Here is an 88,261-nt window from a genome sequence, read left to right as displayed (position 1 = left end):
TAACCCGTAACCCGTAACCCTTTCCCCCACGCGGTCTGGCTATTTAGGTGGAAAATCACCATCTAAATAGCTAGTAATCAGCTTAGTAAAGGGAATAGTTAGAAAAAGTCCATCTAATTCGTCCATATATAGTGAAAAAGAGGAGTAATAGCCCAAATAGGTTGCTTTTATCAAACTAAAGGCCCGAGAATCGCTAAATCGAGATGAATAGGTTGCCTTTTTCCGCTTAATGTTTCCTCATGAAGGTAAGCAGCGCAGGGGATAGTGTGTTTTGGGGGCGGATGCCTTACGTGAGCCGGGTGATTGTTAGATTAGGTGGAAAATCACCATCTAAATAGCCAGTAACCAGCTTAGTAAAGGGAATAGTTAGAAAAAGTCCATCTAATTCGTCCATATATAGTGAAAAAGAGGAGTAATAGCCCAAATAGGTTGCTTTTATCAAACTAAAGGCCCGAGAATCGCTACATCGAGATGAATAGGTTGCCTTTTTCCACATAATGTTTCCTCATGAAGGTAACCAGCGCGGGAGATAGTGTGTTTTGAGGGCGGATGCCTTACGTGAGCCGGGTGATTGTTAGATTAGGTGGAAAATCACCATCTAAATAGCCAGTAATCAGCTTAGTAAAGGGAATAGTTAGAAAAAGTCCATCTAATTCGTCCATATATAGGGAAAAAGAGGAGTAATAGGCCAAATAGGTTGCTTTTATCAAACTAAAGGCCCGAGAATCGCTAAATCGAGATGAATAGGTTGCCTTTTTCCGCATAATGTTTCCTCATGAAGGTAACCAGCGCGGGAGATAGTGTGTTTTGAGGGCGGATGCCTTACGTGAGCCGGGTGATTGTTATTTTGGCATAGCGCCAGCGTAATGCAATACCTCAAAGTTAGAATTACGCGCGCCAGCTGCTGCCCCTCAGTCAACCATCAATCAACGACCAACCGTCATCCGCCAACTATCCACTAACAATCAACGACTAACCATAATCCACCAACAATCAACCAACCAGCCGATCACTGCCAAGACACTAACTACTAAACCGTCATCCGCCAACTATCCACTAACAACCAACGACTAACTATAATCCAACAACGATCAGCCAACCAGCCGATCACCGCCAAGACGCTAACTACCAAACCATCATCCGCCAATCATCCACAACAACCAAGACTAACCATAATCCCCAACCAGCCGGCCAGCCAATTACCAGCCACGACTAACGACCAACCATCCATACCGACCAACGTCTAACCATACTCTTCCAACGATGAACTAACCAACCGGTGAGCCAATCACCCAACAAGCCACAAATAACTACTCACCGATGACCATCCACAACGACCAGCCAGCTAACGATCAACGATGATCATAAACCAGTTAACCATCGGCTAGTTAAAGTAATCCAGAACACTGTGTGCCAGCTCATAACGGACTACTCTTTCCTGATTGCCCCTGCTGGAGGGAATTAGCCAGCCTTTACCGCAAAGACTGCGCAGCGTCCGGACTGCGGTTTTGTAATCAATATCGAAATGCTGCTCAACGTCCCGGGGGCGGACACTTCCGGTCAGGCGGATAGCCAGGCGGATGGTCTCCTGCTCCATAAGCTGCAGACGTGAGGCGGGAGCATCGGCAGCCTGGTATCTGCCCAGGATCATCTGGAGCAAGGTCATACATAACTCGGGACGTTGTTCGACATCATCATAGGCAAAGGAGATGACGCGGTACCCCATCGCCTGCAAAAAGGTTTCGCGGTTGAGCTCATTACAGTATTTATTGCGGTCCATGTCACGCACATGGGAACCATAGCCCTTGATCTCGATGAGCAGCCTGATGTAGCCGGGAAGCCAGGCGAAGTCGGCAAAATAAGATCTGCCGCGCCAGTCTGTAACCTCATATTCAGGATGCAGCTTGGAGAAATCCCCCCTCAGCGGCCACCACACATTGCGCAGAAATAATATTTCCGCATGCTGATGTCCCCGTTCCAGCCGTCCCCGCCGTTCCCCGGAAGGCCGTTTGGCCAGATGTTCCCCGACAAATTGCCGGTGTGCGTCTTCAAATAGCAATAAGCTCACTCTCCCCGTAAAAATAGAAAACGTCCCGGCTTCCCCTAAGGGATTAAGCCGGGACGTTCTTCGTCTCGTTGCAGTCAGTATAAGCTAATTTGCAGCTTTTGGAAAGGATAAAGCTGATAAAAGCAGGTATTATTTGATGCCGAGCCTCATCCGGTAGCTAATCATGACCGGCAGAGTCCGGCCTTCGAAATAATCTTCCGCCGCAGCGGTGAATTCGGCGATACCTTCGTTGAGCAGGGTGGACCCCAGCTTAAGCACGCTCTGCAGCCCGCCCTGGCTCAGCATCAGACCAACGTAGCGCGCAGCGTCGCAGGTCTCGGTATTATGGAATACAACCTCCCGGGCGAAAGTAAAGTGGCCGCTGCTCTGAATCCGTGCCAGATGCCCTTCCTTATCCCATTTATGAGCACGTTCGTCCTCAGGCTGAAGCTCAGCCAGCAAGCTGTCGGCAGAGGTGATGAGCCGGTTGTATCTGTTCTCAATATCAGCCTGCAGCACCAGCGGCCAGTCACAGTCGTAAGCGGCAAAAACGCCGCCGGGGCGCAGACAGCGGGCGATCTCCTGCAGAGTGCCGGCCGGCTCCATCCAGTGAAAGGACTGGGAGCAGGTAATAATGTCGACACTGCCGGAATCAAACGGCAGCTGAGTGGAGTAGCCTTGCTGAAAAGACACAGACTGGATGCTGCTGTCTTGTCCCAGCTTCTCTGTTGCTTTACTGAGCATGTCGGGATTGGGCTCAATTCCGACTACAGAATCTGCGGCATCCTTCCAGAGGAAAGTGGATAAACCGGTTCCGCAGCCGATGTCAGCGACGGTTGAAGGCTTTCCGCCCAGATAATTGCTCAATAAGCTTACTATAATCGGCGGAGCCTCCGGGCGGAAACGGTCATATTCATTTTGAAAGCCTAAGAAGCGGTCAATATTCTGCTTGCTGTTGCCGGCAGGAATCATCAAATCCTCTCCCATCTGTAATACTAGATTGATTGCAGGCTGGTTAAGCAAAAGGGTCCCGGAAACTTATGGATAAAGATGGTTCAGACAGGATAAAAGCCCGGACTGACTGTTTGGGGCTGACCGTTAATATAGATACAGGTCAGCGCAGCAGCTCCGGATCAACCGCCGGTACAAGACCTTCAGCAGCTGCGCGGTTCAGGAGCGCCGAGATCGCGGCGTAACCCTCCTCGCCGAGCTCCATGGAGAACCCGTTCACATACAGGTCAATATGTGACTTGGCTACCTCAGGGGACAGCTCCTGGGCATGGCTGAGTACAAAGTCGCGGCAGCCGCTGTCAGCAGGGTGGTCCCAGGCGAACTGAAGCGAGCTTCTGATCCAGCCGGTAATGGCTTCGTCATCAAGATCACGGCGGGCAATGATTGCTCCCAGCGGGATCGGCAGGCCGGTATCCCCCTCCCACCAGCTGCCGAGATCAGTCAGCATGTTCAGGCCGTAGGAGCTGTAGGTGAAGCGCGCTTCATGAATGACCAGTCCGGCATCAATCTGCCCGTCCCGCACGGCGGGCATGATCTCGTCAAACGGCATGACGACAATCTCGCCGGGACCGCCCGGCACCTGCTGTGCGGCCCACAGACGGAACAGGAGATAAGCCGTGGAGCGCTCGCTTGGCACGGCGATCCGGCGGCCCGACAGATCCGCCGGACGGCGGATCTTACCCTGGCCGCCGGCGGTCAGCACAAGCGGCCCGCAGCCGCGGCCAAGCGCGCCGCCGCAGGGCAGCAGCTTGTAGCGGTCTAGCACCCAGGGGAGGGCGGCGTAGGAGATTTTGAGCACTTCGGGTCCGGCGCCGTCAGCAGCCAGCCCGTTAGTAATATCGATATCCGCAAAGGTCACGTTCAGCTTGGGTGCACCCGGCACCAGCCCGTGTGCCAGAGCGTAGAACACAAAGGTGTCGTTCGGGCATGGGGAAAAAGCAATGTTCAACTGATCTGTTGTTGCTGGCATTACAGCACCTCCAATAGTATAGCGGCGGCTGCCGCTAGCGCGTCCAGCGCTGCAGGGATTTGCCACGCGGCCCGGTCACGCGGGCCGACCGGGTTCGAGATCGCGCGCAGCTCAAGCGCTGCGATCCCGAACCGCTGGGCGGCCACGGCGACTCCGTGGCCTTCCATCGCTTCCGCGACGGCACCGGGATGCCGCGCGGCGAGGGCGGCGGCCGTCCCGGCGGTGCCGGTCGCCGTCGATACGGTCAGCACAGGACCTGTGCTGACCGGAAGGCCGGCCGCTGCAAGCGCGGCCGCAAGGGCCAAGGCCGTGCCGTGCGCCGCCGGCACGGTGTTGCTGCCGAAGCCGAGCTCGGCAGCGCTGCGGAAGCCCTCCGGCGTCTCGGCCCCGAGGTCGGCGGCAATCATCCCGCTGGCGACGGCCAGCGAGCCTACGGGTGCCAGCCCCGGAAACCCGCCGCCGATCCCGGCGCTGAGGACGCAGCCGTAGGTCCCGGCTGCCAGGGCAGCGGCCGTCCCGGCCGCCGCCGCGGCGGTGCCGGCGCCCGCCGCAATCACCTCGAACCTGGCGCTGCCGCCCAGGCCGCGCAGGACCGCTTCGCGCTCAGCCCCGACTGCCGTTACGATCAGCACGCGCGGAGCCGGGGCTTGTCCCGCCGCTGCCCGGCCTGCGGCAGTTAGGGACTGGGGTTGAGTATTATTTTCCACAAGAGAGGTCTCCTTCCATAGAAGAGAATAGGATGTATTTGCTTTCTATATGTAGTGTGTAATAATCCGGTTTAATCAGACACAGTAAGGGCGGGTTTCCCCGGTACTGTAACCCAAAGGATACGCCGTTTTGAAAGGGAGGTCAAACGGGCAGGTTTTATTTTGCCGCAGGCTGTTGACAATATAGAATATAGGGAGTATATTTATCTCAACTTAAAGATAATTAACTTAAAGACATATCAGAGGGACGGTTCATTCGCCGGAGTGACCGGACAGTATAGAGAGCGGAGGTGTGTAAGATGAGTGACTATAATGAACTTATAAGCCGAACAACCGGCAGTCCCGATCTGGATCAGGCGGCATCATTGAAGCTGTTCGTTGTGTTATCCAAAGCATATAAGAGCCTGATGGATCATGCGGTTAAGGATATGAAGAGCCACGGCCTGGCCTCGGCTGAATTCATGGTGCTGGAGGTACTCTACCACCGGACGCGGATTCCGCTGCAGCAGATCGGCGAGAAGATCCTCGTAACCAGCGGCAGTATTACCTATAATATCGACAAGCTGGAGAAGCGGGGATTGCTGAAGCGTGTACCTTGTGATGAAGACCGCCGTGTGACCTATGCTGAGATTACGGAGGCGGGCCGCGAGCTGTTCGATAACATTTTTCCTAAGCATGTGGCTTCGATCCACGGGCTGATGGGCGGGCTTAATGAGGATGAGAAGGGGCAGACGATCGATTTGCTTAAGAAGCTGGGTAAGGGCGTGTAGCATCTTTTAACAGATTATACGGTGCAGCACGCCGGCTGCCGCCTTATCCCTGACAGGCCAACCCGGACCAAGAGCTTGCTGGGCTTTGCCTGATCCACCGGGCGTTTAGTTAGAAGTTAGAGATAAAAATAGTCTAAGAAGGCTAAAAATTTTTGAACCATATCTTAATGTTAAGATAATTAAAAAGAAGAGAATGGAGCGTGTTTAATATGGTTAGTGTAGGATTATTGTTACTCAGATTGGTAATTGGTGTTGCTTTTATCGGGCATGGTGCGCAAAAGCTGTTCGGCTGGTTCGGAGGATACGGTCCCAAAGGAACGGGCGGCTGGATGGAATCCATTGGTATTAAACCGGGGGTTGCGATGGCAGTCACGGCTGGAATTATGGAGCTTGCTGGCGGGGTGCTGTTCGCAGCAGGACTGCTGACACCGGTGGCGGCGGTCCTGATTGCGGCTACAATGCTCGGGGCAATTATCAAGGTTCATGCTCCAAACGGCTTCTGGTCGACGGCTAACGGAATTGAGTTCCCGCTGACTGTTCTGGTTGTCGCAGTAGCTGTTGCCTTGACCGGACCCGGGTCGATTTCGCTGGATGCCCTCTTGTTCAACTAATCTATAAGGAGATGGAATAATGACACTTCAAACTGCAGGGATTCACCATATTACCGCTTTTGTCAGAGATGCGCAGCAAAATGCTGATTTCTATGCCGGCATTCTTGGGCTCAGACTTGTAAAAAAGACGATTAACTTTGATGTCCCGGAGGTCTACCATCTCTATTTCGGGGATGAGCAGGGTTCTCCGGGTACTATCATCACCTTCTTCCCTTGGGCAACCGGACGCAAAGGCAGAATCGGCGGCGGCCAGGTTGGAGTAACTACCTATGCTGTACCGGCCGGTTCACTGGGCTTCTGGGAGCAGCGGCTGGCTGACTACCGGATTCCGGTGACCAAGGTAACGCGGATTGCGGAATCGTACCTGTCGTTCGCGGATTATGACGGCCTGCGGATCGAGCTGGTGGAACGGGAGGCTGGTGCGCTCAGCGCCTGGTCATTCGGCGGAGTTCCTGCCGAGCATGCGATTAAGGGCTTTGGCGGAGCTGTTCTCTACAGCACAAACCCTGAACGGACAGCAGATACGCTGACCCGCACGCTTGGCCTTGAGCAGATTGCCGAGGGCGACGGGTATATCCGTTACCGTTCCTCAGCAGACATCGGCAATATTATTGATCTGAAAGGGACCCCGGTGCCGCAAGGCGGCGGCGGTACAGGTACCGTGCATCATATCGCCTGGCGTGCCAAGGATGATGCCGAGCAGCTTCAGTGGGGACATGTTGTGCAGAACCACGGCTATCAGCCGACTCCGGTGCAGGACCGCCAGTATTTTAACGCCATTTACTTCCGTGAGGAGGGCGGCATCCTGTTCGAGATTGCTACCGATCCTCCGGGCTTTGCCCGGGACGAGGATGCTGACAAGCTGGGTGAGAAGCTGATGCTGCCGGCGTGGTTTGAACCAAACCGTGCGGTAATTGAAGCGAAGCTGAGTCCATTCGAGATTCGTGAAGTGGAGGTGAACCGGGTATGATTCATGTTTTTAAAAAGGGTACAGATGCCAGCCGGCCGACTCTGGTATTATTCCATGGTACGGGAGGCAATGAGCACGATCTGCTTCCGCTGGCGGAGATGCTGTCTCCCGGCTCTTCGGTTCTGGGAATCCGGGGTAACGTACTGGAGAATGGCATGCCGCGTTACTTCCGCCGGCTCGCCGAAGGTGTGTTCGATGAGGAGGATCTCATCTTCCGCACTCATGAGGTGAAGCAGTTCCTGGACAGTGCAGCGGAGCAGTACGGCTTCGACAGCAGCAATCTCGTTGCCGTCGGCTACTCCAACGGAGCCAATATCGCAGGCAGCCTGCTGTTCCACTACGGGCCGGTTTTCCGCTCTGCGGTGCTGCTGCATCCGATGGTTCCGCTGCGGGGGCTTGACCTGCCATCTCTTGCAGATACTGCGGTCTTCATCGGTGCCGGCACGAATGACCCGCTGATCCGGGCTGAGGAGACAGAGGAGCTGGGGCAGCTGCTGCAGACCGCCGGAGCTGAGGTTGTTACCCATTGGGGCAATCAGGGGCACCGCCTGAGCACATCAGAGGTCGAAGCAGCCAGAAGCTGGCTTGGGCAGCAGGGCAAGTAAGCTTGGGCGCGCAGTCGGCTTGCAGAGAATATGGTGTTACAGTCAGGGATACCATTAGTATCAGCAGCAGGACCAGGGCTATCGGTTGTTCATATAGTAGTGACTAACACCAGTAACATGATTGCCTATAACACAACTGCCCGCGGGGCCGCCGACATGAGGGATTTGAAGCTCATGGGAGCTCCTGCGGGCGGTTTTTGTGTACTAATAAACATGGGCAGCCGCGCTGGATCATCCACTAACCGGGCTCAACCAGCCCCCTACCGGTGCGACCAAGGGGAATAATCCCACTAATGTAGCCCATGCGGCCCAACCTCGGCCCAGCCCCAGAAGCCCGATGCTTAACCGTACCCTGCGTTACTCAGCTGCTGTGGCGCAATCGCCGGGTAGCATTTTGCTCCAGACTCTGCTATGATTCTAATCGTAAATATTACTATTTAGGTAAAATCATATCCGGCTATAAGCATAAGGAGCACGACCTAACGTGAACAGCAGCAAAAAAAACAACAGCCAAGCCCGGCTGCCCCGGGCTAAGGGGCTTGATATGGCGAGTGTGTATACGCCAAAGGAATGCGCGCGGAAGGCAAAGCACATTGTGCTGAGCCGGCAGAACCGTACGATTGTGGATGAGTTCATTACGATCCTCGGCATGAAGGAGCGGTTCGCAGCGGCAGATGTGCCTCTGCCCAATAAGCTGGTGATGTTCGGCCCGCCCGGCACGGGCAAGACGCTGACTGCTTTTCACCTGGCCCGCCGGCTGGACCTGCCGCTTGTCCTGGTCCGTCTGGATACGGTAATTCACAGCCATTTGGGGGAGACGGCCAGCAATGTGCGGAAGGTTTTTGATTATGCTGCCGGGGTGCCGTGTGTACTGTTTCTTGATGAATTTGATGTGCTGGGACGGATGCGTGACTCCGGAGATGAGGTGAAGGAGATGGCGCGTGTCGTCAATACCCTGCTGCAATGCCTTGATGAGTTCGCAGGTGAGAGTGTATTTATTGCCGCAACCAATCTGGAGGAGGAGCTGGACCCGGCGGTCTGGCGGCGTTTTGACACAAGAATGACGTATTCGCCGCCGGATGAGGCGGGCAGGCTGGAATACACCAGACTACTGGTCGGCGGTGACCGGGAATCAGCCGGCCTGGTTGAGGAGACAGCGGAGCTGCTGGCCGGGTGCAGCTTTGCCGATATCGAGCAGATTGTGCTGAAGGCCAGACGTAAGGCCATTATAGCGGATATTGCGCTGGATTCCGGTCTGATTCGTGAAGCATTCGGTGAATACAATCTGGTCAGAGTGAAGTGAGTGTACAGGAGACTCCGGCAGGGTGCAGGCGAAGGCCCCTCGGGGTCTTTCTTTCTGAATATAAGAATGTATAAGCTCTACGTTATCAATAATCCTTATGTTTCCGCTTGATATTGATGCGCAGCAGGGCAAGGGCTGGTGCAGTTCCGCGAAAATAGCATTGAATACTCCGGCCCTCATCAGTTAGTATGAAGATTACTAAAAACAGGCCGTAAAGGCTGCTGCAGAAAGGTTGGCGTCACAGTAACATGATTAGAGAAAAAATGGATAGCCGCATGCTTGCGGCAGAAGGTCCCTCCCGCAGCCAGCGGCTGCAGCTGGCTGTTATTCTGGGCGCAATTGCTACAATCGGCCCGTTTGTCGATCGATATGTACCTGCCGGCGCTGCCGGAGCTTGCCCGGCATTTTGGCACCAGCGCTGCGCTGGTGCAGCTTAGTCTGACCTTCTTTCTGCTGGGACTGGCCTCAGGCCAGCTGGCAGCAGGACCGCTTAGCGATATGCACGGACGCCGGGGTCCGCTGCTGATCGGGATGCTGATTTATACGATAGCCTCCCTGCTATGTGCCTTCAGCCCGTCCATCGGGGTGCTGATTGTGCTTCGCTTTATCCAGGGGCTGGCGGGCTCTGTGGGCGTGGTTATCTCCCGCGCTGCGGTCCGCGATCTGTACAGCGGCCCAGAATTAACCAAGTTTTTTTCGCTCCTGATGATTGTAAACGGGCTGGGGCCGATCCTCGCCCCGATTATCGGCGGACAGCTGCTGAGAGTAACGAACTGGCAGGGCGTGTTCATTGTGCTGTTTGTAGCGGGCCTGCTTTTTTGCGCAATGATTGTACTGCGCCTGCCGGAGACGCTGCCTAAGGAACGCCGCGTAAAAAGCGGCCTGAAGGGCACGCTCCTGACCTTCCGCAGCTTGCTCCGCAACAAGCGGTTTATGGGCTATGCGCTGTCACAGAGCTTTGTAATGGCGGCGATGTTTGCCTATATTTCCGGCTCCTCCTTTGTGCTGCAAAATATGTTCGGGGTTTCTCCGCAGCTGTACAGCCTGATTTTTGCCGTGAACGGTCTCGGCATTATTGTTACCGGCCAGATTGCCGGCAGATTATCCGGAAGATACGGTGAGCGTAAGCTGCTTGCCGTCGGACTGCTGCTCTGTGCGCTGGGCGGAGTGCTGCTGCTGGCCGCTGTTCTCGCCGGAGCGGGCCTGTGGCCGATTCTGTTTTGTCTGCTGGCCGTTGTCGCAAGCGTCGGGATGATCAGTACGACAACCTTCTCGCTGGCTATGCAGGATCAGGCGGAGACGGCTGGCAGTGCATCAGCGCTGCTTGGACTGCTGCCGCTGCTGCTGGGCGGCTGTGTCGCACCGCTGGTCGGCCTTGGCGGCGAGGGAACGGCGGTTCCGATGGCTGTTGTGATTTCGGCAGCCGGTCTGCTGTCCGTTTTGTCCTACCTGCTGCTCTGCAGAGGCAGGGAAGGGGGACGCAGATGAGCCGTAAGGACTTTACCGTACTGCTGCTGCTGGCCTTTGCCTGGGGCGCATCATTCCTGTTTATGCGGATTGCCTCGCCTGAGCTGGGACCGGTGTTTACAACCGAGCTCCGCGTAGCGCTGGCAGCTGCGGCGCTGCTGCTGTATGCCAAGATAACCCGCAAGCAGCTGGCGCTGCTCCGGCACTGGAAGCCGTTCCTGCTGCTCGGCGCCTTGAATGCCGCATTGCCGTTCACGCTGATCTGTATGGCCGAGCTGGAGCTGAATGCTTCGCTGGCAGCCATTCTTAATGCCACTACCCCCATGTTTGCGGCGCTTGCCGCCTGGGGCATCAAGCATGAGAGACCCGGGCTGTCCAAATCCATCGGGCTGATTATAGGCCTGGCCGGCGTAGCGGTTCTGGTCGGCTGGAGTCCTGTTCCGCTTACCGGAACAACGCTGCTGTCCGTGCTCTATTCACTCGGTGCTGCGCTGGCTTACGGCTTCGGCGGCTTGTACGCTGCGCGCGCGGGCCGCGGGCTGGCTCCGCTGACGCTGGCAGCCGGCCAGCAGCTTGGAGCCGCCGTTGTACTGCTTCCGCTGGCAGTCATTTTTGCCCCGAAGCAGCTGCCTTCAGCCGCAGCCGTATACTCTGTCCTCGGGCTTTCCCTAATCTGCACAGCTGTGGCCTATCTCCTGTATTTTTACCTGATCCAGAGTGTAGGTGCGGTAAAGACCGTCAGCGTCACTTTTCTGGTGCCGGTATTCGGGCTGATGTGGGGCGCGCTTTTTCTGAATGAGCCTATCTATGTGAATACACTGGCAGGACTTGTGATTATTCTGCTGGGCGTGCTGCTGATTAACCGTAGACCCCGTCCGGCGGCAGCTCCGGGAGTAGAAAAACAGGTGTAGCAGGCTGCTCTGCCATCCCTCACTTTCAGCAAACTTTCAGCCCATTTTAACGTTACATTTTGCTAATGGGTATATATTGAATGGTGAAAGGGGGAACAGGATTGAATATTTCATCCGCAACGTCCACAGCTTCAACTTCCTACACCTCATCCAGCGCTACTGATACCAGCGCACTTGAGAAGCAAAAAGCGAAGCTGGAGGCCGAACTTGAAAAGGTCGAAGCCAGCAAGGACGATGAGAAGACGAAGGAAACCAAAACAAAGCAGCTCGAGCAGCAGATTAAGCAGATTGAAACGCAGATCGCCCAAAAGTCCAATAGCAGCGGTTCTTCTTCGGCGGCTCAAAGCGCACAGTCTGAAAAACCTGCAGACAACAATCTGTTGAAGGCTGCCAGCGCAGCACAGATTGCAACTGCGACAACCGACAGCGAAGGCAGATTCGATATCCGGGTCTGATCCTGCATCTGCACCACAGCAGCTATTCCAGAAAGAGGACATCCTTTGCCGTGAGGGAAGTCCTCTTTTTTGTGCGGCCGTACGCGAGCCTAACGTTCCTGTAATTGGTATAATGAAGGCAAGAAGAGGCTGTGGAAGGGTCCAATTCATTACATACGCGGCCGAAGTAACGCAGGAGGCACTTATGCATTCAATAAAACAGACACTGGAACGTTTCCGTATTGTACGGCTGCTTTTATATATTTACCGCATCAGGGCGGTAAGGGCGTTTTTTCCGCTGGCGATCATCGGGCTGGTCTATTGGGAGGGTCAGCATGAGCTGAAGCAGGTGCATCTTGGGCTTACCATCCGCGAGCTCCGGCATATGTCGGCTGGTGCAGTTGCAGCAATGATATCTGCCGCGCTGCTGTCGGTGGCTGTCATGAGCGCTTACGATTACTTGATCCGCCGTCATTTCCGCTTTCAGGTGGGGGCGTGGAGCATCTTCCGCTATGCGTGGATTGCCAATACCTTTAATAATCTGATCGGCTTCGCCGGAATCGCCGGCATCGGGCTGCGCACACTGCTCTATAAAAAAAGCGGAGTACCGGCTGCCTCCCTTACCCCGGCGCTCGTCTTTCTCTCTCCGCTGATGATAACCGGCCTGTCCCTGCTGTCCTGGGGAACTCTCAGCGGTCTGCTGCCTGCCGGAGGGCTGCTCCGCGAGCATGAGTGGCTGGTTTTTGCGGTATGGGGGATGGCGCTTTACCTGCCTTTTTTTGTGATGGTTCAGCGTTCCTCGCTGTTTGCGAAGTGGATTAACCGGGGAGGGGGCAGAACCCCGTGGATGACAGTATCGGTCTCGGTGGGGGCATCGCTGCTTGAATGGCTGACAGCCGGCATCACCTTCTGGGTGATCGGCAGCCAGATGCTTGGTGGTGCAGCATTCAGCGTGCTGTTCAGTATTTATGTTGTTGCTGCGGTAGCGGGGATTCTAAGCATGGCTCCGGGCGGTATCGGGGCGTTCGATCTGATTGCGCTGCTTGGACTTACCCAGCTCGGGCACAGCAGTGACCAGGCGATGGCGGTGCTTGTGATCTACAGGCTGTTCTATTACATCGTGCCCTGGCTGATCGGTCTTGTGCTGGCTGCACTCGAGCTTGGGCTGCAGAGCAGGCGGAGTGCCGGACGGGAAGGGGAGTTTGTTGAACCGGTCCTTAATATCTGGCAAAAAATCTGGGGCTGGCCCGGCCAATACACATTTCTGAGTGATCTTGGCGTCTGGGCGCTCGGCAAGCTGGTGCTGGCCAGCGGGCTTCTGCTGCTGCTGTCTGCGGCGACTCCCGAGCTGCTGTACCGGCTGAAGGTGACCGAAGAGCTGCTGTCGCTGCCCATTATGCGTATCTCCCATCATTTGTCCGTGCTGATCGGGTTTATGCTGATTCTGCTGTCAAGAGGCATCTCCCTGCGGGTCAGAAGAGCTTATATCTGGACAAGCGTACTGCTGTGCGGCGGGGCTGTGTTCGCATTTACCAAGGGTCTCGATTATGAGGAGGCTGTATTTCTGCTGGTGGTGGCCTTGATCCTGTGGATCTCCAGATCAAGATTCTACAGAATCGGCGTACCGGTCAACAATCAGAGCACGCTGCTGTGGCTGTTACTGACTTCCCTGATTGCGCTGGGCTATTCCTTGCTGGGAAGCTATGTCCACCGCGGGTTCATGAAGGTTCTGCCGGCCGGTATGCAGCCCGAATGGCTGCAGCAGCATGGCAACGCGGCCATTGCGGCTGCCGGGGGCCTTGTTCTATCCTGGCTGGCAGTAACCATGCTGTTCTTGCTGCGGCCGCAGCGGAGAGCGGAGGAGATACTGGGTGACAGGGACATGGAGCGTCTTACGCAATTCCTGGCAGGCACTACAGGCAATGCTTTGACCCATATGCTGTTTCTGGGTGACAAGCGCTTTTACTGGGCTGCTGGCGGTAAAGTCCTGCTTCCCTTTGCCCGTTCAAGGGACAAGCTTGTGGTGCTTGGTGATCCGCTTGGTCCAAGGAAACTGCTGAACGGGGCAATCAGCGAGTTCCGGAGGGCGGCGGACCTCTACGGGTTATCTGTTGTATTCTACCAGGCGACACCTGAGCTTCTGCCGGTCTATCATGAGCAGGGATACCGTTTTTTCAAGCTGGGTGAAGAGGCGGTGGTTCAGCTGGCGGACTTTACACTAAGCGGATCCAAAAACACAGGCCTGCGCAGTGTCTGCAACCGTTTTGGACGCGAAGGCTACAGCTTCGCTGTTATTGAAGCGCCGCTCAGCGGGGAACTGCTGCGTGAGCTAAGCTCTGTATCTGAGGAGTGGCTGGACGGGCGGAACGAGAAGGGATTCTCGCTCGGCTGGTTCAAGCGTTCCTATCTCCAGCTTGCTCCGGTGGCTGTGCTGCGCACGGCAGAGGGCAGGATTGCCGCCTTTGCCAGTGTTGCCCCGGGTTATGACGGGGGCCGCACCATTTCCATCGATCTGATGCGCCACCGCAAGGAGACTCCGAACGGTACGATGGACTATTTATTCGTCCAGCTGCTGGAGTGGGCTAAGGCACAGGGCTATACCCGGTTCAACCTCGGCAATGCCCCGCTGTCCAGCGTCGGCACGAATTCCGGGGCGCTGCGGGAGGAGAAGCTTGCCCGGCTTGTTTTTATACGGGGCGGACACTGGTACGGCTTCGCGGGACTGCGCAGGTATAAGGAGAAGTTCGGCCCGCAGTGGGAGCCGAGGTATCTGGCCTATCCGGCGCCCCTGATCCTGCCGGTGTTGACGCTGGATCTGGTCAGGCTGGTCTCCCGGCATCCGCAGGAGCCGGAGCGGATTGATGAGGAACTCCAAAGGAAATAAGGGAAAAAGGCGAAGCTGCGGGGAGTATATCCGGGCTTAGCCTTTTTTTTGTTTAGCAGCGAAATCCAGTTTTGTCCTCAGCTGTGGATAAGGTGTGTATAACTCTGAGGATAAGTAGCCGGCAGATGTTATGGGGTCCCGGTCAGCAGCTGGTGTGAGCGGAATTACCGGTAAAGCCGCAGAGTATACTGCCAGCGGCTATGCATCACCCAATATAAATGTTAAAATTAGGCTGTGAAAAAAGTTACGATATACAAGGACTCAGAGATCAAAATATCTATTCTATTTGTGCGCATTACACAAGGAACTTTAGCGCCTGGCCGGATGCCGCAGGGCCCGGTGTCACATCTAACTTCAATGCATTTTTCGCATCGGAATGATATAGGGAAGAGGGGCTGAATCAATGGATATGGCAGTTATGGATATTATCGAGAAACGCAAGTCGGTGCGTACCTATGAGACAACCCCGATCGGGGAAGACGTACATACATCCATTATGGAATATTTGCAGCAGGAAGAAAATATACGCGGTCCCTTTGGCGGGACCGCCGGCATTGAATGGATTTGGGCCAAGGCGGGGGGCGAGGACGGGAAGGCTGTCAAGCTGGGTGCCTATGGCGTCATCCAGAATCCGCAGGCCTATCTGGCAGGAGTAGTAAAGAATGAGCAGAAGGCGCTGCTGGAGTTCGGTTATATTTTTCATAAGCTGATCCTGTATGCTACCGGGCTTGGTCTGGGGACCTGCTGGATCGGCGGGACGTTCAGCCGTAAGTCGTTCGCACGCGAGCTGTCACTCCGGCCGGGGGAGATTATTCCCTGCATTACGCCGCTCGGCTACCCGCGTGAGAAGCAGCGGCTGCTGGATGCGACTATGCGTTATGTGGTCAAAGCCGACCAGAAAAAGCCGTGGCGGGATTTATTCTACGATTCCGGCTTCGGCAACCAGCTGGTGCCGGAAGCCGCCGGCAGGCTGGCTGCGGCGCTGGAGATGGTCCGGCTGGGCCCTTCGGCCTCCAATAAGCAGCCGTGGCGGATTGTGCTGTCCGAGAACCGGCTGCAGGTACATTTCTACCTGCAGCATACGCCCAATTACAGCGGAAACAAGCTGGGATTTGAAATGCAGCGGATCGATATCGGCATTGCCGCCTGCAATTTCGAGCTGGCCTGCCGGGAGCTGGGCATTCCGGGAACATGGACGGTGTATGACCCGCAGCTGGGTGCCATCGACCAGCATACTGAATATATGCTAAGCTACAAGCTCAGCTGATCCGGGAGATCCACCACAGCACAGCTACTGTAAGAACAACACAAGCCAGCGCCAGAGTATCTGCGGAACGCCAGTTCAGCGGATAGGAAGGTGTTCTGGCTTTTTTTGGGTCATAGCCCCGTGAATCAACAGCGGTAGCCAGCTCATCCCCCATACCGATGACCAGGATCAGAAGCGGTACAACCAGCATGCTGATCTGGCGCGGAGTCCAGCGTGTAAGACCGCGCTGCGGCTTGCCGCGTGATTTCAGTGCCAGCTGCAGCTGGCTGAGCTTGCCGAGAATCCACGGCACGAACTGCAGTGTGACTGACACGGCAAGGGACCAGCCGCGGGTGCGGATGCCCAGGCGCTTCAGCGGAGCAAGCGACCACTCCAGCGCCTCTCGCAGCGGTGCGCCGGTGGTTGTCTCCGTGAACAGAAAGCCGAGGGCGATCAGCAGCAGAAAGCGCAGCACGTTCAGCCCGCCGCGGACTATTCCCTCTGAGCTGAAGCCTAACGGTCCGAGTGTGAGGTCCGGTGAGCTCCAGTCCAAGGCGGACAGCAGCCATAGAAATAGGAACATTAGCAGAAAAGGACGGAAGAACCGTACGGTCCGGCTCCAGGGAACAGCCGCCGAGCCGGCCAATACAGCTGTCAGGGCGGATGCCAGCAGCAGCGGCAGCGGGCTGCTCATGCCCAGGACAACGAGTGAACCGAGCAGCATCCCCAGCCATTTAACACGGGGGTCCAGCTTCTGCCAGTACACTCCCCGGCGGGGTACGGCCGGGCTAGGAGTAGGAGTCCCCTCATGGGCGATATCCGGAATTGTCTGCAATTGGCCGGTCTCCGCTTGGGAAGCGCCGCAAGAAGCCTTGAGCGGAGACACGGGAAGGGCGTCTCCCGAAGGAGCGGCTAAAGGCAGCAGCTCCAGCTCTGCCAGCAGCGCATCAAGGCTGTCCGGCTGCCCGGACAGCAGCCCCTGCAGGCGTAGCCTGTTACCGATGCGCGAATAGGCTGGGGGTTCCAGCCCGGCAGCGCGGAGCAGCATGTGATCTGCTGCAAGCGGAGCCGGGGGGCCGTCATAATAGACGGACCCGCTGCGCATCACGACGGCTTTGTCGGCCAGCGGCAGCAGGCTGTCCAGATCATGGGTGCCGATAATCAGGGTGATGCCTTCGGCCCTCAATTGCTGTACCAGCCGCAGCAGCGACTGCGCAGCCTGCGGATCAAGTCCGGCAGTCGGCTCGTCGAGAATCAGCAGCTGCGGCCGGACAGCCAGGGCGGCAGCGATGCAGAGGCGCCGTTTCTCCCCGCCGCTGAGCAGAAAGGGTGACCGCCCGGCGAAGGTCTCGTAGGGCAGGCCGACTGTAGATAAGGCGCTGCGGACCCGTTCGGCCTGCTGGGCCTTCGGCACGCCATGCTGCTCCAGGCCGTATTCTATTTCTTTATGCACACTGCCGGCGAACAGCTGGGTTTCCGGCTGCTGGAATACTATAGCGGCTCTGGCGGCTGAGCCTGAATCTCCGGTATAAACAATCCTGCCCGCAGCAGGCTCGGCCAGTCCGGCCAGCAGCCGCAGCAGCGTCGACTTGCCGCTGCCCGTAACACCGCACAGGACGGTCAGCGTGCCGCCGGGAATCTCCAGGTCGACATTCTGAAGAGCTGCAGCGGCATCGTACAGGAACGATACATTCTCTGCCCTAACGCTCATAGCACTGCCTCCAAGTCCTGCTCGGACAGCGGGAGCCCGCTGAGGGGCCAGCCGCGTGACTGCAGCAGCTGTCCGATCCGGATCACCGGCGGAGGCTCCCAGCCCAGCTGCCCCGGGAGCCCTGAGCTGTAGAACAGGGTGCGGGGGTCTCCGTCAAAACGAACGGAGCCCTGCTCCATTACGGCAACCCTCGGGCTTTCTGCAAGCTCCTCCGGCCGCTGGGTAACCCACAGAATCGTTGTTCCCTGCCGCCACAGCTCCCGGGCCAGCGCCAAAATATGGATTCGGCCGGCAGGGTCCAGCATGGACGTCGCTTCATCAAAGATAATCATCTCCGCCTGCAGGGCAAGGCAGCAGGCGACGGCAAGCCGCTGCCGTTCTCCGCCGGAGAGTGTAGCGATATCTTCGTCTGCCTTATGGGCCAGCCCTGTCTGCTGCAGTACCCGGCGGATCTGTACATCCATCTCTTCCCTGCTCAGCCCCCGGTTTTCGAGGCCGAAGGCGACATCCTCGTAAGGTGTGGAGCCGATCGTTTGAGCTTCGGGGTTCTGGAATACCAGCTGAACATGCTGCTTGACTGCGGTGCGGTTCTCCCGAGAACGGAGATCGAGTCCGGCCACATGCAGGGTGCCTGCCGACGGGCTGTTCAGGCCGTTCAGCAGCCGCACAAGCGAGGATTTGCCGCAGCCGTTCGCCCCGGTGAGGGCAACCCATTCGCCGCGCCTGATATGTATAGAAATACTCTGTAATACCGGCAGCCTGCGCAGGCCGTCCCGGTATGAAAAGGTGATATTATGCGCTTTAATCATTGTTCAACCTGCTTCCCGGACATCCATTAGCCCGTAATTGCTCTTGATTATAACAAAAATATAAAGATTGATGTATTCGGACACGGATGTTATAGTTTTTCTTAAAAAATGGGGGTGCTACTGAAAGTGAATAAATGGACAACCCGCGGCCTGATCTTCAGCGCGTTATTCGCCGGAGTCATGATTGCGCTCAGCTTCATCAAGATCTATCTGCCTTTCTCGGCCGTGCCGATTACCCTGCAGACACTCGCGGTAATGCTGGCCGGAGCCGTGCTCGGAGCGCGCTACGGGACACTGGCTGTGCTTATCGTAATCGGCCTGGCTGCTGCCGGGTTCCCTGTCATGGGCGGCAGCGGCGGCATAGCAGTGCTGGTGGGGCCGACGGCAGGCTATATTTTCTCCTGGCCGGTTGCAGCCTTTCTTATTGGTCTATGCTCCCAGCGAATGCAGCAGAATAAATATACGTTTCCTAAGCTGATAATCGCTAACACCCTGTTCGGCGCACTGCTGGTCTATCCCGGAGGTGTCTGGTGGCTGGCCCATTCCACAGGAATGGATTCCCTGTCCAAAGCATTGACCGCAGGCATGTGGCCGTTTATCCCCGGAGATCTCGTCAAAGCAGTTCTCTGTGCGGGTGTTGTGACTGCCGTACGGCAGGTTTACCCCGTTGAACGTATTCTGAACAGTGATAACGGTGACTGGGCTGAAAGCGGTCATCCGCCGGTCAGCCGCTGAGCCGGCCAGAGCCAGAGCCAGAGCATTTTGTTCTTTTCCCGCCCAAAAAAAAGGCAGCCGTCCCCCGGACGGCTGCCTTTTCAGTATACATTCTTTCAATGGCTGTTCTGCGCATTCCCTTCTTCCTGTTCCGTATCCTCCTGATCCGGCAGCGCCCAGACAGATACGCTGCCGCCGTTTACCGGGAATACAGCCCAGCCGTCTTCACCAATGGTTACAGTCTCCCCGCGGTTGCGGGTGAAGTCCTCCCACACCTCTCCGGCCCGTTCTTCGCCGAGAAACATCCGCTTTTCCCCGTTATCGCCGTTAGAGATTACCACTGCACATCCTGATCCCGGCAGCTCCTCAACGCCCCTGCGTACCCAGCCGATCGTGTTGGGATGATCGAAATAATCATCCTGATCCCCGTAAGCCTTATGGTAACGGGTATACAAAAGGGGATCGATAGCCCCCTTCTTTCCTTGGGCAGGAACAGGGCCTCCTATTCCGTAATAATCCCCGTAGAATACGGCCGGATAACCGTCACGGCGGAGCAGGATGAGAGCATACGCGCTTTGCTTGAACCAGTCGCCGACCCAGGATTCCAGTGCCTCGTGGGGCTGTGAATCATGGTTATCTACAAATGTTACGGCATTGGCCGGATGAGTCTGCACCAGCGTATCCTCAAAAATCTTCGTCAAATCAAAGTCACGGCCCGCAAGCGCGGCGGAATACAGCTTATAATGCAGGGACACATCAAACAGGTCGATCTGATAGTCAACTGTATTGAGGAACTCGCGGCAGGCATCGAGATTCGAATTCCAGAACTCGCCGACAATATAAAAGTCCTCGCCGCGCTTTCTGGTCATTTCCTGGGCGAATTCCTTAATAAATTCATGGTTGATATGCTTGATGGCATCCAGCCGGTAGCCGCTGCACTGCAGGGTATCGACCAGCCATTTACCCCAGTCCAGCATCTCCTGCTTTACATCCTCATGGCTGTAGTCAATGTTTGCGAACATCAGATAATCATAGTTGCCGAATTCATCGTCTACATTCTGATTCCAGGCTTTATTGTCCCCGTTGATCCGGAATACGCCGGTCCGGCCTTCCCTGGCATCAAAGTCTGTGCCGTTAAAGTGGGTGTGATCCCATTTGAAGGCTGAATATTTCTCGCCGCGTCCCGGAAAAGTGAATTTCGTCCAGCCTTCGATTTCAAAAGGCTCGGAGATATCCTTGTTGCGGTCATTCGGATCAACCTCAATGACCTCAAATACTTCCGTTTCATCTGCACCGGCCTTGTGGTTCATGACAAGATCGACGTAAACCGCGATACCGTTCTTAAGGCACTCCGCAATGGCCTCCACCAGCTCCTGCTTCGTGCCGTATTTGGTGCGGACGGTCCCCTTCTGGTCAAATTCGCCCAGATCATAGAGATCGTATACCCCATATCCGGTATCCTCGCCGGAGACGGCCTTGGTTACAGGCGGTACCCAGACGGAATCAATATAGGCCGCCTTGATCTCAGGCGCCATTTCAGCGAGCCGCTTCCAGTGCTGCCCGTCTGCTTCAACATGCCATTCAAAAAACTGCATCATCGTATGGTTTCTTTTCATCTCTAATAACCTCCTAAATATGTAGGGCGGGGTATTCAGTTAAACAGGTCCAGCTGAAGCGGGGCTTGTCCACCTTCAATGCCCAGCATGGCCTGAAGCTCTTTAGCGTTCGGGGTAGCGTCACCGGCGGAATTGTTGTTGAAGACCACATACAGCTCACGGCAGCTTTTTTCGAGCTCCAGCAGGCGTTCGCGCCATTCCTGCAGCTCCTCTGTGCTGTAGCGGTACAGATAACGCAGCTTGCGCCAATCCGGATGGCTGCTCTGGTTCCAGCCCTGTACGTTACGGCCGTGCAGCCGGACATACGTGATATCCGGACTTGTAGCCACAGGTACGACCGGGATAGAGCCCGGGCCTGCCTGAGGCTCGTCAGCTATAGTATGAATCCAGCCTTCACGCTCCAGAAAGCTAAGCGTTCTATCGCGCATTTCCGGGCTGTACCAGGATTCATTGCGGAACTCAACCGCTGACGGAACATCCAGCATCCGTTCTTTGGCCTCGCGCAAAAAATCCACATTATCCTTGGTGCAGTCAAACCAGGGCGGGAACTGGAACAGTGCCATAGCCAGCTTGCCGGCCTCCCGCACAGGTGCGATAGAATGCTGGAAAGCATCATACATCTCACCGGTGGTATTATAATAATTTTTTTTGCCGCGCAGATGTCCGGTCATTCCCTGGTAAGCCTTAACGATAAATTGAAAGTTATCAGGAGTCTGTGAGGCCCATTTCACATAATTCCGGACCGGCTGTACCGCGTAAAAGGAGCTGTCAATTTCCACGATGGGAAAATGGGCGCAATAGGCCGGCAGCCGTTCGGCCGGTTTGATTTTGCCGTACAGCTCATCATGGTCACCGAAGCCGGTTAGCCCGATCTTAATCATCGCATTACCTCCTTGTGGCGGTTATATAGAGAGGGTTAAGGGAATTAACTATTTCTTATTAAACGTAAACCCTCCCGCTGCAAACAAGCAGAGTTAATTAACGGCTGTAATGAAGACAGCATGCAAGCCTAAAGCGGTTGCAGCCTGCCGGTGCCTGGTATATCGCTATGGGAGCTGTTATCGCCAAAAGTATGCATGGATATACTTTGCCGCCTGGACATTGTTCAGCCTGCAGGTGTGGTGTAGATGACGCGAAGAGCCCCGTTCCAGCTGGAACGGGGCTCTTCGGCATGAAGCACAGCGATAATCTTAAGGGGTAAAGTGGGTAATGGCTGTCCCGCTGGACATGTGAACAGCGTTGCGCCCGTTGCGCTTGGAGGTATACAGGGCATGATCGGCCTCGGAGAGCAGCTCCTCCAGGGATACATTCAGCCGGAAGGCTTCTACTACACCGAAGCTGGCTGTTACGTTAACCGGCCCGGATACGGTATACATCGGGCTGCGTTCCACATCGCTGCGGATCTCCTCGGACATTGCTGCAGCCTGCTCCAGCGGAGTATGAGGAAGGCACATTACGAATTCTTCGCCCCCGTAGCGCCCGAATACATCCCCCTCGCGGACATGCTTTGCGCATACGCCGACAACATGCTGGAGCGCCATATCCCCGTACTGGTGGCCGTAGCGGTCATTGATGCTTTTGAAGAAGTCGATATCAAGCAAAATGATGGAGAGCGGAGTCAGGCTGTTCAGTGCCTCATCCAGCAGCTCCCGGCTCAGTTCCATAAAGTGAGTACGGTTGTAGATTCCGGTCAGGCTGTCGACTGTGGCGAGCAGCTGCAGCTTTTCCTGAAGCAGGGTTCTTTCGGTCACGTCAATCAGCATAATCATCCGCCCGGCCACACTGCCGTCTTTTTTGAGTACCGGAGAAGAGCGGACCTGATAATACCAGGTGCTCCCGCTTATGTTCCAGGCCAGCTCCCGTTCCCCGCTCAAGAGCGGATCGGCGTTCATGACGTAATCGACGGCCTCTTTGCCTGCCGGCAGAAAGAGCTGGGCTAATGGACGTCCGATGGCAGAGGAATCAAGGCCCTCCAGCATCCCGGCGGCAGCGCGGTTATAGTCAATCAGCATATCGGAGCGGTCAGTGACCAGCACCCCGTCGCGCATGCTCTCAAACAGATTCTCACGGGCAATGGGAGCCGCAGTCAGCATACCTCTGGACAGGATAGCCCAGAAATACAGGGTTGAGGTCACGCTCATAATAACGGGTACAGGGTCCATGCCGTAAGGGGTTTTGTCTATCAGATAGAGGAAGGCCCCAAGGGCAGGAAGAAACTGCCCGATAAAGATGGTGATTATCTGCCGCCTGTAGACCCGCTTCATCCGGTTCCATTGCCAGAGGATCAGCAGCATTCCGGCAAGCATACAGCCGAAGGTCATACTGCCCTGAACGATATACCAGGGGCCCATTACAATGTCAATCAGCGGCGTGGGTGCATTTTCGCGGAATATCATTGATTTGTAGAACAAATGATGATACTCATTGGTCCATACCAGCAGCGCGGAAATAGCGGGGACGGAATAGAGCAGGGCCAGCAGCGGTTTTTTAACCAGACGCTCCAGTCCGACAAAATGCATAATCATGATCAGGCTGCAGGGGGCAATAAAGGGCATTCCCAGATACTCCACCTTGATCCAGAAGCCGATCTCCTGCATGGTGTTACCCGATAGCTCCAGTGCGAAGCCGAACGTGTACACCGCTGAAAAAAACGAGCTGCAGATAAAAGCCCTGATTCCGGCAAAATCCGTCTTCTTATAGTAAGCAAATAGCGCAAGGAGCGCATTCAGCACCCCTGAAATAGATACAACAACAATATAACTTGATATTAAAGTCCCCATGCGTTGCGCCTCCACACAGAGCAGGTGTCAACTGCACGAATTGCCAAGGCAAGCCGCGGGCCGTTTAAATAAGAATTAAGCATCGGCATATAATCTCCTGTTTTGAAAGGATATAAATAAATAGTATCACAGTTTTTGCCGGATAACATTCGGTACTCCGGTGACAAAAACCTTCCTATATATATCGGCACCAGCCATAGTCTTTGATAATACTGGCTTGGTGCCTAGACAAAGTGACGGAATTTTGCAGGTGCTATTTTACTTTCTGTCTAGTGAGTGTCCGCAGAGCAGAGTGTAAGATGTTAGTTAATCGAACATATAAGTAAAAATAACTTCGCAAACACCAAAAATATGTTATGTTAATTAACATTAATAATTCGATTCAGGGATGAAGGGGGAGCTGGAAATGTCACTTGTAGCGGCGAAGATTCCTGAAATACAGCTGGAAGACGTTGAAATGCGTTATCAGACAGAAACGGCGGATGTACTGGCGCTGCACCAGGTAAGCCTTGATATTGCCAAGGGTGAATTTGTTTCTTTGCTCGGTCCTTCGGGCTGCGGAAAAACAACACTGCTCAGGCTGATGGCAGATCTGCTGACGCCGACGGCCGGGAATGTTATAGTAGCGGGAAAAAGCGCAAAGGAAGCTAGGCTGGCGCAGAAATACGGAATTGTGTTTCAGAGCCCGGTGCTCTACGACTGGCGTAAGGTGAAGCACAATATCACTCTGCCGCTTGAACTGATGGGAGTCAAAAAAACGGTCCGTGAGGAAAAAGCGCATGAGCTGCTTGAACTTGTCGGCCTGCAGGGCTTCGCCGACAAATATCCGTGGCAGCTGAGCGGAGGCATGCAGCAGCGTGTGGCGATTGCCCGTGCCCTCTCTATGGAGCCGGAGATTCTGCTGATGGATGAGCCGTTCTCTGCACTGGATGAATTTACCCGCGAGCGCCTGAATGAGGAGCTGCTCTCTGTGTGGAGCAAAGTGCAGAGCACCATCGTCTTTGTAACCCACAGTATTCCGGAATCGATTTTTTTATCGGATAGAGTATTCGTGCTTTCACCGCATCCGGGCCGGCTGTCCGCTGTCGTTGATATCCCGCTGCCGCGCCCCCGGACGGCGGAGATGAGAAACAGCCCGCAGTTTTTTGAGCTAATCGCCCGTATCCGCGACAGCTTTGAAGGGGTGTAGACATGAAAGGGAACAGCTTGTTGCGCAGCCGCTACCTGCCGCTGCTGGTATGGATCTGCGGCTTGCTGGCAGTCTGGGAGGGAGTCTCATGGATGCTGCTTCATGTGGTGCAGACGCCGCTGGCCCAGTCGAAGCTTCCTTATGTGCATGAAGTGGCTGCAACCTTATGGAAATACAGCGGTACCCTGCTGAAGGAGGGCGGGGCAACCTTCGGCAATGCGGGCATCGGCTTCCTGATCGGTGCTGCTGCAGGCGTGCTGCTCGCTGTGCTGATGAGTATGTCCAGAATAATTGAACGGCTGGCCTTTCCGTATGCCGTTGCTTCCCAGATGATCCCGATTCTGGGCCTGGCCCCGATTATCTACGGGATTGTCCGGGATGAGCAGGTGTCGCGGGTTATTATCTCCGGGTATATCACCTTCTTTCCGGTTGCGTTAAATATGCTGCGCGGGCTGCGCAGCGTCGATCTGTCGGCGGTGGAGCTGATGCATTCCTACGCTGCCCGGCCGTGGGCCGTGTACTGGAAGCTGAAGCTTCCGGCTGCTCTGCCCGGACTGTTCAGCGGCCTCAAAATCGCTGCCCCGCTCGCGGTGACCGGAGCGATTCTGGTTGAGCTGATGGGTGCGCAGCACGGGATCGGTGTCATTATGCTGCGCAATCTGTATTACGGGCCATCCCACACCTATATGTTCTGGTCAACCGTGCTGGTCGGGGCGCTGCTTGGTATTGCCAGCTACTGGATCATGACGCTTGCGGAACGTCTGGCAGCGCCGTGGCAGCCTGAATTCCGGCCGAAGGGAGGAGACCGCTGATGAGCAGCAGTTCAGTGCAGGAGCCCTCGTATATGGCTGCTGCAGGAGGGGATGGCCCATCGACATCTCTTATAACAACGAAAGAAAGTATATATTCAGATCCCAAGAAGCAAAAAGGAAGGCGGCATTTGACCAAGTGGCTTAATCCGGGTGTGCTTTTGCCGCTGGCAGCAGGCGTGATCTTCCTGCTCCTCTGGGAGCTGGAGATGTTTCACAAGCTGTTTGATCTGAAGAAATACCAGCTCCCGCTTCCTTCAGCGATCTGGGAGGCGATGCGCGAGAATTACAGTCTCCTGTTATCCTATACCGGCTATACCCTGAGTGAAGCTGTGCTGGGAATGCTGACCGGCTCGGCCTGCGGCTTTCTGATTGCCCTTGCGGCAACTGCCTGGCCGCGCTGGGGCGGAGGCAGCCTGACTCTGGTGGCGGCGCTTAATGCAGTCCCGATAGTAGCGCTGGCGCCGATCATGAACCTGTGGTTCGGTGACGGTATCGGTTCGCGGGCGGCTATCGTTACCGCAACCACAATGGCGGCGATGGCGATTAATGCCTATAAGGGGATGTCTGCAGTAGACCCGCTGGCGCTGGATCTGATGCATTCCTACGCAGCCGGCAAGCCGGCAGTATTCCGGTATCTGCGGATTCAGAACAGTCTCCCGTATGTATTCACGGCACTCAAGATCAATGCTACAGCCAGTATGATCGGCGCTATTGTCGGAGAGTTTTTCTTTTCCTCGCGGGGGCTGGGTTATCTGCTCTCCAATTCCATCAAGGTGGCCAAGATGCCGCTGGGCTGGTCCTGTATTGTACTGGCGGCAGTTGCCGGTGTTATCTTCTATCTGGTTGTGGAACGGCTGGAAAAGGTGTTTATCAAATGGCATTCCTCCCAGCGTTCGTAGCTTCCTTCAATCCGTTACATCCGGAATCCGCGTGAGGGAGACAGAGAATCCGCACGCGGGCCGTATGCATATAAGCACCAAGAGGGTAACCATGCTGTGCTGTGCGGTACTACAAACTCAAATGGGTAGGGGGAGTTGCGTGTGAAGAACGGGAAAAAGGGTAAGTTTCGCGCCGGGCTGCTGCCGGTGGCAATGATTATGATCCTCTCTCTGCTGGCGGGCTGCGGAGGCAACAACAATGCGAATACGCCTGCAGCGGGGGCAGAAGCCTCAGCATCACCGGAAACGGCGGCGACGGCTGAGCCGGCAGCCGAGCCGGTAACGGTCAAGCTTCAGCTGAAATGGGTGCCGCAGGCGCAGTTTGCCGGGTATTTTCTGGCCCAGGATAAGGGGTATTATGCCGAAGAGGGGCTGAAGGTTGAGATTCTGCCGGGCGGACCGGACATTGTGCCTGAGCAGCAGGTGGCCGGAGGATCGGCGGACATCGGGGTGGACTGGGTTGCGAGTCTGCTGACCAGCCAGGAGCAGGAAATGCCGCTGGTGCAGATCGCACAGATCTTCCAGAAGAGCGGCCTTGTGCTGGTGTCCAAGAAGGATGCGGGGATTAACAGTCCGGCAGACCTGAAGGGTAAAAAGGTCGGAAACTGGATGGGCGGAAATGAGTTTGAGCTGCTGGCGCTGTTCGATAAATATCAGCTGGATTCCAACAAGGATCTGAACTTCACGAAGCAGGGCTTCACGATGGACCAGTTCCTCGGCGGTGAGCTTGATGCGGCTTCGGCCATGACCTATAACGAATACCAGGTAGTGCTGGAATCGGGAGTTAAGGCTGAGGAGCTGAATGTCATCGACATGAACGATGAGGGGGTGGCAATGCTTGAAGACAACCTCTTTGCCAATAAGGAATGGCTGGAGGATAACAAGGAGACGGCAGCCAAGTTCGTCCGTGCTTCCCTCAAGGGCTGGAAGGATGCAATTGCTGATCCGGAGGCAGCTGTGGACAGTGTTATGAAGCTGGCTGAGGAAGGCAGTACAACCCGTGAGCATCAGCTGACGATGATGACGGAGGTTGCCAAGCTGATTCAGCCCGAAGGCTTTGATATTGCCAAGCTGGGCTACACCGATGCTGCAGCTTTCCAGCAGACGGCGGATATTGCCCTCAAGTTCGGAGTGATCAAGGAGGCTGCCGATGTAAATACAGCCTTCACGAATGAGATCGTTGAAATGGCAGCGCAGTAAGGCATCCAATCATATACAGCTTACAGATGACCGCCGTTACGGCGGTCATCTATTATCATCAGCGCTTAAATCAAAAGAGAGGTGAGCAGCGATGTCTCTGGAAGTAGGGCAGGCGGAAAAGGTCAGGAATTATGTGAACGGGGTTTGGGTGGAATCAGCCTCCGGCAAGCAGGAGGAGGTATTCAATCCTGCTACCGGTGAGATCATCGCGTATGTTCCGATTTCAAGTAAGGAAGAGGTGGATGCTGCAGTGCAGGCGGCAGCAGTGGCCTATAAAGCATGGAAGAGGATAGCCGTTCCCCGGCGGGCCCGCTATTTCTTCCAATATCAGCAGCTGCTGGTGCAGCACCGGGATGAGCTGGCGGACCTGATCACGCTGGAGAACGGGAAAAGCAGGGAGGAGGCGCTTGGTGAGGTACAGCGCGGGATTGAATGCGTGGAATTTGCTTCAGGCATTCCTACGCTTATGATGGGCAGCCAGCTGCCGGATATCGCAGCCGGAATCGAATCCGGTATGTACCGTTATCCCTTAGGGGTAATTGGCGGTATTGCCCCGTTCAACTTCCCGATGATGGTGCCCTGCTGGATGTTCCCGCTGGCAATTGCCTGCGGCAACAGCTTTGTTCTGAAGCCGTCGGAACGGACACCGCTGCTGGTCAACCGGCTGGCGGAGCTGTTCGCCGAAGCCGGGTTCCCGCCGGGTGTGCTAAATGTAGTTCACGGGGCGCATGAAGTGGTGAACGGCCTGCTTGCGCATGAGGACGTAAAGGCAGTTTCTTTTGTCGGCTCACAGCCGGTGGCGGAATATGTGTATAAGCAGGGAACGGCTCACGGTAAACGTGTGCAGGCGCTTGCCGGTGCCAAGAATCATTCCATTGTGCTTCCGGATGCCGACCTGGACAATGCCGTAAAGAATATTACCGCGGCTGCTTTTGGCTCAGCGGGTGAACGCTGTATGGCTTGCTCTGTTGTAGTTGTGCATGAAGCTGTCGCAGATGAGCTGGTCAGCCGCCTGCTTCAGGCTGCTGACAGCCTGAAAATCGGGGACGGCAGGGAAGAAGGCGTGTTCCTTGGTCCGGTCATCCGGGAGGCGAATAAGGAGCGGACGATCCGTTATATCGAAACCGGAATCAGCGAGCAGGCTGAGCTGGTGCGCGACGGGAGGAAGGATAGCGCGGCGGCAGGCCCAGGCTATTTCCTGGGTCCGACTATCTTTGACCGTGTGCAGCCGGGGATGACAATCTGGAGGGAGGAGATTTTTGCTCCGCTGCTGTCTGTTGTACGCGTTAAGGATCTCACGGAAGCGATAGAGATTACGAACCGCTCGCCATTCGCCAACGGTGCCTGTCTCTATACGGACAGCGCCAGGGCGGTCCGTGAGTTCCGGGAAGAGATTGATGCGGGGATGCTGGGTGTGAACCTCGGAGTACCGGCACCGATGGCCTTTTTCCCTTTTTCCGGCTACAAGAAGTCTTTCTACGGTGACCTGCATGCCAACGGCCGTGACGGCGTGGAGTTCTATACCCGCAAAAAAATGATTACTGCCCGCTATTAGCTTTCAATAAAAAAGGGATTTGGAGAGGAGTGCCTGTCATGCAGAGCCTGGGTAAAGAGAGTGAAGCGATCATCAAGAAGGATCAGCGTTATTTATGGCATAACATTACACCTTACAGTGAACAGAGTCCCCCGATGATTGCGGCTTCGGCCAGCGGTTCGTGGGTTACCGATATAGACGGGAATAAATATCTGGACGGCATGTCCGGGCTGTGGTGTGTAAATGTCGGTTACGGCCGGAAGGAATTGGCTGAGGCCGCCTACAATCAGCTGCTTAGCCTGCCGTACTTTCCGCTTACCCAGAGCCATATGCCGGCTATAGCACTTGCCGAGAAGCTGAATGAATGGCTGGAAGGCGAGTATGTGATCTTCTTCTCCAACAGCGGATCAGAGGCGAATGAAGCAGCTTTCAAAATCGTCCGCCAATACCATCAGCAGACCGGGCAGCATTACCGGAGCAAATTCATTGCCCGTTACCGGGGCTATCACGGCAGCTCGCTCGGTGCGCTGTCAGCGACAGGGCAGGCGCAGCGCAAATACAAATATGAGCCGCTGGCAGCAGGCTTCCTGCATGTAGCTCCGCCGGACAGCTACCGCCGCCCGGAAGGCATGACTGTGGAGGCGTTCAATCTGCAGTGTGCTCAAGCGGTTGAGGAGACGATTATCTGGGAAGGGGCAGAGACGGTTGCGGCTGTTATTATGGAGCCGGTGATTACCGGCGGCGGTGTTATTGTGCCTGAGCAGGTGTATCTAGACCGGGTGCAGGAAATCTGCCGGAATTACGGCGTGCTGCTGATTATGGATGAAGTCATCTGCGGCTTCGGGCGTTCCGGGCGTAAATTCGGCCATCAGAATTTCGGAATTAAGCCGGATATCGTCACGATGGCCAAAGGGCTGACCAGCGCCTACCTGCCGTTGTCGGCAACCGCGGTGCGTAAGGATATCTATGAGGCCTTTAAGGATAACAGCGACGGCTACGGCCATTTCCGCCATGTGAATACCTTTGGCGGTAACCCGGCCGCCTGTGCGCTGGCCCTCCGCAATCTGGAGGTTCTGGAGCAGGAGCAGCTGGTGGAGCGGGCCGCTATTCTCGGACAGAGGCTGCACAGCGGATTGTCGGGGCTGCTCGGGCACAAGCTGGTCGGTGATATCCGCAGCTTCGGGCTGATTGCCGGCATTGAGCTGGTGGCTGACAAGGGGAGCAAACAGCCTGCTGATCTGGATATAGTCAAAGGCATTATTGCCGAATGCAAAGCCAAGGGCCTTATTATAGGTAAGAACGGGGATACCGTAGCCGGCTTCAACAATGTGCTTACCCTTGCGCCCCCGCTCTCCTCCACGGATGAGGATATACAATTCATCATTGATACCGTTACAGCTGTGCTGAACGGGGGCTGGGGAGCGTAAGCTTCTCCGGATACAGCAGCTGGTAGGCGCGCAGGGCAACCTGTATGGAGATGCGGTTCTCGGGGAGCATAAAGTCCTCGCCCAGCAGCTCGGTGATTTTGTCCAGCCGGTAGTATAACGATTGTCTGACAATGAACAGATTACGGGCGGCAATCTGCTTGGACCCGTCGTGGTCGAGGAATACGCGCAGTGTCAGCAGGAGCTCGCTGCCCTTGGTCTGGTCATGGTCGATCAGCGGCCCGAGATAGCTGCGGATGAAGTTCTCCAGTGTCTTGCCGTCATTCAGGTTAAGCAGCAGCTGGAATACGCCTAATTCTTCATAGAACAGCACCGGCTTCTGATAACAGGAATAAAGAGACAGAGATTGTACAGCCTCCTGATAACCGGCGTATGCCTGCTTCAGGCCTTTGTGGGACTTGCTGACTCCGGTGACGAGCTGCAGGTCCTTCAGCTTCTCATCAGCCCGGATATGCTGCAGTGCATCCAGTGCCTGCTGCAGCCGCAGCTTGCCGGGGAGCTTGGACTGGATGTCGAGCGCTATTACAGTAAGACGGTTATTCTTGAGCGTGATCAGCGGCCGCAGGGAGTATTTCTCGAAAAGGGATCTGATGATAAGCGAGAGGTGGAAGGTGATGGATTCCCATTCATTCTCCGAGCTGTTCCATTTCACGTCGCGCGGATTCTCAATTTCAATCAGACAGACCCGGTAGCTCAGCTCGTTCACGGTATTGAAGTCGGGACCGACCAGGCTTTTGAGCCGGTTGTCATCTTCTATGCGTCCGCTGATCAGCTCATCGACCCAGAGGTTCTCGGAGAACAGCTTGCGCTCCTCCATATAACGGGTGCGCAGCAGCTCCTGGGCGATCGAGAGGGAGGCGGAATCAAGCAGAAGGCAGTCGAATTCCTGGGGCTTGTGATTGCACACCATCATGATATATGCCCAGGTCTGATCAAGCGCGCCTACCGGCTTCAAGGCAATTATCCGGTTTCCGAACTCACGGGTATACGGTGCAGCATCGGGCTGTACGCCCTCAAGCTCATCTCCCAGGGATTCAAAGAACCCCAGCAGCGGGAGCTGCTCATCCGGCGGAAGTGCAGGAAAGAACAGCGGTTTGCCCTGCAGCTGCATATAGACGATCTGGGTGCGGGTGCTTTTACATAACAGCTGCAGCACCTTCAGGGTGCCTTGGGAGGTCAGGGTAAGCCGGTGGAATTCACGGGAGATGCTTTCGAGCTCCTGAAGCATCCTGTGGTGACGGTTAATGATGAGGGAATGCAGATCAAGTGTGATGTCTACGAAGCGTACAGTACGGGTGAATACAATGAGCGGAAAATCATGCCGGGCTGCAAGGTCGATCATCTCCTGCGGAATGGTGCTGAAGTAAACGCCCAGCTCAATACACAGGCAGGCTGCGTTTTTGTCAATCAGATTCTGCATGAAGGCCAAGGAGGCGCCGATATCCGCGCTGGCTCCCATCCCTGTAGTCAGAATCATCTCCTCGCCATGGATCAGACTCTCGAAGCTGGCGCTCTCCAGCACATGAACCCAGCGTACCGCCCGGTTCAGCCCGTTTCTTCCGCCGATAACCTCGGCTTCTGCGAACAGCGGTCTTCTCAGCGCATCGCGGACACTAAAAACAAGTTCCCAATCCATAGGCTCTCCCCCTCGCTTATATATTCTGCTATTGGCTCCGGCGTAAAAAATACACTTTTGAAATTAGACAATGTGTCTAATGTAACAAAAAAACGAAATGGATATAGTGTGAATATAATATGTTAGGAAATATGACTCAAGTACAGAGTTATGAATGGTTTTATCAGGTTTAAAGTATATTTTACTACAATAAGGCCGGAGTGTAAGCAAATTATTAAGGAGATTATCGTAATAATGTGAGTATATATAACATTAATACATGTTAACCCATTATTTAAAGGGAGGGATAACTGATGGAGCACACTTCTCCGTTAACTGCATTTACACCTGATATGTTCATGCGCAATTTTGCCGAGGCGGAGCCCGGCCTCAGCCGCAAGGGTGCGGTTGAGGAATCCAACCGCTGTCTCTATTGTTATGACGCGCCTTGCATTAAAGCCTGCCCTACCGGCATTAATATTCCTTCCTTTATTAAGCGGATTGCTACTGACAATCTGAAGGGCTCGGCCATGACGATCATGGAGTCCAACCCGGTCGGAGCCAGCTGCGCAAGGGTCTGCCCGACTGAAGAGCTTTGTGAGGGGGCTTGTGTGCTGAACGATGCTTCTGCGCCGATTCAGATCGGGCTGCTGCAGCGTTATGCCACGGACTGGGCTGTTAACAGCGGTGTCCAGCTGTTCAAAGCCGGTATCCCGAACGGCAAAAGGGTTGCGGTTATCGGCGGCGGACCAGCCGGCTTATCTGCTGCCAGAGAGCTGGCGCGGGAAGGCTTTGCCGTAGTGGTGTATGAGGCCAAGCAGCTTGCCGGCGGGCTGAACACACACGGCATCGTCTCCTTCCGGCTTCCGCAGTCCATTTCGCTGTGGGAGGTAGAGCAGGTGGAGAAGCTGGGTGTGGAGATCCGTACCGGGATTAAAATCGGTGTTGACGTTACGGTGGAGGAGCTTAGAGGAGAATATGACGCGATTGTGCTTGCTGCCGGAATGGGTTATGTGCCGCCGCTCGGAATTGAGGGCGAGAAGCTGTCCGGCGTCTATGATGCCATCGAGCTGGTGGAAACGACCAAGACGGGAATCCCTACGCTGGAGCTGATGGGCCAGCGCGTTGCGGTCATTGGTGCAGGCAATACCGCTATTGATGCAGCCACCTGCTCGGTACGGCTTGGTGCGGCTAATGTCAAGATGGTCTACCGCCGTACCCGCAGCGAGATGACTGCGTACGACTTTGAATATGAATTCGCCAAGCAGGAAGGCGTGGAATTTAACTGGCTTACATTGCCTAAGCGGATTGTCGGCGATGAGCTGGGCAATGTGACAGGACTTGAATGCGTGCAGATGAAGCTGACCGGGGAGACAGGCAAGGACGGACGCCTGAAGCCGGTGCCGGTTGAAGGGTCAGAATTCGTAATGCCTGTTGATGCGGTAGTTATCGCTATCGGGCAAAAGCGCCGGACTGGGCTGATTGAGTCCCTGGGGCTGGAGCATGACTCCGGGATCGTCAGAATTGATCCGAAGACGGGCCGGACCTCAGATCCGATGATCTATGCTGCCGGTGATATTGTCTTTGGCTCAGGCAACGGTGAGGCGATGGTTGTGTCGGCAGCCCAGCAGGGTAAGGATGCGGCCTATGCGATAGTGAAGCAATTATCTGGTCTGCAGGACGGTGTAATCGGTTCTGCGGTATAACCGTTCTCAAGGAACATGAGTAGCAGGCCCGGCGGCTATCCCCGGACTACATATGACAGGGAGGGAACAACTATGGCAGATCTGCGAATTGATCTAGCAGGAATTAAATCACCCAATCCGTTCTGGCTGGCCTCTGCGCCGCCTACCAATACGGGATATCAGGTCCAGCGTGCTTTCGAGGCCGGTTGGGGAGGTGCGGTGTGGAAAACGCTGGGCGATCCGATTATCAACACCTCTTCGCGGTTTGCGGCGGTGCACTTCAACGGACAGCGCGTAGCAGGCTTCAATAATATTGAGCTGATTACGGACCGTCCGCTGGAAGTGAACCTCAAGGAAATATGCGAAACGAAAAAAAGATTCCCTGATCATGCGGTGATTGCCTCCCTGATGGTAGAGCCGAAACGGGAGAAGTGGCATGAGATTGTCAAAAGGGTGGAGGCTGTCGGGGTTGACGGGCTGGAGCTGAACTTCGGCTGTCCGCACGGCATGGCCGAGCGCGGTATGGGTGCTGCCTCCGGGCAGCAGCCTGATCTGGTGCAGGCACAGACAACCTGGGTGAAGGAGGTAGCGACTACGCCGGTAATTGTGAAGCTAACGCCTAACATTACCGACATTACCGTCGTTGCCCGTCATGCAGTCAAAGGCGGCGCAGATGCGGTCAGCATGATTAATACAATCAACAGCCTGGCCGGAGTGGATATTCACAGCTGGAATACCATTCCGCATGTCGGCGGGCAGGGTGCGCACGGCGGTTATTGCGGTCCGGCAGTCAAGCCAATTGCCCTGAGTATGGTAGCTGAATGTGCCCGAGACCGCGGCGTCGGCATACCGATCTCAGGAATCGGCGGCATTTCTACCTGGCAGGATGTGGTTGAGTTCATGCTCATGGGGGCAACCGGCATCCAGGTCTGCACGGCGGTGATGCATCACGGCTTCCGGATTGTTGAAGAGATGATTGACGGCTTGAATAACTATCTGGATGACAAGGGGCTTGCTTCGGTAACGGAGCTGATCGGCAAATCTGTGCCGAAATACTCCAACTGGGGCGACTTGGATCTTAATTACAAGGTCGTTGCGCGGATCAATGAAGACAACTGCATTAACTGCAATAAATGCCATATTGCCTGCGAGGATGCCTCGCACCAGTGTATTGATATGCTGACCAATGCTGACGGAAAGGCGGTTCTTCAGGTGCGTGAGGAGGATTGTGTGGGCTGTAACCTATGCTCCATTGTCTGTCCGGCTGACGGTGCGATAGATATGATAGCGCTGGACAGCGGGGTGGCGCCGATGACCTGGAACCAGCGGCAGCAGGTAATCAGCACCCTGAACGGCTCACATTCAGAAGCGGAGGTGGTCTAGATGGCCAAAATAATCAAGAATGGCACGATCGTCACGGCTGCAGACACGTATACTGCGGACGTCCTGATTGAGAATGGGATAGTAACCGGGATCGGCCTGAATCTGGAGTTGCCGGGCGCTGAAATAGTGGATGCCACCGGCTGCTTTGTGTTCCCGGGAGGGATCGATCCGCATACCCATCTGGATATGCCTTTTGGCGGAACCGTCACCGCTGATGACTTCGAGAGCGGAACGGTTGCCGCTGCATACGGCGGTACGACAACGGTCATTGATTTCTGCCTGACCGCCAAAGGCCAGCCGCTGCAGAGGGCCGTAGATACGTGGCATAACAAATCTCAGGACAAAGCGGTGATTGATTACAGCTTCCATCTCATGGTGTCGGAGCTGAATGACCGGGTGCTTGACGAGCTGCCGCAGATTATCGAACGGGAGGGCATTACCTCGCTGAAGGTGTTTATGGCCTATAAGAATACCTTTCAGGCTGATGACGGCGTGTTGTATAAGACACTGCAGGCTGCCAAGCGTGAAGGTGCGCTTGTGATGGTTCATGCCGAGAACGGCGATGTCATTGAATATCTGGTGGAGCAGGCGCTGGCCGCAGGGAATACAGACCCGATCTATCATGCGCTGACCCGGCCGCCTGAGCTGGAAGGTGAAGCAACCGGGCGTGCTGCTTATTTGACAGAGCTGACGGATTCACAGCTGTACGTTGTGCATGTGACCTGCGCCGAGGCGGCGTGGAAGATTGCCGAGGCCCGGAAGAAGGGGCTGCGGGTGTACGGCGAGACCTGCCCGCAGTATCTGGTGCTGGATCAGACGGCGCTTGAGAAGCCGGACTTTGAGGGCGCCAAATACGTCTGGTCTCCGCCGCTGCGTGAGCAGTGGAATCAGGAGGTGCTGTGGGATGCGCTGTGGAACGGTTCGCTGCAGACGATCGGCTCAGACCAGTGCTCGTTTGATTTTAAAGGGCAGAAGGAGCTTGGACGCGGTGACTTTTCCAAAATTCCAAACGGCGGACCGACCATTGAAGACCGCTTCAGTCTGCTGTACTCCGAGGGAGTGCAGAAAGGCCGTATCTCATTGAACAAGTTCGTCGATATCATCTCTACCTCCAGCGCCAAGCTGTTTGGCTTGTTCCCGCAGAAGGGGACAATCGCGATCGGCAGTGATGCCGACATTGTCATTTTTGATCCGGCGGTGGAGAGAACCCTCTCAGCTGCAACCCACCACATGAAGGTTGATTACAATGCATTTGAAGGCTTTGAGGTCAAAGGCGAGCCGGTTTCTGTGCTGAGCCGCGGAGAATTTGTCATCCGTGACAAGCAGTTCGTCGGGGAGGCAGGGGCGGGCAAATACCTGCACCGCAAACGGTTTGAGGCGGAAGCAGCATTTCCTGCCAAAGCGGAGATCAGCGGAGGAGTGGTCTGATATGTCAGCTTTTGCGGAATTCGACAAGGAACGGCAGGCCGTTGATGCGCTGCTGCAGCAGGGTTATGGAATTGTAAATATCACAGAGGATCTGGACGGTGCCGAGGTAACGTTTATGCGCAGCGGCTTGGATGATGATCCGGTGAAGCTGCTGCTGCTGACTGCAGATGCGCGCAAGCATGTGGCTACAGCCGTTTTTGCCGGGCACAAGCCTGGAGCTCCGGTTGAAGCTCCTATTTGAAACGAAGAATAAGAAGCTGGCAGATGGGGCTGTCCCAAAAGTATACTAGCGGAAACAGGCCTCTATCCTCAAAAGCGTAATACTCAAAAAAGCAGCGATTCTCCCGTTATTGGAGTATCGCTGCTCTGCGTTTTTATAAATATTGCAGTCCATTTCCCGCTTAAACAGCGGAGTGTCACCGAGCCTGAGTTTGAGGGAGATGCCAACCAAAAAAGGCTTTTTCCGCATCCCGGTATACAGAACGGAGAAAAGCCTGATTAACCATGAAACGATCTGGTTATATATAATAAATATGATAAGTCGGATAATGATACATAAATTCATTTGCTGTATTAGGCCAAGAGGTTAGTTTTTAAGCTGGAACCCTTTGAGTACACGGAGACTTGTGGAGTGGGGACGATAGCTACGGGTTCTGAAGCGAGTACGGTAATGTCTGGAGAATAGAGATAAAAGCCGTTTCCGGCTTCAGACGTTCTGATCCGGGTGAACTCATTGGCTAAGCTGATTGTTGAAGATCCGGCAAGTGTATGCTCTTTTACACGGAGTTTAAAGGCAACCAGAGTCTGATCAACAGCCGGGATGCAGGCCTGCTTCGAGTGGGTTTCCACCTGGATATCAATTCCGCGCATGGTGGTGTTCATTCCGAAATAAATGCCGCCGTCGACCGGATTCATGAAATTATACTGAAAAATGTTTCCGACCTCGTTACCGGGTGTAAAGGCAGAATCGCTGTAAGCTGACTGTACAAGATACTCGGCATTATCAAAAACCTCACTGTCATACTGCACTATAAAATTCATATAGCTGTAGCCGCGGTCATTCGGGGCGAAATTGCGCAGGTTCACTAGCACAGTCACTTCGTCTCCCGGCGCATAGGCAGTCTGGTCGGTTGTGACCTCAACAGACATAGCGGGCGGCGTATTGTCTATGGTAACCTCACGTACCATGGAGAACATAAGAGTAAGAAAATTCGAGCCTTTAAAAGCTTTTTTGAAGCCCTGCCATCTGTTCAATGTAACAACCTCCATATACTCGTGTAGTACTATCCGATGTGTAAACATTGCTGTGTAAATCAATGGTACTATTTGTCACTGATAAAACACTGATAAAAAGTCGAAGCTTGGCAGAAATAATCGAAATGATACCGCTTTATACGAAAAAATAGCGAAAAAACAGCCCGGCAGACGTCTGCCGGGCTGTTTTGCAAAAAAATATGAGTTCTACCTGCGGATAAGCTGGCTGACTGCTTAAAGTCTATGTACCAAGGCGTTTGTAAGCCTCGAGGAACCACTCCGGAAGCTCCCCGTCCATCTCATTCCTGTAGGATTCACAGAACTGGGTGAAGCGCCGCTGGGCGCGCAGGGGCTTACCGGTCTCATAATAAAGCGCGATGATCTGCAAAGCATAGCTCTCCTCAAGCGGTTCAAGCTCGGCCAGCCGGAGGGCATATTCCTCGGCTTCATACTGGCGGCCTGACTGAATCAGCCCCAGTGTAAGCTGCTCCAGCAGCTTCAGGTAGAGCTGGCGGTATTTATCGCGGACCGAATAGATCCATAGACTGTCCAGAGACTGCAGCAGCTCCCCTTTGTACAAGGAAGAAGCATCACGCAGGCTATCCGGATTATTGCTCTGCAGCGCTGCAAGTGCGGCTTCCTGGAACTGTTCCGCATCACCCTCGATGCCCTTGGCTTCCAGACGGTAATTTTCCCGGTCAGAGGTCAGCTCGATATTGTCGCCGAGGGCGGCATTCTTTAAGGTTTTACGGATCTGATAGACGGTGGTATGCAGATACTGCTTCCCCTTCTCGTAGTTCCATTGCGGAAAGACATCGTTCAGAATAACGCTGACACTGCCTTGCCGGTGTATCCATAAATAAGCAAACAGCTCCTCTGCCTTATGCGTGCTCCACTTAACACTGCCGAGGGGCCCGGTCAGGATGTGGCCGCCTAGGGACTGGAAACGCGCAATTGGGCTGGGCTGCCCGGACTGTCCGGACTGCGTCCGCTTGGACAGAAATTTGGACCAGGTTCTAAGCAGCCGGGGCGGGTCTACCGGCTTAAGCAGATAATCTGCTGCTGAGAGGTCGAAGGCCTCGACAGCATAGCTGCGGTAGGCACTTACGAACACGACCTCCGTATCCGGCGAGAACGGCTGCAGGTTCTCGGCAAAGGCAAGCCCGGACAGCTCCGGCATTTGAATATCAAGAAAGATCAGATCAGGCTTCAGCTCGGCGGCGGCCGTGAGGGCCTCCCGGGGGTTATCAAAGACATGGATTGATGCAATGTTCTCACATTGCTGCAACAGCTCGCGCATCTGTTCCAGCGCCGGCCATTCATCATCTACAACCATTACAGAATAATTCAGGAGACCTCACCCTTCCATGGTATTCTTATACGTACTTCAATTCCGCTGTCTTCGCCGCGGGTGAGCAGCAGGGGATGGCCGAATTGCTTCAGCAGGCGGCGGTTAATATTTTTCAGGCCGATCCCAGTACCTTGACGCGGGGAGGAGCGGTAGTCGTCCATCATCCAGGAGGCCAGCTGCTCATCGCTCATCCCCTTGCCGTTGTCGGAGACAGTAATGACTATATATCCTTCCAGCAGGCTGGTGCTGAGGACAAGGGTGCCTCCGCCGATCTTTTCCATCAGGCCGTGCCGGACAGCATTCTCGACAATCGGCTGTACAATCAGCGGCGGCAGTGTAAATTCGGAGACCTCAATATTGTACTGGACACTCAGGCGTTTGCCGAACCGGGCCTGCTCCAGCGACAGATAAGCTTCAGTCAGCTCCAGCTCCTTCTCGAAGGGAATGGCTGTTTCCTGGTTGCTGAAATCAAAGCTTCCCCGCAGAAAATGACTGAGATCGTAGAGCAGGTGTCTGGTCTTCTCGTTGTCCCGTGTGCTCATCCAGATGATTGTGTTGATGGAGTTGTAAAGGAAATGGGGCTTGATTTGCGCGCGAAGCATAGCGATTTCCGAGCTGAGCCGCTCCGCCACTGACCTTTTGAGTTCAACGAGCGTTTTGACACGGCCCTTCAAATCACTCCAGGCATAGGGCTTATGGATAAAGTCATTTGCTCCGGCCCGGAAGGCCGACTCATTGAAATGGAGCTGCTGCCCCGCCGTGGCCATCAGCACAGGCAGATCCAGCGGGCTGAAGGTCTGGCGGATAATTCTGCACAGCTCAAGTCCCGACATCTCCGGCATCATCACATCGATGATGCAAAGGTCGAAATTACGGTCTCCGGCAAGGAGCGCCAATGCTTCTTTGCCGCTGCGGATACTCGTAATCATATAATTCTCCAGTGCCAGCAGGTTGGTCAGCGCCTTGAGATTCGCGTAATCATCGTCAACAACCAGTATGCGCGGAGTGTCCGGTCCTGCGTCTGCGCTCAGGCCGGGCTGGGTTACCGGGATGAGCGGATATTTCCAGTCGTCGTCAAGGGCTTCCGGAGAAGGCTTGACCGGTGTAAGCAGCAGCTCCCGGTTTTCAGGCTCTGCGGCTGCAGATGCGGATGACGGCTGACTGACCGGGATAGAGAAGGTGAAGCTGCTCCCCCTGCCGGAAACTGACTGTACCCTGATACTGCCTCCGTGCAGCTCGACGAGCTTGCGGGTGATCGCCAGACCCAGACCGAGCCCGCCGCTCTCCAGTGAATCTGCTTCATTGACCTGTTCATAATCGCGGAATATGCTTTCCAGACGCTCAGGCGGAATCCCTTTGCCTGTATCGGTAACTGTGATGGAGATGACATCCCCGCTCCGTTCTGCTTCAAATACTATGCTGCCGCGGTCAGTGAATTTGAGGGCATTATCCAGCAGGTTGTACAGAATCTGCATCAGCCTGTGCTCATCGGCTTCAATGAGATAGGCCCCGGGCGGGATATGATTTTTGATGCGGATATTCGTTTTTATATTCAGGAACTGGAAGACCTCAATGACGATGTTGGCGATTCCCTGTATATCTACCTGCTTCCAGTGAAGGGTAATCCGCTGCTGCTTGATCTGCTCATAATCAAGGATATCCCTGACCATGAATGCCAGGCGTCTTCCCGTTCCCAGAATCAGACGCATATCCTCACGCTGTGAGGAGCTGAGCGGGCCGCCGCCGCCCTCATAGAGCGACAATGAGATGTTAATAATGGCATTCAGCGGTGTCCGCAGCTCGTTCGAGGTTTTCAGCAGGAATTCGTCCTTGTCTCTGTCCTTGCGCTCAAGCTGATGCGACAGCTGCTTAATAGTCTCGTAGGCATGAGCCTGCCGTGCAGACAGGAAGAGCCCTTCGGCGAGGACAAAGATGGGCCCGGATAATGGCGGTATGGAATAAAATTCGGTACCCATCATAAGGTTCTTGGATACGGTGAGTACGAACATAATGGCGGCAACAACGCCGATCAGCAGATAAAAGGAGCCGGTCTCCCGCAGCATTGCCGCTTTAACCATGACATAAAAGGTGTAGATAATAGAGATTATACTAAAGATAGTTAATATATCGGAGGCCCTGGAGTAGATCCGCTCAGAGCTCACCAGAGTCAGAAGGCAGAAGCCTATGGAATAGGTGAAGGTGATTCTGCGGAACAGCCGGGAATAGAGTGCCGGAAACAAAGAATAGGTATAGCTGGCTACAAATGAAAAGCCGATCACGCCTGTTATCAGCTGTATTTTGCTAAACCACTCATAGGGGATTGAGGGAGAGAGATCGAATAGCAGCTTTTCGCTGTGTGTGAGCAAATAGAAGGTAATGGTTAAGCAATACATCCCCAGTTGCAGTGAGGGATAATCTTCTTTGCGCTGCAGGCCCTGACCCATGAAATAGACTCCGATAAAAGCAAAGCCTGCTATCAGCACGATGTCATATACGTTATTCCGCTTATCAAGGGCTTCTATGGCTTCAGGAGTTCCGATACGGATGGACTCTGCGATTGCGCCGCTGTTGTACATGAAGTTGGAGGCGTGAATGATAATGTCCGCCCGGCCGGTATCGCTGTTAAATGCAGCGGTGTAAGGCTGGTTGCGGGGCACTGTTTCCTGGAGTGATTGCCCTGTAAGCCCGCTGCCTCCAAGCGGCTCTCCGTCTATGAATAGCTGGCTGGAAGTACGGACGTTATTCACCTTTAAGGCAAAGGACGTGCTGTTCTCGGGGAGCAGCAGCTGCAGACGGTAGGTTGCAAATCCATATCGGTTGTACTCCTTCTGATTCCATGTTCTCCAGCTTCCGGGAACAGAAAGATAGCTGACTTTATCCGCTTGTATGGTGTCCGTGGGCTCAAGCAGCTGATTCCAGTAGAACTCCCACTTGCCGTCCAGTTTATAGGTTGAATCATTATCGAAGGTGCAGCCGGATAAATCGATAACACCGGGCTGCGGCTGAACACATGCACCGCTGTTTCTGTTCAGCAGGGGATATACTGCCGAAGCAGCAAGCAGGAGGATGCATAGCAGACCCAGAGCTCTTGTAGCCAGCAGCCTGTAATCAAGCAGTTTCATAAGGAACCTCACTTTGGAATATAACTTCTGTCAAACTTCCGCATCATTCGTCAATAATTTCATCATAGCCTTGCCGGCTTCTGCTTGTCCAGTCACTAGTGCCCAGAAAAGTGTTGTATAATTGAGGCTCACGACTTGAGAAATTCAGTGTTTGATGAGGAGAGGGCAATTGATGTATTTACTGGATATATCGTCATGGCTGACGGAGGAGAGGCTGCGGGTCCTGCTGGAGCAATACCGGACACTTGGGCCGCTGCCCGGAATCGGGCTGACGTTTATGAAATCCTTCATCCCGCCGCTGCCGACGATTGCCATCGTAGGCTTGAACGGTGCTGTATACGGTTTATGGCTCGGGTTTTTGTATTCCTGGCTGGGGCTGGTGGCAGGCTGCACAGTGACCTTTCTGATCATCCGCAAAATTGCCTCCCACCCCTATCTTCAAAAATGGTCACGCAGGCCAAAGGTAGCCAAAAGCATGACCTGGGTGCGGCGGAGCGGGTTCAGTTATGTTTTTCTGCTCAGCCTGTTCCCGGTCGGCCCGTTCGTGGTGATTAATATGGCCGCCGGGCTGGCCGGTATGCGCCTGCGCTCTTATCTGCTGGCTATATGTGCGGGGAAGGCTATCATGGTCTTTGCTGTCTCCTATATCGGGAATGATGTACAGCGGTTTATCCGCAACCCCTGGGAGATTATCTACGTGGTGTTGTTTATCGCGGCTTCCCTATGGTGTGTGAAGGCTATCGAAGCCCGGTTTGCCCGGGCGGCGGCAGCTCCGCTACACCGAGAATAGGCCCTGGACCGCCGCCTCGGTCTCTGTCTGTCCTGAGCGGTGAACCCAGCTGTTCGTTACATGGCTGTAACTGTAATCGCTGGCCCATTCCATTCCGTATGCAGTGATGTCCTGCACCGCTGCGATCATCCTGTCAACTTCGGCATCTGTCATAATGGGGTGGAGGGAAAGGCGGACCCAGCCGGGCTTGGAGGACTGGTCCCCGGCATGCAGGTCCTGAACGATCTGCTCCGACTGCTTGCGGTCAAGCCCCAGCAGATAATGTCCATAAGGACCGGCACAGGAGCAGCCGCCGCGGGCCTGAATGCCGTAGCGGTCATTCAGTAGCCTGACGGCAAGATTGTAATGGAGATTCTGCAGGGTGAACGACACGATGCCATGGCGCTCTGTCTGTCCCCCGGCCAGAATGGAGCAGCCGGGTATGCGGGTGAGCCCGGCTAACAGCCGCCGGCACAGCTCCTGCTCGCGGAGCCTCATCCATTCTCCGCTGCCGTTCATCCGCTCCTTCAGCTGGATGCAGAGCGCTGTGCGGATGGCCTGCATGAAGCCGGGTGTCCCTCCGTCCTCGCGGACCTCCACGTCGTTTATGTAGCGGCGTCCGCCCCAGGGATTAACCCAGACAACAGTGCCGCCGCCGGGCTCATCCGGGAGCCTGCCGCTGCAGAGTCCGGCGTCTAACAGCAGCACTCCGCCTGTTCCCGGGCCGCCAAGAAATTTGTGCGGAGAGAAGAAGACGGCATCAAGCTTCTCCTGCGGTGAAGCGGGATGCATATCAATCACTGCATACGGTGCACTGGCGGCAAAATCAACAAAGCATACCCCGCCGTGGCGGTGCATTACGGCAGCGAGCTTGGGGTAAGGCGTCTCAATGCCTGTAACATTTGAACAAGCGGTGAAAGAGCCTATCTTGAGCCGGCGGCCCCGGTAGCGGCAGAGCAGCACCTCAAGAGCCTCCGGGCTGATATTGCCGTCCGCCCCGGCAGGAACTGTAACGACATCGCCGATGCCTTCCTGCCAGGGCAGGAGATTAGAGTGATGCTCCATGTGGCTGACGAAGATCACCGGGCGCTCCTCCGGCGGGCAACGGAAGCCCGGGCGCTGCCATTCAGGCAGCTTCAGGCCCATCAGCCGCTGCAGCTTGTTAACTGCACCGGTAGTGCCGTTGCCGCAGAAGATCAGGCAGTCATCCGGCCCCGCGTGCACATGCTGCCTGATGATCCGCCGTGCTTCATTATAGGCGAGCGTCATTGTCAGGCCGGTGGTGTTGGAATCGGTATGCGGATTGCTGACATAAGGTCCGAAAGCCTCCTGAATCCGGCGCTCAATCGGTTCGTATAAACGGCCGCTGGCGGTCCAGTCTGCGTATAGCAGCGGCTTCCGTCCAAAGGGGGTCGTAATCTGATGGCAAATGCCGATGGTATGCTCACGGAATGCGGCGAAATGCGCCGCAGGGTAAGCCGGTGCCTCCTTGGGGGAGGCATGGTTGATGCTTGGCATGGACAATCCCTCCATCTAAAGCCGGTTAGTTCCCTGACACCGGCGCCGGTGTCCTTGACAGGCTTCCGGCTGTGTCATCACGGCTCAGTATATGCCCGGCAGAGCAGATGGGTTAAAGCCCATGTGTCAAGCTAGATAAACAGCTGCATATCACTTTCCAGCGCATCCTTCAGATAAGCAGAGGCATCCATCACTTCAACCTCCGGAAGCAGCTCCTCCGGCTTAAACCCCATAATATCCAACGAAAGCTTGCAGGCATAGAATTTGATCTTCTTTTTGCGGGCACCCTTCAGGAAGTGGATCAGCTTAGGTGCTCCATTGTCCTCCATCATCTCCTCCAGCATTACACGGCCCAGACCGCTGAAATTCATGTGCGAGAGCGGGAGCTGCTGCGGTCCCTTCGGTGTCATCACGTCCATCAGCTTCTCGTACAGGCTCTTATCCTCCAGTGTCATTTTTTCCGGGTCCCGGACCAGAAATAATCCCCAGAATGCAAAGAACATCGTTACTTCAACCTCAATATCCCTTGCTGCATTGGCCAGAATCAGCCCGGCCATCGCCTTGTCATATTCGCCGCTGAACATCAGCAGATTTAATTTTTTGGTCATCTTTGTGTACCTCCGCGATTGTTAGAATGATACTAGTATGCTTGCAGCGGCCGCGGCATATGCCTGCCGTCACAAAGATGTACCTGCGGACAGGCTCCCCTTCTGGAACAACAAAAAAAAGCTCCCGGAGGGGAGCTGAATCTCTACGTTCAGCTATTATTCTTGTGGGCTGTCCTGATTAGACAATTCGCGATCAGCCGGACGGCGCATATCGTAGCGGCGCGCAGCCCACCAGATGCTGCCGGTAAACAGTACAATCAGTCCGAGGATAATGGCAAACCGCCAGTCGCCGGCCTTGAAATTTAGCTGCAGGACGGTTAAGACCAGAGCAACCTGTGTCCAGACCAGTGTTCTTTTGCGGAAAGCGGTTATATTTCCTTCCATAGCAGGCATGCCGCGGATAATCCGGTAGGCGAGTATCGCCAGAATTAGCGCAAAGATGATTGTGCCAGTCAGCTCGGAGTTAGTAAACGCATTCATTTTCTCGAAATCCTTTCGGGTTAACATCCTGCTGCGTCGCGCAGCACAAGCTTATTATAGCGGTAAGCGGTTATTTTACCAAGAGGGCAGGGAAGCTTAGACGGGCTGAATATAAAAAAGGCAGGCCGGCTATGAAGCCAGCCTGCTGATGATTTCCTCTGCCGGCAGCGGAGGAGAGAAATAGAAGCCCTGAATATGCGGGCAGTTATGGCTGATCAGGAATTCCAGCTGTTCTGCCGTTTCCACACCTTCAGCAATCAGGTCATAGCCCAGCTGTGAAGCGACATAGACAATGGATTTGATGATGGTCTCGTCAATCGAGCTGATCCCGATTCCGGTGATGAAGGTGCGGTCGATTTTAATTTTGTTAACCGGAAAATGCTTCAAATAATTCAGTGAGGAGTACTTGGTGCCGAAGTCATCAATAGAGACGATAATGCCATGGTCACGCATCTGCTGTAGCAGCGGGTAATGCTCCTCGAGGAGCGCGGTGCTCTCTGTAATTTCAAATTCCAGCACTTCTGTATCCAGGCCGTAATAATCCAGCACAGACAGCAGATTCTCAATCAGATTGCGGTTATAGAACCAGCTGTTCGAAATATTAATGGAGGTGCGCAGCAGCGGCATGCCCAGCTTACGCCATTCGCAGAGCTGACGGCATACCTCACGGATTACCCAGTCTGTCAGCTGAATCATCAGGCCGGCCTCCTCGACCGCGGAGATGAACGTGCCCGGCCCGATGAGCCCCTTCTCAGGATGATTCCAGCGGATCAGCGCCTCAAGGCCGATTGTCTTGCCGGTAACGGCGTTGATCTGCGGCTGGTAATACAGCACGAATTCCTCGCGTTCCAGCGCAGAATGCAGGTATTTGGCAATCATGGTCCGCTGCTCCAGCTTCTCCCGCAGCTCCCAGTCGAAGATAAAGTAATTGCGGTCCTCCAGCGACTTGGCCTGATACATCGACATATCGGCAAATTTCAGCAAATCGTCTGTATGGCTGGAATGCTCCGGGTAAAGGGAAATCCCGATGCTTGTAGACAGGCTCAGATGGGCACCGGCAATCAGCAGGGTCTGTGAGATCAGTGTGCTGATCTCACCGGAAATTTCCGGAATCCGCTCCTGCGGCAGATCGGAGAAGATCATGACGAATTCGTCGCCCCCGGTTCTTGCAAACAGCTGAAAGGGCAGCCCCGCGCCTTTCAGCCGGCCGGCCAGCGTCTTGATTACCTGGTCACCGATAGAATGGCCTAATGTATCATTGATTTCCTTGAAGCGGTTCAAGTCAAAAAAGAATAGGGTGTAGGTCTGTGTCGGCTCTGAGCATTGCAGCAGCCGTTCGAACTCATCCATAAAATAACGCCGGTTCGGAATATCGGTCAGGCTGTCATAGTGGGCGAGCTTTTCGTACAGCTTCTGGGAAACGCTAAGGTCACGGGTGCGGAGCTTAACTACCCGCTCAAGCTCATGATTAAACCGGTTCTGATGCCAGAAGAAATACAGGATAAAGGCGACGATGAGCAGGCAGACGACATCAATCCAGAGGACGCTGCGGAATACTGCCCATTTCTTCTGTGCCGAAAAAAGAGTGCCCATCAGCCAGTGCTGGTTATAGATATCAATAGGAGTGGTTACTGCTTCCCCTGCAGCTCCATCCTGCCGGCCGAACAGCAGAGTATAGTCTGTGCTCGTAACGTAAATAGAGGAATCCAGCGACTGGAGATGATCGGATATGTCCTCTACCGTTACGGTAGCAGAAACGATGCCGGTAAAGGTGTTGCCGCTGTAAATGGCCTGTCTGATTACCATTCCATACTGGCCTTGGGCAAGCATGCGGGGCCCGTCAATGGTGATGCCGCGTGAGCGGATGGTTTCCTGTACCATGCCTGATGATGAAAGGACTGGATCGAGCAGGAGGTCTTTATTCAGGATGGAGGTGTTGCCGGAAAGCGGATAGAGATAGCGGATAACCCCGTCCGGGGCAATCACAATATTCAGAACGTTTGTGTTTGAGTTGTTATAGGCGGTATACAGGTATTGATTGATCAGAGCGGGCTCTGCATCAAAGCCTACCGTCTGGATGAAGGAGCTTATTCCTTTGACAACCGATACTTTCTCTTCGAGATTTGAGGTTAGGGTGACGGCTTGAGAGGATAGATCGGCTTTTTCAGCCCGGTATTCCCGTTCTACCGATATGGAATAGTAATAGAAGAGAGAAAGCTGCAGCACGGCTAGGAAGCCGAGAATGATCGTTAAAGGCTTTTTATTAATGAAAGCCATGGAGTGCCTCCGATATAAGAAAATTCAACATTCTATAGCAATTTGGGCGAAAATGGTTTCTGCACCATCGTCAAATGTCGAGATATGTCGTAGGTGTCTCTATAGCATGTCATTTTTTGTGTTTTTGTGCAAGGAAAAACCTTATAGCTGGCGGTAAAATAACAAAAACGGATAAATCCAATCCGCCTAAGGGCAGCTGTCTTTATCCGTTGCTCTTGCAGGTGTTGCTATATGAATTTCAGTAAAGGCAGCGTCAGCTTATTTCTTGAAGATACGCAGAGGTGCGCCGACCGGCAGGAAGGTGCGTCCGAAATGGGCGTTGAGCACAGAAGCTCCGCAGCCGTAAAGGGATACCGCAGCAATCGCCATTTCCGATACTGCAGCCAGCTTGTGGAAGAATTCCGCAGCTACGCCGAAAGCATCCATGGAAAGTCCAAGGAACAGGAAGTCAATCAGGATAAAGATGATCAGCAGGACACGGTTGGCTTCAACTGCGCCGATGGTCATGAACAGGGTGAAAATCAGATATCCGAGGAATACGAAGCCGAGCTGCTTCGGGTCTACGCCTTCAGCGAGTGTAGCGCCGAATACGCCGAGCTTGATCAGCCAGCTTGCACCCATGCCGAACCAGAAGAAGGCATATGCGCCGAATGCAGTCATGCCGAAGGTGTTATTGTGCTTGGCATCCTGAATGGAGGCGAACAACTGGGCGAAGGCGCCGAGGAAGATTGCCCACGGAATAGCGTAGCTGAGTCCTGTTGTAATTTCGAGCTTTTGTGAAGAAGCGACCAGGGTGACGATAGCAAGTCCGAACAAGCCGATGGCGCTGGGATCGGCGGTGACAATTTTGACGGATTGCGTGGATTGGGATTGCGCTGACATAGCAATTAAAGCCTCCAATTTTCAAAAGTGTTCGCATAGTATAACAGCACCCGTATCGGGTGCCGTTATCAGCTTGCCTATCATATCATATCGCCATGAACTTGCCTATAAAAGAAGTGTGCATTTTTTGGCGGTAATTTCAATAATCAGGATAAAAATTCATAAATATTCACAGCTTGCAGCGGCTTGCTGATATAGTAGCCCTGAAGCTCGTCGCTGCCGAGCCGGCGCAGCAGATCGAACTGCTCTTTAAGCTCTATCCCCTCAGCAACTACCTTCAGCCCCAGATTGTGGCTCAGCTCAATAATAGTCTTGACGAGTACATCTCCTTGAGGCTCAAGTGTCATCTCGGATACAAAAGAACGGTCAATCTTGATGGTATCCACCGGGAAGCGCCGCAGATAGCTCAGCGAGGAGAAGCCGGTGCCGAAATCGTCCAGCGAGATGCGGAAGCCGTAGCTTCTGAGCTCCTGGAGCGAGGACAGGATATGATCCCCTGATACGAGCACGCTCTCTGTAATCTCCAGCTCCAGGCTGGAGCTGGGCAGTTCAAACTCTTCAAGCAGTGCGAGCAGCAGTTCGCACAAGCCGGGCTGTATCAGCTGTACCGCAGAGATGTTGACGGCTGCCGTCAGCTCAAGCCCGTCCTGGCGGAAGCGGCGCAGGTCTGAGCAGACCTGGCGCAGCACCCAGCTGCCGATGCTGATGATCGAGCCGCTCGTTTCGGCGAGCGGAATGAACTCAGCGGGAGACACCGGCCCGTAGGCGGGGTTCGTCCAGCGCAGCAGGGCCTCCAGCTTGGCGACCTTCAGGCTGTCTGCACCCAGAATCGGCTGGTAATGCACTTCAAATTCATCATTGACCGCTGCGGACAGCAGCAGCTGGGAGAGTACCTTGCGGCGCCGGATGCTTTCCTCCAGCTCCTCGGAGTATTGAAGAATGTTATTACGCCCGGATTCCTTGACATGAAACATCGCCAGGTCAGCCTGTTTGACCAGATAATCAGCATCTTCACCATTCTGCGGATAGATACTGACCCCGATGCTGGCCGTGTTATAGAGCAGGTGCCCTTGTATGCGGTGGGGGATAGAGAGTGCCTCCTGTATGCGGGACAGCTGGGCTTTCAGGCTGTCTGCGTCAGGAGCGTCGGCAAGCAGAATGGTGAATTCATCCCCTCCGAGCCGGGAAACAACATCATGCTTGCCGATGACCCTGGAAATCCGGAAGGCGGTCTCTTTCAGCATCGCATCACCGAAATCATGGCCCAGCGTATCATTGACCGTCTTGAAATGATCCAGATCAATGAAGACGAGGCCGATCTGCCTGCCCGTTTCCCTGGCTGAGGCGATAGCTTCATTAAGCCGGGTAAAAAACAGCGAACGGTTAGGAAGCTGAGTCAGCGGATCAAGCATGGACTGCAGCTGCAGCTCCTCCTGCGCCTTCTGCAGAGAATCAATCATCCGGTTGAATTCATGCTCAACTTCACTGAACTCGTCTTTTCCCGGGCTGCTGACCCGGATGCTAAGATCCTTGCTGCTGCCGATGGCCCGGATGTTTCTAACGAGTATAGACATTCTGCGAAGAATAAAATGTCTGACGAAGAGCAGACTGGCGATGCACATCAGCAGGGTCCAGATCAGGAAAAATTTCCGGAAGCTGATTACAGATTGAAGGCCGTTCTCGTAAATCTCACGCGGCTGCTGCAGCGTAATCTCCAGTGCGGGATTGCCGAAGAGATCGCTGACTACAGAGTGGATGGACATCATTTTGTCTGAATCCGAGCTGATCCATACCGCTTCACCTTGGCTTTCTGCCGGCGGGGCAGAATGAACAACCGTCATCCGGAGGGAGGATCTTGTTTCGTCCCAGATCCGGGAGATCTCTTCCTGCTGCAGCATTCTTCCGGCTACGGCTGTGCCGATTACCGGTCTGTCCCCGCTGTTGTTGATGATCGGGGACAGCGTGATCATCATCGGGCCGCTCTTAAGCAGCACAATACCGGAGCGGCTGTCGCTGCCCTCCATAAATCCGGCAAGCCGGCTGTGTATAAGTTCAAACAACGTAAGATATTCCGGGGTCAGACTGGCGACTGCACCGGTACCCGGATTATAGATACCCCCATACCGGGGTTGACCGGTAATGTCGAGCAGTGCCATCATATCAAATTGATTAACCGCATAGGCTGCCGGACTGAAATTGCTGTCCAGATAGGCTTGCTTGTCTGCCGCAGCCCCTTCTGCCGGTGATGCTTCCTGCATAAACCGGTAGGTATCGTCCCAGGTTGAATATTTCAACAGTCCTGTCTTCAACGTCTGCAGCTCGCTCTGATAGGATGAAACCACGTTATCCAGCTTGCTCCGCAGAGCTGCTTCATCCAGCTTCTCGAAGCGGTTCAGCAGAATAAAGTGCAGGAGCAGATAAGTAACACCTAGTCCGAACAAGGCCACAGCAACGATGAAGATTATTATTTTTCTGCTCAGCTTCATGTTGCTCCCCTTTAATAGTATAGACTTTTATAGGAAATAAGTACCACCTTACCCAGTGTACCATGAATAGGGAATATTTTGCAGCGTATTTATCGCCCGTGTGTCGAAATTTGATGTATAATAATCTTGCAATAATAATAATCACATAAAATAATAGAGGGAGATCGCTTTGGGCATGGATAAATGGATATTATTTAAGAAGATCACACGGTTTGGAACGATTCCCGTGATGCTTATTCCCGTTATTCTCGGAACGGCAGGAGCATACGTATGGGATGGAAGCTTCCATCCGTTTTTATTTGTTATAACGCTTATCGGGGCCGTTGCTGCCCACTTGTTCTCCAACATGGTGAATGATTTATGGGATTTCCGCAACGGAACGGATACAGAAGCAAAGAATACACCGGGAATGGTCTCGACGAACTCCGGTTTTTTGTCAGACGGACTGATGAAGGAATCGCGGTTTGCCCTGATGACCTGGGGGCTTCTGGCGCTGGCTGTAGCCTGCGGCCTGGTTCTCAGCATTTCCAGCGGCTGGGAGACCCTGTGGTTCGTAGCTGCCGGGGCGCTGATTGCCTATTTCTATGTAGCGCCGCCGCTGCGCTTCGGGTACCGGGGCAAGGGCTATAGTGAGTTTGCGATATTCATCGCCTTCGGGGTAATGCCCGTACTGGGCTCCTATTTCGTGCAGACAGGTGAATTCAGCCTGAGGCCGGTGCTGCTGTCCGTTCCGGTGGGGCTGCTGACGACCCTGCTCTTGTTCAACCATCATTTCCTGCACTGGAGGGCAGACGAGCAGGCCGGCAAACGCTCGCTGGTTGTGGTCTGGGGAGAGCGCAAAGCGCTTGTATTCTCCCGTATTCTGCTCTTTCTGTCCTATGGGTCGCTGATCGTCTGCGTCCTGGCCGGCGTCCTGCCGGTTTATGCACTGCTGGCGCTGCTGACTGTGTTTGCACCTCTGCGGGTGTACCGGGGGCTGGAGCCGCAAAATGCCTCTCTGGCCTACCTGCCCCTTATGGGTGCATCGCAGCAGGCCTCCGTACGCTGCGGGTTGATTATGGCGCTGGCTCTGCTGTTCCAGGGCTTCATATAATTAATTACCCCATTTAGATACAAATAGTGGGATTCGTTATGGATGAAAATAAAGAAAATACCGTTATTGCTGAAGGGTCCCCGGTGACTGTTACTACAATTGCGCGCTAGTCGTATTTTTGAAGGATAAGGGTGGTTTGCAGTGAATGTAAGGAGCTTTTTGCGGTTTGTCGAGCTGCCGACGAAGGTGGCCAGTATGCTTCCGTTCCTGATGGGAACGCTGTATGCGCTGTACCGGTTTGAGGATTTCTCTGTTCTGCGTTTTCTCCTGATGCTGGTGTCCCTGCTGAGCTTTGATATGGCGACAACGGCCATCAACAACTATTATGATTTCAAAAAAGCGGCCAAGACGCATGGCTACGGCTATGAGACCCATAATGCCATCGTTCACTATAAGCTAAAAGAAAGCACGGTAGTCACTACCATCGTGGTGCTGCTCCTGTTGGCTGTGGGCGGGGGGATTGCTCTCGTCATGCAGACAGGGCTGCTGATTTTTCTGCTGGGCGGGCTGTCGTTCCTGATCGGCATCCTGTATTCATTCGGACCGATTCCGATCTCGCGGATGCCGCTGGGTGAGCTGTTTTCCGGGCTGTTTATGGGCTTTGTCATTATTTTTATCTCGGCTTACATTCACTCAGACCAGAGTGTAGTTACATTGTTGCTGCAAGGCGGCTGGGTTGACCTGCATGTTAACCTCGTTGAGGTATTGTATATTTTCTGGTTCTCGGTGCCGGCGATTCTCGGGATTGCCGGGATTATGCTCGCCAATAACATCTGCGATATTGAGGATGATCTGGAGAACCGCCGGTATACCCTGCCGGTCTATATCGGACGTTCCAATGCGCTTGTGCTGTTCAAGCTGCTCTATTATGTTTCTTACTTGGATATGGCGGTTCTGCTGATTCTCGGTGTCCATCCGGTATTGGTGGCGCTGCTGCTGATAACGCTGGTTCCTCTGCGCCGCAACATTGCTGTGTTCCATGAGAAGCAGGAGAAGGCATCAACGTTTATTCTTTCGGTCAAAAATTTTGTGCTGATGAGTACGGCACGGATCCTTGTACTGGCTGCTGCAGTATTGCTGGGTATGCTGAATATCTGACGGCTGCGTAATTAGTTATGCCTCCTATTCTGTGATAGAGTGTCAGTAGATATATTTACATTCTTATTCATTCATAAGGAGGGTGTACATCTATGACGCAGAAGCTCAGATGGGGGATACTCGGCTGCGCCCAAATAGCTACAGGCTCTGTTATGCCGGCTATTCAGGAATCACAGTCAGGTGTGATTGAGGCTGTGGCGAGCCGGGGGCTGGAAAAAAGCAGCAGGGTGGCAGCAGAGTTTGGCATCAGTAAAGCCTATGGCAGCTACGAGGAGCTGCTGGCTGATCCGGGGATTGATGCTGTATACATTCCGCTGCCCAATCACCTGCACCGTGAATGGGTTATCCGTGCAGCGGAAGCAGGCAAGCATGTGCTATGCGAGAAGCCGATTGCACTCAGCAGCGCCGAGGCGGAGGAGATGGTAGCAGCCTGCCGCAAGGCAGGGGTGCATCTGGCCGAGGCCTACATGTACCGCCATCATCCGCGGATTGCGCAGCTGCGGGAGATTATCGCCCGGGGAGATATCGGTGAGCTGCGCGCAATTCGCGGTGCCTTCACCTATAATGATGCCGGGGATACCACGAATATCCGCTTCAAATCTGCCTGGGGCGGCGGCTCGCTGTATGATGTCGGCTGCTATCCGCTCAGTGCGGCACGGCTGCTGTTTGACGCCGAGCCTGAAGCTGTAACGGTTCAGGCGATATTCTCGCCGGAGCATGACAATGTGGACATGATGGCTTCCGGACTGGTGGAGTTTCCCGGCGGCGTAAGCCTGACCTTCGACTGCGGCATGTGGGCCTACAACCGCCAGCTGCTGGAGGTGCTCGGTACCGAAGGTATGATTGAGGTGCCGATACCGTTCAATGCCAGATTTGAGGATGCCGATTTTCTGGTCTATAAAGGCGCCGAGGTCAGCAGGTTTGCGGCAACCGGAGCTAACCCGTATGTGGCGCAGGCAGATCACTTCGCTGACGCAGTCCGTGGAGGCAAGCCGCTTGCTGCCGAGAATGATCCGGTGCTTAGCATGAGGCTGATTGAAGCCTGTCTGGACTCCGCCCGGCGGCGCGAGCGGGTCAGCCTGCTGTAGTCTTTAATTGTACGTTGAAAAAACCTCCGTATCTCTGCTGTAACAGCGGATACGGAGGTTTTTTGGCTTTTTACTGCTGCGGGTTAAGCAGGGAGAGCGTTCCTTTACACGGGACTCAGCAGAACGTCATCCCCGTCATCATCACGGTTAAATGCCTCGCGGTCGAATTCGCCCTCCGAATTCGCCACCAGCAGCGCGGTAACGGAGGTTCCTGTAGCGTTAACTGCAGTGCGGCCCATGTCAATGAGCGCTTCTACACCGGCAACGATAGCCAGGCCTTCCAGCGGAAGACCGAGTGCAGTCAGCACGACGGTGGTGGAGATAACGGCCGGACCGGGAACACCCGCTACGCCGATGGAGGAGATTATGCTGACCAATACCAAGGTTATGTAATCCGTTAGAGAGAGATGAATGCCGTACACTTGGGCGGTAAACACGGTTACAATCGCAGGCCATACGCCGCCGCAGCCGTTAAAGTTGACAGATGCGCCGAGCGGGGCCACAAAGCTGGCAATCCGCGGCGAAACATGCAGGCGCTTGGTGATGACCTCGAGATTAACCGGAAGCGTAGCATAGCTGCTCCGGGTTGTGAAGGCGACGGTAATGGTCGGGTACACCTTGCGGAAGAAGCGCAGCGGATTGACCTTAACCACCAGCAGCACCAGTCCGCCGAATACAAGCACGAAGTGCAGAAGGAGTGCGGCATAGGAGGCGATAATAACGCTGCCGAGCTCCTGCAGGGTCTCCCAGCCGTAGCGGGCGGTGATTCCGGCAATCAGGGCGAATACGCCGTAAGGAGTGAGCCGGATCACAAATTTGACAACCTGATGCAGCACTGCGGTCAGTGATTCGATCAGATCACGCACCGGCTTTACGGCTTCCGGCTTCTTCGAGCCTACCTTAATGATGGCAACCGCTACAAAAATCGCAAAGATCAGCAAGGGCACAACCTTGCCTGTGGCAGCTTCATTGACCGGATTCGATGGTACAAGATCCAGAATAACCTGGGAGAAGGTCGGAATTTCCCGGGCTGTGAAGCCTTCAGGCACTGCCTGCTGAATGCCTTTTCCGGGATTGAAGAGCAGAGCGAAAAGCAGCCCGATGATAGAGGCGATGCCGGTTGTGCCGAGGAACCAGGCAAAGGTTTTGATCCCGATTTTGCGCAGAGCCTCAAGGTTTGTTAAGGAAGCAATGCTGTTGAGCACAAGGACAAAGACCAAAGGGACAACGAGCATGCGGATGAGGCTGACGTAAATACTGCCGAATGTTGTGATTGCATTTGTTTCGAATTCCAGGTACTGAAAGAAAATACCGGTAACCAGGCCGATCACCAGGCCAATGATGACCCGGGTACCGAAGCCGACGCGTTTGCGTGCCAAAAGGAAAAGCACTGCGAACACGGCAAGGGAGACGACCAGACCGTACCAGTTCGTCTCAAGTGCAGACAGCAGATTGTTGTCAATATCTTTCATTGTAAACAAAGACCTCCTAAACCGACTTTTTTGATGTGATTAAATGTATATAGGAATTTTATGAATGTCAATGTAATAATATGTAAGAATACTTTAATTCCGATAATACCAGTGTGAAAAATAAAGTTTTAATTGACAAGAGATGATAGCATGAATATTATGGAACTTAATTGCAAGTGAATTGGAATCGACTGGACCGCCGGAGATTCAGCATGAGACGCAGCTATGCGTCTGTAATGTTGGATCTTTTTTTATTGCGGAGTAAGGGGGGGAGAACGAATCGACTGGACCGCCGGAGATTCGGAAGTACGACGCAAGCGTCTATTCTTCCGGATCTTATTTTGTATTCAGCATGATCAAATAGGAGAAGAGGATGGTTAACTTATGAAAAAACTTACGATAGCTATTGTTGCGGGAGCCGTAGTGTTCTCGGCACTTACCTTTGTAGCGGTTTCGGCAAAAGACGAGACTTCTGCCGCTACTGCCGGAACGGCTGCCCCTGTTGCTGCTGCTCCTGCAGCAAGCGAGCCTGAAGCGGCGGCAGCCCCGGCTGCTGAGCCGCAGGCTGTTGCCGAAGCGGCTCCGGCAGAGAGCGCGCAGCCGGTAACAGCAGCCGCTTCCGCTGCTGCGCCGGAAGCAACGGCAGCCCCGGCAGCAGCCGAAGCAGTTGCAGCCGCTCCGGCGGCGGCTTCCGCTACGCCAGCTCCGGCAGCCGCTTCAGTGAAGCAGGCTGCGGCAACTACAGCGCCGCAGACCGCTCCGGCAGCTGCAACGCCGGCTCCGGCAGCAGCGGAAGCCGCGAAGCCGCAAACAGCTAAGGCGCCGGAGGCAACCGCAGCGCCTGCCAAGCAGGTAACGGCGCAAGCTGCCCAGCCTGCTGCAACAGCTGCACCGGTGGCGACGGCCGCACCTGCAGCACCTGCCGCAACAGTCGCTCCGGCAAAGGTTGTTACATTCTCCGCCACGGAAGTCGTGAAGGCGAAGGCAACCGCTGCGCCTGCAGCCGCTCCGGTACAGTCCAGCACGGTGAGTGCACCGGCCGCACCGGTGAGTGCGCCAGCCGTTGAACCGGCGCCGGCTCCTGCAGTAGAGGAAGAGATTTGCCCGTAAGCAGACCTTGCTGCTTACGTCCTGAATCTTAACTCCGGCTGCAGATTAGCCGCCGTAATCCAATCCCAAATGATGAGGTGCATACATGATACAACCAGTGAAGTCCAAGAAAATACTATCGCTGCTTCTGGCAGCCACCCTGTTTGTTCTGCCGTTACAGGCCGTTAAGGCAGAGCCTGCTGCCCAGGCAGAAGCGCTGCTGAATAGTGGAGCTGCAGGGCAAGTCAGCCATTATAACTATTTTGATAACGTGTATGAGCACCTGAACGATGCGGGCCATGTTTTTAAAACGGCAACCTATGAGGATATTGTTCATCTGTTTGAAAGCGAAGGAAACTATGCTGTGCTGGTAGGCGGGGCTTGGAGCGAGCAGACTCAGGCTCAAATCGGGCTTATCAATGAGGCGGCTAAGGAGTACGGCGTATCCGCTGTCTATAATTTTGATACCCGGCTGGACGGTGACAGCCTGAATATCGCAGACAGCTCGAATAAGTTCGCCTACAAATATGTGGATCTGGTCAATAAGTATCTGAAGAACCTGAATCTTTATGATAAAAAGGACCCGGAACACAATGTGAGCTACGTTAATAAGGCGGGCGAGACGGTTACCGTGAACAAGATCGAATCACCATTCCTGTTCATCTACAACAAAAATAATGTCGATGCAAACGGTAATAAAGCACCGATTGTGGCCTATCTGAATGAAAGCAAGTCGTGGTCTGATTTCCAGACCGGCGGTTCGCTGGATCAGGCCAAGGCCGCTGCTTATAAAGCGCAGGCAGGTAAAGTCTTCAGTGCTGCCGCCACTTACAGTGTCATTGATGAATCGGCCTATATTAAGGCAGCTTTCAATTTGAACTATGAGGGAGAGAACGAAGGCAAGCCGACTATTTTCAATGATGCTGACGGTGAGCTTGTGTTTGAGCATGTGACCTATCACCAGCTGAAGCAGATTCTGGCGAGTGAAGGCAATTATGCGATTCTGCTGGGCGGCTCCTGGTGCCCGAATACGCAGGCAATCATTAAATACATCAATGAATATGCCAAACAGCACAATATCGATACAATCTATTTCTTCGATACGAAGCTGGACGCCGGTGTGACGGTCGCCGAAACCGGCAATAACAGCGGTACAAAAGGCAGTGCCAATCCGCACAATAACAATGAGCTGCAGATCCGGGCGACGAATCATGCCTATGCCAAGCTGTATGTGGATCTGGTAAACACGTATCTGACTAACATCAAGACAGAAAACAACACAGCTGCCAAGCCTTCGGTTATCAGCTATGTCGATGTGAACGGTAATACCGTTACCGGTGACAGGCTGCAGGTCCCGTACCTGTTCACGTATAACAAGGATAATAAGGATGCAGAAGGCAGCAGCGCTCCAATCCTCGGACATGTGGAGCTGATGTACAGCTGGGAGAACATCCAGCCTGCCTTTACCGATACCAGAAATACTACCTACCCGGTGGGACACAGATACAATAATACGGTTAAGGCACTTAACAGCATTTTCTCCAGACTTGAAGCGGTACCGTCCGGTCTGAGCGGAGCAGCACCTAGCTCAGCTGCAGCGTTGGACGGCCGGATTACCGGTACTCTGAACAAATCGCTGGAGTACAGAAGTGTAACCGATGCGGTGTATACGGCTGTGACGGGTGAAGCGGTCACCGGTCTTGCGCGGGGAACCTATCTGGTGAGATATGCAGCAGCAGCCGGGTATCAGGGTCCTACTACTGTAGACGGCGCAACGGCGATTGCCTATAACGCAGGCCAATCCGTCAGTGTTGAGGTGCCGGGCTATGGAGAACAGGCTGCACCGGCCGGTCTAGCCGGCATTGCTCCGACTACGCAGGAGAACAAGGACGGACGTATTACAGGGACGACAGCAGCCCAGGAATATAAGCTGTCTACGGTAACTGAATATGTATATGCAACAGATACAGAAATTAAGGGGCTCGTTCCGGGAACCTATGAAGTGAGATATGCTGCCAAAGAGGGCTATAGCGCCAGCCGGATTACAGAGGTAGTCGTACCGGCCTATGCTGCAGATCAGGAAGCGCCTGCGGGCCTGACCGGTATTGCACCGACGACCGCAGAGAACAAGGACGGCCGGATTACCGGAACGAACACAGCCCAGGAATACAAGCCGGCCACCGCTACAAGCTATGTCTATGCTGCCGGCCAGGAAATTACCGGCCTGGCTCCAGGCACATATAATGTAAGATATGCAGCCAAAGAGGGATACAAGGCGGGCCGGATTACCGATGTTGTTGTTCCGGCATATACGGCTCCTTCCAGCGGGAACAGCAATCCCGGCGGAGGAACGGCAACCCCGGCGGCAACCCCGGCTCCGTCTACGACCACAGCCGGCAATACGGTAACAGCAGCAGCTAAGGCTGCGGTGTCTACGGATGAGTCCACGGGCGTTACTACGGCAACGTTAACGGCGGCTGAGGTTCAGCAGCTGGCTGACAGTGCCAAGCAGGCAGAAGCTGAGGGCAAGCAGGCGGTTGTCGAAATTGAAGTGGCATCACCGGCCCAGACCCGGACGGCAGAGCTCACTTTGCCAAGAGATGCCTTTAATGCGATTGCTGCAGGTACTAAAGCAGTCATTAAAATTAATTATGCCAATGTGGGCATCATTACCTTTGATGCACGGTCTGCACAGGCTATCAGCGGAGCAGCGGATACAGGCGATATCACTATTACGATCGGTAAGGTGTCCCTGAATGAAGAAGGCAAGGCGGTGCTTGGAGACAGACCGGTGTATGATCTGGAAGTAAAAGCCGGAGACAGCAGCGTAGCCGAATTCGGCGGAGGCAAGGTAACGGTTAACGTGTCCTATGCCCTGCAGACAGGTGAAGAACCCCATGCTGTTGTTGTCTACTACATTACTCCTGCCGGAAGCCTGGAGACCGTACGCGGAAATTATCTGGCAGCTTCAGGCAGTGTGGAATTTGTAACAACCCACTTCTCCCAGTATATTATCGGCTATAATCAGGTCAGCTTCACCGATGTAGCAGCATCCTCCTGGTACAGCGAGGCTATCGGTTATCTGGCAGCAAGGAGCATTACTTCCGGTACCGACGCCAATAATTACAGCCCGGATGCTGCACTTACAAGAGGCCAGTTCGTGGTCCTGCTGCTAAAAGCTTACGGAATTGCACCGCAGGCTGCAGGCACGGCTAACTTTACGGATGCCGGCAATACCTACTACACCGGTTATCTGGCTGCGGCCAAAGAGCTGGGTGTAGCAACAGGCTCCGGGGATAACCAGTTTAAACCGGATAATCAGATTACGCGTCAGGAGCTGTTCACCCTGCTGTACCGCTCGCTGAAGATCCTGAATGAGCTGCCTGAAGGTGCTGCGGCTGCAGGCTTGTCCGGTTACAGCGATGCTTCGCTGGTTGCAGGCTATGCCCAGGAGGCTTTGCAGGCTCTTACCGCAAGCGGAATTGTGTCAGGGAGCGGTGGTAAGCTTGATCCGCAGGGATTATCAACCAGAGCCCAGGCGGCTCAGGTTATCTATAATCTGCTGGCGCAATAAGCTGTAAGACAATGATATAGGAGTAAGGCGGCCTTCGTGGCCGTCTTTTTTGATGCAGATATTTATAATAGATTCAATATGCCCAATTTTGGTAGAATAGGAACAATGCTGGAAAGCTGCTGATTGTTGATCCTATTACAGCTACTGAAAGGAGCTTCAATACTTATGAGTCTGGTGAAAGAGCCGGTTATCTCAATCTCCGGGTTATGGATGAAGTATAGCGACAAAATGGTTCTGAGGGGCATCGACCTGGAGGTTTATCCCGGTCAGATTATCGGCTATATCGGTCCGAACGGGGCGGGCAAGAGCACCACAGTCAAGATTATGCTAGGGCTGGTGGAAGGTTATACAGGCACGGTACAGATTTTTGGACGGGATATTTCGGACGGCAATACTGACTATAAAAAAAGAATCGGTTATGTGCCGGAGGTTGCTGAGCTGTACGACAGCCTGACGGCCAGAGAATACCTTGGCTTCATCGGTGAACTCTACGGCATGAAGCATACAGAGGCGGAGGACAAGGCGAAGCGGCTGATGGGGCTGCTTAATCTGGAGCAGGCTTACGATATGCGGATCTCCTCGTACTCCAAAGGGATGAAGCAGAAGGTGCTGCTAATCTCCAGTATGCTGCACAATCCGGATATCCTGTTTCTTGATGAGCCGCTGAGCGGGCTGGATGCCAACAGTGTGATGGTGGTTAAGGAGATTTTTGCCTCGCTGGCAGCACGCGGTAAGACGATTTTCTATTCCTCGCATATTATGGATGTGGTTGAGAAGATCAGCAGCCGGATCATTCTGATTAACGGCGGAGATATTGTGGCGGACGGAAGCTTTGCCGAGCTCAGGGAGCGAAGCCGGGAAGGCTCGCTTGAGGCGATTTTTAATGAGCTGACCGGCTTTGACCGTTATCGTGACATTGCCGGAGAATTCGTTGAGGTTATCGGAGAAGGTGATTCCGGTGACTGAGTTCTATGTGCTGAAGCTGCTGGACAGGCTGCAGGGTATTTTCCGGAGAGTAGGGGTTAATTATCCGGTGCTGCGGAGTATTCTTCAGGTCAAGCTGACCATGGACAGCAGGCGGACACCGACGGTGCTTGCAGGACAAAAGGATGCCAAGGAGACTGCTGAGGGGTCGCCTTTTCGGATACAGTGGATTTACCTGCTGCTTGGCCTGATGCTGATACTTTTTGTGGTGCAGGACGGCAACTATATGTATTCAATGAGCATCACCTTCGGAATCCTGATGTTTATGATCAGCACGACGCTAATCTCTGATTTTTCCTCGGTCATGCTGGATTTGAGGGATAAAAATATTCTCTTCTCCAAACCGGTAGACCGCAGGACGCTGAATATGGCTAAAAGTCTTCATATATTTATCTATCTGCTTACTTTAACGCTGACCGTGACAGGACCCTCGCTGATCGTCTCCTTATTCAAACAGGGGCCTGCGTTCTTTTTTATCTATGCAGCAGCTGTTATCCTTATGGATTGTCTGATTCTTGTGTTTACAGCACTGGTCTATCTGCTGATTTTGCGGATTTTTGACGGGGAAAAGCTGAAGGACCTTATTAATTATGTACAGATCATTTTGTCCATAGGTATTGCGGTCGGTTATCAGCTGATTGCCCGCCTCTTTAATGTAGCGGATCTTACGCTTTCCTATGAGCCCGCCTGGTGGCAGTATCTGATTGCACCGGTCTGGTTCGCCTCACCGTTTGAGCTGCTGCTGGGCGGGAACCGGTCTGCCGGTCTGGTTGTCATGTCCGTGATGGTTCTGGTCATTCCGCTGCTGCTGCTTGCAGTGTACATCAGGCTGATGCCGCTGTTTGAGCGGAGCCTGCAGAAGCTGTCGGAGGAGAACGCCGGCGGAAGAGACAGCGGGCGGCTGGCCCGCAGGCTGTCGGAGCTTGTCTGCGGAAGCCGGGAGGAGAAGCTGTTCTTCCGGTTTACGTGGTCAATGATGCGCAATGAACGGGAGTTCAAGCTGAAGGTCTATCCAACCTTCGGGCTCTCAATGGTGCTGCCGTTCATCTTCATCTTTAACATCCTGTGGAGCGGCGGCGGCCTGGAGAGCTTCCGCAGCTCCAGCGGCTTTCTGTTCATCTATTTCTGCGCGCTGCTCATGATGACGGCGGTGCAGATGCTGCGCTATTCGACGAGCTATAAGGCCGCTTGGATCTATAAGGCGATTCCCCTGCCGGGAATGTCCCCGGTCTATAGCGGAATGCTTAAGGCATTGATACTCCGTCTGCTGCTGCCGCTTTTTATAATAGAAAGTGTAATTTTCCTGTGGCTGTTCGGTTCGCGGCTTTTCCCGCATCTGCTTGCTGTACTGCCGGCTCTGCTGCTGTATTCGGTAATATGCTTCCGTCTTTTACCCAAATCACTGCCCTTCTCGGAGGAATACAGTGCTGCCAGGCAGAAGGAATTTACGGGAACCGCCTTCGTTCAGATGTTCATCCTGATGGGGCTGGGCGGGCTTCATTATGTAATCAGTCTTATCCCTTACGGAATTTACATCTATGCTCCAGTTCTGGTAACGGTCAACTGGTGGTTTTGGCGGATATCATTTCTCCGGGCGGAGCGGTAGAACATGTAAATACCAGCTGTCTGCACGGGTGCCGGCGGACAAATATGGACATTTTTTGCCGGTGATGAAAAAAGGGTTCAAGTTCCAGTATTTACTTAGACAGTACAGCAAATACAAGGTAGAATACAGCTAAAGTTACTTCTCATAGCATTCTATAATCTTTATACACTCTTCCATTTATCTGATATTCGTAAATAGATTTTTTGTACTAGAGAATGAGCTGCAGCGATAATGATAATTTAACCGGTGAAGAGGTCAACTATGGATCAAATGGGAACCCACTATAATACTTGGATTGTTTTACTATCTTTTGCACTTGCTGTAACAGCGGCTTACTCGGCATTAAATCTGATCTCACAGGTTACCCGGTCCACTGGAAGAATCCGCCGGCTCTGGCTTATGTCCGCTGCCTGTGTACTTGGCAGCGGAATGTGGGCCATGCACTTCGTCGGCATGATGGCCAGCCATTTTCCCTTTGAAGTCAGCTACCGGCCGGGCAGAGCAGTGTTGTCCCTTTTGATCATAATGCTGTCCAGTCTTGCAGCCCTGTGGATAGCTACTGTCCCGCGCCAACGGATGCGGCGGCTGATTCTGAGCGGGGGGATACTCGGTACAGGAATATCTGTCATGCACTATACCGGAATCTCCTCTATGGAAATGGAAGGAACAATTCAGTTTGAACCCTTTGCCCAGGGTATCTCCATTCTGATTGCCCTGCTATCCTCATATATGGGCATCTTCCTGTTCCATAGATTCCGGGAGCAGGAGTACTTAGATAAGCGCTGGAAGCTTGGTTCGGCAGTGTTCATCGGCTTTGCAGTTACCGGGATGCATTATGTAAGTCTCAGAACAAGCCACATTCAATATGACAGCTGGCTCGGCGCTAAGCCTGTCGTAATGGGGACGGATGTCATTCTGCTTACCGGTGTATCGCTTGTAACACTATTTATGCTGGTGATTTCCGGCGGGGCAGTGCTCCTGGACCGGCATGTGCTGGAACGCATGGCTTATAATGATCCGTTGACAGAGCTGCCAAACCGCCATGGCCTGGAGCGTTATTTCAAGGAAGAGTTCTTCGGGGTGAATTCTGGTGCTGTTTTCTTCGTCGATCTGGACCGTTTCAAATCAATCAATGATACACTCGGACATGATATCGGTGATCTGCTGCTGCAGGAGGTTGCAGACCGGCTAAGAACATGCGTAGGCTCCCAAGGCAGAGTGTTCCGGCTTGGCGGCGATGAATTCCTGATTGCCCTGCCGGATTCCAGTATAGAGAATGCCCAGACACAGGCTCAGCACATTCTTCAGGAGCTTAAGAAATCATACAGCATTGAAGGCAATGAGCTGTATGTGACTGCCAGTGTAGGAATTAGTATGAGCCCGGCACACGGCACGGACCGGTCTGCACTGATGAAGGCGGCGGATACGGCGCTGTATACCTCCAAAGACTCCGGCAAGAACAAATTCAGTGTGTTTGACCAGGAGATGAACCGGTATCAGCTGCGGCGGATGTCGCTGGAGAAGGATCTGCGCAAAGCGCTGGCCCGGTCTGAATTCATGGTTGTCTATCAGCCGAAGTGGGATTCGCTGATGAATGTCACGGTTGGCCTTGAGGCACTGCTGCGCTGGAAGCATCCTGAGCACGGAATTATCTCTCCGGCGGAGTTCATCCCAATTGCCGAGGAGACCGGCCTGATTGTGCCGATCACCTACTGGATGCTGCATGATGTCTGCGCCCAGAATATGAGCTGGCATAAGGACCAGGTCGCCAATGTGCCTGTATCCATTAACATGTCGGCCCGGATGTTTGAGAACGGCAGTCTGTATGAGGTAGTGGAAGAGGCGCTTACAAGCTCAGGGCTGGAAGCACATTTTCTGGAGCTGGAAATTACGGAATCGATCGCAATGAACAATATGGAGGAGACGGTAGCCCAGCTCTCCAAGCTCCGTGATATCGGAGTGCGCGTATCGCTGGATGACTTCGGGACCGGTTTCTCCTCACTGGGCAACCTGGATGAAATTCCGGTAAATACGCTGAAGATCGACCAGGTTTTTATCCGCAAGAGCAAAATGCATTCTAAAAAGGCCATTATCAGCAATATTATCGCCATCGCCAGCAACCTTAACATGGAGGTAGTCGCCGAGGGCGTTGAAACCCCGGAGCAGATTGAGCTGCTGCAGTCATTAGGCTGCCGGGTAATGCAGGGCTTCTACTACGGCCGTCCGATGCCGGTAAATGAGCTTGGCCAGTGGTTTATCGAGAATACGGCTACGGCTTAGACCGTTTGTAATGACGCGGCGATCTGCTTGAAGGGTAGGTTGCCGCGTCATTTTTTATTAGCTGAAGAGTAGGTTTAAGTACACACCCCGCTTGCTAGATACATTGAACTTATAATATTGCTGTTTTGGGATTGCATGTGACTCCAGAGAATGTTTGGACTTCCAGCCGCTGTTGTCTACAGATTTCATGATTTATACCGTTTTTAACGGTTGAAATCCGCAGACTGCATATGCTTCTGTAGCGAGCTTTTCTGCGAAAAGCTTTCAGGCGGACGCTACCGCTCCTCCAGTTCCAAAATTCCCCTCCACCACTCATTCCTTAACATAAATTCTTAAGTTCAATTTATATAGATACATAGTCTGCGTTTATTCCTGCGTTGGCGGAAAGCGTGCTGATGATATCACTGGTACTGCGACCGATCTAAATGTAGTTGGATTTTCGTCAGTTAATTCTCCTGTTATTCCTGCCGCTGGTGAACTAGCTGGAAAAACGCCACTTAATTTCGCTGATATCGCCTCTGAAGCGGGAAATGACCCGAATAGATTCCCTTTTTCCACCTAATTGCTGTGAAAGTGAGAAATGACCGGATTTAAGTAACAAAAATCCAACTAAATGAATTAAAGCCTCAAGTTTACAAATTGGAAGAGTGACGGAAGTTGAGAGTGCTGCGTCTCAAAGCGCGCCGACATCTGCTGGACCTCCTCTCGCATGATCTAGAAGTAACCCCAAAAAAGCAGCAAGTCCGTTTTCTGGACTTGCTGCTTTTTTAATCCCCCTCTTTAAAGGGGATTGAGATGAACGTTGAGGGGAAAGTAGCGGAAGTATAGGCTGTCTGCGGATTTCCGCTGCGATTAGCAGTTAAACCATGAAATCTTGAAGCGCCCTTTAACAAATCCTATATTTTAAAGTTCTCAACAAGTACCTGCAGCTTCTCCGCAAGTGAAGACAGGAAAGCAGCGGAAGCTTCGACTTCCTGCATGGCAGCCAGCTGCTCCTCTGAGGAGGCGGAGAGCATCTCTGCGCCTTCCGCGGTCTGGTTGGAGACGGCAACAATGCTCTGGATGGCGGCTACAAGATCCTCAGAGATCAGGGCCAGATCACGGACGGTCTCGGAGATCTGCTGGCTCTGGGAGGACATATCCGATACAGAGGTTTCGATCTCGGAGAATGATTTGCCGGCAGACATAATCATGGCCTTGCCCTCGACCATTTCATCAGTGGAGCGCTGCATCGTCTCTCCGGCCTTGTCCATCTGATTGACGATGAGACTGACAAGCTGTCCAATCTGGGCGGCTGATTTGGCCGAACGCTCGGCCAGCTTGCGTACGGAGCCGGCTACCACGGCAAAGCCCCGTCCTTCTTCTCCTGCACGGGCTGCTTCAATTGCCGCATTAAGGGACAGAAGGTTGGTCTCTTCAGCTATGCTGGCAATGGTGCCGACGATATTCTCAATTTCCTTGGAATGGCTGCCCAGCGTCTCGATAATTCCTGATAAATCGCTGATGCTGTCGCTGACAATCTGCATCTGAGAGGTGGTCGAGTCCATTGATTCACGTCCGCTGCGTGCCTTGAGGGCATTGCTGGAGGCTGTGTTCATGGCACTGTCGGCATTGCCGGCAATCTCGGTGATGAACCGTGACATTTCCTGCACAGACCGGTAGCTGCCTTCGAGATTGCGCAGCTGGGTATTAGCCCCGTCGGCAAGATCGATGGTTACATTGACGCTGTGTTCTCCCGCACGGTTCGTCTCCTGCGCACTGGCGGACAGCTCCTGTGAAGAAGAGGCGACCAGCATCGAGGTATCATTAACCTGGGTAATGAGATTGCGCAGGCTGGTTGTCATCTCGTTGAAATCCCGGGCCAGCGTACCGATCTCATCCTTGCTTTTGATCAGGATCGTCTCCCGGGTAAGATCACCCTTGGCAACCGTGTTAACTGAGCTGGAGAGCCTGGTCAGCGGTCTTGTTGTGCGGCGGATGAATAGGTATGCGGCCAGAATAGCGATTACCAGAATAGATGCCCCGATAATGAAAGGCTGGAGGATAATATCCTGTGTCCGTTCCTGAACGAGGGTGCCGTCAAAATTGATAGCCATAAGGGCAATAATAGGTTTAGTGGGATCGTGATCCTGATAAATGGGGCCGTAGCCTGTCTTGAGCGAGGTGCCTTGATAGGTATAAACCTTGGAGTATGCCGAATGCTTCATGGTATTGATCATATCCTTGTCTTCCTCTGCAAAATAGAACGGGTCCCCGGCCTTATATCCTCTTTCTTTGAGATTGGCATCAGCTGCAAGAATGGTGCCGTCCAGGGAGAGAATAAAGGATTCTTTAAAAATCGGTTTATGGTCATTGATCCAGCCGATGCGGTCCTCGATAGCGGCCAGTTTGCTGGTATCTCCTGCAGCCAGAGCCGAGATATCGGCGGGATCGACGAGTCCGGTTGTTATATTGGCGCAGCCTACCAGTTCGATACCTGCGGCTTCATCCAATTGCTTGTATGCGGCGCGATATCCGAAGAACCCGATGGATGATCCGACGAGAAGTAATACGATGAGCATCATCCAAGTTAATTTTGTTGCCAATTTCATTGTTTGCACCACCAGCCCTGACTCTATAAAGTTAAGTGATATTTGCTATCACTGCTACGATTATAGCGCATCAATGTTCAAGGAGCATTAGTAAGAATATAGTATTTTTGTGTCGGAAAATTGCGGTTTTTTTCGTTGTTTGGTGAAATCACAGACATTGAGGATTTCATGGGCGGGAAAACCGGAATAGAGGATTTAAATATGATAATGCAATGACTATAATCATGTCCAAACGACAAAAACATTGAATCATTGCTGCTGAAAATGGTAGTCTTGAAGCAGGACAAACGGAGTGGAGTGAAGAGATGGCACAGAAAATCGATCCGTTGATAGAAGCCCTCGGATTATCCATGTGGAGAGTACAGCGTAAAATAACTTCGCAGATGTCTCTGCATAAAGAAATTGGCCTTACAGTGCCGCAATTTCACCTGCTGCATATCATTGCCCGTGAACAAAAGGCGCGGGTCATTCAACTGGCAGACCAGCTCGATGTGAAATCGAGTGCTGTAACCGTCATGCTGGACCGTCTGGAGCTGCTGGAGCTTACGACCCGCGTGCCTGATGAGAATGACCGCAGAGCCGTAACCGTAACACTTACCGGAAAAGGTGAAGAGCTGCTCAAGGAAGCGCAAAACCGTTCGCTGGTTCTGCTAACCGAGCATTTGGCAATTCTGAAGCCGGAGGAACTGGAGAAGTTCGCTGAATACTATGCGCTGCTGGAGAAGCAGGAGCGTTAAGTATTGATATTCTGCGGACTTGTTATTGAAATACAAAACAGCCAGGCCCCGGTAACGGAGTCTGGCTGTTTGTTGTTATCCCTGCCGCACTATTCCGCTGCAGGTGCTTTATCCGGCAGCTGGGTCACATAGCTGTCTGACAGCTGGCGTAACCGGAGCGCACGGTCATATTCGTCTTCCGTTCCGGCAGGATTCTGTCCTCCGGCGGCCAGCCGGTACTGCGTGTTATCCTCGAAGCTGTTGCCGGGGATAAGCAGCGCGGAGCTGGAAATGAATGAGCCGGTCGGCAGATAGTAACGCTGAGGCAGCAGATTGTAGGTCTGTGCGGTCAGATCCTGGCCGAAGTGAATGTTGCCGTCCATCGATACCCCCAGCAGGCTTGCTGCAGTAGGCATAATATCCACTTCTCCGCCAACCTGCTCCAGCGTCTGCGGCTCAAGGCTGCCTTCCTCGTGAATAAGAAGCGGAATATTCAGCATATTCGCATACTCGTACTCATGCCCGTAGATTTCTTCCATCAGCTGCTTGTCGTCATGATCAAGGGAATAGATCGGCAGGCCCATGTGGTCCCCGTATACCATTATCAGGCTGTCATCCCAGACGCCGCTGGCTTTGAGCTCATCAACAAACTGGCCGAAGGCATAGTCAGCATAATTCTGGGAACGGACATAGTCACCGACAAAGGTGCCCTCATAACGCTCCGGCAGCTTCATCTGGTATTTCTCTTCCGGAATCGTGAACGGGTGATGGGCAGACATCGAAATAACCTGAGCGTAGAACGGTTTGCCGTCAGCATCCATTTCCTTCAGCTTATCAGCGGTTTTGCGGTAGAGCACTTCATCGGACGGGCCGAAGAAGAAGGTATCCTCATCCCCGAAAAATTCATGGTCATAATAGTTCTCGAAGCCGAGCGCCTTGTACAGCTCTCCGCGGTTCCAGAACTCCACATCATTGGTGTGGAAGGTCGCCGTCTGGTAGCCGCTGGCCTGCAGGAGGCGCGGAAGACTCGGAAGCTTCTTATCAACATAAGACATCGTTGCCGCACCCTTCGGCGGAATGTAGAAGGAGGAGTTGACCACGAATTCCGCATCTGAGGTATTTCCCTGGCCGACCATCTGGTAGAAGTTAGGGAAATACAGGCTGTTTTTCATCAGGCTGTTCAGGTTAGGCGTAATTTCCTTGCCGTCGAGGGTAAGCCCCAGCAGAAAGTTCTGGAAGGATTCAAGCTGGATGATAATCAGGTTTTTGCCCTTGGCTGCTCCCCCGAACGGGGAGACTGCGGCAGAATCAATGCCTTTTACCTCATTGATAACATCCTGCGTAATTTCGCTGGCCTGAACGAGCTCCGGTTTATCTTGAGCAAAGATCGCGTAGACCTCATAATTAAGGAGTCCCATTTCCTGGGCTTTCTTGATTTCGTTCATGCTGGCCTTATTAGGCAGGACATTGAACAGGCAGAGACCAAGTGATACCGCGAACAGCAGGCTGTAGGAGAATCTGGAATTGCTGCTGCGGCGGTTGATGTTTTCTTTTTTGTAGCTGCGGCCCTTCTTGTTGAAGAAGAAATAAATGCCAAAGATGATAATATCGGAAAAGATCAGCAGATAATAAGGGTCCATCAGTGAAAAGACGCTGTTGCGTACAGCGGTGACCTGGTTAACCTGCTCTGCCGCCTGGTAGGTGACAATAACCCCGTAATATTTAAAGTACATAATGGCTGCAAAAAAGATGGCCGTCACAAGGAGATTAACCAGCATATACAGTCCGAGCTTCCGTTTTGAGGCAAAGGCCTCAATCAGGCAAAACAACGCCCAGATGAAGGGGATTTCGGTAATCAGCGATTTCCAGGACAGCAGATCCCCGAAGATAACGCCCCAGGCCAGGAAGCTTTTGAGTATGAAAATCAGCGTAAAAAACACGAATGGTTTGACTAACCACCGTTTAATAGTAAGGGATGACACAGCTTCGCCTTCTTTCTAATTGATAAGCCGCCGCTTCCCGGCTGGAAGGATGCAGCGCTTGGGCAAGAGAATTCCTATATTAATAGACCTTATTATGCCGCGCTGGAAGGGGAATGTCAAAAAACAGAAATGCCGTATAACCGATGTGGACTGCGTAATAAATGATGGGTTGCCGTGAACCGGATATTATCGTACTCAGATGCGCATATACGGGCTGAAAAGCATGAAAACAGCGATTCGCGCCAAAAAAAGGCGGGGGAATGGATGGAGGCGGGCTCTACAAATGCATTTTGCGGAAATTTCCATATCAGTAAGGTCGCTGGTGGAATATGTATTCAGCAGCGGCAGCCTTGTGCCGGGCTTTCACAGCAGTGCGGCGATGGCCGAGGGGACACGGATTCATCAGCATATCCAGAAGCAATATAAGGAAGGTGACCGCAAAGAGGTCTATTTGAAGACTGAGATTCCGCATGAGGGGCTGCTGTTTATTGTTGACGGGCGCTGTGACGGCCTGCTGACCGGGGAGGACGGAGCGGTAACCGTAGAGGAGATCAAATCTACGGGTGAGCTGCCGGAGCCGGATTTTGCAGGTAAGGAGGTGCACTGGGCACAGGCGCTCATGTATGCCTATATCATCTGTCTGGACCTTGAGCTTACAGATATCAGAGTGAAGCTGACCTATGTCAGGCGCGGCGGTGAAACGCAGCAGAGCCTGTACAGGAACGTAACACTTGCTGAGCTGCAGGTGTTTGCCGCTGAGACAGTTGCCGGGTACGCTCCTTATGCACAGCTGCAGGTCCGTCACGCAGAGGAGCGGGACAGCAGTATCCGGGCGCTGGTGTTTCCTTTTCCGGCTTACCGGAGCGGGCAGCGGCATTTTGCGGCGGCGGTTTATAAGTCGGTTACAGAAGGTGTTAATCTGTTCGCCCAGGCGCCGACCGGGATCGGCAAAACGATGTCTACCCTCTTTCCGGCACTCAAGGCAATGGGAGAAGGCAGGGCGGGGGGGCTGTTCTATCTGACGGCCAAGACCGTCAACCGGCTGGCGGCCCAGGATGCCATCGGAATGCTGCTCGACCAGGGGCTTAAGCTGCATGCCATTACGATTACCGCCAAAGACAAGGCCTGCTTTAAAGAGGAAGGGGTATGCAGCAAAGAGAGCTGCCCCTACAGAGAGGGCTATTATGACCGGATCAACGGGGCCGTGCTGGACATGCTTGAGCATGAGACGCTGATGACACAGGAGGTTATCTCCCGCTATGCGAGGAAGCATGAGGTCTGTCCGTTCGAATTTTCGCTGGATACAGCGTATGCCTGCGATACAGTGATCTGCGACTATAACTATATATATGACCCGCGGATCAGCCTCAAACGCCTGCCCGAGGAGCGGAAGCGGCGGACGGTGCTGCTGGTCGATGAGGCGCATAATCTGGTTGACCGCGGGAGGTCCATGTATTCGGCTGAGCTGACAAAGGCTCCTTTTCTTGCCTTACAGCGCCAGTATAAGGGGGTAAACAAGGCGCTCAGTGCTGCGGCTAAGGCAGTCAATGCCTTTTTCATTGCTCTGCGCAAAACCTGCAGTGAAGACGGAGAGGGACAATGGAGCGCCTATCCCGCGGAGCTGCCGGAACTGCTCGAAGCCTTTTCCCTGGAGGCCGAGGCCGAGCTGCTGTCGCCTTCTGCCCTGCTTCCTGCATCCGGAGAAGCGGAGGAAGAGGGGCTTCTGGACGTGTTCTTTGCCGTACAGAATATGCTGCGTACGTTCAAAACCTATGATGAACGCTATATTACCTACGCGGAGGTGAGGCGCGGCGATGTCTGTCTGAAGCTGTTCAATCTGGACCCCTCCTATCTGCTGCAGCAGATGGCTAAGAGCTTCCGCAGCCAGATTCTTTTCTCGGCAACCCTCACGCCGCTCTCTTATTACCGGGATATGACCGGAGCCAAAGAGGAGGATTACAGCCTTACTGTGCCTTCACCGTTCCATAAAGAGCAGTGGGAGGTATCAGTGCTTCCTGTGTCCACCAGATACCGGGAACGGGAAGCCTCGCTGCGCCCGCTTTGTGATGCGCTGAAGGGAATGACAGCCCGTAAGGGCAACTATCTGGTCTTCTTCCCTTCGTATGCGTATTTGCAGAGTGTCTATGAGCTGTTCGCCGAAAAGTATCCTGAGGTGCCAACTTTGGTGCAGAGCACCGGAATGAGCGAGCCGGAGCGGGAGGGCTTCCTGGCCTCGTTCCGCCCGGATAATCCGCAGACCCTGCTTGGCTTCGCTGTGCTGGGCGGGATTTTCTCGGAGGGAGTGGATCTTCCGGGCGACCGGCTGAACGGCGTAATGGTGGTAGGCGTCGGCCTGCCGCAGGTGGGGCTTGAGCGTAATCTGCTGCGCAGCTATTTCCAGTCCGCCGGCAAGAACGGCTTCGACTACGCCTATGTCTATCCGGGCATGTGCAAGGTGCTGCAGGCGGGAGGCCGGCTGATCCGCAGCGAGAGCGACAACGGAGTTATTATCCTTGCCGACGACCGTTTTCTCCAGTATCCCTACCGCCAGCTGCTCCCGGATGAATGGCAGGACTACCTTCTCATCACGTAAGCGCTTATAATAACTAATAATTATAGATACAAACCTATAATAGACTGTTCCTTTTAGGCGGAATAAAAATCAGCTATCTGAAATGATTTTTAAGACTACAATAAGGCGGGAAGCGGCGGAGGGGAAGTTTGGAACTGTAGGAGCGTCAGCGTCCGCCTTTGTCTGCAGATTTCCACCGCGAGCAGCGGCATAAATCAAAGAAATCTGCAGACAACAGCGGCCGGAAGTCCAAACATTCCCTGTAGTCGCCCTGCGCCAGATTGGAATTCTTGAACTCATTTTATATAGCAACCACAGGAGGAAAAAAATGACACTAAACATAGGGATTGTAGGTACCGGCTGGTTCTCCAAGGTTCATGCGGATTTGCTGGCGGGGATGGAGGATGTGAACCTGGCAGCCGTCTGCGGCAGCAGCAAGGCCAAAGGGGAAGAGATGGCCCGGCCGTATGGCGCTGAAGGCTATGGCGAAATAACGGACATGCTGGATGCCCATAAGCTTGATGCGGTCTATATCTGTGTGCCGCCGCAATCGCACGGGGCGATTGAACGGGCGCTGATTAAGCGGGAGATTCCGTTCTTCATCGAGAAGCCGCTTGGATCAAGCACGGAAATCCCGGCGAGCCTGCTGCAGGAGATCAAAGAAAAGAACCTGCTGACCTCGGTCGGCTACCATTTCCGGTATCAGGAGAATATTCAGCGGCTGAAGGCGGCGCTTGCGGGTGACAAGGTGGGAATGATTGTCGGCCAGTGGATGGGCGGCATGCCGGGCGTGGCCTGGTGGCGCAATCAGGAGCAGTCCGGCGGACAGTTCACCGAGCAGACCACCCATATTGTTGACCTGCTGCGTTATCTCTCAGGGGAAGTAACCGAGGTGTACGGGCTGTTCGGCAACCGGATTATGCATGAGAAGCATGACGGGGTAACCGTGGCTGACGTGGGAACCGTCTCACTGAAGCTTGCCAGCGGCGTTATCGCTAATATATCGAACACCTGCGTGCTGCCGGATGGCGTAGGCCGCAGCGGGATCAGCTTCTATAATGACAACGGGCTGCTGGACTGGAATCCGGAGCGTCTCCTGGAATCACGCGGAGGAAGCAGCGAGGAATATGTCAATACAGGCAATCCTTATCTCACAGAGAGTGAAGCATTCCTGCATGCCGTGCGTACAGGGGACCGCTCGCGGATTCTCAGTGACTACGAGGATGGCTACAAGACGCTTAAGGTAACCTGTGCAGCCTTTGAATCGGCGCAGAGCGGCTTACCGGTCAAGCTGTAAGCAGACAAGAAAAAGGCCGTCAGCTCCTGAGTAGGAGCTGACGGCCTTTGGCCCAAGCAGGGTCGGCCTAGTGGAGGAAAACAGTGAGCAGCGCGGGCGCGAGGCCGATGGAGAACAGCGCAGCCAGTATCATGGAAATACTTGAGATGGTGCCGGTCAGCGAGCTCAGCTCGAAAGCCTTGGAAGTGCCGGTACCGTGCGCCGCGGTTCCCAGCGATACACCGCGCGCAATTTCGTTGTCAATGCGGAAGAGGCGAAGGACAGAAGGTCCCATCATTGTTCCCAGCACACCGGTCAAGATTACAAAAACGGCCGTGATGCTGGGAACGCCCCCAATGCTTTGGGAGATGCTCATGGCAATCGGTGTAGTTACTGAGCGGGGCACGAGACTGGTAGCCAGTTCGCCGCTTAAATGCAGCCATTTAGCCAGCAGCATCGAGGAGAGCACCGCAATAACCGTTCCTGACAGCACGCCTGCCGCAATTTCGGCGGCGTGCTTTTTGAGCACCTTGAAGTTCTTATGGAGTGGGATTGCAAAGGCGATGGTTGCCGGCTGCAGCAGATCCGTCAGCCATTTGCCTCCCGCATTGTAGGATTCATACGGAATACCTGTCACCAGCAGTAAGCTGATAATAATCAGCGGAGTAAGAATGAGCGGCGAAAAATACATTTTACCGCTGGAGGCATATACCCGTTTGGCCAGCAGGTAGACTAGAAGCGTGAGTCCAAGCAGAACCATTCCGGTAATCATGAGCCTCTACGCTCCTTTACTTTATAGATAGCGCCTGTCAGCAGGCCAGAACCGGCCATGACGGCAAAGGTGCCGACCAGTACAACCGCCAGCACCTGCAGGCCGTTCACCTCAAGCAGACTGGTATATTTCATCACTCCGACAGCGGAGGGGATAAAGAACAGCAGCAGCTCAGCCAGCAGCCACGAGGCACCGACCTCCACCCAGCTCAGGCGGACCGCTCCGGCCTCTAGCAGCAGAAATAATATAAGCATGCCGATGATGCTTCCCGGGATGGGCAGATGCAGCAGCGGAGTCAGTGTATTAATCAGCATGGAGAAGATTGTAAGTCCGGCAACCTGCAGCAAGCCTGTAGTCAGTTTTTTCATAAGGCTTCGCCCCTTTCAATATACTGAAAGTTTACAACAATTATTTTCATAGGTAAAATGAATAGATTGAATAAGTGACATTCCTTTTGTCTATAGATGAGGTGGAGCGTTTGGATATCAGACAATTGCAATATTTTGTGCAGGCAGCAAGGCTGAACAGCTTTACCAGAGCGGCGGAATCGCTGTTCATTACCCAGCCGACGATCAGCAAAATGATCCGTAATCTTGAAGAGGAGCTGGGTGCCGAACTGTTCTACCGCGAAGGCAAAAGCATCAGGCTGACCGATGCGGGCGAGATCCTGCTGGCTAAGGCGCAGAACATCGTTGAGTCCTTCGCTAATCTGTCCAGCGAGCTGGACGGGCTGCGCAAGCTGCAGCGCGGACATATCCGGATCGGCCTGCCGCCGATGGTGGGGGCGAGCTTCTTCCCGGCAGTGATCGGAGAGTTCCACCGGCGGTATCCTGATGTGACCATCCGGCTGCATGAAGACGGAGCCAAGAAGGTAGCTGATGATGTGGAGACGGGACTGCTGGACATCGGAGCGGTTGTGCTTCCGGCGGATACGGCGAAATTTCACTGCTTTACCTTTGTTGAAGAGAAGCTGGAACTGCTCGTACCGGCAGGCCACCGTCTGGCGGCTGCAGAAAGTGTGGCGCTCAGGGATCTGGAGGCAGAGGAGTTCGTGCTGTTCCGTGAGGATTTTGCCCTGCATGACCGGATTATTACCGAATGTGTAAAAGCCGGGTTTCAGCCAAATGTTGTTTATGAGAGCTCTCAGTGGGACCTGATCAGCAGGATGGTCGAGGCCGGGATGGGCATCGCACTGCTGCCGGAGACCATCTGCCGGGATATCGAACGTACACGGATAGCGGTTATCCCTCTGTCAGACCCGGTGATTCCCTGGCAGCTGGGCATGATTTGGCGCAGAGACCGTTATTTGTCGTTTGCTGCGCGGGAATGGATCGCTTTTGCCATGAAGGTTCTCGGGGAGCTCTATCTTCCGCCGCAAAAAAGTGATAAAATGAAATAAATGTAAAACTTACTATGATATATCCGACATTTTTTTCTTTTTTTTCAAAATATGTTTTTTGGCATCATGCCTTATGATAGGAAAGAAGTTGATAGAGGGCAGGTGACTGAATGATGAAGTATTACCACAGTTCCCATGAAGATCGAAACGATTACCGAGAAGATGAGTTGTTTCTAACTATAGAGAGCCTTAGAAGTGAGCTGCTGGAGGTCGCACAGGAACGTAGCCTTAGCGATCATATGGTGGTAGAGCTGAGCCAGCGTCTGGACGGATACATTGTTCTGGCCCAGAACAAAATGATGGAGAGCCTGAGGAGCCGCCAGAATGAGGCAGCCCCCTACGGAACCCTGACCAAAAGCAAACGGGTAAGACGCAAGTCAGCACTGCAGCAATAATACGGCCCGTCCGGCGTTCCTTCAACCTGGCTTATCTCCTGAGGTCCCGCATATAGCGGGGCCCTTTTGTTGTGCTTTGAATAGGCATTACCTATAATGGAATTAATAAGAAGTCTAAATATAGGTTTGCGGAGGAGGATGCCGCATGGAGAACAAACTGACAACATTACGTTCTGAAATTGAGGGGAATCTGTCCCGCTCCGGGCACAGCCTTGCTTCGTTTGCTAAAGTTTCCGGCCTCAACCGCGGCAGTCTAAGCGCCATTCTCCACGGTAATCCACCTAAGCCGGTGTCCCTGGGGCAGCTGGATGCGTTAACAGAAGCCTTTGGCTATCCGGAAGGCTGGTTCTATCCGCTGTATATAGATGAATGCTTTAACGATGAGAGAGTCTCCCGCCGCAGGGTGGAGCCTTTTCTGATACGCTGTGCCGCCGCCGGCCGCCAGCAGTGTGTAGACGAAATTATAAACCGGATCATGGAATATCCGAAGCCGCTGGATGTCATCTACTCGGTAGCAGAGAAATTGTTCACTTCCGGGCTGATTCAGGAATCCAGAGCTCTTTATAAAATCATTGTGGAGCAAGAACAGGATAGCTACTCTGAAAGACTGGCTGTCAGCCAATACCGGATCTTTAAGGCGCTTGGCGTGATTGCAGATATGGAAGAAATGCTGCGGGCGGTCATCGCCTTTGAACCGTTCCGCGGGCGTCTGCCGGAGCATCTGCAGCTTGAAGGTCTGCTGAAGCTATCCAATGTCTGCTTTTCCCTGCACAGATGGACTGACATGGGGAAGTACAGCGATGAGCTCAGAAGCCTGGCAACCGGAATCTACCGGGAGCAGCTGTGGAAAAAGAGCGGCAGGCGCGCTGAAGAGCTTCAGCTGCTGCGGCCGCTGGTGCTGTATTATGCCCAGGGGCATCTTCTGAAGGCTACCGCGCTTACCAAACAGGGAAATTACGAGGAAGCTTTAGCTTTCACGGATCTGTATGCCGACCTCGGCTGGTTTGAAATGCTGGATGACGAGGGGCTGCGCCTGGTGGATGCCTTCAAATCATTTGCAACCGGCAACCGGTATACACTGGAGCTTCTCAAGGGGAATATTGAAGTCCTGCCGGAGTATACTGCTTATCTGGCTGAGCATCCCTCTGAGGTGCTGGCTGGTCTGGTCAGCATTCTGGAGGCTGCCAACCGCTTCGGCTTCTCTGCCGATCATGTGCTGGAGCGGTTCTCCAGGGAGATGGCCGGCTTCGACCAATTCAAGGATTATATTAATATTGACCGTATTTACCGGCTCGGCTATCAGCTGGCTGCCTATTATTTAGAACGCGGGCAGATCCGGCTGGGTGTAACGTACATTCTGCAATGCCTCAAGACAGCCGTTCAGCTGAACAGCGCCAGGGATATGATTGATTGTGTAGCTTTGTTTGAGGCAAACCGCGGGGAAGCATCCGGACAGCAGCTGATCAAGTACAGTGAGCTTATTACAGGTCTGGCAAAAAAGCAGGGCCCGGCTGAGGAGGAGCGCCCGCTCTCCGGCATTGCCGTGCGGTCCCTCTGAACGATATAGCTTGATTATACAGATTCCTCCGCCCTCAGGGCGGGGGAGTTTTTGCTTGCGGACGGCGGCAAAGAGCTGTTCTCCGTTCTGTAAAACTTGTAAGCGGTTTTAAGAATTGACAAAGGAATGGCCTAAAAATATAATTAGGTAGCCTAATTAATATTGTATTTAATTATTAGTAGACCTAACTAAAAATGAGGAGGCGGGATTCATTGGGATAGAGAGCGAAAATCCAGTCGCACAACGGCTGTTTGTGGCCCTGCGCCAGCTGCGCAAAGCACATGTGCATCAGACGGTAGACGGCCATAAGCCTAGTGAACTGACTTTATTGATATGCCTCGCCAGGAAATCACGCTCACCGGAGGAGGGGCTCAAGGTTTCCGAAATCAGCCGGCTGCTGGAAATTACGCCTCCTACAGTTACCCAGCTGATTAACAGTCTTGAGGCCAAAGACATGGTAGAGCGCCAGCCGGATCCTTCTGACCGCAGAGTGGTGCGGATCCGGCTGACGGAGCAGGGCAGGATTGTGACCAGAAAAGCGCGGAATCATATGGACGCTTCACTGGGTAAGCTGGTGGAATATTTGGGTGAAGAAGAGAGCAACCTTCTAGCAGACCTGCTGATGAAGGTGCAGACATTCATCGAAGAGAATCCGCGGCCGGATTTAGACCTGTTACAAAGGAACGGAGATGAGAAGAATGATTAAATTGTTAAAAGGGCTGAGACCCTTTCGGTGGGGCGTAGCAGCCGTACTGATTCTGGTCTTTTTGCAATCCATGGGTGATCTGTACCTCCCAACCCTGATGTCTGACATTGTGGATAAAGGGATTGTTGAGGGAGACCGTTCCTACATCTGGAGAATTGGCGGTTACATGCTGCTGGTGGCCGGCGGCGGTGCGCTGTGTTCGGTAATTGCCAGTTATCTCTCGGCCAAGGTGGCTGCCGGCTTCGGCAGAAATACCCGTTCACGGATGTTTGAGCATGTAGAGAATTTTACACTGCATGAATTTGATAAGCTGGGCACTGCCTCGCTGATTACCCGCACTACTAACGATATTACACAGGTTCAGACTGTATTGACTATGATGCTGCGTATGATGGTCGGTGCTCCGATGATGATGATCGGGGGGATTATTATGGCGGTATCTGAGGATGCCAAGCTGTCCCTGATCTTTGTTGTTGTCATTCCGGTACTGGTTGGAGCGATATTCCTGATCGGAATGAAGGGCCTGCCGCTGTTCAAAGCGATCCAGGTGAAGCTGGACAACCTGAACCGGGTGCTGCGTGAGCATCTGACCGGTATCCGGGTTATCCGCTCCTTTAACCGGATTGAGCATGAGAACAGACGCTTTACCGCAGCCAACAAGGATCTCACAGATACAGCGATTAAGGTTAACAAAATCATGGCCGGCCTGATGCCGATTATGATGCTGGTCATGAACTTCTCGATGATCGGCATTCTGTATTACGGCGGTATCCGGATCGGTGACGGCGACCTGCAGGTCGGCTCACTGATGGCCTTTATCCAATATGCCATGCAGATTATGTTCTCTCTGATTATGGTTTCCATGATGTTCGTATTGATTCCCCGGGCCTCCGCTTCCGCGCTGCGGATCAATGAGGTGCTTGATATGAAGCCGGAAATTATTGATCCGACAGCAGGAGACCTTCTGGCTACGTCAGATGCCACCAAGCTGGATGGACGCGAAGGCCTGCGCGGCTATGTTGAGTTCGACAACGTCTCCTTCTCTTATCCGGGAGCGGAACAGCCCGCGCTGTCCGGCATCAGCTTCAGCGCCCGGCCGGGTGAGATTACCGCGATTATCGGCGGTACCGGCTCAGGTAAATCCACGCTGCTCAGCATGATACCGCGGTTCTATGATGTTATAGAAGGTGCTGTACGTGTAGACGGCGTGGATGTCCGTGAGATGACGCAGGAGGATCTGCGCAGCAAGATCGGCTATATTCCGCAAAAGGCTGTACTGTTTACCGGTACAATTAATGAAAATATCCGTTACGGAAAAGATGATGCAACCGATGAGGAGATTCTGCATGCAGCCAAGGTGGCCCAGGCTTATGATTTCGTATCGGCGATGAAGGAAGGCTTCGGTTCGCAGATTGCCCAGGGCGGCAGCAATGTCTCCGGCGGCCAGAAGCAGCGGTTGTCGATTGCCCGGGCTCTGGTCCGCAAGCCGGAAGTATACCTGTTCGATGACAGCTTCTCCGCACTTGACTTCAAGACAGATGCCAAGCTGCGCGCTGCCCTGAAGGAGGAGACCACGGAATCGACCGTGCTGATCGTTGCACAGCGGGTCAGCACGGTTATGGACGCTGACCGGATTATTGTGCTGGATGAAGGCCGGGTAGCGGGCATCGGTAATCACCGCGAGCTGATGGAGAATAGCGAAGTGTACCGCGAGATTGTATCCTCGCAGTTGTCAGAGGAGGAAATAGCATGAGTGAAAGAAATCAGCAAGTGAAGCCTCCGGCACGGCGCGGCGGCTTCGGCCCTGGACCCGGCGGTCCCGGCATGGGAATGCCTCCGGAGAAGGCCAAGGATTTCAAGGGCACGCTCCGCCGGCTGATCACGTACCTGCGTCCGCGCCAGGTGCAGCTGCTTGTCGTCTTAATCACGGCTATAGCCAGTACCGTATTCAGTATTTTTAGTCCGAAGATAATGGGGAAGGCTACAACCAAGCTGTTCGAAGGCGCCTACGGAATGCTGACGGGTGTGGAGGGAGCAGCTATTGATTTTGGTTATGTGAATAACATTCTGCTTATCCTCGGCGGATTGTACCTGTTCAGCTCTCTATTCAGCTACGTACAGCAGTATGTAATGGCCGGAGTGGCCCAGAAGGTTGTCTTTGATATGCGGGAGCAGGTTAACAGTAAGCTGGAGCGCCTGCCGCTGAAATATTTTGATTCGCGTACCCACGGGGAAATCCTCAGCCGTGCAACCAATGATGTGGATAATATCAGTACAACGCTGCAGCAGAGCTTGACGCAGCTGATTACATCCATCGTGACGATTATCGGGGTTATCATCATGATGCTGACAATCAGCCCGTGGCTGACCCTGATTACAATCATTACGCTGCCGCTGAGCTTTGTGGTTATTATAGCGATTACGAAGCGCTCCCAGGGACAATTCATCGGCCAGCAGAAATCACTCGGCCAGCTGAACGGCCACGTTGAGGAGATGTATACCGGACACCGGATCGTCAAGGCCTTCGGCCGTGAGCAGCAGTCGCTCAGCGAATTCAACAAAATCAACGATGATCTTTACAACTCCGGCTGGCGTTCGCAGTTCATGTCCGGGATGATCATGCCGCTGATGATGTTCATCGGTAACCTTGGCTACGTGCTTGTCTGTGTAGTCGGCGGGATTTTTGTAACCCGTAAGGTAATTGAAGTCGGTGATATTCAGGCCTTTATCCAGTATTCGCGCCAGTTCACAATGCCGATTACCCAGACCGCGAATATTGCCAACATCATTCAGTCGACAATTGCCTCAGCTGAGCGTGTTTTTGAACTGCTCGACGAAGAAGAGGAAGTTCCGGAAACGGCAGTTTCCCGGTCTAAGCCTGCCGCGGGTACTGAAGAGGGTGCTGTTGAATTCCGTCATGTGAAGTTCGGCTACAAGCCGGATGCGATCCTGATTGAAGACATGAACATCGATGTTAAGCCGGGACAGACGATTGCAATTGTCGGACCGACCGGCGCCGGCAAAACGACGCTGATTAACCTGCTGATGCGCTTCTATGAAATCAGCGGCGGCGAGATCGTTATTGACGGTGTGAACATCACCGCGATGAAGCGCAGCGAGCTGCGCAGCAAATTCGGGATGGTGCTGCAGGATACCTGGCTGTTCAACGGCACGATCCGCGATAACATTGCGTACGGCCGCGAAGGTGCTACGGAAGCCGATGTCGTACGCGCAGCTAAGGCTGCCCATGCCGACCACTTCATCCGTACGCTGCCGCTCGGCTATGATACGATCCTGAATGAGGAGGCGTCGAATATCTCCCAGGGCCAGAAGCAGCTGCTGACGATTGCCCGCGCCATTCTGGCCGATCCGTCAATCCTCATTCTGGATGAAGCGACAAGCAGCGTCGATACACGGACTGAAGTGCAGATCCAGAAGGCGATGAAGACGCTGATGACCGGCAGAACGAGCTTCGTGATTGCCCACCGGCTGTCGACGATCCGCGATGCCGACCTCATTCTGGTCATGAACCAGGGCAGTGTAATTGAAAAGGGTACCCATGTCGAGCTGCTGGAGCAGGGCGGCTTCTATGCCGATCTGTATAACAGCCAGTTCTCCGGCGATGATCTGCCTGATGCAGGCTAAATTACGCCTTATATCACTCTTTACCGGCACCGCTCCTGTATTCACAGGGGCGGTGTTTTTATTTGGCGGAGAGTGGCAAAGCTAAGCTTTGAAGCGCTATTTTCAAAAAAAAGATTTGCTTAAAATTTTCAGGGTATATATGATATGGAGAGAAAATGACCCGCGGCTCATTTTTGAGAAGAGCCGGGGCAAAGAGAGGATGAACAGGATGTCGGGCTACGGGAAATGGGTGGCTGGCCGTATTACAAAATGGATCACATTGCTGATCTGGATCGTGCTGGTGGGAGTGCTTACGCTGTTATGGCCTTCCGTAAATTCACAGGTAGTCAACAATGCGCAGAACCTTCCGGAGGACTCACAGTCGGTCCGTGCAGCGGTTGTCGCTGAACAGGAGTTTCCTGGCGGCAGCGGCGTCCCTGCCTTGCTGGTATGGCACAGGGAAGGAGGATTATCAGAGCAGGACTTATTACATATTATTGCGGTATACGGTAAGCTGGAGCAGCAGCCGCTGCCCTCCCAGAATTTTGTTCCTCCGCTGGGCCAGCTGCCGCCGCAGGCGCTGCAGGCTTCTCTTTCTGAGGACCGCAGCACACTGGTTACACCGGTGCTGTTCGACAAGTCGGCGGACAGTGATAAGCTGGGGGAGGGTATAACGGAGCTGAAGGCACTGGTCCGTGAAGAAACAGGCAGTGATCCGGCTGCGGCAGGCGTAGACAGCAATGAACTGAGTCTGCGCGTATCCGGGCCAGTCGGCATTTCGATTGATGCTACAGGCTTGTTTGAAGATGCCGATGTCTCTCTGCTGATTGCAACAGTAGTGCTAGTGCTTGTATTCCTGCTGCTGATCTACCGCTCACCGATTCTGGCGCTGATTCCTCTGGTGGCCGTGGGCTTTGCTTACGGGGTCACAAGCCCGCTGCTCGGCCTTATGGCCAGAGAGGGCTGGATTACTGTAGATTCACAGGCGATCTCTATTATGACCGTTCTGCTGTTCGGCGCAGGAACAGATTACTGCCTGTTCCTGATTTCGAGGTTCCGCCAGATGCTCAAGGTAGAGGAGAATAAAGGGCGGGCTCTGCTGAGCTCAATCAGCCATTCCTCCGGGGCAATTGCCATGAGCGGCTTCACCGTTGTACTGGCGCTGTTCGCTCTGCTGCTGGCCAAATACGGGGCCTACCACCGCTTCGCCGTTCCGTTCAGCGTGTCCATTCTGATTATGGGCATTGCCAGCCTGACGCTGGTACCGGCGCTGCTGGCTATCTTCGGGCGGATGTCATTCTTTCCGTTCGTGCCGCGTACGCCGCAAATGGAAGAGGAACGTGCCAGAGCCAAGGGCAAGCCGGCTCCGAAGCCGAAGAAGTCCGGTTCAAAAGGCATCGGCGGCCTGGTGGTTTCCCGTCCTTGGACGATAGTAGCCGTAACAATTATCGGCCTGGGGGTACTGGCCTCCTTCTCCACCGGCATTAAGTTTACCTATGATATTCTTTCCTCCTTCCCTGAGGACATGGAATCCCGGCAAGGCTTTGATCTGATCGGCACGCAGTTCTCCCCGGGCGAGCTGGCTCCGGCCAAGCTGATCATTGATACTAAGGGAGAGGTCAGCGGAGAGGATTTCAAGACCATTCTTGGAGGACTTTCCTACGTGGACACCGTATCAGAAGTGCAGCAGGGGGCGGTGAATCCGCAGATTATCGGCTTTGACCTGGAGTTCAAAGACAATCCGTATTCCCTGGAGGCGATGAGCCATATTCCGGCGCTGCTGAATACAGCAGAACAGGCTTTGGTGGAGTCGGGCTTTGAAGAGGCTCAGGCACAGGACAGCGTATGGGTCAGTGGGCAGACTGCTACCCAATATGATACAAAAGTGCTGGGTGAGCGTGATACAGACCTGATTATTCCGGTTGTTATCGGCATGATTACGATACTCCTGCTGGTCTACCTGCGGTCTGTGACGGCAACCGTCTATCTGGTGGGAACCGTTATTCTCTCCTTTTTCTCTGCGCTTGGCCTCGGCTGGCTTATTATTCATTATCTGCTGGGTGCAGATGCGATCCAGGGGGCAATTCCGCTGTATTCCTTCGTGTTCCTGGTAGCGCTTGGCGAAGACTATAATATCTTTATGATCTCAAGCATCTGGAAAAAGCGTAAACGGATGCCGCTGAAGCAGGCAATTGCCGAGGGGGTTAATGAGACCGGAGCGGTTATTACCTCCGCCGGCCTGATCCTGGCCGGTACGTTTGCTGTACTGGCCAGCCTGCCGATTCAGGTGCTGGTGCAGTTCGGCATCATTACCGCCATCGGGGTGCTGCTCGATACCTTCATCGTCCGGCCGTTTCTGGTGCCGGCGATCACGCTGCTCTGCGGCCGCTGGGCATTCTGGCCCGGCAAGCATGAAGAGCCGCGGTCCGAGAACAGCGCACAATAATCCGGCGGATGCCTAACCAAGGCATACTGCCTGCCAGACTAAAGACAGGGATGCCCCGGGCCATAGCGGCCTGCAGGCATCCCTGTCTTTGTATATGCAGCCTTATTCAGGCATCCGCTTCAAGCTTGGCGAGAGGCAGGGTAGCCGGCCCCTCCAGCACATCACCTTCATAGGAGAACCGGGAGCCGTGACAAGGACAGTCCCAGGAGCGTTCGGCGTTGTTCCACTCGCATTCACAGCCCATATGGGTGCAGGTGCGGTCTACCAGATGCAGCCTGCCCTCAGGATCGCGGTAGGCGCCGGCCCGTTTGCCGTCATGGAAGACAACAGCCCCTTCATCAGGGCCTAATTCACTTGTCTTCTTGCGGACAATCTCCGCTTTGCCGGCTACCAACTCCTTGGCGACATTGGCATTCTGCACGAGGAAGTTCTTGATGGACGGGCGCGCTTTGAACCGGGACGGATCATACAGTCCGCTGTAGCGGTTAACACGGCCCATAATCTGGTCTGTGATGAGCTGTGCCGCCAGTGTGCCGTTCGTCATGCCCCATTTTCCGTAGCCGGTAGCGATATAAATCTCTTCATCCTCCTCAGGCTTGCCGATATAAGGAACTTTATCCAACGTGATAAGATCCTGGGTCGACCAGCGGTACGGAATCTGCCTGCTTCCCAGCAGCCCGCCGGCAAACAGCTCCAGATTCTCGTAATGCCCGAAGGTGCAGATGCCTTGTCCGGTCTTGTGATTCTCTCCGCCGACGATGACAAGGTGTTGCCCGTTCCATTCCACGGCACGCAGCGAGCGGGTAGGCTCACCCGCACTCAGATACATTCCGCCGGCAAAACCGGTTTCCGGCTGGACCGCAATACAGTAGGAGCGCTCTGCATGCAGGCGTGAGAAATAAAGCCCGCCGCCGTCATAGAACGGGAAATGGGAGGCGGAAATGGCGTGCCGGCAGCGGATCTGATGTTCACTGCCTTCGGTGTACAGCGTAATCCGGTCTCCCTTGTCCACCTTTTCGCCGATCATAGTGTGCTCGAAGACCACACCGCCCTTATCCAGCACGAACTGCAGCAATCCCTTCAGATAATGCAGGGGATGAAAACGGGCCTGCTCCGGCAGCCGGATGGCTCCGGCTATCATCAGCGGCAGCGGAATGTGGTCCACCCACTCTCCCGGTATCCCAAGCTTCCGGTAAGCCTCGAACTCCTGCTCCAACTGCTTCAGTGTCTTATCATCGTCTTTGTCCGCATACAGGTAGGCATCCTCAGGATGCATGCCGCAGGTAAGCTCCAGCTCTTCGGCTGTACGGATCATCCACTTCATGGCCTCGCTGTTCGACTGGTAATAGGCCCAGGCCTGCTCCTCCCCGAAATTCTTCACAAGATCAGCATAGATCATGCCGTGCTGAGCCGTGATTTTGGCGCTGGTGAATCCGGTTGTTCCGCCAAGCACTTCGCCGGCTTCCAGCAGTGTGATCTTATAGCCCTCCTTGCTGAGCAGATAAGCTGCTGTAATTCCGGTGATCCCCGCTCCGACAATGGCTACATCGGTAACATGATCTTCCGCAAGCCTCGGAAAAGCAGGCAGCTCCGTTGTGCTTCTCCACAGGGATTCCGGGAATTGGGGAAGACCCTGGGAACCGTTATCCCGTGCCTGATTATCTGTACTCATCCTATAATCCCTCCATGTGCAAGATTCATTTCATTTATTACCACTCTCCCGTCAAAAGAAACCTGAGCAGGTACAGGTGCATGAAAGCAGGCGCCATGTGTCAAAATAAGGTACTACTACCGGAGAAACCCGGCTTGGGGGGATGAATGATGGCGGAACAGCAGAAAGCGGAGGAGATTTCCCTGCAATGGATCAAGGGACAGCTGGACAACTTCGCCGACCTGGAGGACAGGCAGCTGACGGCGCCGGCAGGATCGGTAAAGCTGCTGTATGTCAAAAGCATCACTGATCCGCAGATCATTAACCGCAGCATTATCGCACCCTTTTACGAGATGAATGATCCGGCAGCCTATAAGGAATATCTGGCGCATTACCCGGGCAGTGAGGCTGTAAAGGACAGCAAGCAGGTGCTGGACCTGATGCTCGGCGGCTATGCCTGCGTGGAGGTGGAGCAGCGGTTTATATTCTTTGATGCACTGAAGGCGGAGACCAGCAGTGTCAGCCAGACGATGACGGAGAGCATAACGCAGGGGCCATCAGATGCGCTGACAGAAAATCTGGCAGTGAATCTTAACCTGATCCGCAGGCGCTACCAGTCGGCAGAACTAAAGATGGAATCGATGCTGATCGGCAACATTTCCAGAACCAAGGCAGCGATTCTGTACGATGACAGCCGGGTGAATCATCAGGTGCTTGATGAGCTGCGGGAGAGGCTGAGTACACTCC

Annotated in this window: 65 protein-coding genes and 1 pseudogene (1 of these 66 running past the window's edge); 41 read left to right on the top strand and 25 right to left on the bottom strand. The window is 53.9% G+C overall.

Translation table 11 applies throughout. The features are described 5' to 3' along the window. Positions 1-1,384: 1,384 nt before the first annotated feature. From BN3772_RS22975 to BN3772_RS22960, 4 genes are all read right to left on the bottom strand, one after another. Positions 1,385-2,068 (bottom strand): DUF559 domain-containing protein, encoded by a 684-nt coding sequence (locus BN3772_RS22975; protein ID WP_341872590.1) that lies wholly within the window; start codon positions 2,066-2,068, stop codon positions 1,385-1,387. A 129-nt stretch (positions 2,069-2,197) separates the two neighbouring features. Next, positions 2,198-3,019 (bottom strand): class I SAM-dependent methyltransferase, encoded by an 822-nt coding sequence (locus BN3772_RS22970; RefSeq protein ID WP_042202502.1) that lies wholly within the window; start codon positions 3,017-3,019, stop codon positions 2,198-2,200. A 142-nt stretch (positions 3,020-3,161) separates the two neighbouring features. Further along, positions 3,162-4,007 carry a 1,4-dihydroxy-6-naphtoate synthase gene (locus BN3772_RS22965; protein WP_042202531.1) on the bottom strand — a complete coding sequence of 282 codons (846 nt, stop codon included), beginning with the start codon at positions 4,005-4,007 and terminating at the stop codon, positions 3,162-3,164. Positions 4,008-4,027: 20 nt separating this feature from the next. Beyond that, positions 4,028-4,735, bottom strand: coding sequence for a futalosine hydrolase (locus BN3772_RS22960; protein WP_042202500.1), 708 nt, complete (start codon positions 4,733-4,735; stop codon positions 4,028-4,030). A 299-nt stretch (positions 4,736-5,034) separates the two neighbouring features. Between BN3772_RS22960 and BN3772_RS22955 the strand changes: the two genes are divergently transcribed. From BN3772_RS22955 to BN3772_RS22910, 10 genes and pseudogenes are all read left to right on the top strand, one after another. After that, positions 5,035-5,505, top strand: a complete 471-nt coding sequence (locus BN3772_RS22955; protein WP_042181529.1) for a MarR family winged helix-turn-helix transcriptional regulator — start codon at positions 5,035-5,037, stop codon at positions 5,503-5,505. A 209-nt stretch (positions 5,506-5,714) separates the two neighbouring features. Beyond that, positions 5,715-6,116: a DoxX family protein gene (locus BN3772_RS22950; protein WP_042202499.1), complete on the top strand. Its 402-nt coding sequence runs from the start codon at positions 5,715-5,717 to the stop codon at positions 6,114-6,116. Between the two features lie 19 nt (positions 6,117-6,135). Beyond that, positions 6,136-7,086, top strand: a complete 951-nt coding sequence (locus tag BN3772_RS22945) for a ring-cleaving dioxygenase (RefSeq protein ID WP_042202497.1) — start codon at positions 6,136-6,138, stop codon at positions 7,084-7,086. Then, a complete protein-coding gene (locus BN3772_RS22940; RefSeq protein WP_042202496.1) occupies positions 7,083-7,691 on the top strand; it encodes an alpha/beta hydrolase in 609 nt (202 codons plus the stop codon). The genes BN3772_RS22945 and BN3772_RS22940 overlap by 4 nt, the downstream gene beginning before the upstream one ends. A 484-nt stretch (positions 7,692-8,175) precedes the next feature. Further along, a complete protein-coding gene (locus BN3772_RS22935; RefSeq protein ID WP_042202495.1) occupies positions 8,176-8,994 on the top strand; it encodes an AAA family ATPase in 819 nt (272 codons plus the stop codon). A gap of 275 nt (positions 8,995-9,269) precedes the next feature. Next, a pseudogene (locus BN3772_RS22930) lies at positions 9,270-10,482 on the top strand (Bcr/CflA family multidrug efflux MFS transporter). Continuing rightward, positions 10,479-11,372 carry a DMT family transporter gene (locus tag BN3772_RS22925; RefSeq protein ID WP_042202493.1) on the top strand — a complete coding sequence of 298 codons (894 nt, stop codon included), beginning with the start codon at positions 10,479-10,481 and terminating at the stop codon, positions 11,370-11,372. The pseudogene BN3772_RS22930 and the gene BN3772_RS22925 overlap by 4 nt, the downstream one beginning before the upstream one ends. Positions 11,373-11,473: 101 nt before the next feature. Further along, positions 11,474-11,827, top strand: a complete 354-nt coding sequence (locus BN3772_RS22920) for a FlxA-like family protein (RefSeq protein ID WP_042202492.1) — start codon at positions 11,474-11,476, stop codon at positions 11,825-11,827. A gap of 184 nt (positions 11,828-12,011) precedes the next feature. Then, a complete protein-coding gene (gene mprF, locus BN3772_RS22915) occupies positions 12,012-14,690 on the top strand; it encodes a bifunctional lysylphosphatidylglycerol flippase/synthetase MprF (protein WP_042202489.1) in 2,679 nt (892 codons plus the stop codon). A gap of 403 nt (positions 14,691-15,093) precedes the next feature. Next, on the top strand, positions 15,094-15,957 hold the full coding sequence (locus BN3772_RS22910; protein WP_042202488.1) for a nitroreductase family protein: 864 nt from the start codon (positions 15,094-15,096) through the stop codon (positions 15,955-15,957). Here the strand turns inward: BN3772_RS22910 and BN3772_RS22905 are convergent. Both BN3772_RS22905 and BN3772_RS22900 read right to left on the bottom strand, forming a co-directional pair. After that, entirely contained in the window at positions 15,950-17,647 is a 1,698-nt protein-coding gene (locus BN3772_RS22905; protein WP_052380657.1) for an ATP-binding cassette domain-containing protein, read from the bottom strand. The two genes, BN3772_RS22910 and BN3772_RS22905, sit on opposite strands and share 8 nt — an antisense overlap. Then, positions 17,644-18,456: an ATP-binding cassette domain-containing protein gene (locus BN3772_RS22900; RefSeq protein WP_042202486.1), complete on the bottom strand. Its 813-nt coding sequence runs from the start codon at positions 18,454-18,456 to the stop codon at positions 17,644-17,646. Before BN3772_RS22900 ends, BN3772_RS22905 begins: the two co-directional genes overlap by 4 nt. Positions 18,457-18,582: 126 nt before the next feature. Between BN3772_RS22900 and BN3772_RS22895 the strand changes: the two genes are divergently transcribed. Further along, positions 18,583-19,191: a biotin transporter BioY gene (locus tag BN3772_RS22895; RefSeq protein WP_052380656.1), complete on the top strand. Its 609-nt coding sequence runs from the start codon at positions 18,583-18,585 to the stop codon at positions 19,189-19,191. 95 nt (positions 19,192-19,286) lie between these two features. Here the strand turns inward: BN3772_RS22895 and BN3772_RS22890 are convergent, their stop codons facing one another. From BN3772_RS22890 to BN3772_RS22880, 3 genes are all read right to left on the bottom strand, one after another. Continuing rightward, entirely contained in the window at positions 19,287-20,786 is a 1,500-nt protein-coding gene (locus BN3772_RS22890) for an alpha-amylase (RefSeq protein ID WP_042202482.1), read from the bottom strand. 35 nt (positions 20,787-20,821) lie between these two features. After that, complete coding sequence (locus tag BN3772_RS22885; RefSeq protein ID WP_042202480.1) at positions 20,822-21,667, bottom strand: DUF72 domain-containing protein; 846 nt, start codon at positions 21,665-21,667, stop codon at positions 20,822-20,824. 309 nt (positions 21,668-21,976) lie between these two features. Beyond that, positions 21,977-23,566 (bottom strand): histidine kinase N-terminal 7TM domain-containing diguanylate cyclase, encoded by a 1,590-nt coding sequence (locus BN3772_RS22880; RefSeq protein ID WP_042202478.1) that lies wholly within the window; start codon positions 23,564-23,566, stop codon positions 21,977-21,979. Positions 23,567-23,972: 406 nt separating this feature from the next. Between BN3772_RS22880 and BN3772_RS22875 the strand changes: the two genes are divergently transcribed. The 6 genes from BN3772_RS22875 (at position 23,973) to BN3772_RS22850 (ending at position 30,666) form a co-directional block, all read left to right on the top strand. Then, positions 23,973-24,755, top strand: coding sequence for an ABC transporter ATP-binding protein (locus BN3772_RS22875; RefSeq protein WP_042202476.1), 783 nt, complete (start codon positions 23,973-23,975; stop codon positions 24,753-24,755). Positions 24,756-24,757: 2 nt separating this feature from the next. Next, positions 24,758-25,567: an ABC transporter permease gene (locus BN3772_RS22870; protein ID WP_042202474.1), complete on the top strand. Its 810-nt coding sequence runs from the start codon at positions 24,758-24,760 to the stop codon at positions 25,565-25,567. Further along, positions 25,567-26,466, top strand: a complete 900-nt coding sequence (locus tag BN3772_RS22865) for an ABC transporter permease (protein WP_052380655.1) — start codon at positions 25,567-25,569, stop codon at positions 26,464-26,466. The genes BN3772_RS22870 and BN3772_RS22865 overlap by 1 nt, the downstream gene beginning before the upstream one ends. A gap of 141 nt (positions 26,467-26,607) precedes the next feature. Next, a complete protein-coding gene (locus BN3772_RS22860) occupies positions 26,608-27,705 on the top strand; it encodes an ABC transporter substrate-binding protein (protein ID WP_244444816.1) in 1,098 nt (365 codons plus the stop codon). 91 nt (positions 27,706-27,796) lie between these two features. Beyond that, positions 27,797-29,260: a CoA-acylating methylmalonate-semialdehyde dehydrogenase gene (locus BN3772_RS22855; RefSeq protein WP_042202473.1), complete on the top strand. Its 1,464-nt coding sequence runs from the start codon at positions 27,797-27,799 to the stop codon at positions 29,258-29,260. A gap of 38 nt (positions 29,261-29,298) precedes the next feature. Beyond that, positions 29,299-30,666 carry an aspartate aminotransferase family protein gene (locus tag BN3772_RS22850; RefSeq protein WP_042202470.1) on the top strand — a complete coding sequence of 456 codons (1,368 nt, stop codon included), beginning with the start codon at positions 29,299-29,301 and terminating at the stop codon, positions 30,664-30,666. On the opposite strand, the gene BN3772_RS22845 is transcribed toward BN3772_RS22850, so the two are convergent. Beyond that, a complete protein-coding gene (locus BN3772_RS22845; protein ID WP_042202468.1) occupies positions 30,632-32,320 on the bottom strand; it encodes a PucR family transcriptional regulator in 1,689 nt (562 codons plus the stop codon). The genes BN3772_RS22850 and BN3772_RS22845 overlap by 35 nt on opposite strands. 293 nt (positions 32,321-32,613) lie before the next feature. On the opposite strand from BN3772_RS22845, the gene BN3772_RS22840 reads away from it, so the two are divergent. The 4 genes from BN3772_RS22840 (at position 32,614) to BN3772_RS22825 (ending at position 37,036) form a co-directional block, all read left to right on the top strand. Further along, positions 32,614-34,005 carry an NAD(P)-dependent oxidoreductase gene (locus BN3772_RS22840; RefSeq protein WP_042202466.1) on the top strand — a complete coding sequence of 464 codons (1,392 nt, stop codon included), beginning with the start codon at positions 32,614-32,616 and terminating at the stop codon, positions 34,003-34,005. 72 nt (positions 34,006-34,077) lie between these two features. Next, positions 34,078-35,367 carry an NAD-dependent dihydropyrimidine dehydrogenase subunit PreA gene (gene preA, locus BN3772_RS22835; RefSeq protein ID WP_042202464.1) on the top strand — a complete coding sequence of 430 codons (1,290 nt, stop codon included), beginning with the start codon at positions 34,078-34,080 and terminating at the stop codon, positions 35,365-35,367. Further along, positions 35,368-36,795, top strand: coding sequence for a dihydropyrimidinase (gene hydA / locus BN3772_RS22830; RefSeq protein ID WP_042202463.1), 1,428 nt, complete (start codon positions 35,368-35,370; stop codon positions 36,793-36,795). It abuts the gene before it with no gap. 1 nt (position 36,796) lies between these two features. Further along, positions 36,797-37,036 (top strand): hypothetical protein, encoded by a 240-nt coding sequence (locus BN3772_RS22825; RefSeq protein ID WP_042202461.1) that lies wholly within the window; start codon positions 36,797-36,799, stop codon positions 37,034-37,036. Positions 37,037-37,368: 332 nt separating this feature from the next. Here BN3772_RS22825 and BN3772_RS22820 read toward each other — a convergent pair whose 3' ends face one another. The 3 genes from BN3772_RS22820 to BN3772_RS22810 all read right to left on the bottom strand — a co-directional run bounded on the left by BN3772_RS22820 (position 37,369) and on the right by BN3772_RS22810 (position 42,522). Further along, complete coding sequence (locus BN3772_RS22820; protein WP_042202459.1) at positions 37,369-38,049, bottom strand: cohesin domain-containing protein; 681 nt, start codon at positions 38,047-38,049, stop codon at positions 37,369-37,371. Between the two features lie 241 nt (positions 38,050-38,290). Then, positions 38,291-39,385, bottom strand: coding sequence for a response regulator (locus tag BN3772_RS22815; RefSeq protein WP_052380654.1), 1,095 nt, complete (start codon positions 39,383-39,385; stop codon positions 38,291-38,293). Positions 39,386-39,396: 11 nt separating this feature from the next. Further along, on the bottom strand, positions 39,397-42,522 hold the full coding sequence (locus BN3772_RS22810) for an ATP-binding protein (protein WP_042202457.1): 3,126 nt from the start codon (positions 42,520-42,522) through the stop codon (positions 39,397-39,399). A 172-nt stretch (positions 42,523-42,694) separates the two neighbouring features. Here BN3772_RS22810 and BN3772_RS22805 point away from each other — a divergent pair, with 172 nt between their 5' ends. Beyond that, the gene (locus BN3772_RS22805; RefSeq protein ID WP_042202455.1) at positions 42,695-43,312 is read left to right on the top strand and encodes a TVP38/TMEM64 family protein; all 618 of its coding nucleotides are present in this window, start codon (positions 42,695-42,697) and stop codon (positions 43,310-43,312) included. Here BN3772_RS22805 and BN3772_RS22800 read toward each other — a convergent pair. The 6 genes from BN3772_RS22800 to BN3772_RS22775 all read right to left on the bottom strand — a co-directional run bounded on the left by BN3772_RS22800 (position 43,298) and on the right by BN3772_RS22775 (position 51,542). Beyond that, positions 43,298-44,809 carry an aminotransferase class V-fold PLP-dependent enzyme gene (locus tag BN3772_RS22800; RefSeq protein WP_042202454.1) on the bottom strand — a complete coding sequence of 504 codons (1,512 nt, stop codon included), beginning with the start codon at positions 44,807-44,809 and terminating at the stop codon, positions 43,298-43,300. The genes BN3772_RS22805 and BN3772_RS22800 overlap by 15 nt on opposite strands. Positions 44,810-44,940: 131 nt before the next feature. After that, entirely contained in the window at positions 44,941-45,417 is a 477-nt protein-coding gene (locus BN3772_RS22795; RefSeq protein ID WP_042181471.1) for a DsrE/DsrF/DrsH-like family protein, read from the bottom strand. Positions 45,418-45,573: 156 nt separating this feature from the next. Beyond that, positions 45,574-45,897 (bottom strand): hypothetical protein, encoded by a 324-nt coding sequence (locus BN3772_RS22790; protein WP_042202453.1) that lies wholly within the window; start codon positions 45,895-45,897, stop codon positions 45,574-45,576. A 129-nt stretch (positions 45,898-46,026) separates the two neighbouring features. Continuing rightward, positions 46,027-48,174 (bottom strand): bifunctional diguanylate cyclase/phosphodiesterase, encoded by a 2,148-nt coding sequence (locus tag BN3772_RS22785; protein ID WP_052380653.1) that lies wholly within the window; start codon positions 48,172-48,174, stop codon positions 46,027-46,029. Positions 48,175-48,432: 258 nt separating this feature from the next. Beyond that, entirely contained in the window at positions 48,433-49,056 is a 624-nt protein-coding gene (locus BN3772_RS22780; protein WP_042181467.1) for an acetate uptake transporter, read from the bottom strand. A 146-nt stretch (positions 49,057-49,202) separates the two neighbouring features. Continuing rightward, positions 49,203-51,542, bottom strand: coding sequence for a putative bifunctional diguanylate cyclase/phosphodiesterase (locus BN3772_RS22775; protein WP_052380652.1), 2,340 nt, complete (start codon positions 51,540-51,542; stop codon positions 49,203-49,205). 175 nt (positions 51,543-51,717) lie between these two features. Between BN3772_RS22775 and BN3772_RS22770 the strand changes: the two genes are divergently transcribed. The 3 genes from BN3772_RS22770 to BN3772_RS22760 all read left to right on the top strand — a co-directional run bounded on the left by BN3772_RS22770 (position 51,718) and on the right by BN3772_RS22760 (position 54,821). After that, entirely contained in the window at positions 51,718-52,635 is a 918-nt protein-coding gene (locus tag BN3772_RS22770; protein WP_042202452.1) for a prenyltransferase, read from the top strand. A gap of 141 nt (positions 52,636-52,776) precedes the next feature. After that, positions 52,777-53,733 carry a 1,4-dihydroxy-2-naphthoate polyprenyltransferase gene (menA, locus tag BN3772_RS22765; RefSeq protein WP_042202450.1) on the top strand — a complete coding sequence of 319 codons (957 nt, stop codon included), beginning with the start codon at positions 52,777-52,779 and terminating at the stop codon, positions 53,731-53,733. Between the two features lie 92 nt (positions 53,734-53,825). Beyond that, positions 53,826-54,821, top strand: a complete 996-nt coding sequence (locus BN3772_RS22760; protein ID WP_042202449.1) for a Gfo/Idh/MocA family protein — start codon at positions 53,826-53,828, stop codon at positions 54,819-54,821. Between the two features lie 104 nt (positions 54,822-54,925). Here the strand turns inward: BN3772_RS22760 and BN3772_RS22755 are convergent, their stop codons facing one another. Next, the gene (locus BN3772_RS22755) at positions 54,926-56,293 is read right to left on the bottom strand and encodes a dicarboxylate/amino acid:cation symporter (protein ID WP_209443694.1); all 1,368 of its coding nucleotides are present in this window, start codon (positions 56,291-56,293) and stop codon (positions 54,926-54,928) included. Between the two features lie 384 nt (positions 56,294-56,677). Between BN3772_RS22755 and BN3772_RS22750 the strand changes: the two genes are divergently transcribed. The 5 genes from BN3772_RS22750 to BN3772_RS22730 all read left to right on the top strand — a co-directional run bounded on the left by BN3772_RS22750 (position 56,678) and on the right by BN3772_RS22730 (position 65,826). After that, a complete protein-coding gene (locus BN3772_RS22750) occupies positions 56,678-57,403 on the top strand; it encodes a hypothetical protein (protein ID WP_052380651.1) in 726 nt (241 codons plus the stop codon). Positions 57,404-57,488: 85 nt separating this feature from the next. Beyond that, a complete protein-coding gene (locus BN3772_RS22745) occupies positions 57,489-60,956 on the top strand; it encodes an S-layer homology domain-containing protein (protein WP_042202448.1) in 3,468 nt (1,155 codons plus the stop codon). Between the two features lie 165 nt (positions 60,957-61,121). Further along, complete coding sequence (locus tag BN3772_RS22740; protein WP_042202447.1) at positions 61,122-61,922, top strand: ABC transporter ATP-binding protein; 801 nt, start codon at positions 61,122-61,124, stop codon at positions 61,920-61,922. Next, positions 61,915-63,546: a hypothetical protein gene (locus tag BN3772_RS22735; RefSeq protein ID WP_042202445.1), complete on the top strand. Its 1,632-nt coding sequence runs from the start codon at positions 61,915-61,917 to the stop codon at positions 63,544-63,546. Before BN3772_RS22740 ends, BN3772_RS22735 begins: the two co-directional genes overlap by 8 nt. Positions 63,547-63,807: 261 nt before the next feature. Next, a complete protein-coding gene (locus BN3772_RS22730; RefSeq protein ID WP_042202443.1) occupies positions 63,808-65,826 on the top strand; it encodes a putative bifunctional diguanylate cyclase/phosphodiesterase in 2,019 nt (672 codons plus the stop codon). A gap of 896 nt (positions 65,827-66,722) precedes the next feature. On the opposite strand, the gene BN3772_RS22725 is transcribed toward BN3772_RS22730, so the two are convergent. After that, positions 66,723-68,417 carry a methyl-accepting chemotaxis protein gene (locus BN3772_RS22725; RefSeq protein ID WP_042202442.1) on the bottom strand — a complete coding sequence of 565 codons (1,695 nt, stop codon included), beginning with the start codon at positions 68,415-68,417 and terminating at the stop codon, positions 66,723-66,725. 305 nt (positions 68,418-68,722) lie between these two features. Here BN3772_RS22725 and BN3772_RS22720 point away from each other — a divergent pair, with 305 nt between their 5' ends. Next, a complete protein-coding gene (locus BN3772_RS22720) occupies positions 68,723-69,154 on the top strand; it encodes a MarR family winged helix-turn-helix transcriptional regulator (protein WP_052380650.1) in 432 nt (143 codons plus the stop codon). An 89-nt stretch (positions 69,155-69,243) separates the two neighbouring features. On the opposite strand, the gene BN3772_RS22715 is transcribed toward BN3772_RS22720, so the two are convergent. Next, on the bottom strand, positions 69,244-71,115 hold the full coding sequence (locus BN3772_RS22715; RefSeq protein WP_042202441.1) for an LTA synthase family protein: 1,872 nt from the start codon (positions 71,113-71,115) through the stop codon (positions 69,244-69,246). Between the two features lie 283 nt (positions 71,116-71,398). Here BN3772_RS22715 and BN3772_RS22710 point away from each other — a divergent pair, with 283 nt between their 5' ends. Further along, positions 71,399-73,708 (top strand): ATP-dependent DNA helicase, encoded by a 2,310-nt coding sequence (locus tag BN3772_RS22710; protein WP_042202440.1) that lies wholly within the window; start codon positions 71,399-71,401, stop codon positions 73,706-73,708. Positions 73,709-74,015: 307 nt separating this feature from the next. Further along, a complete protein-coding gene (locus BN3772_RS22705; protein ID WP_042202439.1) occupies positions 74,016-74,984 on the top strand; it encodes a Gfo/Idh/MocA family protein in 969 nt (322 codons plus the stop codon). Positions 74,985-75,051: 67 nt separating this feature from the next. On the opposite strand, the gene BN3772_RS22700 is transcribed toward BN3772_RS22705, so the two are convergent. Both BN3772_RS22700 and BN3772_RS22695 read right to left on the bottom strand, forming a co-directional pair. Continuing rightward, a complete protein-coding gene (locus BN3772_RS22700; protein WP_209443693.1) occupies positions 75,052-75,735 on the bottom strand; it encodes a CidB/LrgB family autolysis modulator in 684 nt (227 codons plus the stop codon). Further along, positions 75,732-76,103, bottom strand: a complete 372-nt coding sequence (locus BN3772_RS22695; RefSeq protein ID WP_042181441.1) for a CidA/LrgA family protein — start codon at positions 76,101-76,103, stop codon at positions 75,732-75,734. The genes BN3772_RS22700 and BN3772_RS22695 overlap by 4 nt, the downstream gene beginning before the upstream one ends. A 110-nt stretch (positions 76,104-76,213) precedes the next feature. On the opposite strand from BN3772_RS22695, the gene cidR reads away from it, so the two are divergent. From cidR to BN3772_RS22660, 7 genes are all read left to right on the top strand, one after another. Continuing rightward, positions 76,214-77,134 (top strand): cidABC operon transcriptional activator CidR, encoded by a 921-nt coding sequence (gene cidR, locus BN3772_RS22690; protein ID WP_209443692.1) that lies wholly within the window; start codon positions 76,214-76,216, stop codon positions 77,132-77,134. Positions 77,135-77,244: 110 nt separating this feature from the next. Continuing rightward, positions 77,245-77,529: an aspartyl-phosphate phosphatase Spo0E family protein gene (locus BN3772_RS22685; RefSeq protein WP_086074716.1), complete on the top strand. Its 285-nt coding sequence runs from the start codon at positions 77,245-77,247 to the stop codon at positions 77,527-77,529. 145 nt (positions 77,530-77,674) lie between these two features. Next, on the top strand, positions 77,675-79,087 hold the full coding sequence (locus BN3772_RS22680; RefSeq protein WP_042202437.1) for a hypothetical protein: 1,413 nt from the start codon (positions 77,675-77,677) through the stop codon (positions 79,085-79,087). 253 nt (positions 79,088-79,340) lie between these two features. Further along, positions 79,341-79,793 carry a MarR family winged helix-turn-helix transcriptional regulator gene (locus BN3772_RS22675; RefSeq protein ID WP_042181435.1) on the top strand — a complete coding sequence of 151 codons (453 nt, stop codon included), beginning with the start codon at positions 79,341-79,343 and terminating at the stop codon, positions 79,791-79,793. Beyond that, the gene (locus tag BN3772_RS22670; RefSeq protein ID WP_042202433.1) at positions 79,786-81,546 is read left to right on the top strand and encodes an ABC transporter ATP-binding protein; all 1,761 of its coding nucleotides are present in this window, start codon (positions 79,786-79,788) and stop codon (positions 81,544-81,546) included. The genes BN3772_RS22675 and BN3772_RS22670 overlap by 8 nt, the downstream gene beginning before the upstream one ends. Then, a complete protein-coding gene (locus BN3772_RS22665) occupies positions 81,543-83,438 on the top strand; it encodes an ABC transporter ATP-binding protein (protein WP_042202432.1) in 1,896 nt (631 codons plus the stop codon). Before BN3772_RS22670 ends, BN3772_RS22665 begins: the two co-directional genes overlap by 4 nt. Positions 83,439-83,637: 199 nt before the next feature. Further along, entirely contained in the window at positions 83,638-85,863 is a 2,226-nt protein-coding gene (locus BN3772_RS22660; protein ID WP_086074719.1) for an MMPL family transporter, read from the top strand. 106 nt (positions 85,864-85,969) lie between these two features. Here BN3772_RS22660 and BN3772_RS22655 read toward each other — a convergent pair whose 3' ends face one another. Then, positions 85,970-87,535 carry an FAD-dependent oxidoreductase gene (locus BN3772_RS22655; RefSeq protein WP_042202430.1) on the bottom strand — a complete coding sequence of 522 codons (1,566 nt, stop codon included), beginning with the start codon at positions 87,533-87,535 and terminating at the stop codon, positions 85,970-85,972. A gap of 149 nt (positions 87,536-87,684) precedes the next feature. Between BN3772_RS22655 and BN3772_RS22650 the strand changes: the two genes are divergently transcribed. Next, a protein-coding gene (locus BN3772_RS22650; RefSeq protein WP_042202429.1) for a spore germination protein crosses the window boundary here: on the top strand, positions 87,685-88,261 show its 5' portion. It continues 791 nt past the right edge of the window; the window shows 577 of its 1,368 coding nt (coding positions 1-577); the start codon lies at positions 87,685-87,687; the stop codon falls past the right edge of the window.

The sequence above is a fragment of the Paenibacillus camerounensis genome (genome assembly GCF_000723885.1).
Lineage (GTDB): Bacteria > Bacillota > Bacilli > Paenibacillales > Paenibacillaceae > Paenibacillus_AQ > Paenibacillus_AQ camerounensis.
Note: the sequence above shows the minus strand (reverse complement) of the source record. Positions and strands in the feature narration are given on the sequence as shown.

Coding starts and splice junctions, on each gene's coding strand:
- BN3772_RS22900 (WP_042202486.1), bottom strand. CDS start 18,456: ATGATTAAAGCGCATAATATCACCTTTTCATACCGGGACGGCCTGCGC.
- BN3772_RS22890 (WP_042202482.1), bottom strand. CDS start 20,786: ATGAAAAGAAACCATACGATGATGCAGTTTTTTGAATGGCATGTTGAA.
- BN3772_RS22815 (WP_052380654.1), bottom strand. CDS start 39,385: ATGGTTGTAGATGATGAATGGCCGGCGCTGGAACAGATGCGCGAGCTG.
- hydA (WP_042202463.1), top strand. CDS start 35,368: ATGGCCAAAATAATCAAGAATGGCACGATCGTCACGGCTGCAGACACG.
- BN3772_RS22925 (WP_042202493.1), top strand. CDS start 10,479: ATGAGCCGTAAGGACTTTACCGTACTGCTGCTGCTGGCCTTTGCCTGG.
- BN3772_RS22940 (WP_042202496.1), top strand. CDS start 7,083: ATGATTCATGTTTTTAAAAAGGGTACAGATGCCAGCCGGCCGACTCTG.
- mprF (WP_042202489.1), top strand. CDS start 12,012: ATGCATTCAATAAAACAGACACTGGAACGTTTCCGTATTGTACGGCTG.
- BN3772_RS22680 (WP_042202437.1), top strand. CDS start 77,675: ATGGAGAACAAACTGACAACATTACGTTCTGAAATTGAGGGGAATCTG.
- BN3772_RS22730 (WP_042202443.1), top strand. CDS start 63,808: ATGGATCAAATGGGAACCCACTATAATACTTGGATTGTTTTACTATCT.
- BN3772_RS22785 (WP_052380653.1), bottom strand. CDS start 48,174: ATGGCTTTCATTAATAAAAAGCCTTTAACGATCATTCTCGGCTTCCTA.
- BN3772_RS22840 (WP_042202466.1), top strand. CDS start 32,614: ATGGAGCACACTTCTCCGTTAACTGCATTTACACCTGATATGTTCATG.
- BN3772_RS22725 (WP_042202442.1), bottom strand. CDS start 68,417: ATGAAATTGGCAACAAAATTAACTTGGATGATGCTCATCGTATTACTT.
- BN3772_RS22760 (WP_042202449.1), top strand. CDS start 53,826: ATGACGCAGAAGCTCAGATGGGGGATACTCGGCTGCGCCCAAATAGCT.
- BN3772_RS22945 (WP_042202497.1), top strand. CDS start 6,136: ATGACACTTCAAACTGCAGGGATTCACCATATTACCGCTTTTGTCAGA.
- BN3772_RS22740 (WP_042202447.1), top strand. CDS start 61,122: ATGAGTCTGGTGAAAGAGCCGGTTATCTCAATCTCCGGGTTATGGATG.
- BN3772_RS22745 (WP_042202448.1), top strand. CDS start 57,489: ATGATACAACCAGTGAAGTCCAAGAAAATACTATCGCTGCTTCTGGCA.
- BN3772_RS22710 (WP_042202440.1), top strand. CDS start 71,399: ATGCATTTTGCGGAAATTTCCATATCAGTAAGGTCGCTGGTGGAATAT.
- BN3772_RS22875 (WP_042202476.1), top strand. CDS start 23,973: ATGTCACTTGTAGCGGCGAAGATTCCTGAAATACAGCTGGAAGACGTT.
- BN3772_RS22660 (WP_086074719.1), top strand. CDS start 83,638: ATGAACAGGATGTCGGGCTACGGGAAATGGGTGGCTGGCCGTATTACA.
- BN3772_RS22700 (WP_209443693.1), bottom strand. CDS start 75,735: ATGATTACCGGAATGGTTCTGCTTGGACTCACGCTTCTAGTCTACCTG.
- BN3772_RS22790 (WP_042202453.1), bottom strand. CDS start 45,897: ATGAATGCGTTTACTAACTCCGAGCTGACTGGCACAATCATCTTTGCG.
- BN3772_RS22805 (WP_042202455.1), top strand. CDS start 42,695: ATGTATTTACTGGATATATCGTCATGGCTGACGGAGGAGAGGCTGCGG.
- BN3772_RS22865 (WP_052380655.1), top strand. CDS start 25,567: ATGAGCAGCAGTTCAGTGCAGGAGCCCTCGTATATGGCTGCTGCAGGA.
- BN3772_RS22685 (WP_086074716.1), top strand. CDS start 77,245: ATGATGAAGTATTACCACAGTTCCCATGAAGATCGAAACGATTACCGA.
- BN3772_RS22705 (WP_042202439.1), top strand. CDS start 74,016: ATGACACTAAACATAGGGATTGTAGGTACCGGCTGGTTCTCCAAGGTT.
- preA (WP_042202464.1), top strand. CDS start 34,078: ATGGCAGATCTGCGAATTGATCTAGCAGGAATTAAATCACCCAATCCG.
- BN3772_RS22775 (WP_052380652.1), bottom strand. CDS start 51,542: ATGAAGCTGAGCAGAAAAATAATAATCTTCATCGTTGCTGTGGCCTTG.
- BN3772_RS22670 (WP_042202433.1), top strand. CDS start 79,786: ATGATTAAATTGTTAAAAGGGCTGAGACCCTTTCGGTGGGGCGTAGCA.
- BN3772_RS22665 (WP_042202432.1), top strand. CDS start 81,543: ATGAGTGAAAGAAATCAGCAAGTGAAGCCTCCGGCACGGCGCGGCGGC.
- BN3772_RS22810 (WP_042202457.1), bottom strand. CDS start 42,522: ATGAAACTGCTTGATTACAGGCTGCTGGCTACAAGAGCTCTGGGTCTG.
- BN3772_RS22950 (WP_042202499.1), top strand. CDS start 5,715: ATGGTTAGTGTAGGATTATTGTTACTCAGATTGGTAATTGGTGTTGCT.
- BN3772_RS22655 (WP_042202430.1), bottom strand. CDS start 87,535: ATGAGTACAGATAATCAGGCACGGGATAACGGTTCCCAGGGTCTTCCC.
- BN3772_RS22845 (WP_042202468.1), bottom strand. CDS start 32,320: ATGGATTGGGAACTTGTTTTTAGTGTCCGCGATGCGCTGAGAAGACCG.
- BN3772_RS22910 (WP_042202488.1), top strand. CDS start 15,094: ATGGATATGGCAGTTATGGATATTATCGAGAAACGCAAGTCGGTGCGT.
- BN3772_RS22780 (WP_042181467.1), bottom strand. CDS start 49,056: ATGTCAGCGCAATCCCAATCCACGCAATCCGTCAAAATTGTCACCGCC.
- BN3772_RS22800 (WP_042202454.1), bottom strand. CDS start 44,809: ATGCCAAGCATCAACCATGCCTCCCCCAAGGAGGCACCGGCTTACCCT.
- BN3772_RS22970 (WP_042202502.1), bottom strand. CDS start 3,019: ATGATTCCTGCCGGCAACAGCAAGCAGAATATTGACCGCTTCTTAGGC.
- BN3772_RS22825 (WP_042202461.1), top strand. CDS start 36,797: ATGTCAGCTTTTGCGGAATTCGACAAGGAACGGCAGGCCGTTGATGCG.
- BN3772_RS22795 (WP_042181471.1), bottom strand. CDS start 45,417: ATGACCAAAAAATTAAATCTGCTGATGTTCAGCGGCGAATATGACAAG.
- BN3772_RS22870 (WP_042202474.1), top strand. CDS start 24,758: ATGAAAGGGAACAGCTTGTTGCGCAGCCGCTACCTGCCGCTGCTGGTA.
- BN3772_RS22880 (WP_042202478.1), bottom strand. CDS start 23,566: ATGGGGACTTTAATATCAAGTTATATTGTTGTTGTATCTATTTCAGGG.
- BN3772_RS22885 (WP_042202480.1), bottom strand. CDS start 21,667: ATGATTAAGATCGGGCTAACCGGCTTCGGTGACCATGATGAGCTGTAC.
- BN3772_RS22750 (WP_052380651.1), top strand. CDS start 56,678: ATGAAAAAACTTACGATAGCTATTGTTGCGGGAGCCGTAGTGTTCTCG.
- BN3772_RS22755 (WP_209443694.1), bottom strand. CDS start 56,293: ATGAAAGATATTGACAACAATCTGCTGTCTGCACTTGAGACGAACTGG.
- BN3772_RS22905 (WP_052380657.1), bottom strand. CDS start 17,647: ATGAGCGTTAGGGCAGAGAATGTATCGTTCCTGTACGATGCCGCTGCA.
- BN3772_RS22855 (WP_042202473.1), top strand. CDS start 27,797: ATGTCTCTGGAAGTAGGGCAGGCGGAAAAGGTCAGGAATTATGTGAAC.
- BN3772_RS22850 (WP_042202470.1), top strand. CDS start 29,299: ATGCAGAGCCTGGGTAAAGAGAGTGAAGCGATCATCAAGAAGGATCAG.
- BN3772_RS22695 (WP_042181441.1), bottom strand. CDS start 76,103: ATGAAAAAACTGACTACAGGCTTGCTGCAGGTTGCCGGACTTACAATC.
- BN3772_RS22955 (WP_042181529.1), top strand. CDS start 5,035: ATGAGTGACTATAATGAACTTATAAGCCGAACAACCGGCAGTCCCGAT.
- BN3772_RS22720 (WP_052380650.1), top strand. CDS start 68,723: ATGGCACAGAAAATCGATCCGTTGATAGAAGCCCTCGGATTATCCATG.
- BN3772_RS22770 (WP_042202452.1), top strand. CDS start 51,718: ATGGATAAATGGATATTATTTAAGAAGATCACACGGTTTGGAACGATT.